This is a genomic window from Stenotrophomonas veracruzanensis, from assembly GCF_032911525.1.
Lineage (GTDB): Bacteria > Pseudomonadota > Gammaproteobacteria > Xanthomonadales > Xanthomonadaceae > Stenotrophomonas > Stenotrophomonas africana.
Window position 1 is genome coordinate 226843 of record NZ_JAWJTI010000002.1, and the last position, 114595, is coordinate 341437.

Consider the following 114595-nt stretch of genomic DNA (forward strand, 5'->3'; position numbering starts at 1 on the left):
CTCCACGCTGGCGCGAGCTGATGGGCTCGATGCTGGGCATGCTGCGCCGCGATCGAACGCTGCGCGAGCGCGGGCCGCTGGCATTGCTGCTGTTTGCAGGCCTCAATGTGTTCTGGGCGGCGGCACCCTTGCCGCTGTCCGCACCGCCGCTGCACTGGTCGACGGCGACCATCGGTGCGCTCGGCCTGGCCGGCGTGGTCGGTGCGCTGATGGCAGCGCGTGTCGGCCACTGGATGGACCGTGGTTTGACCCATCGGGTCAGCCTCGGTGCGATGTTGTTGATGCTGGTCGCGTGGTGGCCGCTGCTGGGCCTGCCGCAGTCGCTGTCCTTGCTGCTGCTGGGTGTGGTCGTGCTCGACCTCGGCGGCCAGGCACTACATGTCTCGAACCAGGCACTGCTGCTGCGTGCACCGGCAGAACAGCATGGGCGCCTGGTGGCGTTGTACATGCTGTTCTATGCGGTGGGCAGTGGTGCAGGCGCGGCGGCGGGGCCCTGGATGCAGGTGCGGCATGGCTGGCCCGCCGTGTGCCTGCTGGGGGCAGGCATCGCGCTGCTGGCGCTGCTGTGGTGGGCAGCGTGGCGGGTGGTGGCGTTCAATGCATCGGCTGGCGCGCGAACCGGTAGAGTCGACTGTTAGTCGACTGCTCTTCCGTCAGCTTGCAAAAAACCCCGCGCTGCGCGCGATAGTCGACTGGCAGTCGACTCTACCCCTGGGTTGCCGTCCGCGTCGGGCTACCGCTGCAATGCCCGCCGTCCCGGTGCTTCCTGTAGTGCCTCGCTGGCTACCACCACGCGGTTGCGGCCGCTGCGCTTGGCCTCGTACATCGCGGCGTCGGCACGTGCCATCAGCCGCTCGTAGTCCGGATGACCATCGTGACCGGCCACGCCGATGCTGGCGGTCAGCTCCAGCACCTGGCCATTGGCCAGTGCTACCGGCGACTGTGCGATCTGCCGGCGCAGGCTCTCGGCGATCACGGTCGCCTGCGATTCGCTGGCGGCCACCAGCACCACCACGAATTCTTCGCCGCCATAGCGGAACAGGTAGTCGCTGCCACGCGTGAGCTGGCCGAGCAGGCCGGCCACGTGCTGCAACGCGCGGTCGCCGGCATCGTGGCCATGGCCGTCGTTGATTGCCTTGAAATGATCCAGGTCGAGCAGCAGCAGCGAGAACGGTGTGCGGTTGCGCGTGGCCAGCTCGATTTCCCGACGCAGCACGGTGGGCAGGAAGCGACGGTTGAGCAGGTTGGTCAGCGCGTCGCTGCCGGCATCGAGTTCACCGATGCGCTCGAACAGCAGTGTCATCAGGGTGCGGATGGCGGCCAGGTCCTCGCGGATGGCCGGCAGCACCGCCAGTCGCTGTGCCGGGGCATCGCCGCTCGCGCGCTGCAGGTGGCCGTCAATGCGGGCCATCAACTTGCCCACCTGCTGCGTTTCGCTGCTCTCGCCGAAGCTGGGGATGCCCTTGTGGGTGAACCACAGGCCGAACTCCGAGGTGGCCAGGCTGGCGTTGTCGCTGGCCTGCACATGACCGGCGAGTGCGTACAGCAGGGCGTTTTCCCAGTCCAGCAGCAGTGCACGCTGGCGCTCTCGTTCGGTACCGACGTTCTGTACCAGCGAGAAAAGCCGGTAGGCGGCGTCGGCACGGGTGGAGCGCTCGCGCGCATGGGTATAGGCCAGCGTCATGCCTTCCATGGCGATGTCCATGATCGCGCTGAGGCAGGCGATGGCAGCGAATGCGGTCGCGCTGTCGGGTGCCTCGTCGCGCAGGCGCACGAACAGCTCGTGCTTGAGAACGCGCGCACCGCGGGTGACCAGGTCGACCGGGATGCCGACCCGCGCATGTACGTCGCCGATCACCCGCTGCGAGGCGACGGTGGTGGCGATGCCGGAGGCGTCAGTGGTCAGCAGTTGCACCAGCCAGCGCTGCATGGCCGGCTGCAGGCGCTGCTTGACCTGGTCGTGGGACAGGAAACGGCGTGCACGCCCGTCCTGCAGCAGCACTTCATAGAAGCGCTGGGCCAGCGCGGGTGGGGCATCGGTGGCAGCGCACTTGAGCAGCGCGGTGGCGGCAGGGCCGGCCTGCAGCAGGCACTGCTGCCAGGCCTCGGCCAGCGGCTGGCTGGCATCGTCCAATTGGGGTGGTTCCACGTCGATCTCTGACTGCGTACGGCAAACCACGGGTATCGGCCGCGACGGCGTACGGTTGATGGCGGGTTAGCCGGCCAGTTTACGCGCGGTGCAGGGTTGCACGGTGCGCAAAGCACATCGCCATGGCTGCGGCAATGAGCTAACGCATTTGAGAATCAATCGCATTGGTGGGAGAATGCGCGCACGGATCGGGCCGCAGGCGACTGCAGCGACGCTCCGCCTCCCCTCGTCGTTGCCTCAAGCCCTTTGCCAGAGGCCCCGTAGCCCTGCCAGAAGGTCCAGATCATGTCTCCTGCCGTTGTCCTTTCGCCGCGCCCGCTGGCGCTTGCCGTTGCCGCCCTGCTGGCGGGAAGCGCCCTGACCGCCCAGGCCGAAACCGAGGCCACCGATATCGACACGGTGCACGTCACCGCCTCGCAGATTGCGCGCCAGGCGTTGGGCACTTCGACCATCACCGCCGAGGACATCGCCAAGCGCCCGCCGGCCAACGACATCGCCGAACTGCTGCGCACCATGCCGGGCGTCAACCTCACCGGCAACAGCGCCTCCGGCCAATACGGCAACAACCGCCAGATCGACCTGCGTGGCATGGGCCCGGAAAACACCCTGATCCTGGTCGACGGCAAGCGCATCGGCGCGCGTGATGCCGTGCGCATGGGCCGCAGCGGTGAGCGCAATACCCGCGGTGACACCAACTGGGTGCCGGCGGAAATGATCGAGCGCATCGAAGTGCTGCGCGGCCCGGCGGCGGCACGCTATGGCTCGGGTGCTTCCGGCGGCGTGGTCAACATCATCACCAAGCGCCCGACCGGCGATCTGACCGGTGCGGTCGACCTGTATGGCCTGGTACCCGAGCACAGCGCCGAAGGCGGCAGCGAGCGCGTCGGCCTGCAGCTGAGCGGGCCGATGACCGACACCCTGTCGTTCCGCCTGTACGGCAACCTCAACAAGACCGACGCCGACTCACTGGACCTCAACCGCCAGTACGCCACCAACCCGAACGCGGTGCCGCCAGCCGGCCGCGAGGGCGTCAAGAACCGCGACATCAATGCGCTGCTGCGCTGGGACGTGACCGCCAACCAGGTGGTCGAGTTCGAAGCCGGCACCAGCCGCCAGGGCAACATCTATGCCGGCGACCGCGCGGTCAGCACCACCGGCACCTCGACACCGATCGATCTGGCGGCCCTGGCCGAGCAGCAGGCCGAGACCAACCGCATGTACCGCACCACTGGCGCGGTCACCCATCGCGGCCGCTGGGGTGATGTGACCTCGCGGGTAACGGCTGCAGTGGAAGCGGTGAACAATTCGCGTATCAACGAAGGCCTGGCCGGTGGCCCGGAAGGCAGCTTCAACGGCACCGACTGGTCGACCTCGCGCCTGCGCAACTACCAGCTGGACGGCGAAGTCAGCTTCCCGACCACGCTCGGTGGCGCCGAGAACATCTGGACGCTGGGCTTCGAGTACCTCGACAGCCGCCTGACCGACCCGTATTCGATGAGCCAGTCCAGCAGCAGTGGCGGCGGCATCCCGGGGCTGTCGGCCGATCGCGCGCGCGGCAAGGCCGATGCGCAGACCACGGCCGTGTTCGTGGAAGACAACATCTACCTGGGTGAGCGCTGGATCGTCACGCCGGGCCTGCGCTTCGACCACCACAGCCAGTTCGGCAACAACACCAGCCCCAGCCTCAATGCGCAGTTCCGCATCAACAGCGACTGGGTGGTGAAGGGCGGTATCGCCCGTGCATTCAAGGCACCGAACCTGTACCAGTCGAATCCGGACTATCTGTATTACACCCGTGGCAATGGCTGCCCGAATGCACTGCCGAGCCTGGGCGCCGGCTGCTACATGCGTGGCAATGCGGACCTGAAGGCGGAAACCAGCCTGAACAAGGAACTGGGCATCGAGTGGGCGCCGCAGAGTGGCTGGCAGGCGTCCCTGACGTACTTCCACAACGACTACAAGGACAAGATCCAGGCCGGCTACACCCAGATCGGGCTGACTGCCGATACCAAGGGCCGCATCTTCCGCTGGGAGAACGCACCGAAGGCGATCGTGCAGGGGCTTGAGGGCAACCTGGTGATTCCGCTGCTCGGGGAGCAGGGCAACCGGCTGAAGTGGAGCAACAATTTCACCTACATGGTGGAGAACGAGAACAAGAGCACCGGCCAGCCGCTGTCGGTGATTCCGAAGTACACGATCAACACGATGCTGGACTGGCAGGCCACCGACAAGCTGTCGCTGCTGCTGACCGGCACGTTCTATGGCAAGCAGAAGCCGGCCACCACCAACATCAACAATGATCCGCGCTGCACCGGCACCTGCGACCCGTCGATCGCGCTGCAGGATCGCGGTTCGTACAACATCTGGGGCGTGAGCGCGCGCTACAAGGTGACCGAGACGGTCAGCTTCGGCTTCGGTGTCAACAACCTGGCCGACAAGCGCCTGTTCCGCGAGGCCAACAGCAGCGACGCTGGCGCGGCGACCTACAACGAGCCGGGCCGCGCCTACTGGGCCAGCCTGCGTTTCGGCTTCTGATCTCTGGCAGGCGTCGTTCCCCCGGGCTCGCCAGGCATGGCCTGGCGTTACCGGGACGGGCATGCCACACCGGTGGCGCCGGGCCATGCCCGGCGGCAACGGAGCTGCACGCCTGCAATGTTATAAACACCGTGATAGTTTCCCCACGGCCGCCAGCGTAGCCTGCCTCCATCGCAAAGGAGCTGTTGCCATGGGCCACGACCACGATCACCTGCCATCCGAGATCCGCCACGAGAAACCCTTGTGGTGGGCGCTCGGCCTGACCTCCACCTTCCTCATCGTCGAGGTGGTGGGCGCGTTCTGGACCAACAGCCTGGCGCTGCTGTCCGACGCGGCGCACATGGCCACCGATGCACTGGCACTGATGATCGCGCTGGTCGCGGTACGGCTGAGCCGTCGCCCGCCGGACGCGCGCCGCACCTACGGCTATGCGCGCCTGGAAGCGCTGGGCGCGATGATCAACGGTGCGATGCTGTTCGTGGTCGCCGGTTACATCCTGTGGGAGGCCATTGGGCGTTTCCGCGAGCCGCAGGAGATCGCCTCGTCGGGCATGCTGGTGATTGCCGCAGCAGGCCTGGTCATCAATCTGATCTCGATGCGCCTGCTGCAGGCCGGCAGCGGCGAGAGCCTCAACGTGAAGGGCGCCTACCTGGAAGTGTGGGCGGACATGCTCGGCTCGGTGGCGGTGATTGCGGGTGCGCTGTTGATCAAGTGGACCGGCTGGAAACCGATCGATCCGATCCTGGCGGTACTGATCGGCCTGTGGGTGCTGCCGCGCACCTACGTGTTGATGCGTGAGGCGATCAACGTGCTGCTGGAAGGCGTACCCAAGGGCATGGACGTGGCCAGGGTGCGCGACAGCCTGTCCGGCCACGCTGCAGTGCTGGACGTGCATGACCTGCACGTGTGGGCGCTGGCCTCCAGCACGCCGGCGCTGACCGCGCACATCGTGATGCGCGATGGCACCGATGCCGACGCGCTGCGCCGCGAGCTGGGCGCGCGCCTGCACGATGACTTCGGCATCGAGCACGTGACGCTGCAGATCGAAGCGGACCACTGCGGCGAAGCCTGTGGTGAACCGGCGCCGGCCAAGGGCGGCGAGCACGAGGGCCATGAGGGCCACGACCACGGCGAGGACGCGCAGGGCCATCGCGGCCACGTGCATCGTTGAGTGGGAAGTGCGGGCACGCCGGTTGGGCGAAACCGACCGGGCGAAACCGACGGGGCGAAATCGCCTTGGTAGAGTCGACTGTCAGTCGACTGCTCTCCGCGAGGCTGAGGCAAATCCCGCGCTGCGCGCGATAGTCGACTGGCAGTCGACTCTACCCAATCGTTCCGACGCGATCGCGCAGTCTGCATCCGTCCAGAGCAGCGAAAGTCATTCGTCCCGTCGGGACGCCAGCCGATCCGCCAGCCGGGTCGGCTCCGGCAGCCGGTAACCGCGCAGTGTGCGCTGCACCCAGTCCAGCGCGGTATCGGCACTGACCCGATGGCCGCCGGCCACGAACAGCGGCTTGCAGCGCACCTTGCTGCGCAACACCCAGCCCAATTGTTCATCGCCATCCAGCAGCGGCGTATGTGCACCGGCCTCGGCGCCCGGTTCGACGAACCGGCCCACCAGTTTCGACTTGGCCACGCCGATGCTCGGCAGGTCGGTGACCACGCCCAGATGCGCGGCCACGCCCAGTCTGCGCGGATGGCTGATGCCGTGGCCATCGACGAACACCAGATCCGGCGCCCGCGGCAGCAGCGCCAGCGCGGCCAGCAGTGCCGGCAGTTCGCGGAAGCTGAGCAGGCCGGGGATGTAGGGCATCACCGTAGGAATCCGCGCGATCTCCTGCGCCACGGGCTGCAGCGTCTTCGCATCCAGCAGCACTGCCGCGGCGCGGGTGATCGCGCCGTTGTCTTCAAAGCCGACATCCAGCCCGGCCAGCCAGCGCACGTTGCGTGGCAGGCGGTCCTGGCGTTCCACGCGGCCGGCAAGCAGGGTCTGCTGCGCTCGGGCAGTGGCGACGCTGCCTTCCCAGCGTCCGGGGTCGATCACCGTATTCATTGGCCACAGCATCGCATGCGCGGTGCCACGGCCCGGTGAGCGGCGCCCGGGGCTACAATGGCGGCCTGCCTTTCCTCGCGTTGGAGACCCTGCAGTGACCCGTAAACTCGTACTGTTGCGCCATGGCCAGAGCCAGTGGAACCTGGACAACCGCTTCACCGGCTGGGTCGATGTCGACCTCACCGAGCAGGGGCGCCGGGAAGCGGCCGCCGCCGGTCGCCTGATGCGCGAGGAAGGCCTGCAGTTCGACGTCGCCCACACCTCCGTGCTCAAGCGCGCCATCCACACGCTGCAGGGTGCGCTGGCCGAACTGGAGCAGGACTGGCTGCCGGTGAACAAGTCCTGGCGCCTCAACGAGCGCCACTACGGCGGCCTGCAGGGCCTGGACAAGGCCGAGACCGCCGCCAAGCACGGCGAGGACCAGGTCAAGGTGTGGCGTCGTTCGTACGACATCCCGCCACCGGCCATGGACCTGGAAGATCCGGGCCACCCGATCCATGACCGCCGCTACGCCGGCCTGGATCGCAACGCGCTGCCGGGCACCGAATCGCTGGCCACCACCCTGGACCGCGTGCTGCCGTACTGGCATGACGCCATCGCGCCGCAGCTGAAGGACGGCAAGACCGTGCTGGTCACCGCCCACGGCAACTCGCTGCGCGCCCTGTACAAGTACCTCAACAACGTCTCGCGCGAGGAAATCCTCGAGCTGAACATCCCGACCGGCATCCCGCTGCTGTTCGAACTGAACGATGATCTGACCGTGCAGTCGTTCCGCTACCTGGGCGACCCGGAAGCGGCGCGCAAGGCCGCTGAAGCCGTGGCCAACCAGGGCAAGGCGAAGTAAGAAGCAGAAGGCCGGCGCAAGCCGGCCTTCGCTTTTTGTAGAGTCGAGCCATGCTCGACTGCTGTTGGCCTCTTGCCGCAAGCGCCATGAACCCGGAACGGAGAGCAGTCGAGCATGGCTCGACTCTACAGAAGGGCGTCCTGTGACCTTTGGCCGGTCCCTGTCGTGGGCGTCCCCGGCTACCCTGTGAAATTACCCGCAGGAGAGCCTCATGAACGTCCGCAACCTGGTCCCGCTGGGCCTGACCATCGCCATCGCTGCCTCGCTGGCGGCCTGTGGCAAGAATGAAACCGCGCCGGCGGCCAGCGCCGACGCCAAGCCGGCCTTCGACCTGTCGCAGATCAAGACGCCGCTGATCTCGCTCAACAGCGCCGACCTCGATCCGGCCATCTCGGCCTGTACCGACCTCAATGGCTTCGTCAACAGCAAGTGGCTGAAGGCCAACCCGGTGCCGGGCGACCAGACCACCTGGGGCAGCTTCGAGATCCTGCGCGAGCGCTCGCTGGAAGTGCAGCACGCGCTGGTGCAGCAGGCCGCCGCCAGCCAGGCCAAGGCCGGCTCGGTGGAAGCCAAGATCGGTGACATCTGGAAGACCGGCAACGACGAAGCGAAGATCGAAGCGGCCGGCCTGGCACCGCTGCAGCCGCAGCTGGACAAGATCACCGCGCTGAACGACACCGCCGCCATCACCCAGTACCTGCGCGACAGCCAGGCCGAGGGCAAGGGCGTGCTGTTCTCGCTGTTCGCCAATGCTGATTACAAGGATTCGGCCAACGTCATCGCCTACGTCGGCCAGGGCGGCCTGGGCCTGCCGGAGAAGGGCTACTACTTCGACGACGCGCAGGCCAAGATCCGCGATGCCTACGTGGCCTATATCGCCCAGGTGCTGACCCTGTCCGGCGTGGACGCCGCGCAGGCGGCCGAGCAGGCCAAGGCCGTGATGGCCTTCGAAACCCGCCTGGCCAAAGCCTCGATGTCGCGCATCGAAATGCGTGACCCGGCCAAGCGCTACAACCCGCTCAGCGCCGCAGACGCCGACAAGCTGACCCCGAACTTCAGCTGGACCGCGCTGTTCGACACCCTGAAGGTGCCGGCCGCGCAGAAGTTCTCGCTGGCGCAGCCGGGCTTCTTCGGTGAAATGGACAAGATGCTCGCCGATGTGCCGGCCAGTACCTGGCAGGCCTACCTGCGCTTCCACACCATCGACGACGCCTCGCCGTACCTGAGCAGCCAGTTCGAGAAGGCCAACTTCGATTTCTATGGCACCACCCTGCGTGGCCAGAAGGAAATGCAGCCGCGCTGGAAGCGCGTGCTGGAGTCGGTCAACGGTGGCATGGGTGAAGCCCTGGGCCAGCTGTACGTCGATGCCGTGTTCCCGGCCGAGTCGAAGGTGGCCATGCAGCACCTGGTTGAAAACCTGTCGCAGGCGCTGAAGGCACGCCTGGAGCAGCTGCCGTGGATGGGCGAAGAAACCAGGAAGAAGGCACTGGAAAAGTGGGCCAGCTTCACCCCCAAGATCGGTTACCCGGACAAGTGGCGTGAGTGGACCGGCCTGCAGACCAACGGCGACAGCTACCTGGGCAACATGCAGGCGGCGCGTGCGTTCAACTACCGCTACATGCTGGACAAGATCGGCAAGCCGGTGGACAAGACCGAGTGGGGCATGACCCCGCAGACCGTCAATGCGTACTACAACGCGACCAAGAACGAGATCGTGTTCCCGGCGGCAATCCTGCAGGCGCCGTTCTTCGACGCCAAGGCCGACCCGGCGCTGAACTACGGCGGCATCGGTGCGGTCATCGGCCACGAAATGATGCACGGCTACGACGACTCGGGCAGCCAGTTCGCTGCCAACGGCAACTTCGACAACTGGTGGACCGACGCCGACCGCAAGGCCTTCACCGAACGTACCGACCAGCTGGTCGCACAGTTCGATGGCTATGAGTCGGTGCCGGGCGTGTTCGTGAAGGGCAAGCTGACCCTGGGCGAGAACATCGGCGACCTGGGCGGCCTGACCGTGGCCTACGACGCGCTGCAGATGGCGCTGAAGGAAGACCCCAAGGCGAATGTCGAAGTTGATGGCCACAGCCAGGACCAGCGCTTCTTCATGAACTGGGCCACCGTGTGGCGCCGCAACTTCACCGACGGTGAGCTGCGCGTCCGCCTGAACACCGACCCGCATGCGCCGGCCAACTTCCGTGCCAACGGTGCGCCGTCGAACATGCCGTCCTTCGCTGCGGCGTTCCAGTGCAAGGCTGGCGACGCTATGGTGCGTGCCGACGACAAGCGCGTGGTGATCTGGTAACCGATCGCCCGTGATGCGTGATGCGAAAGGCCCGGCGAAAGCCGGGCCTTTTGTCTTTCTGGCCGGTCGCGAGGAGCGGACTGGTAGAGTCGACTGTTAGTCGACTGCTCTTCGTTCAGATCGAGAAAATCCCGCGCTGCGCGCGATAGTCGACTAACAGTCGACTCTACCGGCGGGTCGTTTCACCGTCGGGAAGATCTCAGGCCAGCTCCGGCTCCCGCGCCAGCATGCGATGGAAGCGCTGCAGCACGTAGGGATCCACCAGCCCTCCAGACTGCGAATCGATGATCCGCAATGCGGTTTCGTGCTCCATCGCATCGCGATACGGGCGCACGCTGGTCATCGCATCGTAGGCATCGGCGATGGTGACGATGCGCGCGCCCAGCGGGATGGATTCGCCACGCAGGCCGTCGGGATAGCCGCTGCCATCAAACGCCTCGTGATGAGCGCGGATCAGCCGTGCGACCGGTGCGGCGTCGCTGCGGCCGGTGGCGAGGAAGATGTGCTCGCCGCGCACCGGATGCTCGCGCATGATCGCGCGCTCCTCATCGGTATGCCGGCGCGGTGCCAGGAGCACATCGTCGGGAATGCCGATCTTGCCGACGTCGTGGAAGCGCGCGGCCAGGCCGATCTGCGCACAGGCATCGTCGTCGAGATCGCAGTGCGCGGCCAGGCGCTGCGCGAGCAGGCCAACGCGGTCGCAATGGTGGCGGGTGTAGGCGTCGCGCATCTGCAGCGACATCGAGAGGGCATCGATCAGGCAGGCCTGCGCGTGCAGCAGGTCGGGGGCGGGTACGGCGTCAGGGAACATGGTCATCCGCCCGCACCGGGTGGGGACCGGTGCGGGGTGTTCGGGGGGCGATCAACCCGGGGCGAGGGTGGTCAGAAGGGCGCGGGCCGCATTGAAGCGGTCTTCCGGCAACGGCAGCGGGTGCTTGATGCGCAGCTTGTCGGGCCCTTCCATGGCGTACAGGTTCGGTTGTTTCTGGATCAGCTGGATCACCGCCATCGGATCGATGTTCGGCTTGGACTCGAACACGATGCGGCCACCGTTCTCGCCCAGGTCCAGCTTGCGGATGCCCAGCGTGTTGGCTTTCAGCTTCAGCTCGGCGATGGCGAACAGATGCTTGGCGGCATCCGGCAGCAGGCCGAAGCGGTCGATCATCTCCACCTGCAGCTCGCGCAGCGCATCACTGTCGCGCGCGCTGGAAATGCGTTTGTACAGGGTCAGGCGGGTGTGCACGTCCGGCAGGTAGTCTTCCGGAATCAGCGCCGGCACGTGCAGCTCGACCTCGGCACCGCGCACTTCCTCGCCGGCATCCAGGTCGGGCAGCTTGCCCTGCTTGATGCTGCGCACCGCGCGTTCCAGCAGCTCGGTATAGAGGCTGAAGCCGACCTCGGCCATCTGCCCGCTCTGGTCCTCGCCGAGCAGTTCACCGGCACCGCGGATCTCCAGATCGTGGGTGGCCAGGGTGAAGCCGGCGCCCAGTTCGTCCATCGAGGCGATGGCTTCCAGGCGCTTCTCGGCGTCGGGGGTGATCGCGCGGCGGTCGGGGGTGATCAGGTAGGCGTAGGCACGGTGGTGCGAACGGCCCACGCGGCCACGCAGCTGGTGCAGCTGGGCCAGGCCGAAGCGGTCGGCGCGGTTGATGATGATGGTGTTGGCGTTGGGGATGTCGATACCCGATTCGATGATCGTGGTCGACAGCAGCACGTTGAAACGCTGCTTCTGGAAGTCCAGCATCACCTTTTCCAGCTCACGCTCGGGCATCTGCCCGTGGGCGATGCCGATGCGTGCTTCGGGCACCAGCTCGGACAGCTCGCGCTGCATGCGGCCGATGCTCTCCACGTCGTTGTGCAGGAAGTACAGCTGGCCACCGCGTGCCAGCTCGCGCTGGAAGGCTTCGCGCAGCAGCGCGTTGTCCCACTGGGTGATGAAGGTCTGCACCGCCAGCCGGTTCGGTGGCGGCGTAGCGATGATCGACAGGTCGCGCAGGCCGGCCATGGCCATGTTCAGCGTGCGCGGGATCGGCGTGGCGGTCAGGGTCAGCAGGTGCACGTTGGCGCGCAGCGCCTTCAGTGCTTCCTTCTGGCGCACGCCGAAACGCTGCTCCTCGTCGACGATGACCATGCCCAGGTCCTTGAACTTCACGTCCGGCTGCAGCAGGCGGTGGGTACCGACGATGACGTCGATGGTGCCTGCGGCGACCTTCTCCAGTTCGGCCTTGATTTCCTTGGTGGTCTTGAAGCGCGACAGCACCTCGACCTTCAGCGGGTAATCGGCGAAGCGGTCGCGGAAGTTGCGGTAATGCTGTTCGGCCAGCAGCGTGGTCGGCACCAGCACGGCCACCTGCTTGCCGGCACTGGCGGCGGCGAACGCCGCGCGCACCGCGACCTCGGTCTTGCCGAAGCCGACGTCGCCGCAGACCACACGGTCCATCGGCTGGCTGCTGGCCAGGTCGCGCAGGGTGGCGTCGATGGCGGCCAGCTGATCGGGGGTTTCCTCAAACGGGAAGCCGGCCGCGAACGGTTCGTACATCGCGCGGTCCACCTGCAGGGCCAGGCCGGCACGCGCCTGGCGGCGGGCCTGGATCTCCAGCAGTTCGGCCGCCACATCGCGCACTTTCTCGGCAGCCTTGCGCTTGGCCTTGCTCCACTGCTCGCCGCCGAGCGAATGCAGCGGCGCGGTTTCCGCCGAAGCACCGGAGTAGCGGCTGATCAGATGCAGCTGGGCAACCGGCACATACAGGCGGTCGCCCTTGGCGTATTCGATTTCGAGGAACTCGCCGGGCATGCCGCCGACGTCCATCGCGATCAGGCCACGGTAGCGGCCGACGCCATGGTCCTCGTGCACGATCGGCGCGCCTTCGGTCAGCTCGCCGAGGTCGCGGATGATCGCTTCCGGCTCGCGGCCGGCACGGCGCGTGCGGCGGGTGCTGCCGGCGCGCTCGGGGAACAGTTGGCGCTCGGTCAGCACCGCGATGCGCGGATCGTCCAGCGCGAAGCCATCCTCCAGCGGCGCCACCGCGATCGCGAAGCGCGCATCGCCGGCGAGGAAGCTGGGCAGGTCGGCCACCACCGGCGGCTTCAGCTCGGCGGCCTGCAGCACTTCCAACAGGGCCTCGCGACGCCCGGGTGAATCGGCGGCAATCAGTACCCGGCCGGGATAGTGGCCGAGGAAGGATTTCAGCGCGTCGCCAGCGGGGGCCTCGCGTGCGGCCACCGGCAGCGGCGGCAGCGGCTGGTCACCCAACGCATGGGCATCGGCGATGCGCGCGTGGTCAGCCGACCACACCTCAATGCGCGGGGCATCGTTCAGACGCTCGCGCAGCAGCTCCGGCGACAGGTACAGCGCCGACGGCGGCAGCAGCGGGCGTTCCACATCGTGGCGGCGCTGCTCGTAGCGGTCACCGGTCTGCGCCCAGAACGCGACTGCCGCTTCGTACGCACCGGTGCAGACCACCGGCAGGCTGCCGTCGGGCAGGTAGTCGAACAGGGTCGCGGTGCGCTCGAAGAACAGCGGCAGGTAGTACTCGACGCCGGCCGGGGCCAGCCCGGATTTCAGGTCCTGATACAGCGAACTGCGCCGGGTATCGACATCGAAACGCTCGCGCAGCGTGGCCAGCACGCGGGCGATGCTGGCCTCGTCCATCGGCACTTCGCGGCCGGGCAGCATGTGCACCGCCTCGACCTTGTCCAGCGAACGCTGGCTTTCCGGATCGAAGGCACGGATGGAGTCGATGTCCTCGTCCAGCAGCTCCACCCGCAGCGGCTCGTCGGCGCCCATCGGGAACACGTCGAGCAGGCCGCCGCGCACCGCGAAGTCACCCGGGTCCATCACCTGCGGCACGTTGCGGTAGCCGGCGCTTTCCAGGCGGCGCTTCTCGGCTTCAAGATCCAGGCGCTGGCCGACCTTCAGGTCGAAGCTGCCACCGATCACATAGCTGCGCGGGGCCAGCTGCTGCAGCAGGGTCTGCACCGGCACGATCACCAGGCCGCGCTTCAGCGCGGGCAGGCGGTGCAGGGCGGACAAGCGTTGCGAGATGATGTCCGGATGCGGGCTGAAGCGGTCGTAGGGCAGGGTTTCCCAGTCCGGGAAAGCGACCACCGGCAGGGCCGGGTCGCCGCCGAGCAGGGTCTGCAGGTCGGCTTCAAGCTGGTTGGCGCCGTGGTTGTCACGGGCGATCACCAGCAGCGGCGCGTCGTGCGCACGCGCGGCCTGGGACAGGTACCAGGCCAGGGCGGTCGGCGAGGCGGGGGCGCGCCACCAGGCGCGGAGCTGGCCGGCGCGCGGCAGCGGCGGGGCGGGGTATGAGGTACGCGACATGGACCCCGGATTTTAGCAGAAGCCTGATCGAAGCCCGGTGGGTCGTGCCGGTCGTTTGCCGGCCGCCTCATGTGCCGTTGGGGTATCGGAATGCCGGCCAGCGGCCGGCACTACCCGAATGCGGCGCCGGGTTACGCCCGGCGCATCCATCAGTTGTCCAGCTCCAGCACCATCCGCACCAGGCCTTCGGCACCGGTCGGGTGCGGCACCGGCTTGAAGCCCAGCGAGGCGGCCAGCTGCTTCATCGGCTCGTTCTCGGCGGCAACGTCGCCGTACAGGCGGTCCAGGTACTTGCCGCGGCCCCACTTCACCAGCTTGCGCATCAGCTGCCGGCCCAGGCCCTGGCCAATGAGGAAGCGGCTGATCAGGATCGCGTACTCGGCTTCACGGGTACCGGGGATGATCGAGGCCCGGGCGACCGCGCCGACCACTGCTTCGCCCGCGGGCAGGGATTCGGCTGCGACCAGGGTGATCTCGGTCTTGGGATTGGGGTGGGTCAGGCGCTGGGTGGTTTCCGGCGAAAGCTCGGTCACCGCCTGCAGGAAACGATCACGGATTTCTTCCGGCCCGAACAGGCTGAACGCCGCTTGCAGCGGTGCGCCATCTTCCGGGCGGATGGGGCGGATCAGCAGCTCGTGGCCGCTGGGAGCCTTGAAGATCTCATGCCAGGGCGGCATGCGGTTGCGAGTGGCCATACCGGGTGATTCCTTGGTGGTCCATCGATTGTGGCATCACCGGGGCTGCATTCCGTGAACGAAAGGCTCACGGCGGTACAGCCTCGTGAAGGCCGTTATTCGGGGGCTTTGAGCCAATCCAGGCGGGTGCTGGCGCCGGGTTCGCCCAGGTGCTGGCGCAGCGCCGGCAGGGCCGGGCCGACCACCCGGTCGAACTGCCACGGCGGGTTGAGCAGCAGCATGCCGCTGCCGTTGAGGCGCAGCGGCGAGTCGTCCGGGCGCACCAGGAACTCGATCGTCATCGCCGACTTGACCGGAAGCGCGCTGGCCTTGCGCAGGAAATGCAGGATGGTGCGGCGCTGCTTGATCGGGAACCAGACGGCACACGTGGCCTGCGGCCAGCGCGCCAGGGTTTCGGCCAGGGCGGCCAGAACGGCCTGGTACTCGGCGTCCTGGGCCTCGTAGGGCGGGTCGATCAGCACCAGACCACGGCCGATCTTGCTGCCGTTGAACTTCGGCGGCAGCAGCGAACGCAGCAGCGCATAGCCATCGCCAGCCCGCACGTCGACGCGGCTGTCATGGGCGAACAGGGCCTTCAGCGTGGCCGTTTCGGCTTCCTGCAGCTCGCACACCGCCATGCGGTCCTGCGCACGCATCGCCTGCGCGCTCAGCAGCGGCGAGCCCGGGTAGTTGGTCATCGCGCCGACCGGGTTGTCGGCCTGCACCGCCTTCAGGTAGCGCTCGACCACCTCCGGCAGCTTGGGCTGGGCCATCAGCCGCATGATCCCGGATTCGGCCTCGAGGGTCTTGCGGCTCTCTTCGCTGGCCAGCAGGTAGCGGCCGGCACCGCCGTGGGTGTCGAGCACGAAGAACGGGCTGTCCTTGCGCTTGAAGCTGTCGATCAGGGCCAGCTGCACGATGTGCTTGAGCACATCGGCGTGGTTGCCGGCATGGAAGGCGTGGCGATAGTTCATGGGCGGCAGTGTACGGGGCGGCGGCCGCAGCGGCTATGCTGCGCGCCATGACAGCTCCCGTTGCCCATGTCCTGGTAGTCGAGGACGAAGCCGCCATCGCCGAAACCGTGCTCTATGCGCTGCGCAGCGAGGGCTATGCCGCCAGCCACTGCCTGTTGGGCGGGGAGGCGCTGCAGCGGCTGCAGGCCGGGGATATCGACGTGGTGGTGCTGGACGTGGGATTGCCCGACCTGGGCGGCTTCGAGGTCTGCAGGCGGCTGCGCGCGCAGCCCGGGCCGGTGGCGCAGCTGCCGGTGATCTTCCTGACCGCCCGCAATGATGAAGTGGACCGGGTGCTCGGCCTGGAACTGGGCGCCGACGACTACATGACCAAGCCGTTCTCGCCGCGCGAACTGGTGGCACGGGTGCGGGCACGCCTGCGCCGTGCGGCACCGGTCATCGCAGCGCCCGGCGCCGATACAGGCTGGCAGGAACATGGCGCCTTCGCCATCGACCGCGAAGGCCGGCGCATCCGCTTCCGTGGCCAGGCACTGGACCTGACCCGCTACGAGTACGCGCTGCTGGAGGCGCTGCTGCAGCGCCCCGGAGCCATCCTCAGCCGTGCCCAGCTGATGGACCGTGGCTGGGACAGCAGCGCCGACAGTGCCGACCGCACCGTCGATACCCATGTAAAGACGCTGCGCGCCAAGCTGCGTGCAGCCGGTGCCAGCGACGACCCGATCCGCACCCACCGTGGCCTTGGCTACGCGCTGGAGGTCTAGCCGATGCGCCTGGTACTGAAGCTGTTCCTGGGCTTCTTCCTGATCACCGGCATCGCGGCGTTCTTCGTGATGCGCGTGTTCGTCAACGAAGTGAAGCCGGGTGTGCGCCAGGCGATGGAATCGACCCTGGTCGATGCCGCCAACGTGCTGGCCGAGATGGCCGCCGCCGACGTCAAGGCGGGCACCATCCGCAGCGGCAGCTTCACCCGCAACCTGGCCAAGGCGCGCCAGCGCGACCTGAAGGCGATGGTCTGGCGTTTCCCGAAGCGTTCACTGGACTACCGGGTGACCATCACCGACGCCAAGGGCATCGTCATCTACGACTCGCTGGGCCGCGACCTGGGGCGCGACAACTCGCGCTGGAATGATGTCTACCGCACCCTGCGTGGTGAGTACGGCGCGCGTTCCAGCCCCGAGATTGCCGGCGAAGAGGGCGATACGGTGATGCACGTGGCAGCCCCGGTGTACGACCCGGCCGATGGGCGCACCCTGATTGGCGTGCTCAGCCTGGCGCAGCCCAACCGCAGCATCGATCCGTTCATCGCTGCCAGCCAGCGCGCCATCATCGAGCGCGGGGCCTGGCTGATCGGATTGTCGGCACTGGTCGGCGTGCTGGTGACGATGTGGCTGACCACTGGCCTCGGCCAGCTCAGCCGCTATGCACGCGCGGTCAGCGCCGGCGAACCGGTACCGCCGCCACGGCGTCGTCGTGACGAGATCGGCGATCTTGGGCAGGCACTGGAAACGATGCGTCGCAAGCTGGAAGGCAAGGCCTACGTCGAGCAGTACGTGCAGTCGCTGACGCATGAGATGAAGAGCCCGCTGGCGGCCATCCGCGGCGCCGCCGAGCTGCTGCAGGAACCATTGCCGGAGGCCGATCGCGTGCATTTCGCGCGCAGCATTGTCGACCAGCAGGAGCGGCTGACCGAGACCATCGACAAGCTGCTGGCGCTGGCCGAAGTGGAGCAGCACGGTTGGCTGCAGACCCGCGACCCGATTGCATTGCCAGTGCTGCTGGCCGACGCGGCCGCTGCCGCGCAGGTGCGCGCACAGGCGGCGGGCGTGCAGGTCCGCATCGGCAGCGTGCCCGACCTGCAGGTGCAGGGCGACGGCTATCTGCTGCGGCAGGCACTGCACAACCTGATCGACAACGCGATTGCGTTCTCTCCGTCCGGCGCGGAAATCGCGTTGCAGGCCGAGGTGGACGGGCAGGGCGTGCGCCTGCAGGTGGCCGACCGCGGCGCCGGCATCCCGGACTATGCGCGCGAACGGGTGTTCGAGCGCTTCTATTCGCTGGCGCGGCCCGGCAGCGGGCGGCGCAGTTCCGGCCTGGGCCTGCCGTTCGTGCAGGAGGTCGCGCGCCTGCACGATGGGCGCGCCAGTGTCGACGTCCGCGAGGGCGGCGGCACCGTGGCCAGCCTGTGGCTGCCGTTGGGCGCGCCGGGCCAGCGCCCGCGCCGCTGACTTCACACTCGCTTCAAATTCGCCACAAACCCTGCTCACCACGGCGGTCCATCCTGCAGCCCTCTCCAACGAGGATGGACCATGAAATCCCTGAAGATGCTGCTGCGGTTCGCCATTGTCGGCGGGCTGATCCTGCTGCTGCTGGTGCCGCTGACGATGATCCGCGGGGTCATCAACGAACGCAGTGCGTACCGCGACGAAGCCTTCTCGCGGGTGGCCGACAGCCGCGCCGGTGCACAGCAGCTGGTGGGCCCGGTACGGGTGGTGCCATGGGTGGAACGCAAGCAGGTTGAACTGGTTGATCCGCTGGGTGTCAAGAAGACCGAGGTGCAGGTCACCGAGGGGCACTGGCTGCAGATGCCCGCGTCGCTGGAGGTGGGCGGCGAGATGCTGCCGAGCCAGCGCGAAGTCGGCCTGTTCAAGGTGCCGGTGTACAGCTGGAACGGCCAGATGAAGGCGACCTTCGCCGCAGACGACTACCCGGTGAAGGCCGGTCGCAGCTACGGCAAGCCGTATGTGGCGGTGGGAATTTCCGATGTGCGCGGCCTGGTCGGTACGCCGAACCTGCGCGTGGATGGCAAGCAGTTGCGGTTGCTGCCGGGCGTTGGCGCTGCCAGCGAGGTCGGACGCGGCCTGCATGCACCGGTGGCGGGTTTCGCTGCGGATCAGGGCGGCACGCTGGCTGCCAGCACCGTTGAACTGGAGCTGCGCCTGGATGGCAGCCGCATGCTGTCGGTGGTGCCGGTGGGCGATGACACCCACATCGCGCTGCGTTCGAGCTGGCCGCATCCGTCGTTCAGCGGCGCGTTCCTGCCCAACGAGCGCCGCGTCGATGCGCAGGGCTTCGATGCGCGCTGGGCGGTGTCCTCGCTGGCCTCCGATGCGCAGCGCCAGCTGCGCAATGACGGTTCGGTCGACTCGCAGGCGGTGACGGTGTCGCTGGTCGATCCGGTCGATACCTACACCCAGGCCGACCGCGCCTCGAAATACGGCGTGCTGTTCGTGGTACTCACCTTCGTCGGCTTCATCCTGTTCGAGCTGATCAAGTCGCTGCGCATCCACCCACTGCAGTACCTGATGGTGGGCCTGGCGCTGGCGATCTTCTTCCTGCTGCTGATCAGCCTGTCCGAGCACATTGCGTTCTGGAAGGCCTACCTGGTCTCGGCCGTGGCCTGCATCGGGCTGCAGGCGGTGTACCTGGCCAATGTGCTGGGCCACTGGAAGCGCGGCCTCGGCTTCGCGGCGCTGCTGACCGTGCTGTACGGCGCGTTGTATGGCCTGCTGGTGTCGGAGAACAACGCGCTGCTGATGGGGTCGCTGCTGCTGTTCGTGATCCTGGCGCTGGCGATGTGGGTGACCCGCCGGGTCGACTGGTACGCGCTTGGCGCGGAACTGAAGTAAGGAGCACGCCATGAGCTGGCGCCAGGGATTGCGGCAACGGGCACGGCAGGGCATTCCGGCCCTGCTGGAAGTGGATGCACTGCTGCAGGCACATGGCGTGCTGGCGGCCCTGCCGGGGGCACGGATCGCCCCCGGCCTGGTCCGCTTCCAGCTGGCAGCAGTGACCTGCGAGGGATTGCGGGGGCAGGGGCTGGATTGGCTGCAGGGCGCACGGCAAGGACGCGGCGCGGTGGCTGGGCGGGTGCCGCGCTACCGGTCATGGAAGGCCGGGGCGGAGGCGCTGGCCGAGATCGGCATCGGTGGCCTGCCCGAGGACTGGCCCACGCATGCGGCGGTGTACGGCTGCAGCAGCATCGATCGGCGGCACTGGTTGCTGCTGCTGCCGGAGCGGGCGCAGTTGTGGTTGGGCTGGAATGGGTGATTCGGCTGTTCATCCACACATGGTGTGGATCTACTGTCGCCGCCCATGACCGATGGGACGGTATCGGCGCGCCCCTGCTGGCTAGACTCGATGGGTTGATGATCGAGCCGAATGATCGAGCCGAAGGGCAGGGGTGCGATGTGTTGAAGTGGGGCATGCTGGCCGCAGCGCTGGCGATGGGTGGCAATGCAGGCGCGCAGCAGCGCGAGACGGTGGACCTGGACATGGTCAGCCGCATCCGCCAGGAGGCCTTCCACCGCTCGCAGGTGATGGACACCTTCAGCTATCTCACCGAGCGCATCGGCCCGCGCCTGACCAACTCGCCGGCGATGGGCCGCGCCAACGCGTGGACGCGTGGCAAGTTCAACGAATGGAAGCTGGACAACGTCCACGACGAAGCCTTCGACGACTTCGGGCGTGGCTGGGAGTTCACCTCGGCCAGTGTGGAAATGCTGGGTGATCGCGTGCAGCCGCTGCATGCACTGCCCAAGGCCTGGACGCCGGGCACCAAGGGCCCGGTCGAAGGCGAACTCGTCCAGGTCGAGATCAAGAAGCCCGAAGACATCGAGAAGTACCGCGGCAAGCTGCGCGGCAAGATCCTGCTGCTGGGCGAGGCACGCGAGTACAAGCGCGGCACCGAGCCCGATTCGCATCGCCACGACGCCACCTCGCTGGAGGGCCTGCAGGAATTCACCCTGCCCAAGGACAAGGACGCCACCGCCGAGCGTGCCAAGCGGGTCAAGGAATACCAGGAGCGCCAGCAGCTGGCGACCAGGGTCAATGCGTTCTTCGTCGAAGAAGGCGCGCTGGCCTCGATCAGCATCAGCAGCTGGGACAACGGCATCATCCGGGTTGCCGGTGGCGGTTCGCGCAAGGCCGGTGAATCGGTGGGCATTCCCGAGCTGGCGATGATCAGCGAGCACTTCAATCCACTGGTGCGCGCGCTGGAGGCCAAGCAGACCGTGCGCCTGCGCGTGGATGTGGCCGCGCGCTTCACCGACGAGGCCGACCAGCCCGGTTACAACACGCTCGCCGAGATCCGTGGCAGCAGCAAGCCCGATGAAGTGGTGATGATCGGCGCGCACCTGGATTCCTGGCACAGCGGTACCGGTGCGGCCGACAACGCGGCCGGCGTGGCGGTGATGATGGAGGCGATGCGCATCCTCAAGGCGACCGGCGCCAAGCCCAAGCGCACCATCCGCGTGGCGCTGTGGAGCGGTGAGGAACAGGGCCTGATCGGCTCGCAGGCTTATGTGGCCAAGCACTTCGGTCGTTTCCCGGAACCCACCGACCCGGCGCAGAAGGCGCTGCCGGCTTCGCTGCGCGAGCCCACCGGCGCGCTGCAGAAGACCCGCGACTACGGCAAGTTCCAGGTCTACTTCAACATGGACAACGGCTCGGGCCGCTTCCGTGGCATCTACGCGCAGGAAAACCTGGCCGCCATGCCGATCTTCGAAGCCTGGCTTGCGCCGTTCCATGACGTGGGCGCCACCACCGTGGCCACCCGCAACACCGGCAGCACCGACCACATCAGCTTCGATCGCATCGGCCTGCCGGGCTTCCAGTTCATCCAGGACCGTCTGGACTACTTCACCAACGTCCACCACAGCCACCTGGACACCTGGGATCACGCCGAGCCGGAAGACCTGAAGCAGGCCGCGGCCATCGTCGCGTCGTTTGCCTACAACGCCGCAACGCGTGAGCAGCCCTTCCCGCGCAAGGTGGAACCGTAAAAGGGGACGGAGGGGATTAAGTCGCTTCTCCCCTCCGTTTCCCGGTCGCCACGCCCAGAGGCTGGGCAATCGCGACTTAATCCCCTCCGTCCCCTTTTTCCGTCGGGGGCGGAGGGCTGGTAAAATCGGGGGATTCCCGTTCCTCGAGCCGTCCATGACCTGCCGCACCCGCTTCGCCCCCAGTCCCACCGGCTACCTGCACATCGGTGGTGCCCGCACTGCGCTGTACTGCTGGCTGGAGGCCCGTCACCGTGGCGGCGAGTTCGTGCTGCGCATCGAGGACACCGACCGTGAGCGCAGCACCCAGGGCGCGATCGACGCCATCCTGGAGGCGATGGAGTGGCTGGGCCTGGATTACGACGAGGGCCCGATCTACCAGACCGACCGCGTCGCCCGTTACCTGGAAGTGGCCGAGCAGCTGGTGGCCGACGGCAAGGCGTACTACGCCTACGAGACCCGCGAAGAGCTGAACGCCATGCGCGAGGCCGCCATGGCCAAGCAGGAGAAGCCGCGCTACAACGGTGCCGCGCGTGACCTGGGCCTGCCGCGCAAGGATGACCCGAACCGCGTCATCCGCTTCAAGAACCCGCTGGAAGGCACGGTGGTGTTCGACGACCTGATCAAGGGCCGCATCGAGATCGCCAACAGCGAGCTGGATGACATGGTCATCTTCCGCCCGGACGGTTTCCCCACCTACAACTTCGCGGTGGTGGTGGACGACTGGGACATGGGCATCACCGAGGTCATCCGCGGCGACGACCACATCAACAACACCCCGCGCCAGATCAACCTGTACGAAGGCATCGGCGCACCGGTGCCGAAGTTCGGCCACATGCCGATGATCCTGGACGAGCAGGGCGCCAAGCTGTCCAAGCGCACCGGTGCAGCCGACGTGATGCAGTACAAGGATGCCGGCTACCTGCCGGACGCGCTGTTGAGCTACCTGGCCCGCCTGGGCTGGTCGCACGGTGACCAGGAGCTGTTCAGCCGCCAGGAACTGATCGACCTGTTCGACGTGAAGGACTGCAATTCCAAGGCCTCGCGCCTGGACATGGCCAAGCTGGGCTGGGTCAACCAGCACTTCCTGAAGACCGAGGACGTGGCCACCATCGTGCCGCACCTGGTGTACCAGCTGCAGAAGCTGGGCCTGGACGTGGCCGCTGGCCCGGCCCCGGAGGACGTGGTGATCGCCCTGCGTGAACGCGTGCAGACCCTGAAGGAAATGGCCGAGAAGGCCGTGGTCTGGTACCAGCCGCTGACCGAGTACGACGAAGCCGCCGTGGCCAAGCACTTCAAGGCCGGTGCCGAGGTGGCGCTGGGCAAGGCCCGCGAGCTGCTGGCCGCCCTGCCGGAATGGACCGCCGAATCGGTAGGCGTGGCCCTGCACGATGCGGCCGCCGCGCTGGAAATCGGCATGGGCAAGGTCGCCCAGCCGCTGCGCGTGGCCATCACCGGCACCCAGGTCAGTCCTGACATTTCCCATACCGTTTACCTGGCCGGCCGCGAGCAGGCCTTGAAACGCATTGATGTGGCCATCACCAAGGTAGCAACGGCCTGAGGCATCCTTGCCAGGCCCGAACCGGAGAACACGCATGCCCGCCAAGACCGCCACCGCCTGTACCGCCCCGCACCACCACGTCCACGACGCATCGGATTTCGTGGCGGTGGTCGAGCGCGTCTCGCGCGAACGCGGGCTGCGCCTGACCCCGATCCGCGCCAATGTGCTGAAGCTGATCGCCGAGGCCGGCAAGCCGGTCAAGGCCTACGAGCTGCTGGAATGGGTGCGCAACGGCAAGGGCGTGGGCGCTGATGCCCCGCCCACCGTGTACCGCGCGCTGGACTTCCTGATGGCCAATGGCTTTGTGCACAAGCTGGAGTCGGTGAATGCCTTCGTGGCCTGCCACCATCCCAGCAGTGCAGCCCATTCAGTGCCGTTCCTGATCTGCAACAGCTGCCACAGCGCGGTGGAACTGGAAGACCGCGAGATCGTCACCCAGCTGGAGAAGCGCGCCAAGGAGCTGGGTTTCCAGCCGCAGGCGCAGACCCTGGAAGTGCACGGGCTCTGCGCGCGCTGCGCAGGTTGATCGTGTCGGCGGTAGAGTCGACTGTTAGTCGACTACCGCGCGCAGCGCGGGGTGTTCATGGGGTTCATGGAAGTGCAGTCGACTAACAGTCGACTCTACCCAGCCGAGTCCACCAGGCCGCAGGCTAGTCCATCGGCTTGGAACGGGTATCCACCCGCACGATCACCGACATGCCGGGACGCAGCTGCTTTGCCAGCTCCTGATTCCCATTGATTGAAATCCGAACCGGCAGCCGCTGCACCACCTTGGTGAAGTTGCCGCTGGCATTGTCCGGGCGCAGCACGCTGAACTCCGACCCGGTAGCCGGCGCGATCTCCTGCACGCGGCCCCGCAGCACCTGCCCCTGGAACGCGTCCACCGAGAACGTGGCCGGCTGGCCGATCGCTATGCCCCAGGTCTGGCCTTCCTTGTAGTTGGCCACCACCCACAGCGTGTCAGGGACCAGGAACAGCAGCTGCGAACCGGCGGCGACGTACTGGCCCACGCGCACGCTGGCTTCGCTGATCTGGCCGTCGCGCGGCGCGTGGATCACCGTGTTGGCCAGATCGATGCGCGCCAGTTCCAGCTGCGCCTGCGCACTTTCCACCTGGGCCTCCAGGCTCTTCCGCGCCACCTGGGTCGACACCAGCGTTTCCTCGGCGATGCGGATCTGCGCCTGTGACTGCTGCACGCTGGCCTGTGCCGAGGCCTGGGTGGTGCGGAACTTGTCGCGGTCGTTGATCGATACCAGCTGCTGCGCGGCCAACTCCTCGTAGCGCTTGGTCTCGTTGCGTGAGCGTTGCAGCTCCGCCTGCCCGGCCGACAACGTGGCGCGTGCAGAGGCGATCTGCGCACGGTTCTGCGCCTGCGACTGGTCCGAGTTGGCCAGTGCCGCGCGTGCGCTGTCCAGCGTCGCCTGCGCCTGGGCGACCCGCTGCGCATAGATGCGGTCATCGATGCGCAGCAGTGGCTCGCCCTCCTTCACGTGCTGGAAATCCTTCACCAGCACTTCGGTCACGTAGCCGTTTACCTGTGGCGCCATCACCGTGATCTGTCCGCGTACATACGCGTTGTCGGTCACCATCACGCTGCTGGTGAACGGCCACAGGTGCCAGGCGCGCAGGATCAGCGCAATGCCCAGCAGGGCCACCACCACCATCACCACCACGCTGCGCGCGCTGGGCTTGAGGTACTTCGGCGCGACCGCGGGTTCTACCGGCGTGGGGGCAGGCGCCGCGTCGGTCGGCGGCGGTGGGGTCACGTTGTCGGCGTCGTCGGGTCGGGGCGGGATGGGGGGCATGGTCGAGAACTCAGCGGGGCGCGGCTGGCGTGGCCGCAGTGGGGGGAGTGGGGTGGCGCTTGCGCCATTGCTTGAGCACGGCGGTGCGCAGCGACAGCAGCAGCAACCAGCACAGGAAGCCGATTGCCAGCCAACCGCTCAGGGTGAAGACATCATTGAAGCCGCGCACGTTGGCTTCGCGGCGCGTGGTCTGCGCCAGCTGTGCGCTGCCCTGGGCACTGCGCAGCACCGGGTCGGTGATCTGGGCGGCGTACAGCTGCTGCTGGATGCGCAGGCGCTGCGCCACCACCGGATCGGCTGGATCGAGCTGGCTGGTCAATGCGCTGGAGTACAACTGCTCGCGATGCAGCTGGAAGGTACCCAGCACCGCCGAACCGGCCAGCCCACCCAGCGTCTGCGTGATCGACAGCGTCACCAGGAAGGTGATCATGTGATCCACGCCCTGTTTCAGCGCGGCGGAAATGCCGAGCATGATCAACGGGCCCATGAACATGCCGGCACCGACCGAGGCCAGGAACTGGCTGGCGTAGAAGTCGTGCGGCCGATCCATGCTGGTGCGGTGCTGGTCGAAGAACGCGGCGGCGCCCAGCAGCAGGATCGCCATCAGCAGCTGGGCAATCAGCCGCTTCGGGCCGAAGGTCAGCGAGGCGCCGGCAATGCCCACGATCACGCCGGCCAGGATCACCACGAACAGCGGGCGCATCTGGTCAGGCCCCATGCCCAGCGTGCGCATCAGGTTGACCACGCCGTAGGACTGCTCAGTGGTGAGGAAGCGGATCAGGAACGCGCCGACGATGAAGTGCAGCACCGGCAGCTTCGACAGCCAGCGGATCTGCAGCAGCGGATTGCGCCGGTAGTGTTCGATGATGAAGGCGGTGGTGGACAGCACGATCGAGGCGACCAGCGCCCAGCCCAGCCACGGTGTGTTGAGCCACCAGCGCGTGTAGCCCTGCGCCAGTACGATCACCAGCAGCGCGACAGCCGGCGCAAGCAGGGCGAACGTGAGGAAGTCCAGTGGCTCGAAGGCTTTCACCTGGATGCCGGGCGGCAGCTTCAGCACCACCACTGCCGCGAACGCGCACAGTGCCAGCCCGGCTTCGAATGAGTAGAGCTGATGCCATTGGCCGGTATCGACCAGGCCTGGTGAAACGATCCAGGCGATCGGCACCGCCAGCTGCGAAAGGCCGACGCCGACCACCAGCAGATTTCCGGTAAAGCGGCGCGGCAGCGCCTGCAGCATGTACAGCGTGCCCAGTGTCGAACAGGCCGCACCCGCGAAGCCGCTGGCGGCGCGGGTCAGCATCGTGGTCTCGAAGCTGCCGACGAACAGGTGCAGCACCGCCAGTGCCGCGTACAGGCCCAGCCCGATCTCTGCGAACAGTCGGATGCCGTACTGCTGGCGGAACTTGAAGGCCAGCAGGTTGGCAGTGACATTCACCATGGCATAGGCGGCCACCAGCCAGCTGCCCTGGGTCGGGGTCAGTGCCAGCTGGCCCTGCAGGAACGGCAGGTTGGCGGTGACCAGCGCATTGCCGAGGCCACCGGTGATCGCCACCAGCAGCGATACCAGGGCATAGGCCAAGCGACGGTACGGTGGGTGCCAGGGCATCGATGCCGAACCGGGCATGGTCGGCTTCTCGTGCTCCTCCCAATCCGGAACCGGCTTCAGATACGGCTGGACCATCAGCGGGCCTCGCTGGTTGCTCCCTGGAGACCCCCGCGCAGCAGCTGCAGGGCGCGCCCGGCCAACTGGGCGCGCTCGTCGCGGGTCTTGCCGCGCAGGGCTGCGCCCAGCATGCCCGAGATCAGTGAAATATCCGTCTTCTCAAGGTCGGCACGGCACAGGCCGGCCGCCTTGGCGCGCGCGATCGGCTCCTCCAGCAGGTCGCGCACGGTCTCGCGTGCGGCACGCATGGCCGGCACGTCCGAGTCGACCGCACGCCAGTAATCGGCCAGCGCCGGTGAATCGATGATGCGCTGGGCCATACCCTCGAACACCTCGAACAGCGCGTCGTCACGGTCGCCGAGCTGTTCAACCTGGCGCCGGATGCGATCAACCGTACGTTGCAGCAGCGCCTGGATCAGCGCAGTGCGGTCGGGGAAGTTGCGGTACAGGGTGGCGCGGCCCACCTGGGCGCGTTCGACCACCAGGTCCAGCGGGGCGGTGACGCCATGTTGGCCGAATACATGATCGGCGGCATCGAGGATGAGGGCACGGCGGGCAGCAGCATCGGCACGTTGGGCAGTCATGGAATTATTGTCGGACAAAAGTGTCCGATTAGCGAGACGTTGAGTGACGGGATTGTCCGCTTGTTGTGGTACGCACATCTTTGTGACGAATGCGTGATGGAATCGGCCAAAACGAAAACGGGGGCCCGAAGGCCCCCGTGGGGTGGTGTGGGATCGGACCCCTTTACTGCGGAATGGAATCCGGCACCGGTGCGCGATCAGAAGAACGCGCGGATGCCGAATGCGACACCACGGCCCGGCAGCGGCGAGTAGTCGCGCAGCAGCGAGGTATGCGGGCGCACTTCGCGGTTGGTCAGGTTGCTGCCATCCAGGAACACCTCGTAGCTGTTGCTCGCGTTGCGGTCCCAGCGGTAGGCCAGGTGCGCGTCGACCAGGGTGTAGCCGTCGCTTGGTGCTTCGTTCTGGGCGACGTCCTTCTGGCGGCTGTAACGCACCGCACCGACCGAGGCGCGCCAGCCGTCCTTCGACCAGCGCAGGTCGGCGCCGACGCGGGCCGGGGCGATGCGCGGCAGGTAGCCGGTATTGGCCAGCTCCACGCTGTAGTTGTGGTTGTGGTCGCCATGCGGCACGGCGATGTCCAGGTTACGGCTGCCGCTGCCATCCAGCTTGGCCTTCACGTAGTCGCCGAACAGGCGCAGATCCCAGTCGCCGGCGCCGCCTTCGAACAGGTGCACCAGCGCTTCGGCTTCGGCGCCGCGGAACACCGCGTCCTGCTGCGTCCAGGTGCGCACCGGAAGGCCCTCGGTGATGCCGGTGTCGGCCAGGTAGATGAAGTCCTTGAACTTGGTCTGGTAGACCGACGCGGAGAAGTCCAGACGCTCGCTGTGGGTGTGGATACCCAGTTCCACGCGCTGGCCGCGCTCGGTCTTCAGGTTGGCGTCGCCGATTTCCAGCGAGCGGGTAGCGATGTGCGCGCCGGCGGCATACAGCTCTTCGTTGGTCGGTGCACGCTCGGAGCTGTCCACGCCGATGCGCAGGTCAACCGCATCGTTGAGCTTCCAGATGCCGGCAGCAGACAGGTTGGTGGCACCAAACGTGCGGCGGCGATAGTCACCGGTCGGGTCCAGCTTGACCTGGTCGTGGCGGCCGCCCAGTTCCAGCTTGAACGGACCGAACTGCTTTTCCTGCAGCACGAACAGGCCGATGTTCCTGGTGCCGGTATCCGGAACGAACGCCTCTTCGCCCTTGGCTCCGAAATCACTGTTGCCGAACTGCAGGCCGAACGCGCCGTCCCAGCCGCCGATCTGCTGCTGCACCGCTTCCAGGCGTGCCTCGATGCCGCGGTTGGTGAAGCGGGTGGACGGTGTGCCCGCTTCCAGTTCCACGTGTTCGTAGTCGGTGTAGGCCACGCGCGCGTTGATGTTCTTCAGGAACGAGACCGGGTCGTAGATGCCGGCCTTGGTCTCGAAGCGGTTCTGCACCATGTCGATGCGCACGTCATGCTCGTCGCCGCCTTCTTCTTCATCGCCATGGTCGTGCCCGTGGTCATGGCCATGATCATCACCATCGGCGTGCACGTGCGCGCCATTGGGAATGCCGTAGTTGGTGCGGTACGTGCTGGCCGATACGCCGAAGTAGCCGCCGTCGCCCAGCCAGGTTGCGCCTACGCCGCCGGCGCGGGTGCGGATCGAGCTGTTGTCCAGGCGGCCGCGGCGCGGTTCTTCGCCCTCGGCCGCATCATGGTCGTGATCGTGGTCATGATGATCTTCGAGGCTGTCGATCACTGCATAGCCGGGGATGCGGTAGTCATCGCCATTGCGGACCAGGCCATCCACGTGCAGCACGACATTGCCGCTGACGCCGTCGAGGCGGAACATGCCGCTGCGTTCGTTGTTCACCGAGTTGCCGCGCAGTTCGGCGCGGCCGCTGAGCGGACGCTCCGGCAGTTCGCGGGCGATGCGGCCATCCACCACGTTGACCGCGCCACCGATGGCGCCGCTGCCGAACAGCAGCGTGGCCGGGCCCTTCAGCACTTCGATCTGGTCGGCCAGGAACGGCTCGATGCTGGTGGCGTGGTCGGCGCTGACCGTGGAGGCATCCATGTTGCCCATGCCGTTGGACAGCACGGCCACGCGTGGGCCTTCCTGGCCGCGGATGATCGGGCGGCCGACGCCGGGACCGAAGAAGGTGCTCTGCACGCCGGGCAGCTTGGCCAGGGTATCGCCGAGGGTGCCGGCCTTCTGCTCGTCCAGGCGTTCACCGGCCAGAACCTCCACCGGGCGTGCCAGCGATTCGGCATCACCCTGCAGCGGCGACGCGGTGACCTGCACCGACGACAGCTCGGTCAGGTGGCGGTCACGATGGGAGGTGTCCTGGCCGGCTGCAAAGGCGACGGACGGCAGCAGGGCAGCGAGGGCCAGGGCCAGGGAATGCGGCTTGAGCCGTGGGGTGTGGGCGTGCATGGACGGGTCCTTTGTTACAATGTATCAATCACAGGGCGCACGAATCCCGTCGATGGGACAGGGGGAGGGAAACCGTGCGGGTCGGAGAGGGATGTTATATTATTCCATAACGATTCGCCGACCCTGCTGGAAGTCATGTCCCTGTCCTCACGCCTGCGCCACCTGCTCGACCGTTTCGGCGCCACTGGTTCGATGCTGTGCGCGGTGCACTGCGCGGTGATCCCGGTACTGCTGGCCGCAGCGCCTTCGTTGGGGCTGTCGTTCTGGCTGAGCGATGGGGTGGAACAGGCGCTGGTGGTGTTCGTCACCCTGCTGGGGCTGTTCAGCCTGGTCTGGGGCTACCGCCGGCACGGTGCGCTGCGTGCGCTGGGCTTCCTGATTCCCGGCCTGGTCGCGTTGTGGGCCGGCGTGCTGTACGACCCGTTGCACCACAATGCGGTGCCGCACGCGGTGGTGATGACCGTCGGCGGCCTGCTGGTGGGGGTGGCCCACCTGGTCAACCTGCGCCTCAACCACGGTCACGTGCACGACGCCAGCTGCGCGCACTAGGCGCTCCGTGATAGGATTTTCGATCGTGCGCGGGGGCGCCCAGCAAGGCGGCCCCGTCGAACCCGTGTCAGTACGGGGTAACCAGATTTCACATTTGAGGAGTTGAAGACATGGGTAAGGGTGACCGCAAGACCGCCAAGGGCAAGCGCTACAACGCCAGCTACGGCAACGCCCGTTCGCACACCGCCAGCAAGGTCGCCGTAGGCGCCGCCGCTCCGGTTGCCAAGAAGACCGTGGCCAAGGCTCCGGCGAAGAAGGCTGTGGCGAAGAAGGCTGTCGCCAAGGCCTGATCCGGCCCAGACCGGTTCAACGAAAAACGCGGCGCCTGGCGCCGCGTTTTTTTATGCACGTTGTTGTAGAGCCGAGCCCATGCTCGGCTGGCGCAATGCAGCCGAGCATGGGCTCGGCTCTACAGGGAAGTCAGCGCAGGGTCTTCTTCAGCGTTTCCGGATTGCCGTCGTTCGGCGCGGCCGGCACCTGCAGCAGGTGCGCCAGCAGCGGGTAGACGTCGACATTGTCGAAGCCATCGATCACCAGGCCCTGGCGGAACGACGGGCCGCCGGCCACAAACACCGCGCGCATGGAGGGCAGGGCATTGTCGTAGCCATGCGAGCCGCGGTCCTGATGGTCGCGTTTGGCGATTTTCTCCTGATGCAGGGCATCCCAGCCTTCGTCCATGGCGCAGACGATGGCCGGAACCCGCGGATGCGTGCCGTAGTGCCAGCGCGCCGGCAGGTTCTCCTTCTTCCAGCACTCGTAGTGCCCGTGGCGTCCGAGCAGGGCGCGTTCGGCTTCCGCCTCGCGGCCGGCGACCGGCGCAAAACCCACCGACTGGCCCTGGCTGACATTGCGCGCGATGGCCGGATCGGCCATCGATTCAGTGGAGATCACTTGGCCGACCGGGACGCTGGCCATGCCATGGTCAGAGACCACGATGACGTTGGTGGTCGCGGCCAGGCCGCGCTGCTGCAGCCCATCGAGCACCTGGCCGACGATCTGGTCGGCGCGCACGATGGCGTCGGCATACTGCTTCGACTCGGGCCCGTAGTTGTGGCCGGCCTTGTCCACGTGTTCCATGTACAGGGTGGTGAGGCGCGGTGCATCGGCGTCGGTCTGTGCAAGCCAGTCGAGCACGATGCCGGCGCGCTGCTCCAGCGGCTCCTTGCCGTCGTAAACGCGCCACTGGCTGGGGCGTACGCCGCGGATTTCCGATTCACTACCAGGCCATGACGTGGTAGCCGAACGCACGCCGGCATTTTCGGCGCCGACCCAGATCGGTTCGCCGCCCCACCAGCCGCTGGTAGTGACCGCGTCGCGGTTGCTCAGCTCGAACCGGCCCAGTGCTTCGTCGTCCATGCTGTTGTTGACGATGCCGTGGTGGTCCGGGCGCAGGCCGGTGACGATGGTGTAATGGTTGGGGAAGGTCAGTGATGGATAGGACGGGGTCATCCAGCGTGCACGCACGCCGCCGTCGATCAGTCGCTGCAGGTTCGGGGTCAGGCCGCGGTCCAGCGCGTCGGCACGCAGGCCGTCGATGGAGATCAGCAGCAGCTTCGGCGGCATGGCCGCAGCGACGGGTGTGGGAACGGAGGCGGAAGGGGCGGGCGCGGTGGTGCAGGCGGCCAATGGCAGCAGCAGCGCCAGCGCGCAGGTCAGGCGTACGGAAGTCATCCGCGCATGATAAGCCCGTGCAATGACGCGCCCAAGACACGGCGCGCTATCGCGCGCCGAGTCCGCGCATTTTTCCTTATCCCCGCACCTGTCGGTGCGCGCCCTTCAACAAGACGGGGGCTTTTCATGTCCCTGCTGCTTCCATCCACGCATGGCGTGGATTTACCGTGTCGACCAAGGTCGACACCTACCAGCAGCCGCGCAGTGCGCCGTCCCGACAGATCGCAGGAATCTGTCGAAGGCGTGATGGGTCCGGTTGCAGGGGTGTCCGCGGCATGGATGCCGCGGCCAAGCCCCCATGGGTGAGGGCGCTTTGCTTGCGAAGCACTGCTTCGCAAGCGCCCGAACGCACAGCCGCCAGCGGCTGGGCCGGCCTGGGGGTTTACGGCGTCCCCCGCAATCGGACCCACCACCATGCCTCGGAATGCTGCTGTTGCTTCGGCCGTTGCGGTTGCCTCTGCGGGTGCCGGGCGCACCCGGCCAGCCCTCTCAAGCGAACAGCGGGGCCTGGCGTTGTTCCAGTCGCAGCAGCGCGGCCTTTGTTTCCAGCCCACCGCCGAATCCGGTCAGCGCTCCATTGCTGCCGATCACGCGATGGCAGGGCAGGATGATCGGCAGCGGGTTGCGGCCGTTCGCGGCACCGACCGCGCGGGTCGCACTGGGCTGGCCGAGGTGCTGCGCCAGCTGCAGGTAACTCCAGGTCTGGCCGAACGGAATCAGTGCCAGCGCCTGCCACACCCGCAGCTGGAACGGCGTGCCGCGTGGCGCCAGTTCAAGGTCGAAGCTGCTGCGTTCGCCGTGCAGGAACTGCAGCAGCTGTTCGCGCGCTTCCGGCAGCGCATCCGGTGCGTAGTGCCAGTCATCGCGTCCGCGTGCCGGATGGCGGTTTTCGGGGAAAAGCACGTGTGACAGGCCACGTTCGTCACCGGCAATGGTTAGTACGCCGATCGGGCTGTCGAAACGATCGAACAACAGGGTCATGTCGGTTCTCCAACGAAAGTGCCGGACAAGTGCCACAGGTGCAGCACGGCATACGCGCGCCACGGCCGCCAGGGCTGCGAGCGTGCTTCGGTCGCGCGTTCGCTCAGGCGCTGGCCTTGCGCGTGGCCGAGCACCTGCTGCAGCACAAGATCGCCGGCGGGGAAGGCATCGGGCTGGCCGAGTCCGCGCAGGGCGATGTACTGCGCGGTCCACGGGCCGATGCCGGGCAGTGCCACGCAGCGCGCTACGAATTCTTCCAGCGCCTGGCCGGGACCGAAGTCGAGCTCGCCACTGGCACAGGCAGCGGCCAGCGCACGCACGGTGGCGGCGCGGCTGCGCGGCAGGCCGATCGATTCCAGCGGCGCCTCAGCCAGCACCTCGGGCGCGGGGAACTGGCGATCGAATTCCGATGGCATGCCCGGCAGGTGTGCGCCATAGGCATCGACCAGGCGCCGGGCGAAGGTGGTGGCCGCGGCCACGCTGACCTGCTGTCCGAGCACAGCGCGTACGCCGACCTCGAAACCATCCCAGCCGCCAGGCACGCGCAGCCCGGGGCGTTCGGCGATGCCACGCGCCAGCAAGGGTTCTTCGCCCAGCGCGGCGTGCACCTGCTGCAGGTCGGCGTCCAGATCGAATACGCGACGCACGCGGCGCACGATGTCCGGAATCAGGCGCGGATCCACCACGCCCAGCTGCAGGCGTAGCTCCGGGCGCTTCGGGTCGGCAGTGACGCGCAGCAGGGTGGGGCGCTCCGGCGTGCCGAGCACGCGCTGGTAGCTGTCTTCGCCGATCAGTTCGATGCCGGGCAGGCTGCGCTTGCGCAGGAAGGCCAGCATGCGCGGGAAATCCAACGGTGGGCGGTACACCAGACGCAGTACCAGGCAGCCGTCATCGGCGGCCAGCGGCTGGTGCTGGCGACGCAGCGCGGTTGGTGCCATGCCGCAGCCCTGCAGGAACGCGGTATTGAAACGACGCAGGCTGTTGTAGCCGGCGGCCAGCGCAACATCGGTCACCGGCAGCGTGGTCTCGGTCAGCAGCTGCTTGGCCAGCAGCAGGCGATGGGTGGCGTGGATCTGTCCCGGCGTCGCGCCCAGATGTTCAACGAACAGGCGCTGCAGTTGGCGCGCGCTGAGGCCGATCTTCTCTGCGAGATCGGCCACCGGCTGGTCCTGCAGGAAACCGCCATGGATCAGCGCGAGGGCGCGCTGCACGGTCTGCCCGGCCAATGCCTGCTGCGCCTGCGGTGCCAGCTCGGGGCGGCAGCGCAGGCACGGGCGGTAGCCGGCGGCGGCGGCCGCGGCGGCGGTCGGGTAGTAGGTGATATTGCGCGGCTTCGGTGGCGGTGCCGGGCACACCGGGCGGCAATAGATGCCGGTGCTGCGCACGGCGGTGAAGAACACGCCGTCGAAGCGTGCGTCGCGGGCCAGGCGGGCGCGGTCGCAGGCGGCGGTGTCGAGGGCGAGGGCGGTGTCCATGGCGCCAGTCTAGGCGTGTGCGGGTGGGGATACTCGCCACATTCGGACATGGATGCTGAAGGGGGTTCTGGCAGGGCCGCGCCCTGCACCCGCCGAGGCCAGAGCAACAGCAACAGCGGCTTCCCGCGGGAGGGCGGGGCGGGTCCGGTTGCAGGGGACGCTGCAAGTACGTCCTAGTAAGCTCGGTCGCGCCATCCATGGCGCTCACGCTGCTGCAATCGGACCCACCCCGCCTTCGACCAGGTTCCTGCGATCTGTCGGAAGGGCATCCCGCTCTGGTAGGTGTCGACCTTGGTCGACACGCTTTCCCAAGGGTCAGAAGGGGTTCAGTGCCACGCGCTGAATGCGCGCCCCGGACGGGTAGACTGTGGTTCTTGCTCACGTGAAGACTGGTTACCCGATGTCCGCCAAACTCCGCTGGTTGCCCTTGTTGTGCCTGGCCCTGGCGGGCTGCAGTCAGCTGGAGAATCCGGGCAATGTGACGGCTGCCGACAAGGCGGCGCGGGCGCCGGCCAGCGATGGCGAGAACATGGTCTCGATCAATGCGGCTGACGCACCGCCACCACCGGTGCCGCCGCGCAGCCGGGCGGATCGGCCGTGGCCGCAGGCGCAGCTGGAGAATGGCCGCGCCTGGGTCAGCTGCAGCACGGAATATGCGGGCGATGCCGGCGACGGTGTCGAACTGGAAGGCCTGCAGCGCGAGCAGATCACCCAGACGCTGGCGCCGTGCGCCGAGCGCGGCCTGATGCGCGTGCGCTACGCCGGCAAGATCAATCCGGGCTTCGCCGAGATGATGTGGCGGTTGGCGGTGGTCGCCGACCAGCAGAAGATCCACAAGCGCATCCTCGATCTGGATTCCAGCGGCGGCCAGGTGGAATCGGCGATCGTCGCCGGTGACAGCATCGGTGAATCCGGCTGGACCATCTGGGTGCGCGAAGGCTCGATCTGCCACAGCGCCTGCGTGTTCGTGCTGGCCGCCGGCGACAACCGCCTGCTGTCGGGCAAGGTCGGCATCCACCGCATGATGCGCATCAGCTCCAAGGCCACCTCGCGTGCGGAACTCAACCGCGAGCTGCACGAGGTCTACGACAACGTGAAGGACTATCTGCAGCGCAACGGCGTGGCGGTGGGCGTGGCCGACCTGATGATGACCGTGCCCAACCGCAGCCTGCGCCTGCTCACCCCGGACGAGCTGCGTCAGTACGGCCTGGATGGCACCAATGCGGTGCAGGACGATCTGGAACGGATCAAGCAGATGCGCGCCTGTGGCGATGACTTCGTGCAGCGCAAGGACGCGTTCCTGATCGCCTTCGACCAGCAGTGCAAGCGCGAAGGCGCCGACATGGAATCGATCAACAGCTGCGGCCAGGCACTGAAGCAGCGCTTCGGCTTCCCGGATGCGGTATGCCCGGAAGAAAGCCCGCTTTCGGAGATCGATGTGGCAACGCTGCCACCGGCACCGTCGGAGCCGCCGCCGGTGGCCGAGCAGGCGCCAGTGAACACCGCCGCGCCCGCCGCGCAGGCCGATGCGGCAGCGGTGGAGGGCAACGCTCCGGCACGCTGACAGCGTAGTCACCGTGCTGGCGTAGACTGCAGTTCTCTCCAGAAGACCGGTGGTGTCCATGAAGCGCGTGCTCCTGCTGCTGTCCCTGCTGCCCCTGACCGCATTGGCGCAGGCACCTGCGCCGGCCACGCCCGCCCCGGCACCCGCGCGCCCGGCCCCCGCATCGCCGGCGGCTGCGAAACCGGCCACCGCCGGTGCTCCGGCGTTGACCGCCGCGCAGCAGGCACAGGTGCAGAAACAGGATGCGGAAATGGGCGCGGCTGCAGTGAAGGCGGCGCAGCTGGTCGATGCCAACCGCGCCGGCGAATTGTGGGATGGCGCTTCGGCCGTGGCGCGCCGCGCAGTACCAAAGGCCGCCTTCGTCAGCCAGTTGACCACCGAGCGCACGCGCCTGGGCGCGCTGGCCGGCCGCGGCCAGCCGACCATCACCCGGGTCAAGTACAGCGCCGGTGCCGCGGTGCCGGAAGGGCTGTACATCAACGTCAGTTTCCCGACCCGTTTCGCCAACAGCGCACAGCCGGTGCGCGAGCTGGTGTCGTTCCGATTCGACGAGGACAAGGTGTGGCGCCTGGCCGGCTACAGCCTGCGTGCGTCGGCACCCTGACGAGATGAACGATGGCAACTGAACTGACGATGCTGGCCTGGTCGGTATTGCTCGGCTTCGTCTACATCTTCGCCACCTCCACCGTGGTCACCCGCGAGCGCGGGATGAAGTGGAATGCCTCGGCACGCGATGGCGATGCAAAGCCGGTCAGCGCGCTGGCCGGTCGCCTGCAGCGTGCGCAGGCCAACTTCCTGGAGACGTTCCCGTTCTTCGCCGCCGCCGCCATCGCAGTGGTGGTGGCCGGTCGCGGCAACGACGCCACGGCGCTGGCCGCGCAGGCCTACTTCTGGGCGCGCGTGGTCTATCTGCCGCTGTATGCCGCGGGCGTGCCTTACGTGCGCAGCCTGGTGTGGCTGGTCTCGCTGCTGTCGATCCTGGCGCTGGTGTTCGCGCTGTTGTGACCCGGGCCTGATCCAGATCAAGGCCGCTCAGGTGCGCGGCGCTATGCTGGCCCGGACTGAATCAACGGCGGGAGGCGCGCATGCGCAGGATGGACGTGGTGGTGGTCGGCGCCGGACCGGCGGGTCTGTGCTTCGCGCGCGCGCTGGCCGGTAGCGGCCTGCAGGTCGGGCTGGTCGAAGTTCAACCGCGCCAGGCCCTGGCCGAAGCCGCCTTCGATGGCCGCGAGATCGCGCTGACCCATGCCTCACGGCAGAGCATGGAGCAGCTGGGGCTGTGGCAGCGCCTGCCGCAGGCCGAAGTCGCTGAGCTGCGCGATGCCAAGGTGATGAACGGCGGCTCGCCGTTCGCGCTGACCTTCGCCAGCAGCCAGGTCGATGGCGAGCCGCTGGGCTGGCTGGTACCCAACCATCTGATCCGCCGTGCTGCATGGGATGCCGTGCGGGACCAGGACGGCCTGGAATTGTTCGACGGGCGCAAGGTGCAGGGCGTGCAGGGCGATGCGCAGGGCCACGTGGTCAAACTTGATGACGGCAGCCAACTTCATGCGCGGCTGCTGGTGGCCGCTGACAGTCGCTTCTCCGCCACCCGCCGCATGCTTGGCATCGGTGCGCAGATGCGTGACTTCGGCAAGTCCATGCTGGTGTGCCGCATGCAGGTCGAGCGCGACCATCACCACACTGCCTGGGAATGGTTCGGCTACGGCCGCACCATGGCGTTGCTGCCGCTCAACGAGGGCCAGGCATCAGCAGTGATCACGCTGCCGCCGCGGCAGATTGAAGAACTGCTGGCGATGGATGAGGTGGCCTTCGGTGAAGCCATCAGCGGTTGCTTCGAACACCGCTTGGGCCGCATGCAGCCAGTGGCCATGCCACAGGCGTATCCGCTGGTGGGTGTGTATGCGCACCGTTTTGTCGGCGAGCGTTCGGCGCTGATCGGCGATGCCGCCGTCGGCATGCACCCGGTCACCGCGCATGGCTTCAACCTGGGACTGGCCAGCGCACAGCGGCTGGCGCAGGGCATCGTCGAGCAGCAGCGCCGCGGTGCCGACATCGCCGCGGCCGGCATGCTGGCCAGCTATCAGCGCGGTCATCGGCTGGCATCGCGTCATTTGTACGAAGCCACCAATGCGATCGCCAGCCTGTACACCGACGATCGCGGTCCGGCGCGGCTGCTGCGGGCGGCCGGCCTGCGCCTGGCGCAGGGCGTGGCACCGTTCAGGCAGCTGATTGCCTCGCACCTGACCCAGCGCGTGGCCTGAACAGATTCAGATCAGCCGGCGGCCAGCACGCGGATCTGGCTGTCGGCGAATTCGACTACCTGGCCCGCGCGGATCTTGCAGGCCTTGCGCAGTTCGACTTCGCCGTCGACCCGCACCTGGCCGTCACTGATGACCATCTTGGCCTCGCCGCCACTGGTGACCAGGTCGGCCAGCTTGAGCAGCTGCTTGAGTTCGACGTAGTCGCCGTCGAGGTCGAATTCGAGAATCTGCATGGAGCGGGGTTCCTGGGAGAGGGGGCGCAGGCCAGTGGCCGTGCCGGAAGAGGCCGCGTATTGTGCGCCAGCGCGGGGCCTGACAGCACGCGTCCGGAAAGCTGTATGCCTCGTTCAGGATCAATGCGGTATGATTCCGCTCTGAGCGAGTGAAATCTCCTCCGACCGAGCAGCGCCAGGGCACGCGATAAGAAGGGCGCCCAAAGCGCGGACCATCACCTTTTTTATCGCACTGCCAGGAAGACGGCAGTGTCTTTGGAGTTCCCCATGTCCCAAGAATCCCAAGCGCCGCTGCAGTTCGCGCAGCTCGGCCTGTCCGAGCCTGTCATGCAGGCAGTCACCGCCATCGGCTACGAAACTCCGTCGCCGATCCAGGCCGCCACCATCCCGGCGATGCTGGAAGGCCGCGATGTGCTGGGCCAGGCCCAGACCGGCACCGGCAAGACCGCAGCGTTCGCGCTGCCGGTACTGTCCAACATCGACCTGCAGCAGATCAAGCCGCAGGCCCTGATCCTGGCACCGACCCGCGAGCTGGCCATCCAGGTCGCCGAGGCGTTCCAGTCCTATTCGTCGAAGATCCCGGGCTTCCGCGTGCTGCCGGTGTACGGCGGCCAGCCGTACGGCCAGCAGCTGTCGGCCCTGCGCCGTGGCGTGCACATCGTGGTCGGTACCCCCGGCCGCGTGATCGATCACCTGGACCGCAGCACCCTGGACCTGTCCGAGCTGAAGACGCTGGTGCTGGACGAAGCCGATGAAATGCTGCGCATGGGCTTCATCGACGACGTCGAAGCCGTGTTGAAGAAGCTGCCGGAGCAGCGCCAGGTGGCCCTGTTCTCGGCCACCATGCCGCCGCAGATCCGTCGCATCGCGCAGACCTACCTGCAGGATCCGGTCGAGGTCACCATCCAGGCCAAGACCACCACTTCGGCCAACATCCGCCAGCGCTACTGGTGGGTGAGCGGCATGCACAAGCTGGACGCGCTGACCCGCATCCTGGAAGTCGAGCCGTTCGACGCGATGATCATCTTCGCGCGTACCAAGGCCGGCACCGAAGAACTGGCCAGCAAGCTGCAGGCCCGTGGCCTGGCCGCTGCCGCCATCAACGGTGACATGCAGCAGGCCCAGCGTGAGCGCACCATCGCCATGCTGAAGGAAGGCAAGCTGGACATCCTGGTCGCCACCGACGTGGCTGCCCGCGGCCTGGACGTGGAGCGCATCAGCCACGTGCTGAACTACGACATCCCGTACGACACTGAAAGCTACGTGCACCGCATCGGCCGTACCGGCCGTGCCGGCCGCAGCGGCGAGGCGATCCTGTTCGCCACCCCGCGCGAGAAGGGCATGCTGCGCCAGATCGAACGCGCCACCCGCCAGCCGATCGAAGAGATGCAGCTGCCGAGCGTGGAAGCGGTCAACGACAACCGCATCAACAAGTTCACCACGCGCATCACCGAGACCCTCGGCGCCGGTGGCCTGGACTTCTACCGCCAGCTGCTGGAGCGCTTCGAGAGCGAGCAGAACGTGCCGGCCATCGAAGTGGCCGCCGCGCTGGCCAAGATGCTGCAGGGTGATACCCCGTTCCTGCTGCAGCCGCCGGTGCGTGCCCCGCGTGAAGAGCGCGCGCCGCGCGAACGCTTCGACCGTGGTGACCGTCCGGAGCGTGGTGATCGCTTCGACCGCAACGAGCGGGGTCCGCGCTTCGAGCGTGGCCCGCGTCGCGATGACGCCGAAGGTGGTTTCGAGCAGCGTCCGCGCCGTGAGGTTCCGCCGCGCGGTGCGCCGGAGCAGGGCATGGAGACCTACCGTATTTCGGTGGGCCACCAGCATGGCGTGAAGCCGGCCAACATCGTCGGCGCCATCGCCAACGAAGCCGGCCTGGAAAGCCGCTTCATCGGCCGCATCGACATCCACGACGACTTCTCGCTGCTGGACCTGCCGGCGCAGATGCCGTCGGACGTGCTGTCGCACCTGCAGAAGGTCTGGGTGTCGGGCCAGCAGCTGCAGATGCGTGCGCTGGCCCCGGGTGAAGACACCAACCCGGCCCCGCGTCCGTTCAAGCCGCGCTTTGACAAGCGCGGTCCGGGTGGCCCGGGTGGCCCGCGTCGTGGCGGCCCGGGTGGTCCGGGTGGCCATGGTGGCGACCGCGGCGGTGACCGCGACAGCCGCCCGCCGCGTCGTGACGGCTTCAAGCCGCGCGGCCCGCGTAGCTTCTAAGCCGCACCCTCAGCCGTCCGCAACAACGCCAGCCTCCGGGCTGGCGTACAGATAAAGGGGACGGAGGGGATTAAGTCGTAAATGGCGGGCCACGCGCTTATGCCGAAAACGACTTAATCCCCTCCGTCCCCTTTTTCGCATGGCCCACACATGGCCGGTCCTAGGCTGGCCGGGTTCCAAGGTAGGTTGTCACCGCAGCACATTCGGGGGGATCCGGGATGGGTAGAAGTGGCACGGACCAGCAGGGCCGGCGGGTACCGATGACCCGTGGCCTGGGACTGCGATTTGCGTTGTTGACGGGCATGGCGATCGGACTGGTCGCACTGTCCGCCCTGATCCAGGAACTGCAGGCGGCCTCCACCGCCTGGATCGCCGGCCAGGGCTACTGGTCGCGTGGTCAGCAGGAAGCCACCGCTGCGCTCAGCCGCTACCTGGCGCGGCGGGATGCCCAGGACCTGGACGACGCACGCCAGGCCCTGCAGGTGCCATTGGGCGATCTGCAGGCGCGGTTGGCGCTGGAACAGGCCGAGCCGGATGAAGCCAAAGCCAGGCAGGGCTTCCTGCAGGGCGGCAACGCACGCGCCGACATTCCGCGGTTGGTGTTCTCCTTCCGCCATGCACGTGACATCGGTGCGTTCCGCGAGGCGACCGCGTTGTGGCGGCAGACCGATGGTGACCTGATGGCGGTGCAGCGCCTGGTCGACGAGCTGCAGCTGCGGCATGGCGAAGGCGCTTTGCCTGCGCCTGTCCGTGATCGCTACCTGCAGCAGCTGCGTGATCTGGACCGGCGGCTGCAGGTGCAGGCGCAGGCATTTTCGCAAGCGTTGCTGCGCATGGCCACGATGGTGCGGATCGCCACGCTGGTGGTCGGTGCCCTGTCGGTGCTGGCGATCAGCCTGATGGCGGTGGCCCTCGCGCGTCGCGTCGGCAAGGATCTGACCGAGCACGAAAGCCGCTTCCGCGCCGCCTTCTACCAGGCCAACGTCGGCATGCTCAAGCTCGACACCGAAGGCAAGGTGATCGAAGCCAACCAGGCGATGGCCGATATCCTCGACTACCGACGCGACGTGCTGCTGCAGATGTCGCTCGGCGATCTTTTGATGGAAGGCGAACTGGTCATCGATGGCGTCGGCCGCATCGACTGGGATCGGCAGCTGCGGCCGAGTGAACTGCGCTTCTGCCGCCGCGATGGCAGCCTGGTGTGGGGGCGCTGGAGTGGCACCGGCGTGCGCAGCGCGGGAGGTGGCATGTCGGTGTTTGCGATCATCGAGGATGTCAGCCAGAACCATGCATTGGCACGTGAGATCGAGCATCACGCCAGCCACGATCCGCTGACCGGCCTGATCAACCGTCGCGAGATCGAGCGGCTGCTGGAACGTTCGCTGCTGCAGGTGCGCAGCGAGGGCGGCACGCATTCGCTGTGCTACATCAACCTGGACCACTTCAAGCTGGTCAACGACAGCTTCGGCCACGCCGCAGGTGACCAGATGCTGCGCAGTTTCGCCGACTATCTGGTGGCCGCGGTACGTGACGGTGACTGGGTCGGCCGGCTTGGCGCCGACGAGTTCGCGGTGTTTCTCGCCCATGCCGGGCAGGACGAGGCCAAGCGCGTGCTGCAGCGGGTGATCCGCAACCTGGGCCAGGCCACCTTCCCGATCAGCGAGGGCAGTCCGCAGCTGAGCTGCAGCATCGGCGTGGTGGAAGTCAGTGCCGATGCGCCGGACGTGAACTGGTTGATGAGTGCCGCCGACAGCGCCTGTTATGCAGCCAAGCAGGCCGGGCGCAACCGCGTGCACTGCTTCAACGAAAACCGCATGGCGCTGGAAGAACGGCGGCAGGAGGCCGAGCGCCTGCAGGGCGTCAGCCTGGCGATGGCCGAGAACCGCATGGTGCTGTATGCACAGCGCATCGCCCGCGTGGGTGATCCGTCCTACCTGCATTACGAGGTGCTGGTGCGCATGCGTGGTACCGATGGCAGCCTGCATCTGCCCGGCCAGTTCATGCCCGCGGTGGAGCGCTACGGCATGGCGGTGGCGCTGGATCGTCATGTGCTCGGGCTGCTGTTCCGCCACCTGCAGGTGTGTCCGGCACACGTGCGGCAGCTGGGCCTGTGCAACGTCAACGTGTCCGCGCAGTCGATCGCCGAGCCGGGATTCCTCGCCTTCGTCTGCGACCTGCTCGAGCGCAACCGCGCGCTGGCCTCCAAGTTGTGCTTCGAGATCACCGAGACCGCGGCGATCAGCAACCTCAGCCAGGCCCGCGCTTTCATCGATGCGGTGAAGGCACGGGGGTGCCGGATGGCGCTGGATGACTTCGGCTCTGGTCTGTCTTCCTTCGGCTACCTGCGCCAGCTGCCGGCGGACATCCTGAAGATCGACGGTGCCTTCGTGCGCGACATGGATACCGACCCTGTCAGCCACGCCACGGTGCGTGCGATCAGCGAGCTCGGGCGCGAGCTGCAGATGGAAGTGGTGGCCGAGTGGGTGGAGACCACGGAGGTGGCCGGGGCACTGACCCGCCTCGGCGTACAGGGCCTGCAGGGCTATGCGATCGAGCGCCCGCAGCCGCTGGAGCGGATGACCCTAGCCGATCTGCGCCCGGTGCGGCTGGTCGCGGTGAAGGGGCCGCCGGCGGCGGGCTGAACGGCGCGGCGGCGACTTTGGTCGACACCTGCGGCGCACGTCCGGCTGCGATAATGCGCGCCAGGGGCGACGTGCAGTGGGCGCGGGCATAAGCGACAACAGGATGTGGCGTGGGCGGCAGGCAGTGGCAGTACGGAACAGGGGCGGTGCTGGTCGTACTGCTGGCGTGGTTGGCGATGCCGTGGCCGCTTCAGGGCGCCGTGGCCGTGTCGGGCCGCGATTATCTGCTGGTGGGAGGCGCCACCGACGAACCAACGCCACATCGGGCATGCACGCCGCAGATGCTGTCCGGCTCCCGCCAGCACGTGCTGGTACCGGCTCCGCCGGAAGGCTGGTCGGGCCAGCCACAGGCGCTGGACGTGTTCAACGTGTTTGCCGGTGAAGTCCGGGTGCAGCACGGTGACCGCGAGATCTGCGGCAACATGCACGACGCGCGCACCCGCGATTCACGTTTCCGGGCCGGCATCGGCCTGGTGGCGGTACCACCGGCCGGCAGCCATGAGCCGTTCCTGGTCTCTTGGCAGACACCGCTGAAGGCACGTTGGGTACCGACCCTGCGGCTGGGCGCGCCCAGCCCGGTGCAGCAGAACGACACCGCCCGACTGCTGATGCGTGCCGCCTGCATCGCCGTGGCGATCGCACTGGCGCTGTCGGCGTTGATGGCCTTCCTGACCACGCGCGATCGCAGCTTCCTGGTCTATGTCGCCGGCACCACAGTGATGGTGCTGTGGCAGGCCATCCTCGGTGGGCTCAGTGGTTACCCGGAACCCTGGCTGCCGGTGGGGGAACATGGCGCGAGGTGGCTGCTGTCGTTGACCGCGGCCTCGCAGGCGCTGGTGCTACCGGCGCTGTGGCGGCTGAACGGAGGCGACCGCGTGCTGCCCCGATCGCGCCCGGCCCAGCTGCTGGTGTTGTGGACCCTGATGGCGCTGGCCGCGCTGGTGCCGTGGCTGCGCTGGGAGCATCTGGCCTGGGTCGCACAGGGCCTGCAGGTGTCCTATCTGTCCGGGTGCGGCCTGGCGCTGCTGGTCGGCATATGGGCACGCTGGCGCGGCGACCGTTGGTCGCAGGCGGGTCTGGCCGCGCTGGCACCGATGCTGGCACTGATCATCGCCGATGCCTGCGGTGCGCAGTGGCTGTTGGAGTACCGGGTGGAGGCGCTGCAGCTGGCGGTGACCTGGTTGTTGATGATGGCGGCCTATGCCCTGAACCAGCGGCTTGGCCGCCTGCGCCAGCAACGTGACGAGTTGCGCCAGCTGGCCGAGACCGATGGCCTGACCGGCCTGCCCAACCGTCGTGCCGGCCTGCAGCAGCTGGGGCGGCATCTGGAGCGTGTCAACCGCGAGGGAGGGCCGCTGGTGATCGGCTTCCTCGACATCGACTTGTTCAAGGACATCAACGACCGCCATGGGCACGCGGTCGGCGACCAGGTGCTGGTGGCCGTCGCGCGGGCCCTGCGCACGGCGGTGCGCAGCCAGGACGAGGTGGTGCGGATGGGCGGCGAGGAGTTCCTGCTGCTGATGCCGGGCATGCCGCGTGAGGCGGCATCGGCGCGGCTGGATCGCCTTCGCCAGCGCATCACCGAGGCCGGCCTGGCGCTGCAGGTAGCGGGGCTGGAGGTGACCGCCAGCATCGGCCTGGCACAGTGGCGGCCGGGCGAGGATGACCTGGCGGCACTGCTGCGGCGGGCCGACCACGCCATGTACGTGGCCAAGCGCGCGGGTCGCAACCGTGTGTTCGACGGTGAAGAGCTCGATCCGCCCGGCCCGGCATGAGGCGCAGCGGGCGGCGATGCCGGATAATAGGGCGATGACCACCCGACTCAACAAATACATCGCCGACACAGGCTTCTGCTCCCGCCGCGAGGCCGATCGCCTGATCGCCGCCCGCCGCGTCACCGTCAACGGTCACCCGGCCGGCACCGGTGCGGTGGTGGGCGAGGAAGACCAGGTGCTGGTTGACGGCCAACCGCTGCGCGCGCGCGTGGCACGCAAGCCCGGCGCCCGCCGCCACGTCTACATCGCGCTGAACAAGCCGGTGGGCGTCACCTGCACGACCGAAACCTCGGTCAAGGGCAACATCGTCGACTTCGTTGGCCACGAACAGCGCATCTTCCCGATCGGGCGCCTGGACAAGGAATCCGAAGGCCTGATCCTGATGACCAGCAACGGCGACATCGTCAACCAGATCCTGCGTGCCGAGAACGGCCACCAGAAGGAGTACCTGGTGGCGGTGAACAAGCCGGTGACCGATGAGTTCCTGCGCGGCATGGCGCGCGGCGTGCGCATCCACGACCAGATGACGCTGCCGTGCAAGACCTCGCGCATCGCCAAGTTCGGTTTCCGCATCATCCTGCAGCAGGGCCTGAACCGGCAGATCCGCCTGATGGCCGCCGAATTCGGCTATCGCGTAACCCAGCTGCGCCGCGTGCGCATCGACAACATCAAGATCGGCGCGCTGAAGCCGGGCCAGTGGCGCAACCTGACCGAGCAGGAACTGCAGGGCCTGCTGCCGAAGCAGCTGGACTGGTAAACGGCATCTGTAGCGCCGAGCCCATGCTCGGCTGCCCTTTTGTCCGGGTGCAGCCGAGCATGGGCTCGGCTCTACATCGGCTAGACTCCGCAGTGACCTGCCGGAATGTGACGCTGCATGATCAAGCCCGACAAGCCTGCCAACGAAGCCCTTCGGCTCGAGGCGCTGTACCGCTACCGCATCCTTGATTCGCAGCGCGAGAAGTCATTCGACGACCTGGTGGCGATCGCCAAGGCGGTCTGCGGTACCTCGATGGCGGCGGTGACCCTGATCGATGTCGAACGGCAGTGGTTCAAGTCGATCCAGGGCATCGACGCGGCAGAGAACCTGCGCAGCGAATCGATGTGTGGCCACGCCATCCTGCAGCCGCAGGAAATCATGGTGGTCGAGGATGCGCTGCAGGACATCCGCTTCCACGACAACCCGGTGGTGACCGGTGACCCGCACATCCGTTTCTACGCCGGTGCGCCACTGATCAGTTCCGATGGCCTGCCACTGGGTACGTTGTGCGTGTTCGATGCACATCCGCAGCAGCTGCCCAGCGACAAGGCCGAGGCACTGGCCGCTCTGTCACGGCAGGTGATGCTGGTGATGGAGCTGCGCCGTTTCGCGCTCGACATCCAGAAGCACATGCTGGAACGCGATGACTACGAGCGCCTGCTGTCGGAGTACCAGGACGTGCTGCTGGCGCAGAATGCCGACCTGGCCGAGCAGAGCCGCACCGATGCGCTGACCGGTCTGCCGAACCGTCGCGCGATGGCGGTGGCACTGGAAGAGGCGGTGGCGGAGATCGATGGGCAACCGGGAGTGGCCTGCGTGGCCCTGCTGGACATCGATCACTTCAAGCACATCAACGATTTCCAGGGACACGCCACTGGCGACCGGGTGCTGGCCGAGCTGGGCGTGCTGCTGCGCTCGCACTTCGCTGGCCGAGGCATGGCGGCGCGCTATGGTGGCGAAGAGTTCGTGGCGGTGATGCCGGGCACCGATCTGCGCACGGCCGAACTGCAATGCGAGTTCCTGCGCCTGGCCGTGGCAGACCTTCCGCTGGGATTCCCGATCACGATCAGTATTGGTGTGGCCCAGCACCAGCCCGGTGAAAGCGTGGATGACACGCTGGCACGCGCCGACAAGGCGCTGTACCGGGCCAAGGGCAACGGTCGCAACCGGGTGGAGCTGGCGGGCTGAAACATCCCGCCCGGTAGATCCACGCCACGCGTGGACGCTGTGGCCGATTCGATACCGTCGCGTCGCACCCCCTGCGACCTTGGCCAGCCAGCATGGCGCATCTGTTCCCACGGACGCCGACCATGCTGGAGACCCTGGCCATCGCCCACTATCGCTCGCTGCACGGGCTGGTACTGCCGCTGCAGCAGTTGAATGTGGTGACCGGTGACAATGGCAGTGGCAAGTCCAGCCTGTACCGTGCGCTGCGGCTGCTGGCGGAGACCGCGCAGGGCGGCGTCGCGGCGGTGCTGGCCCGCGAAGGGGGGCTCGGTTCGGCGCTGTGGGCCGGCCCCGAATCCATCGATCGCCGGGTTGCGGCCGGTGAGAACCCGCTGCAGGGCGGGCCTCGGCAGGCGTCGGTGGGGCTGAAGCTGGGCTTCACCACCGACGAGTTCGGCTATGCCATCGACCTGGGGTACCCACCCCCCAGCCGTTCCGCGTTTGTGCTGGATCCGCAGATCAAGGCCGAGGCGATCTGGGCCGGGCCGTTCCTGCGCAGCGCCAACCTGCTGGTTGATCGTCGTGGGGCGATGGTGCGGCAGCGCCATTCGCGCGGCTGGGATCTGGTCGATGACCGGTTGTCGCTGTTCGACAGCCTGTTCACCCAGGTTGGCGATCCGCAGCGCATGCCGGAAACCATCGCCCTGCGTGAGTACATCCGCCGCTGGCGCTTCTACGACCATTTCCGCAGCGACGCCCATGCCCCGGCGCGACAACCGGCGATGGCCACGCGCACGCCGGTGCTGCATCACGACGGCCGGGATCTGGCGGCGGCCTGGGTGACCATTCTCGAGATCGGGAATCCGGTCGCGTTGGCTCGCAGCGTCGATGATGCGTTCCCCGGCGCCACGGTCGGCTTCGAAGAGCTGGACGGTCGACTGGCCCTGCGCTTCCACCAGCCGGGGTTGCTGCGGCCGTTGTCGATGGCCGAACTGTCCGACGGCACGCTGCGCTTCCTGCTGCTGGCCGCGGCACTGCACACGCCACGCCCGCCGCCGCTGCTGGTGCTCAACGAGCCGGAGACCAGCCTGCATCCGGACCTGCTGCCGGCGCTGGCGCGGCTGATCATCGCGGCCAGTGCGCGCAGCCAGGTGTGGGTGGTCTCACACGCCAGCCGCCTGATCGCAGCACTTGAGCAGGCGCCCGGCTGTCATTCGCTGCACCTGCACAAGGAACAGGGCCGCACGCTGTTGAGTGGGCAGGGCCTGCTGGATGCCCCGGCATGGCACTGGCCGCAGCGTTGATACAGCCATCCACGCCCGGCGTGGACGCGCTCAATCGGCGATGTTGCGCGCCTCAGCCGTGCCAAGGATTTCCGGATGCTGCACCGGCCTGCGGCGATTGAGCAGCGGATGCAGGAACACTGCGCCGACGATGATCGCCACGCCCAGGTAGAACCATGGGGTGACCTCGTGCTGCTCGCGCAGCAGCACCACCGCCAGCACCACCGCGTAGACCGGTTCCAGGTTGGTCACCAGCTGCACCGTGTAGGCGCTCAGGTGGCGCAGCGCGACCAGGGCCAGGGCGAACGGCAACAGCGTGCAGAACCCGGCCAGTACCAGCAGCAGGATGCCGTCGTGCAGGTCCGGAACCACCCACAGCGGGCTGGCCAACGCTGGCAGCAGGTAGGGCATCAGCGGTGCCAGCAGGGTCAGGGTGAGGGTGCCGGCACCGAGCTCCAGCGCAGTGACCGTAAGGGGATCGGCGTGGCTGACCATGCGCTTGTTGAGCGAGCCGAACACCGCCACCAGCAGCGCCGATATCGCGCCGATCAGTACACCCAGGCGCATTCCATCGGGCACGCCACCGACCACCAGTGCAACACCGGGCAGCACCGCCAGGCCGAACGCCAGTTCACGCAGCTGGAACGGCCGCTTGGCCACCCACGGCTCGATGATTGACGTGAACACCGGCGCCAGCGCGATGCAGGTGGCGGCCACCGAGGCGTTGGCCAGCTTCACCGCGCCGTAGAACGTCAGCCAGTGCAGGGCGACCAGCGCGCCGATGCCGGCGTAGCCTGCCACCAGGCGCAAGGGCAGCGTGCGCAACCCGCGCCATACCCGCGGCAGCAGGGCCAGCATCGCCGTCACCAGCAGCATGCGCCACCACACCAGCGGCAGCGCGGGCAGGGTGATCAGCTTGCCGAGGATGGCGGTGACGCCCCACAGCAGGACACAGAAGTGGATCTGCCACAGCGCTTTGCGGGTGTCGGGTGTGCTCATCCGCCTATTGTGAAGCAAGCCGATGACCGTAGCGCTATCCGCGTGGGGAATTACCGGGGGCGTCTGCCCGCCGCTGCAGGGCCATCGCCGCCGCGGGATTGCGTGCCTTGCCCGCGCCGATGCACAGCAGGTACACCTCGCGCGGCTCTGACGGTGCCGGCCCGGCCAGGCAGGGCAGATCGTCCACCGGTTCGCCGCGCGCCCAACGCTGCGCGCGTTCGGCCCAGCGCTGCTGCACGGGTGCCGGCAGGCCCTCGTTCAAGCGGGCCTGGCTGCGCTTGATCCGCGCATAGACGAAGCCGGCACTGACATCGCCATGCAATGGCGCTTCGTCACTGTCTTCGATCACCAGCGCCACGCCGTGGCGGCGCGCGGCGTCGACCAGTGCCGGGCCATGTGCCTCCGCGTTGCGGACCTCCAGCGCATGCTGCAGCGGCACTCCTTGCAGCTGCTTCGGCAGCTGCGCCATCAGGGCGCCTAGTGCATCGGCGTCGGCCGGGTGGCGTGGATCGAACTGCCACAGCAACGGGCCAAGCCGGTCACCGAGCGCAATCGCCGCGTGCAGGAAGGGCGCGGCTGCCTCTACGGTGCTGGACAGGTCGCGGCGCTGCACCAGGTAGCGTGGCGCCTTCATCGAAAACCGAAAGCCTTCCGGCGTCTGTGCGGCCCACTGCGCGCACTGCGCCGCGGTGGGCGTGCGGTAGAAGGTGCCGTTGATTTCAATGCAACGCAGGGCACGGCTGGCATGGGCCAGTTCTTCACGCTGCGGCAGGCCCACGGGGTAGAAAGCGCCGCCACGCCATTCGGGAAACACCCAGCCACCGATGCCGCAGCGGATCGCGGCCTGTCGGGAGGCCGCGGTCACTGGCCGTGGTCCGCGCGCCACGGGTCGTAGCTGCCGAACCACCACAGATAGCCTTCCGGGTCGGCGCAGGCGTAGCCGCGCCCGCCATAGTCCTGGTCGGCGATGTCGATGACGATGCGGGCACCGGCGGCCTTCGCCCGCGCATAGTGGGCATCGGCATCGGTGACGATCACACAGGCGCTCTGGGTCTGGCGGCCGCCGACCTCATCGGGCATCGCCGCGTGTTCGCTCCATGCGCTCTGATTGCTGGCCGAGCCGAGCATGATCATGCCGCTGCCGAAGGTCAGCTGCGCGTGGAATACCGTATCGCCGTCGGCATACACGGCCTGGGCATGGAAGCCGAAGGCGCGCTGCAGCCAGTCGATGGCGGCCTGCGCGTCGCGATAGCGCAGGCACGGAATGATGGTGGAGCCGTTGCTCGGTTGGCCGTTCCCGCCCATGACACCCCTCCTATGGCACAGGGCAGGGTGCGCCGCAGACCGTTACCATCCCGCGAAACCCCGGTGACGGCCTGCACATGGCCGCCACCCCTGTTCGGAGATCGTGCTGGATGAAACCCTGGATTGGAGGAGCCGTGCTGCTGGCGTGCACGACCATGGCGAGCGCTGCCACCCCGGCGCAGCTGCAGGAGCTGGATGCGACTGTCGAGCGCGTGCGCGCGCAGTTCGACGTGCCCGGCATTGCCGTGGCGGTAGTCAAGGATGGCGAGGTGGTGCTGGAGCGTGGCTGGGGCGTGCGTGAGCAGGGCAAACCGGAGCCGGTGCAGGCCGATACGCTGTTTGCCATCGCCTCCAACACCAAGGCCTTCACCGCCACCTCGCTGAACCTGCTGGCCGAGGACGGCAAGCTGAAGATGGACGACAAGGTGATCGACCATCTCCCGTCGTTCCGCATGTCCGATCCCTTCGTGACCGGCCAGATGACGATCCGCGACCTGCTGTCGCATCGCAGCGGGCTGAGCCTGGGCGCCGGTGACCTGCTGTTCTGGCCGACCACCTCCTACAGCAATGCCGAAGTGGTGGAGCGGCTGGGCAAGGTGCCGCTGAAGGGCGGTTTCCGCGAGAGCTATGCGTACGACAACATCCTGTACGCAGTCGCCCAGCAGGTGATCGAGCATGTCTCCGGCGTGAGCTACCAGCAGTTCCTGCAGACCCGCATCTTCGACAAGGTGGGCATGGCCGGCACACGCTACAACGCCGATCATCTGAAGCCGGGCGACAAGGCTGCGGTCGGCCACGCCAAGTACGATTTCAAGGACCTGCGCACCGTTGCACCGCTGACGTGGTCGAACAATGCCGGCGCCGGTGGCATCTATTCCAGTGCGCACGACATGGCGCGCTGGATGCAGGTGCAGCTGGCCGAGGGCAAGCTGGCCGATGGCACCGCGCTGTTCAGCGAGAAGAGCCAGCAGCAGATGTGGCGGATGATCACGCCGCAGTCGATCCCGGCGCCAAGCGTGCCGGAGCTGGCACCTGCGCGGGCCAACTTCGCTGGCTATGGCGAAGGCTGGAGCCTGAGCGATTTCCGCGGGCAGAAGCTGGTCTGGCACACCGGTGGCTGGCCGGGCATGGTTTCGCGGCTGACCCTGGTGCCGGGCGAGAAGCTGGGCGTGGTGGTACTGACCAACCAGGAAGTGGGCGCGGCGTTCAACGCGATCACCCTGAGCGTGCTGGATGCCTATCTGGGCGGCGAGAAGCACGACTGGGTGGACGCCTATGCCAAGGCAGTGGCCAAGGGCCAGGACAAGGCCGACGAGGCCTGGGCCAAGCACCAGAGCGCGCGCGACAAGGGCAGCAAGCCGTCGCTGGCACTGGCCGGCTACGCTGGCACCTTCCGTGACCGCTGGTATGGCGACATGCAGATCAGTGCCGAGGGCAAGGGCCTGCGCCTGCGCTTCATGAAGACCGCGCAGCTGAGCGGCCGGCTGGAGCATTGGCAGCACGACACCTTCATCGTGCGCTGGGACGACCGTTCGCTCAATGCCGACGCGTTCGTGAACTTCAGCCTGGACCCGGACGGCAAGGTACGCGAGGTGCGCATGCAGTCGATCTCCGACCTGACCGATTTCAGCTTCGATTTCCAGGACCTGTTGTTCACCCCGACTGAACGGTAGATGCCGACTTTGGTCGGCATGCGGTACGGCGCCCACCAAGGTGGGCGACTACCAGGGGCGGAGCGGTGATCATCGGCTGGCGTACACATCCGGCGTGGGATACTTCGCCGCTTGCAAGAGGCGAGGGAGTGCAATGTTCCGTTGGTTTGAATCCCTGATTCCGGTGTTCCCGCCCGTGGACGGGCGCATGCCGCCGCGCAAGGTGCTGCCCTTCTACCTGCACTACCTGCGCCCGGTGTGGCCGGTGCTGCTGGCCACGCTCATCGCCGGCCTGCTGCTCGCGCTGGTGGAAGTGGCGATGTTCGATTACCTGGGCCGCATCGTCGACATGGTCGCCGAGCAGCCCGGTGCGGATTTCTTCAAGCGCCACGCCAATGAACTGGGCTGGATGCTGTTCATCACGGTCGTCGCGCGGCCGATCCTGGTCGGCCTGCACAACCTGCTGGTCAACCAGGCCATCGTGCCCGGCCTGAGCAACCGCTCGCGCTGGTTGATGCACAACTACGTGGTGCGGCAGAGCCTGAGCTTCTTCCAGAACGACTTCGCCGGCAGTGTCGCCAACCGGGTGATGCAGACCGGTACTTCGCTGCGCGAATCGGCGGTGCAGATGGTCGATTCGCTCTGGTACATCGTGGTCTATACCGGCACCGCGCTGTATCTGTTCGCGCAGGCCGACTGGCGGCTGATGGTGCCGCTGATCCTGTGGCTGCTGGCCTACGCGGTGATCCTGGCCTACTTCGTGCCGCGCGCGAAGGAACGGGCCTGGATCGCGTCCGAAGCGCGTTCCAAGGCGATGGGCCGCATCGTCGATGGCTACACCAACATTCCCACGTTGAAGCTGTTCGCCCATGGTGGCCGCGAACAGGCCTACGTGGCTGAATCGATCCAGGAACTGGCAGTCAAGCATCGCGCGCAGACCCGCGTCACCACCGGCATGGACCTGACCATCGCCATCGTCAACGGCTTCCTGATCGCCGGCACCTGCGGGCTGGCGCTGTGGCTGTGGAATGGCGGGCACATCACCGTGGGCGCGATCACGCTGGCCACCGGCCTGGTGATCCGCATCCACAACATGTCCGGCTGGATCATGTGGACCATCAATGGCATCTTCGAGGACATCGGCACGGTGCAGGACGGCATCACCACCATCGCCCAGCCGCTGACCGTGCAGGACCGCGAGGATGCGGTGCCGTTGCAGGTGACCCGTGGCGGCGTGCACTTCCAGGACATCCACTTCCACTACGGCAAGAAGGGCGGTGTGATCGCCGGCCTCGACCTGGTGGTGAAGCCGGGCGAGAAGATCGGCCTGGTCGGTCCCTCCGGTGCCGGCAAGTCGACCCTGGTCAACGTGCTGCTGCGCCTGTACGACCTGGAAAGCGGCCGTATCCTGATCGACGACCAGGACATTGCGTACGTCACCCAGGAAAGCCTGCGCCAGCAGATCGGCGTGGTCACCCAGGACACCTCGCTGCTGCATCGCTCGATCCGCGACAACCTGCTGTACGGCCGTCCTGACGCAACCGATGAGCAGCTGCGCGCAGCCGTTGCCAAGGCGCGTGCCGAAGCCTTCATCGATTCGCTGGTGGACGGGCAGGGGCGTCGTGGCTACGACGCGCACGTGGGCGAGCGCGGCGTGAAGCTGTCCGGTGGCCAGCGCCAGCGCATCGCCATTGCGCGCGTGCTGCTGAAGGATGCGCCGATCCTGGTACTGGATGAAGCGACCTCGGCGCTGGACTCGGAGGTGGAAGCGGCGATCCAGGACAGCCTGGATCAGCTGATGGGCGGCAAGACGGTGATCGCGATCGCGCACCGGTTGTCGACCATCGCGCGCATGGACCGGCTGGTGGTGATGGACCAGGGCCGCATCGTCGAGACCGGCACCCACGCCGAACTGATTGCGACCGGTGGCCTGTACGCGCGCTTGTGGGCGCGGCAGACCGGTGGTTTCGTGGCTGCCGATCAATGATTGCTCTGCTGCTGGCCCTCAGTCTGGCGACCACGGCCGCAGCCACCGCACCGGCACCCGTGGAAGGCGACCAGCTCGAGCAGGTGGTCCTGCTCAGTCGCCACAACCTGCGCGCGCCGGTGGTGGCGTCGGGCGCCCTGGCCCATGCCACGCCGGAACGCTGGCCACGCTGGGACGTAGGCCCTGGCGAGCTGACCACCAAGGGCGGCGTGCTGGAGGTCTACATGGGCCGCTACATCGGCCAGTGGCTGCGCCAGGCGCAACTGTTGCCGGTGTCGGGTTGCCCGCAGCCGGCTGACTTCCACGCTCATGCCAACAGCCTGCAGCGTACCCAGGCCACCGCGCAGTTCTTCATTGCCGGTGCGTTTCCGGGCTGCCATGTCACGGTCGAACAGCGCATGGCGCTGGGGACGATGGATCCGCTGTTCAATCCGGTGATCCACAACGATGACGCGGCATTCCGCGCGCGCGCGCTGGAGTCAATGCAGAAGGCGCTGGCCGCAGCGGATCTGGCACCGGCCCTGTCCATGGTGGAGCAGATCACCCGCTACCCGCGGTCGGCGGCCTGTGCGGGACGCAGCGATTGCCATCTGATGCTGGCCGACACGACCTTCAATGCGGAACCGGGCAAGGAACCGCGGGCCTCCGGTTCGCTGGCGCTGGCCAGCGGGCTGGTCGATGCCTTCTTGATGGAGCACTACCAGGGCAGTGGCATTCCCCGCGAAGGCTGGGGCCGCTTGACCACCGAGGCGCAGTGGCAGGCGCTGGCGCAGATCCGCAACCGCTACCAGGACATCCTGTTCGGAACGCCCGAGGTGGCGCGGGATGTGGCCGGACCGTTGCTGGCACGCGTGGATGCGTTGTTGGAAGATACCGCATCGCCGAAGGTCAGCCTGCTGGTCGGCCATGATTCCAATATCGGTTCGCTGCTGGCGGCGATGGGAATCGGTGACTACAGCCTGCCAGGCCAGTTCGAGAAGACGCCGATCGGTGGCCTGCTGCAGTTCGAGCGTTGGCGTGACCGCCAGAGCGGTGGCGAGCGTTTCCGCCTGGCCTACGTCTATCCGACCACCGGGCAGCTGCGCGATGCATCGCCGCTGACCGAGGCGCAGCCGCCGGGGCGCGTCGCACTGCCCTTGCCGGGCTGTGACCGGCAGGGCTGCAGCCGTGCGCAGTTCCAGCAGCTGCTGCAGCGGGGGCGTCGCTGAAACTGAAACAGAGGGCTATCGCAGCGGCGTGCGCACGATGCCCTGCGTAGCCATCAGCGTGAGGTCGCCGCCCAGCCGTGGGGAACGGAACGGTCCGCGTGCATGCGCGGCATCAAACAGGCCGCCATCCGGTGATCGCAAGCGGTAGAACTCGACCCAGCCGCTGGCCTGCAGGGGTAGCTGTGCAACACCGGTGTGTTCATTGAACCATGCAGGGTCCTTGCTGCCTTCGATGACGCGGCGGGCAAGGCGGTCGATGGCGTGAGCCCTGCTGGCGTACCAGTCCTGGCCGCGCAGGCGCGCCAGCTCGGCCATCATCACCAGTGGCGCCAGTGCGTAGTCGTGGTAGTGCAGGGCCCGTTGCCCACGGGCCATCTCCAGCGGGAGGCTGCCATCGTCCTGGATGTCATCGATGCCCTTCTGGAACGCGGCGTGGCCGGCCTGCCACAGGGCCTCGTCGTCGGTGGCCAGGCCGGTCGCCAACACGCCCAGGCCACCCCAGTAGTAGTGGTTGTTGCGGCGCCGTTTCGGGTTGTCCCAGTACGCCAGGTTGGCCCGTGCCAGCTTCTGCAGCCAAGGGTCGATGCGCGCACGTTGGCGGCCATCGGCCTGGTCGTGCACTTTCAGGTAGGCCATGGCCACTGCATCAAGCATCCACTGCCGCATGTAGAACGACTGATCGTTGTTGACCCGGATCATCTGCCCGAGCATGGCGCCATCGTCGGCCCACGCACCCAGCCAGCTCAGCGTGCACTGCGCCGCTGCCGGGTCACCGTTGCGCAGATAGTCGTCGCTCATGCGCGCCACGTCGGCAGCATAGCGGTCCAGCGGCGCAGTGGCGTCCTTGTTCTGCTGGTGCAGTGCCGGGTCGATCACCGAGCCGACCTTGTCGGTGTAGTAGCCCAAGGCACGGATGTCGGGTTGTCCGGGCGGTGGAGAAGGGCAGGCGGCGAAGGCCGCCGTACTGGCCAGCAGCGCGGGCAGCAGGGCGAGGCGAAGCAAGGGCAGTAACATGGAATCCGACGAAGGGGGGGGGCGCCCGACGAACGATGCGCCCGGCCGTGTTGCCGGCATGTGATGCGGAGATGGCGTGGCGATCCTGCACAAACAGAACGGCCCAGGTTTCCCCGGGCCGTTCTCGTTCAGCTCACACCTGTGCGATCACTCGATCGGCTGGTCCAGCATCAGCTGGCGTGCGAAACGCACCGGCGGTGCGCCGTAGGACAGTACCTGGTCGTGGTACGCCTTCAGGTTGAACTTGTCGCCCAGCTTCTCCTGCACCGCCTTGCGGGTGTCGAAGTGTTCCTGCGCACCGACGAAGTAGGTCGGCAGCTGCGCCGAGGTCAGCTGCGCGCGCACCCACTTGCCGGCCGCTTCGCTTTCCTGCTGGAACGCGTCGTGGGTCATCAGGTGCATCGCCTTCTCGCGATCCCAGTTGTCCACATGCACGCCCTGGTCGAGGATCGCGTTGGAGATCGTGCGCAGGTAGAACTTCAGCTGCACCAGGTGGAACAGCGGGTCGTTGTCGAGGTAGCCCTGCTCCTGCATCATGCGCTCGGTGTAGACCGCCCAGCCCTCGGCGAACAGGCCCGAACGCAGCACCGCACGCAGGGTGGAGGGGAACTTGGCCGAGTGCCAGCCTTCCAGGTAATGGCCCGGAGTGCCTTCGTGGATGCTCAGCAGGTGGATCATGCGCGAGTTGTATTCACGCAGGAACGAGTCGACCTGCTTCTCGTTCCAGTCGTCCGGAATCGGCGACACGGCGTAGAAGGTCTTCAGGTTCTTGTCCAGCGGGCCCGGCGAATCGCAGTAGGCCACGGCGACGCCACGCTGGAATTCCGGCATCAGGATGATGTCCACCGGCGCATCGGGCAGGGTCACCAGGTCGTGCTCGCGCACGAACGCGGTGGACTGCTCCAGCGCGGCCTTGGCATCATCGACCACCTTGTCGCGCGCCGGCTTGTCGGCGTAGGCCAGTTCCAGTGCGGCCTCGATCGCCTTCTGCTGCTGCTCGTCGGTCGGCTGTGCCGGCATCTCCGGCGCGCCCGGCTTGTCCTTCAGCACGGTCTGCGCGATGCCGTACATGTCTTCGCGCACGCGCTTGAGTTCGGCACGTGCACGCTCACCGATCTCCTGGCGCGACAGCGAGGAGCTCAGCGCGAACTTCAGCTTCTGGTCGTACTTTTCCGCACCAATGCGGAAGTCGCCCTTGGCGTTCGGCACCAGGGTCTTGTCCAGCCAGGTCTGCTGCTCGTCCACGGCCTTCTTCAGGCCGTCGATGGCGGCCTGCAGGCGCTGCTGGTCGGCCTGCGGCAGTTCGCCGATGTGCGGGGTGATGAAGGTATCGACGATGCTGAGGATGCCCTTGTTCTGCTTGGCCACCGTCTCGGCATGGATCTTCGGCACGCGCGCAGGATCCAGGTTCTCGCGGGCCTGGGCGAAGATTGCCGGCAGCTTTTCCATGCGCGCGGTGGCCGACTTCAGGCGCTCCGGCAGCGGCGCGAACTCGCGGGCCATCAGGCCGTAGATCGCGCTGCCGGCGATGCCGTTGTACAGCTGCGGGTCCCACTTGCCGGACTGCAGCACTTCGGCGTTCCAGATTTCCGACTGCAGCTGGTTGCGCAGGATCGCCGCATCCACCTGGTTCTCGCGGCCCAGCTTGGCCACCTCGATCTTGTCCAGCTCTCCCAGCAGCGCCTTGTACGCGGCCACGGTCTTCTGCTGGCCGGCGGCACTGAGGTCGTCCAGCTCGCTGTCGTAGCGGTGGTCACCAATCTGGGTGGCGCTGACCGGCGACAGCTGCATCCAGGTGTCCAGGGCGCGCTTGGACAGATCGGCGAAGGCGGCATCGACCGCTGCGTCAGCGGCGTGCTGGCTGGTGGCCGGGGTGGAAGCGTTGGTCGGGGCGTCGGCCGGCTGGCAACCGGCCAGGGCGGCGACCAGGGCGAGGGCAAGAAGATGCGGGCGCATCGGCGTTCCTGTACAGGGTCAAACCCCGAGCATAGGGTCCCGGGGCTGCTTTGTCCCCGTGCCATAGGATTACCATGAGCGCAGACCAAGGACCCTCCAGCGGAGCGCAGGACATGCAATACCAGGGAAGCTGCCATTGCGGCAGGATCGCATTCACCGTACAGGCCGAGGCGCCGATCAGCGACGTCATCGACTGCAACTGCTCGATGTGCCGCCGCCGGGGCGGCCTGCTGTGGTTCGCCCCGCGCGCGGCGTTCCAGCTGAGCACCGACCCGGCGGACGTGGCGACCTATCACTTCAACAAGGCGCACATCAATCATCACCATTGCCGCGAGTGCGGCATTGCCCCCTACAGCGAGGCGGTGGATCCGCGCAGCGGTACGCCGATGGTGGCGGTGAACGTGCGCTGCGTGCCTGCAGTGAATCTGGCCACGCTGGCAGTGACCTCCTACGACGGAGCCGCACTGTGAGGCCGGTGCGTACGTGGACGCGCGTGGCAGCGATGCCGGTATTGCTGCTGGCGCTGGCGGCCTGTGCCAAACAGGGGGACGCGGCGGCCGATGCGGGCGCCACAGCTGCTGAAGCGGCCGTCGCGTCACCGGAAGGCGCATTCCTCGCCTACGAACACGACGTGCAGGTGCAGCTGGAAGCGGGACAGATCGCACCGCGCATCCAGCAGGTGGCACAGGCCTGCCAGAGCGCGAAGTTCGGTGACTGTGCGGTGCTGCAGGTCGACCAGCGCAGCGGCGAGCAGCCCAGTGGTGAGGTCAAGGTACGCATCGCGCCGAAGGGCACCGAGCCGTTGATCGCGTTGGCGGGTGAGGGGGGCAAGCTGCAGTCACGCAATACGCGCGCCGAGGACCTCGCTCAGGCGGTGGCCGATACGGCACTGACCAAGGCACGGCTGGAGAAGGAGCACGCGCGGCTGCTGTCCTACCAGGATCGCAAGGACCTGAAGATCGAGGACCTGATGGCGATCACCACGCGCCTGTCCGAGATCGAAGCCGGCGTCGAACAGGCCAACAAGGATTCAGCGCAGCAACGTCGACGCATCGATACCCAGCTGGTGACGATCCATTTCGACACCACCTCGGGCCAACGCAGCCGCAGCGAAATCGGTGAGGCGCTGAGCGAGTCGGGCAGCATCCTCAGCACCAGCGTGGCGTTCCTGATCCGCGCGGTTGCCGCGCTGCTGCCGGTGGCGGTGCTGGCCTTGATCGCGGCCTGGGGTGTGCGGGCGTGGTGGCGTCGCCGTCGTCGCAAGCTACCGCCCAACCTCTGAGGTGAAGGCTGATGCCGGTAGCTTGCCGGCATCAGCCCTCGTCGGTCTCGTACTCGACGAACACATCCAGCTCCAGCGCGAGTTCCTGCACCGCGTCGCGCACCTTCTGCGCGGTGCTTTCATTGCCGACTTCCACTTCCAGCTCATGGATGCCCGGGCCGATGTCGTCGGACAGCCCGGCCGAACTGGAATCGTCGTCGTCCATGTGCGGCATCAGGTCGTCGGTTTCCTCGACATGCTCGATGCCCTCCAGGCCGAGCAGCAGGTCGCTGATGGCACGGGCGTCGTCTTCAGTTCCGGTGATGCGCAGTCGCAGCATGGCCATGGCGTAGGTACGTTGTGGAGTTGCCTGCAGCCTACCCAGCGCCGGGCAAAGAACGGGTGAGGGTGCAGTCAGGCGCGTGTGGCCGGGCGCCCGAGCAGGCTGTCCGGCAATGCGGGAATCGGCGTGCGTTCGTCCTGCGCCTGCTCCAGCAACCAGTCGATGAACAGGCGCGCGGCAGGGCTGGGTGGTTGTCCTTCGGCATGCACCACGTGATACGCATAGCGCGCCTTCAGCGCCGGGCCGGGCAGGCGCACCACTTCGTAGCGTTGCATATAGGGCTGGGCGATGTGGGTGCGCGCCAGCACCGCGCCCATGCCATACACCGCTGCACGCATCGCATCGGTGCTGTCGGCGAAGGTGTGCATCGGTGGCAGCGGCGACGGCGGGCGCACGCCCGCGTGGCGGAACCAGTCGCGCCAGCCCTGTGGTGACAGATCGGTCAGCAGCGGCAGGTCGGCGATGCGCGCCGGATCGACCAGCGTTTCGACCCCGGCCAGTGCCGGCGAGGCGACCGGGAACAGGTAGTCATCCATCAGGTGCTGCGCACGCAGGCCGGGCCATTGGCCCAGGCCATAGCGGATTCCCACTTCCGGGCCGTTGTCGTCATAGCGATCCAGCCCGCTGCCGGTATGCAGCTCGATGCGGATGTGCGGGTAGGCCTGGGTGAAGCGCGGCAGCCGTGGCAGCAGCCAGCAGTATGAGAGCGAGCGCAGCGTGGTGATCCGCAACGGCACGCTGTCGGCATCAGGCTGCAGGTGATGGGCGACGGCCGCGACATCGGTGAAGGCGGCGCTGGCGGCGTCGGCCAGCTGCCGGCCCTCGGCGGTCAGGCGTACGCCGCGGGCGTGGCGCAGGAACAGCCGGGTTTCCAGCACCTCCTCCAGCCGGCGCACATGGTGGCTGACCGCGCTGGCGGTCAGGTGCAGTTCCTGCGCGGCCTGGGCGAAATTCTGATGGCGTGCGGCGACCGCGAACACGGCCAGCGCGGGAAGCAGGGAAGGGCGTAGCTGCATGTCGAGCCTCAAACCATATTTGTGGCTGGCAGCGATACTACGCGTTTGTGCGGCGGGCGTCTGCGTCCGATCCTGTCTGCCTTGGCGAGAAACAGATGAAGGACGGAGGCACGGCATGAATGCGGTCCCACAGGCGGCCGAGCGCGACTGGCGCACACCGCTGGAATTGACCCTGCTGGGCGCCATCTGGGGCTGCTCGTTCCTGTTCATGCGGGTGGCGGTGCCGTCGTTCGGCCCGTTCGCGCTGGTCGAGGTGCGGCTGGTGCTGGGCGCGCTGGTGTTGCTGCCGTTCCTGTGGCGCGCCCGCGCGCAGTTCCCGCCGCGGCGCTGGCTGTGGCTGGCACCGATCGGCCTGATTAACTCGGCGTTGCCGTTCGTGCTGTTCGCCTATTCTGCCGAGCAGGCGCCGGCGGCGATCGGCGCGATCTGCAATGCGATGACCGTGCTGTTCGCCGCGCTGATCGCGTTCCTGTTCTTCGGTGAAAAGATTGGCATGCGCCGTGCCGGTGCGCTGCTGGTCGGCTTTGCCGGCGTGGTGGTGCTGGCCACGGCCAAGGTCTCCGGCCTGAGCATCGGCACCGCGGTGCTGGCTGGTGCGGCGGCTTCGCTGCTGTACGGCCTGGGCGTGAACCTGGTGAAGCGGCACATGACCGGCCTGCCCTCGGCGGCTGCGGCTGCGGCAACGCTGTCGTGTGCCTCGCTGTGGATGCTGCCGATGGCGGTGAGTCACTGGCCGCAGGCGGCGATTCCGGGCAAGGCGTGGGGCGCGGCGATTGCCCTGGGCGTGGCCTGCACTGGGTTGGCGTTCCTGATGTTCTACCGCCTGATCGGCCGCATCGGCCCGTCACGTGCGTCGACGGTGACGTACCTGATTCCGCTGTTCGGCGCGGCGTTCGCGTGGTTGTTCCTGGGCGAGCCGGTGACGCTGCAGATGCTGATTGCCGGTGCGTTGATTCTGGGTAGCGTGGCGGTGAGCCAGAAGGGCTGAGGCATTGGCGTTTTGCGCGTGGCGCGTGCTGAAGGTGCTTCACTGTTCATGGGCGTCACTTTTCTTTGTACGCAAAGAAAAGTAACCAAAAGAAACGTTCCGCCGGCCGCGAGCCGGTGCTGCGCACCGGTGCCCTGCGCTCCTCGGCCCGTCGAGGGACGGCGCGGGAACTCGCTGCGCTCAGACACCCGCGCCTCTTCGCCCTCGCCGGACCTGCGGTGCTCGGCTCGCTCAAGGCGGACCCAGATCAAATGCCACAGCTGCACCCGGTAGATCCACGCCATGCGTGGATGCTCTTGCCGTTGATCTTGACACCCTAGTCCGCCTTGAGCGAGCCGAGCATCGCAGGGGAATCAGGGGCGAAGAGGCGCCGATGTCCTGTAGAGCCGACTGTTAGTCGGCTGCCTTCTGCACACCGTCCCCTGATTCACGGAGAAGCGCAGGGGACCCGGCGTGCGAAGCACGGCGGCTCGCGACTGGCGGAACGTTTCTTTTGGTTACTTTTCTTTGCGTACAAAGAAAATTGACGCCCATGAACGATGAAGCACCTTCAGCACGCGCCACGCGCTGAACCCGCGACGGCGTTACTTCACCGGAACCGGAATATTGCAGAGATCGATATGCCCCGCCGGGCGCTTGTAGAAATCATCCACGCGATTGCGACGTGCCTCCACCGTATCGGCAAAGGTCTTCGAGTCGGTACGCAGTACCTGGATCGGCGTGCGCTCGGCCGCCGGCACATCACTGGCACGGCGGATCGATACGATCGGCGTGCGCATTTTCGGGTCGGTGTAGAAGCCCATCGGCGCCGGTCCGCGCGGCGTTGCGCTGAGCAGCTCCATGCCTTTCAGCACGCGACCGACCAGGGTGATGTTGCGGTCCAGCTGACGCGGTGACTGGCCGGTCACCACGTACAGTTCGGCACCGATGCTGCTGTCTTCCTCGTTGCTGCGGCCCGCGCCCAGCATGCCGTAGCAATGCGCCAGCCAGGCCTTGCCAGCCTGCGGGTCCTGGCCGACCGGGAAGCCGTCGACGAAACCGGTCTGCGCGGCCCAGCCATCGCGATCCGGCAGCACGCTGACCTTCAGGCCGGCGCTGGCGCGTTCGAACTCGGCCGGCAGCTTGCGCGCGGCGCTGCCGAACGGCTTGGCCTTGGCCGCGTCATCGGCGTCGGCATCGCCGAACTGCACCACGAAGTTGTCCTGCGAGCGGTAGATGCTGGTGCTGTCCCAGAAGTGCTCGTGGGCGAAGGTCTGGATGTTGGCGACATGGCGCGGGGCGAACTGCGGCGCCAGCTCGATGATCACCCGTCCGGCCGGCAGGTCCATGTACAGCAGATTGGCCGGGTCCGGGGTGCGCCAGTCGCTGGCCGCCGATGCGTCGAGGATCTGCTGCGGGCTGCGGTAGGGCGTGGCTGCACTGGCCAGCGCGGGCAGCAGGCAGGCGAAGGCGAGAGCGGTCAGGGCAAGGCGACGACGGTGCGGCATGGGAACCCCGGAACATGAACGAGGCTTTGATTCTGCGCGAGCGGCCTGGTCTCGCCAACCGGCACGATGACTAACGACACATTCGCTATACCGAACTTCGCACTACTGTGGACTTCAACGTAGAGGAGGGCCGGTCATGTCCGAGGACGATGTCCACCTGAAGAAGTTCCAGAAGGAGCTCAGCGCCGGAACGGTGTCGCTGGCCCTGCTGGCGGTGCTGGCCCGGGCCGGGGAGCCGCTGTACGGCTACCTCATTGCCAAGGAGCTGGAGCGGGTGGGCGAGGGCGTGCTGAGCGGCAAGCAGAGCGCGCTGTACCCGGTGCTGCGCAACCTGGAGGGCGCTGGGCTGCTGGAAAGCCATGTGGAGCCGTCCAGCAGCGGGCCGCCGCGGCGCTACTACCGCATCAATGAACGTGGCCGCGAGGTGCTGGCGCAGTGGCGCCAGGCCTGGCAGGCCACTCGCGATTCCGTCGATTCCGTGTTGGAGGGGGTACCGCAATGAACGACCCGAGCCTGGCAGGCCGAGCCCTGCCCACGACCATCCCGCAGTACCTGGCGCAGCTGCGCGCGGCACTGGAAGGTGCCGACCCGGCGATGGTGCAGGACGCGCTGTACGACGCCGAGGAGTACCTGCGTTCGGAGCTGGCGGCGCAGCCCGGCCGCAGCGAGGCCGAGGTGATCGCCGACGTTGCCGGCAGCTATGGCGCGCCGGACGAAGTGGCCGAGATCTACCGCGAGACCGAAGTGACGGTGAACCGCGCGCTGCGTACGCCGCGTGCGGATACCGCACCGGTGCTGCGTGCGGCGGCCGAAGCCAGTGGCGTCGAGCCAGCTGCACCGCTGCCGGTGCCGGTGCAGCGCTCGCTGCTGGCGCGCTTCTTCGGCGTGGTGACCGATCCGCACACCTATGGCGCGCTGTTCTACATGCTGCTGTCGCTGGCCACCGGCATCTTCTTCTTCACCTGGGTGGTCACCGGCCTGTCGCTGTCACTGGGCCTGCTGATCCTGATCGTCGGCATTCCGTTGACCGTGCTGTTCTTCGGCTCGGTGCGCGGGCTGGCGCTGCTGGAAGGACGGCTGGTGGAAGCGCTGCTGGGCGAACGCATGCCGCGCCGCCCGCGTTACACCGACCGCAGCCGCACCTGGCTGCAGCGCATCGGCGACATGTTCACCGATGGCCGCACCTGGCTGACCCTGCTGTACTTCGTGCTGATGCTGCCGCTGGGCGTGGTCTACTTCACCCTCGCGGTGACGTTGCTGTCGCTGTCGCTGAGCCTGATCTGGGCACCGGTTGCGGCCATCTTCAGTGGCGACATCCCCGGCGTGTACATCAACGACGTGAATGTACTGCCGATGGCGGCCTCGCCGCTGGTGGGGATCGTGGTTGCTGCTGTCGGCGCGTTGTTGCTGCTGTTGACGATGCATCTGGCACGCGGCATCGGCAAGCTGCACGGGCTGATCGCCAAGAACCTGCTGGTGCGGTTGTAAGCGGAAATCCACGCATTGGTAGGTGCCAACCTTGGTTGGCACGCTCCATCAGCGTCGGGACGTTTGCCGGGATCCGCTTTGGTAGGTGCCAACCTTGGTTGGCACGATGTCGCCGGCATCGGGATTCACGGCAGAGCGCCAACCAAGGTTGGCATCTACCAGGACGTACCGACCAAGGTTGGCATCTACCAGAGGCGAGCTATCCCGCCTTTCGGCGCAACGGGGTGACGTTGCTCTTCTTCTTCGCGGCCTTCGCCGCCGGTGCCTCGGCATGCGCGGCGAAGAAGTCGCGCACCTTCGGGTACACCACTTCGCGCCAGCGACGGCCGCTGAAGATGCCGTAGTGGCCGGCACCTTCGACAATGAAATGCTCACGGCGGTCAGCGTCGATGCCGGTGCACAGCGCCTGCGCCGCTTCGGTCTGGCCGAGGCCGGCGATATCGTCCAGTTCGCCTTCGATGCTGAGCAGCGCGGTATCGCGGATCGCCGACGGATCGACCTTCTCGCCGTTGACCACCCACTCGCCACGCGGCAGCAGGAAGTCCTGGAACACCACGGAAATCGTATCCAGGTAGTACTTGGCCGGCATGTCCAGCACCGCGTTGTACTCGTCGTAGAAACGACGGTGCGCGTCGGCGTCTTCCAGGTCGCCCTTGACCAGGTCGGTGTAGAAATCCCAGTGCGAGCTGAAGTGGCGGCTCGGGTTCATCGACAGGAAGCCGGCGTGCTGCAGGAAGCCCGGATACACGCGACGGCCGGCCCCCGGATAACTTGCCGGCACGGTGTGGATGACGTTGTTCTCGAACCACGACAGCGGGTTCTGCGTGGCCAGGTTGTTCACTGCGGTCGGGCTGCAGCGCGCATCGATCGGGCCACCCATCATCACCAGCGTGCGCGGGGTCGGCTCGCCACGGCTGGCCATCAGCGAAACCGCAGCCAGTACCGGTACGGTCGGCTGGCACACGCTTACCACGTGCAGGCGCTCCACGCCGAGGTGGCGAATGAATTCCTGGATGTAGGCGATGTAGTCGTCCAGGCCGAACTCGCCTTCGCTGGACGGCACCATGCGCGCATCCACCCAGTCGGTGACGTACACGCGGTGGTCGCGCAGCAGCGTGCGCACGGTATCGCGCAGCAGCGTGGCGTGGTGGCCGGACAGCGGCGCCACCACCAGCACGAACGGCTGGTTGAGCATGGTGTGCAGCTGGTCGGCTTCATTGCTGTGGCGCTTGAAGCGCAGCAGCTTGCAGAACGGCTTGCTTACTTCCTCGTGTACGACGATCGGCACGCGTTCGCCATCGACGTCGATTTCGTTGATGCCCCACTCGGGCTTCTCGTAATCCTTGCCGATGCGGTGGAAGAGTTCATTGACCGCCGCCAGGCGATCAGCGCCGGGCATCTGCGACCACCAGTGGCCCTGGTTGGCGAAGAACCTGGCGTTGGCCTGGGCCTGGTGCACCCAGGGGGCGAGCAGGTTGCGGGTCAGTTCGTGCAGTTGATAGAGCATGACGACCGAATATGTATGGTCATATGTTGCCGCGCAGCATATCCCATCCGGGTGTCCCGCAGGTTAAGTTCGCTGAAAATAATGAATCCGGATTCACATCCGTTCCAGAGCCGCCGTATCGCCAGCCAGAGCGGGGCCGAGCCAGCAGTGTGACCCTACCGGCTGCAAGCCCTGCCGGGCCAGCGTGCGGCGGTACCAGCGCGCTGGGCGGGCCTGGAAGCCGTCGTGGTCGCCCTCGAACGCATCCTCGGCGGCGAAGGTCTCCAGGAAGGCCACGCCGCCGGTCAGCTCGGCCACGCCGGCCAGTCCTGCACGCAGCTCGCGGTCGGGCACGTAGTGCATCACGTCCGAGCAGATCAGCAGGTCGACCGGGGCACAGGGCCGCAGCCAGGCGAAATCGCCGAAGCGGGCCATGTGCAGGTTGCGGGTCCTGCCGTAGCGGCGCACAGCGTACTCGCTGCTGTCGAAGCCGAGGTATTCGACCTTCGGACGCAGCTTCAGCAGGGGCGCACGCCAGGCGCCTTCACCGCAGCCGATGTCCAGCACACTGCGGATCGGCCGCTCCAGGTAGTACTCGGCACTGGCCACGGCCAACGCGACCTTTCGCGCCAGGCGGGCGCTGCCGCCGATGTCTGCACGGCGGTACCAGCGTTGGAAATAGGCGGCGTCGTAGGTCTTGTCCATGGGGCGGTGCACGATCGGGGAAACGGCGCCTATCGTACGGTGTTGCGACGCGCCATGCGTCGATGTGTCGCGGCGTGCGTGCCTGCAGCGGCTTCGCCACGGCATGCGAGAATGGCCGCCAACCTACGCCAGCCGCCGGAGCGAGCGCATGCAGAGCTACTACTGGGTCAAGACCTTCCACATCGTGTTCGTGGTGGCGTGGATGGCCACGGTGTTCTATCTGCCGCGTATCCTGGTGAACCTGGCCGAGACTGCAGGCCAGCCGGCGGTGACCGAGCGCCTGCAGCTGATGGGCCTGCGCCTGTACCGCTTCGGCCACTCGATGTTCGGGCTGGCATTCCTGCTCGGTCTGGTGCTGTGGCTGGGCTACAGGGTCATCCCCGATTTCCCGACCATGGTCGCGCCCGGCGGCGCCGGCTGGCTGCACGCCAAGCTGGGGCTGGTGGTGCTGCTGTTGGTGTACTTCGGCTGGATCGGCCGCCTGCTCAAGGGCGTGGCCAAGGGCAGGGCGCTGCCGTCGTCGCGCGCGCTGCGCTGGATCAACGAGATCCCGCTGCTGGCCTTCATTCCGATCGTATGGCTGGTGCTGGCCAAGCCGTTCTGACATGCCCGGTAGATCCACTTCATGCGTGGAGGGGCCCTTGTAGAGTCGAGCCATGCTCGACTGCTTCGATCAACAGCAGTCGAGCATGGCTCGACTCTACAGAATGGCAGCGCGGCCTATCAGGCCGCTTCGTACGTGCCGTAGCTGCGCAGGCGCGCGTAGCGCTGTTCCAGCAGCTGTTCGGTGGACAGCTTGTCCAGCGCGTCCAGTTCGTTCAGCAGCACCGCTTTCAGGCGCTTGGCCATCTGCGTCGGGTTGCGGTGGGCGCCACCGGTCGGCTCGCGCACGACCTTGTCGACCAGGCCCAGGCTCTTCAGGCGCGGCGCGGTCAGGCCCAGCTGTTCGGCGGCGTCCTTGGCCTTGCCGGCGTCCTTCCACAGGATCGAGGCGCAGCCTTCCGGGGTGATGGTCGAGTACACCGAGTACTCCAGCATCACGGTGCGGTCGCCCACGCCCAGCGCCAACGCGCCGCCGGAGCCGCCCTCACCGATCACGGTGCAGATGATCGGCACCTTCAGCTCGGCCATCTCGATCAGGTTGCGCGCGATCGCTTCGGACTGGCCGCGCGATTCAGCGTCGATGCCCGGCCAGGCGCCGGCGGTGTCGATCAGGGTCAGCACCGGCAGGCCGAAGCGCTCGGCCATCTTCATCAGGCGCAGCGCCTTGCGGTAGCCCTCCGGCTTGGGCATGCCGAAGTTGCGCTTGATCTTTTCCTTGGTGTCGCGGCCCTTCTGGTGGCCGATCACCATCACTGCACGGCCGTTGATGCGGGCCAGGCCACCCATGATCGCCTTGTCGTCGGCGAAGGCACGGTCGCCGGCCAGCTCCTGGAACTCATCGAACATGACGCGGAGGTAGTCGGCGGTGTACGGGCGCGACGGATGACGGGCCAGCTGCAGCACCTGCCACGAGGTCAGGTTGCGGAAGATCTGCGCGGTGCGCATGCGCAGCTTGTCCTGCAGCGCGTGCACTTCCGCCTCGACATTGACCGCCGGCCCGGCACTGGCGTTGCGCAGTTCCTGGATCTTGGCTTCCAGGTCGGCGATGGGTTGCTCGAAGTCGAGGTAGTTCGGATTCATAGGAAGCCGTCGTGTAAAGAAGAGGGGAATTCTAGCCGAATGCGTGCAAACCACCCGTACGCCTTCGTCTGGAAGGCGACGGTAGCGCAGCCGGGCGGGGCGTGCCAGTCAGCTCAGGGCACCACCAGCGCGCTGCGGCCCATCAGCTGGCTGCGCTGGGAAACGAAGTCGTTGTAGGCCTCGTTGGCTTCACGCCCCAACCCGCTGCCCAGGGTGGCGGTGGCCGAGGTGAAGGCCATCTGCGCGGCGAAGTCCTGCTTGCGCAGGGCCTTCTGTTCATCGGCGGTGGTGGCCTTCAGCCAGCGCGCATAGACCTCGCGCAGCGGCGCGGCATGCGCCTCGAAGGCCGGCACCAGCGCCGGCAGGCTGGCCGGGGCCGGTTCCAGGCTGAACGCCGGGGCCACGTAGCCGGCCGGCTGCTCGCGCTTGAACGCGCCGGGCTCGCCCATGCCTTCTTCCACGTAAGCGATGAAGTCCGGCGCGGTGAACACCTTGGCCACGATCTGGCCACCACTGGCGTCGACGTGGGCCACCACTTTTTCCTTCGGGAAGGGTTCGCGCACGCCGTAGGTCCAGGTCTTGTCGATGAACAGTTCGTGGCTCTTCTCGAACGGGCCTTCGAAGTCGACACCGCCCAGCTCGATGCCGGCCTTGCCGGTGCCGAAGTTCTTCAGCTTGCTCTCGTCGGTGACATAGATCTCGCGGGCGATCACGTACTCGCTCAGGGTCGGGTTGATCAGGCCGCCACGACCGTCCACGTAGACGATGAAGCGCACGTCGCCGAGCTTGTCGGTGTGCAGGCGATGCTCGCCCACGGCCAGCGAGATCGGGCGCGAGCCCTGTGCGGCGACCGGCAGGTCCTTGCCATCGATGCTCAGGGCCAGCGGCGCATCGGTCGGGTTGTCGATCTGGAACTCGACCTTCGAGGGCGAACAGGCGGCCAGGGCCAGCGCGGCGGCGAACGGGAACAGCAGGGTCTTCATTGGCAATCGTCCTTGATGACTGGAACGGGAAAAACAGGAATACGGAGGAGCCGACCTCAGCTGGCCCAAGGCGGGCTGTAGCGCACCTTCAGCGTGCGCACGGCGGGATCGGCGCGCAGTGCCTCCATCAGCTTGGAATCGATGCGCACCGCGCTCTGCCCGGACACATCGAGCATGCCGGCGACGCCGCCGTGCGGACCCTTCAGCAGCAGGTCCAGGCGCAGCGGCGTGCGCCCCGGGCGATGGCGATCAAGCAGGGCATCGATGCGCTCCCAGACCGGGCGCTGCTGGCGCAGGTCCAAGCGCAGCGACAGGCGCGTGGCGTAGTTGGCGCAGACTTCGTCGAAGTCCCAGCACTGGCGGATGCGCAGCGCGAAGCCGCCGTTGAATTCGTCCTCGCGCAGGCCGCCCTTGACCACCAGGATGCGGTCCTTGGTCATCAGATGACCGAACTCGGCCATCGCGTCGGAGAACGCGCTGCACTCGACGCGGCCGCGGCCATCCTCGAGCTGGATGAAGATCTGGCTCTCGCCCTTGCGGCGCACGCCGACCACCTGGCCGGCCAGCACGGTCTGCACTTCCGGGCGCCAGCGCTTCTCGCCACCACCACCGCCGCCACCGCTGTTGGCGCTCCAGATCTTCTCCACCGAGCCCAGGTCGTTGCCGACCAGGTCGCGCACATCGTCGCGCCAGGGATCGAACGGGTGTCCACTGAGGTAGAAGCCCAGTGTGTCGCGCTCGCCGTTCAGGCGCTGCAGCAGCGGCCATTCCTCGGCTTCGGGCAGGTCCAGCTGGATCGAAACGGTGCTCGGATCGGGGCCACCGAACAGCGAGTTCTGCCCCGAAGCGCGCTCGCGCGCCATCTGGTCGGTAGCCTTGATCACCTCCGGCAGCTGCAGCATCAGCGAGGCACGGTTGCGGCCGAGCTCGTCCAGCGCACCACAGTTGATCATCGCTTCCAGCGTGCGCCGGTTGAGCTTGGCCGAGCCGACGCGGGTGCAGAAGTCGAGCAGGTCCTTGAACGGGCCGCCTTTCAGCCGCTCTTCGACCACCGCCTCGCAGGCCCCCTGGCCAACGCCCTTGATCGCACCGAGGCCGTACTGGATGGTGTCCGGCGTCACCGCTTCGAACATGAAGGCGGAGTGGTTCACCTTGGGCGGCAGCACGGTCAGGCCGAGGTTGCGCACCTCATCCAGGAAGCCGACCACCTTCTCGGTGTTGTCCAGGTCCGAGGACAGCGTGGCCGCCATGAACTCGGCCGGGTAATGGCGCTTCAACCACGCGGTCTGGTAGCTGACCAGCGCGTAGGCGGCGGCGTGCGACTTGTTGAAGCCGTAGCCGGCGAACTTCTCCATCAGGTCGAAGATCGCGTCGGCCTTGGCCTCGTCCACGCCGTCCTTGGCCGCGCCTTCGCGGAAGATCTCGCGGTGCTTGGCCATTTCGGCCGGCACCTTCTTGCCCATCGCGCGGCGCAGCAGGTCGGCGCCGCCCAGCGAGTAGCCGCCGACGATCTGCGCCATCTGCATCACCTGCTCCTGGTACACCATGATGCCGTAGGTGTCCTTCAGGATGGCTTCGGTGCGCGGATCGGGATAGATGATTTCTTCCTGGCCGTGCTTACGCGCGTTGAACGAAGGAATCAGGTCCATCGGGCCGGGGCGGTACAGCGACACCAGTGCGATCAGGTCTTCGAAACGGTCGGGTCGCGCGTCCTTCAGCAGGCGGCGCATGCCCGAGGATTCGAACTGGAACACCGCGCCGGTATTGCCGTTGGCGAAGATGTCCTTGTAGGTGGGCGTGTCGTCCAGCGGAATCGCGGCGATGTCCACCGGCGGAATGCCGGCGCGCTCATGGCGCTTGTTGATCGCCTTCACCGCCCAGTCGATGATGGTCAGCGTGCGCAGGCCGAGGAAGTCGAACTTCACCAGGCCCACTTCTTCCACGTCGTTCTTGTCGAACTGGGTGACCGGGTTCTTGCCCAGGCCGTTCTCGTCGTGTTCGGCGTAGAGCGGGCAGAACTCGCTCAGCGGCTCGGGCCCGATCACCACGCCACCGGCGTGCTTGCCGGCGTTGCGGGTCAGGTCTTCTAGCTGCAGCGCCAGGTCGATCAGGTCGCGGACATCGTCCTCGGTCTCGTAGCGCTGGATTAGTTCGGCAGAGGCCATTTCCGAGCTGGGGCCTTCCTTGCCCTTGCCCAGCGCATCCTTCAGGTGGATGCCGAGGATGTTCGGGATCAGCTTTGAGACGCCGTCGACCAGGCCGTACGGGAAGCCCAGCACGCGGCCGGAGTCGCGCACCACCGCCTTGGCGGCCATGGTGCCGTAGGTGATGATCTGGCTGACGCGCTCGCGCCCGTACTTGCGCGCGACATAGTCGATCACCTCGTCGCGGCGGTCCATGCAGAAGTCGATGTCAAAGTCGGGCATCGACACGCGTTCCGGGTTCAGGAAGCGCTCGAACAGCAGGTTGTACGGCAGCGGGTCCAGGTCGGTGATCTTCAGCGCCCACGCCACCAGCGAACCGGCACCCGAACCACGGCCGGGACCGATCGGAATGCCCTGGTTCTTGCCCCACTGGATGAAGTCGGCAACGATCAGGAAGTAGCCCGGGAAGCCCATCTTGATGATGGTGTTGAGCTCGAACTCCAGGCGTTCGAAGTACTCCTCGCGGGTCTTGCCCGGCGCCAGCGGATTCTTCTCCAGGCGCTCTTCCAGGCCGTCACGCGACATCTTCTGGATCCAGGTGTCCAGGGTCTCGTCGTCGGGCACCGGGTAGTTGGGCAGGAAGTAGGTGCCCAGCCGCATCTCGATGTTGCAGCGCTCGGCCAGCGCCAGCGTGTTGTCGATCGCATCGGGGATGTCGGCGAACAGCGCGCACATCTCCTCGGCCGATTTCAGGTACTGCTGGTCGCTGTACTCGCGCGGGCGCTTGGGGTCGTCCAGCACGCGGCCGGTGGAAATGCACACGCGCGCTTCGTGCGCGCTGAAATCGGTGGGTGCCAGGAAGCGCACATCGTTGCTGGCCACTACCGGCAGGCCACGCTGGCCGGCGGCCATCAGCGCGAACTGGTTGAACGTTTCCTCGCCCTCGCGGCCGGTGCGGGTCAGCTCCAGGTGCAGGCCATCGCCGAACACGCGCTGCCAGTCGGCCAGCTGCTGCTCGGCCAGTTCATGCTTGCCGTCCAGCGCCAGGCGCCCGGCCAGGCTCTGCCGCCCGGCCAATGCGAACAGGTTGGCGTTGCCGGCCTTCAGCCAGTCCGGGTGCACGGCCACGCCGCCCTCGGGGCGATGGCCCTCCATCCAGGCGCGGGTCAGCAGCCGGGACAGGCTCAGGTAGCCCTCGCGGTCGCGGCACAGCAGCGTCATCCGCCACGGGTCCTGGCCCTCTTCGGCGATCAGCACGTCGGCGCCGGCGATCGGCTTGATGCCTACGCCTTCGGCGGCCTTGTAGAACTTGACCAGCGCGAACAGGTTGTTGAGGTCGGTCACCGCCAGCGCGGGCAGCCCGAGCTCGACCGAGCGCGACAGCAGGTTGGCCTGCTTGGCCTTCTTCGGGTCTGCCTGGTCCGGTTTGGCCGGCACACGGATGGTGGAGTCCGCCAGCGAGAACTCGGTGTGGACGTGGAGATGTACGAAGCGGGAGTTGGACATGCCGGACCAGGTTGGAGCGCGCGGGCCCCGGGTGCTGACGGGGAAATCGTCGCCGGGGTCGGGAAGCGCTGGAGTGCCCGGTCAGGGTAGCGAGGGCAGGGGGTTGCGACAAGGACTTGACGGTACGCGATATCGCATTCGCGCTATCGCTTCCCACGGTTCGCAGGCGAACCGCGGGCCCCGTCTCACCATGCTTCCAGACCCCCGCGCCCTTGGCGCGTCCCCCTGACTCAGGGGGACTCTTCCCCAGACGGGTCGCAGCCTCCGTTCAGGCGATTCAGGCCATCGCGATGTCGGCGGCCACAACCTGCGGCATTTCCAGGCAGTCGCGCACCGGGGCGAAGCTGCGTCGGTGCTCGTCGCAGGGGCCATGCGTGCGCAGGGCGGCCAGGTGGGCCGGGGTGCCATAGCCCTTGTGCTGTTCGAAACCGTACTGCGGGTGGCGGGCATGCACGTCCTGCATGTAACGGTCGCGCGAGACCTTGGCCAGGATCGAGGCGGCCATGATCGTGCGATCGATGCCATCGCCGCCGACCAGCGCCTGCGCCGGCAGTACCAGGCCCTTGGGCACCACGTTGCCATCAATGCGGGCGAAGCCGGCCACGTGGGCCACCGCAGCAACAACATCGCGCATGCCCTGCAGGGTGGCCTGGTAGATGTTCAGGCGGTCGATGGTGTCCACGTCCACCAGCACCACGTGCCAGGCCAGGGCCCGTTCGATGATGCGGTCATGCAGCTGCTCGCGGCGGGCGGCGGTGAGCTGCTTGGAATCGTCCAGGCCATTGATGCGCGGCCGGGATGGATCGAACACCACGGCGGCCACCGCCACCGGCCCGGCCAGCGGACCCCGGCCGGCTTCGTCGACGCCGGCGACCAGGCGTTCCGGCTCGACCACGGCTGCGCCGTCGAACAGGGCAAGGCTGGCCGCAGCGGCGTGGCGGCGGCTCATGCCTGGGCCTGGTTGCGCATCAGCAGCTCGCCGACGGCATCGGCGGCGCGGGCCGAGGCGTTGCGACGCAGGCGCTCATGCAGGCGCGCGTAGGTGTCCTGCAGGTCGGTTACCCGTTGTGGGTGGTCGAACCACTGCTGGATGGCCGCAGCCAGCTTGTCCGGCGTGCAGTCGTGCTGCATCAGTTCCGGTGCCAGGTCCTGGCCGGCCAGGATGTTGGGCAGGGCGAAGCGGTCGACCTTGATCAGGCCGAATGCCTTGACCAGACGGTAGGTCAGTTCGTTGACACGGTAGCCGACCACCATCGGTCGCTTCACCAGCATTGCCTCCAGCGTCGCGGTACCGGACGCCAGCACCACCACGTCGGCGGCGATCATCGCGTTGCGTGCCTGGCCGTCGAGCACATGCGAGTACGCAACCGGCAATGCAGAGCGCGACAGCTGCTCTTCGATCAGGCGCTTGCAGGCGGGGTTGGCGGCAGGCACCACCACGTGCAGGCCCGGGATGCGTTCGGAGACCTGCCAGGCCGCCTCGAAGAACGGTTCACCGAGGCGCGAGATTTCGCCCAGGCGGCTGCCGGGCAACACCGCCAGCACCTTGGCCGAGGTCGGTAGACCGAGCGCGGCGCGCGCTTCCTCGCGGTTGCCCTGCAGCGGGATGTCATCGGCCATCGGATGGCCGACGAAGCGCGCGTCGATGCCGTGCTTGGCATAGATCGGCGGTTCCATCGGGAACAGGCACAGCACCAGGTCGGCGCTGCTGCCGATCTTCTCGGCGCGCTTCTCGCGCCAGGCCCAGACCGAGGGGCTGACGTAATGCACGGTGCGTACGCCGCGCTGCTTCAGCCAACGCTCGATGCCCAGGTTGAAGTCGGGCGCGTCGATGCCGATGAACACATCCGGCTGCCAGTCCAGCGCACGCTGCCGGAACGCCGAGCGCAGCTTGAGCAGGCGCGGCAGGTGGCGCAGTACTTCGGTCAGGCCCATCACCGCCAGCTCGCTGGCATCGTGCCACGTCTGGCAGCCGGCGCTGCGCATGGCATCGCCACCGATGCCGGCGAACTCGGCATTCGGAAAACGCGCTTTCAGTTCGCGTACCAGGCCCGCACCGAGCAGATCGCCGGAGGCTTCGCCCGCCACCAGCGCTATGCGCAACGGACGCTCGCTGAGCACCCGCTGCGCGGGGACGCTGCCGGCCATCGAGGCCAGCGGAATCACGGCGGCGCCGGCCGGCGCCTGGCCGGTCATGCTGCTCATCGCAGCAAGGGCCTCTCGGCGTGCTCGATGAAGTCCAGCATCGCCTTCACGTCATCGCTGTCACGCGCCTGTTCTGTCAGCTGCACCTTGGCTTCGGCCAGCGGCAGGCCCGCCACGTACAGCGTCCGATAGGCACGCTTGATGGCGGAGATACGCTCTGCGTCGAAGCCGCGGCGCTTCAGGCCTTCGCTGTTGATGCCGCGCGGGCGGCCCAGCGAATCGGTGCCGACCATGGTGAAGGGCGGCACGTCGCCATTGGTCAGCGCACCCATGCCGAGGAAGGCGTGGGCACCGATGCGACAGAACTGGTGGGCGCCGGCGAAGCCGCTGATGATCACGTAGTCGCCTACGGTCACGTGGCCGGCCAGCGTGGTGTTGTTGGAGAACACGCAGAAGTTGCCGACGTGGCAGTCATGCGCCACGTGCGTGTAGGCCAGCATCCAGTTGTCGTTGCCGATGGTGGTGATGCCGCCGCCGCCGCCGGTGCCACGGTTCAGCGTGACGAATTCGCGGAACACGTTGCGGTCGCCGATCACCAGTTCGGTGCGCTCGCCGCCGAACTTCTTGTCCTGCGGTTCGCCACCGATCGCGGCGTGGCCGATGAAGCGGTTGTCGCGGCCGATCCGGGTCGGGCCGTGGATGCTGCAGTGGGGGCCGACCACCGTGCCGGCACCGATTTCCACATCGGCCCCGATCAGGGTGAAGGCGCCCACCTGCACGTCATCGGCCAGGCGCGCGGCCGGGTCGATGACGGCGGTCGGGTGGATCCGCGGTGCGTTGTCAGTCATTCCTGCCTCCAGTGGATCAGCCCTTGGCGCCGGCGCACATGACTTCGGCTGAGGCAACGACTTCACCGTTGACCTTGGCTTCGCCGTAGTACCAGCCCATGTTGCGGATCAGACGCTTCATCTGCACATCGAGCATCAGCACGTCGCCGGGCACGACCTGCTTGTTGAAGCGGGCGTTTTCCACCTTGACCATGTAGAACAGCTTGGACTGCGCATCGCGGCCAAGCGTGAGCTGGGTCATCACGCCACCGGCCTGGGCCAGCGCTTCGATGATCAGCACGCCGGGCATGATCGGGCGGCCGGGGAAGTGGCCCTGGAAGAACGGCTCGTTGATGCTGACGTTCTTCTGCGCCAGGATGCGCTTGGCCTCGATGTCGAGTTCAAGCACCCGGTCCACCAGCAGGAACGGGTAACGGTGCGGGAGCAGTTCCTGGATCTCGCAGACGTCGATAGGAAGCTGCAGCGTGTCGTTCATTCTTTCTCCTTGCCAGCGGCCAGGACGCGGCGAGCCAATGCGTCCAGCTGCTTGAAGCGCGCGGCGTTCTTGCGCCACGTGCGGTTATCGGTCAACGGGGTGCCGGACGAGTACTCGCCCGGCTCATGGATGGAGTTGCGGACCACCGACTTGCCGGTGATCACGACCTTGTCGCAGATCTCAAGGTGGCCGACCACGCCGACGTGGCCGCCGAGCAGGCAGTAGCGGCCGATCTTGGCGCTGCCGGCGATGCCGGTGCAGCCGGCGATGGCCGAGTGCGCGCCGATCTGCACGTTGTGTGCGATCTGCACCAGGTTGTCCAGGCGCACGTCCTCGTCCAGCACGGTGTCTTCCAGCGCGCCGCGGTCGACACAGGTGTTCGCGCCGATCTCACAGTCGTCGCCGATGCGGACGCCGCCGAGCTGCGGCACCTTGATCCACTTGCCCGCGTCCATCGCCAGGCCGAAGCCATCGGCGCCGAGCACGGCACCGGGGTGCACGCGGACGCGCTTGCCGAGCTTGACCCGGGTGACCAGGGTGACCCGCGCGATCAGCTCGCAGCCGTTGTCCAGGCTGCAGTCTTCGCCGATCACGCTGCCGGTGCCGATGATGCAGTTCTCGCCGACCACGCTGCGTGCGCCGACGGAGACGAACGGGCCGATATGCGCGCTGGCGGCAACCTGGGCGCTGGGATCGATGACGGCGCTGGGGTGGATGCCCGGCGGCCGCGTCGGCGCGATGTCGAACAGCGCGGCGATCTTGGCGAAGGTGGTGTAGGGGTCCTTGGCCACGAGCGCGGCGCCGGGGGCGGCCTCGGCGTCGTCGGCACGCAGGACCACCAGCGAGGCCTGGCTGTCGGCCAGCTGGGCGCGGTAGCGTGGATTGGCGAGGAAGGTCAGCTGGCCAGGACCGGCATGGGCGAGGGTGGCCACGCCATGGATGGCGGTGGCGGGGTCGCCATGGACCTGCAGGCCGAACTGCTCGGCGAGTTGCTGGGCGGTGTAGGTGGGAGTATTCACGGCGGGAGTTTAACGTGTGACGCCATTGCGGTCATGCGGGGGGGCAGGGCTTGGCGCCTGCCTGATACGGGCGGGAGGCGGCGGGTGGCCCTGGCCAGGACACGCAAAAGCCCCTCCATGGTGCTCGATGGCGCCATCCATGGCGCCAACGGTCCTGTCCAGGGCCACCCGCCGCCTCTGGACAATTTCCCGCGAGCGCGACCAAAAGCCCGTGCCATGCAGTGTCATCTGCAACAACGAAAACGCCGGGCAATGCCCGGCGCTTCGCACCCCGTCTGGTGGAGAGTCCCCCTTTGTCAAGGGGGGCGCGCCAGCGGCGCGGGGGATAGGTGAAATGCGCGGGCAATTCACCGGAGGTGGATCAGTTCTGGGGAACGACGTTCCTCAGAACTGGCCACCGAACGTGAATTGCAGACGCTCGACCTTGTCATCGTCTTCCTTCTTGAGCGGGAAGGCGTAGCTGATCGAGATCGGGCCGACCGGGGCGCGCCACAGCAGGGCCACACCGGTAGACACGCGCAGTTCGTTGGCCTTGAAGTTCTTGGTGCCGTTGTACACGTTGCCGAAGTCGACGAAGGCCGACACGCGTGCCGACGGGCTGTCGAACAGGCGCGGGAAGTAGGCTTCGACCGAACCGACGGTCTTCAGCGAACCACCCAGCGGCTGGCCTTCCGGATAGCCGTTGGTGACTTCACGCGGGCCGAGGGTGTTGTCCTCGAAACCGCGCACCGAATTGGTACCACCCGCATAGAAGTTCTCGTAGAACGGCAGGCCCGATGCGGTGACCGGACGCAGTTTGCCGTCCTTGTCCGGCACCATCGCGGTCTTGTCCTTGCCGTAGCTGTCGCCGTAACCGACTTCAGCGCGGGTGTTGATGACCAGCGACGGCATGATCGGCCAGTACTTGCTGATCTGGTAATTCAGCTTGTAGTACTCGATGGTCGAGCCCGGCAGCGTCGTCTCCAGGCCAACGCGCTGGTAGGTACCGCGGGTCGGCATGAAGTAGTCGTTGCGCGAGTCGCGTGCCCAGCCCAGTTCCGTGCGCCACGCGTGGAAGGTCTTGCTGCCCAGCACGTTGATGTAGTCGATGATCGACTGCGGGGTGGAGCCCGGGTAGGTGGTGATCTGATTGCTGTCGATGCCGAACATCAGCGAGACAGTATCGGTCTCGGTGATCGGTACGCCGAACACCACCTGCGCCGAACCATTGGTGCTGTTGTACTGCGCGGTGTTGAAGTCGGAGTAGTCCAGTTCGCGCCAGGACAGGTTGTAGCCCAGCGACACGCCGTCATCGGTGAAGTACGGATTGGTGTAGCTGAAACCATAGCGCTGCAGGTAGCTGCTGCGCGAGGCTTCGACCGACACACGGTTGCCGCCGCCGAGGAAGTTGTTCTGCGACAGCTGTACCGACGTGGTCATGCCATAGGACTGCGAATAGCCCAGGCCGAACACGAAGCTGCCGGAGGTGGTTTCCTTGACGTTGTAGACGACGTCGACCTGGTCGTTGCTGCCGCTGACGGCCGGAGTCTCGACGTCAACGGACTCGAAGTAGCCCAGGCGCTGCAGGCGGATCTTGGAACGGTCGATCGCGGCCTGCGAGTACCAGCTGTTCTCGAACTGGCGCATTTCGCGACGCATCACTTCGTCGGACGTACGCGTATTGCCGCGGAACAGAATGCGACGCACCGACACGCGCGGGCCGGGGACGACCTGCATGTTGATCGCCACGGTCTGGTCGGGGCGGTTGGTGGTCGGGATCGGGTTCACCTTGGCGAACGCGTAGCCGATGTTGGACAGGGAATTGGTGATGGTGTCCGAGCTGAACTCCAGCAGCGCACGCGAGAACGTGTCGCCCGGCTTCTGGATCACCATGCGCTCGACGTCCTCCTGCGGGAGGATGGTGTCGCCGCTGACCTTGATCTCGGAGATCTTGTACTGCGCACCCTCGGTCACGCCGGCGGTGAGAAACATGTCGCGCTTGTCGGGGCTGATCGAGACCTGGGTGGAATCGATGCTGAAGTCGACATAGCCGCGGTCCAGGTACCAGGAGTTGAGCTTTTCCAGGTCGCCGGACAGCTTTTCCTTGGAGTACTGGTCGTCACGGCGGTACCACGACGCCCAGTTGTGCTCCTTGGACTCCCAGGTCTCCAGGATGTCCTTGCTCTCGAACTTCTCGGTGCCGACCAGGTTGACGTGGCGGATCTTGGCCGCCTTGCCTTCCTTGATCGCGATCGCGATGTCCACGCGGTTGCGGTCCAGCGGGCTCACGGTCGGGGTGATCTCGACGGTGTACTTGCCGCGGTCGTTGTACTGGCGGCGAAGCTCCTGGGTCACGCGGTCCAGGCTCAGGCGGTCGAAGGTGCCGCCTTCGGTCAGGCCGATGTCGGACAGGCCCTTGAGCAGCTGCTCGGACTTGATGTCCTTGTTGCCGGTGACGGTCAGCTTGTTGATTGCCGGGCGTTCCTTGACGGTCACCACCAGGATGCTGCCCTGGCGGTCCAGCTGCACGTCTTCAAAGAAGCCGGTCTTGTACAGGGCGCGGATCGTCTCGCCGACCTTGTTGTCGGTGATGGTCTCGCCACGTTCCACCGGCAGGTAGGTGAACACCGTGCCCGAGCTGATGCGCTGCAGGCCATCCACGCGGATGTCGCTGACAGTGAAGGGCTCGGCTGCCTGGGCCAGGGCGGGAGCGCCGGTGACGGCGGCGAGGGCGAGGGCCAGCAGGCGGCGATTGGGGAGTCGCGTCATGTCACGTCCGGTAGGAAGGTCGATTTCATTGGTGCGGGATGCCGACGCTGTAGACGGCAACAACGTGGAAAAGTTCATCGCGGGACCAGGCCGAGGATGTCGTTGTAGAACGCCAACCCCATCAGCCCGGCCAGCAACGCCAGGCCGATGTATTGGCCGGCGGCGATGGCACGCTCGCTCAGCGGGCTGCCCTTGACCAACTCGATAAGGTAATACAGCAGGTGGCCGCCGTCCAAGATCGGGATCGGCAACAGGTTGATGATGCACAGGCTGAGTGACAGCAGGGCAAGGAACTGCAGGAACCAATCGAGGCCTCGCTTGGCCGAAACATTGGCCACGCGGGCGATGGTGACCGGCCCGGAAACGTTCTGCAGCGAGGCCTTGCCGGTGACGATGCGGCCCATCATGCCCAGCGAATCTGCGGCCAGGCGGCCGGTTTCGCGTACGGCCACGGTCACCGCATCGAGCGGCCCGTAGCGCAGCAGGGTGTCGTAGGCGGGGCTGTAGCTGGTGGGGAATCCGACGCCGATCTGCCAGACCGGGTTGCCCTTGCCATCCTTGCCCTGACGGGGGGTCACTTCCAGCGCCAGGCGTTCACCGCCGCGCAGGACCTCGATCATCCCCGGTCCACCGGCACGGCCGAGGGCCTGGATCTCGCCGATCACCTGGTCGACGCTGTCGATGCGCTGGCCGTCGATGGCCACGATCAGGTCGCCCGGCTGCAGTTGCCCGCTGACGACCGAATCCGGGGTCAGCGAGTCGACCAGCGCCGGCTGCAGCCACGACTGCCAGTACAGACCCGCCAGGATCGGCACGCGACGTTCATCGAAGCCGGCCGGCAGCTGCGACAGCGGCAGGGTGCGCACCCGTACCTGGTCGGCGCGGTCGAGCACTTCCAGCTTCACATCGCGGCGGTCCATCGCGGCAGCGGTCAGCGCCATGCTGGCTTCACCGAGGGTGGCCACCTGGCGCTCATCCACGCGCAGTACGCGGTCGCCACTGGCCAGGCCGGCGCTGGCGGCGATGCCATCGGCACGGCCGATAGTCGGCGAATAGTCCTGCTTGCCGATCACGAACATCGCCCACAGCAGCAGGATGCACAGCAGCAGATTGGCGATCGGTCCGGCGGCGACGATGGCGATGCGCTGCCAGACGGTCTTGTGGTTGAAGGCCTGGCCGCGCTCGTGCGGATGGACTTCGACCTCGCGCTCGTCGAGGAATTTCACGTAGCCACCCAGCGGGATGGCGGCGATCGCGAACTCGGTGCCGTGCCGGTCCCGGCGCGACCACAGCGGGCGGCCGAAGCCAACCGAGAAGCGCAGGATCTTGACCCCGCACAGGCGGCCGACCCAGTAGTGACCGAATTCGTGGAACGTGACCAGCAGCCCGAGGCTGACAATCATCCACCAGACCGATCCGATGAAGTCAGTCATGCAGGCTCACAGTGGCGGGCAGGGGCGGCGTCGTCATGCTGGGCGAGGCGGTCGTTCAGGCGGCGGCGATGGCGTTCAGGGTCAGCTGGCGGGCCCGCTGGTCGGCGGACAACAGGACCTCCAGTGTATCGGCTGCTTGCGTCGGCAGTGTTGAAAGAGCGTTAGCAACCAGCTCCGGGATCGTCAGGAAACCGATCCGGCCCTGAAGAAACGCTGAAACGGCCTCTTCATTGGCAGCGTTCAGCACCGCCGGCGCGGTGCCACCGGCCTGCATCGCCTGCCAGGCCAGGGCCAGGCAGGGGAAGGCGTCGGTGTCGGGCGCCTCGAAATCCAGCCGGCCCTGGGCCAGCAGATCCAGCCCGGCCACGCCCGATTCGATGCGCTGCGGCCAACCGAGGCCGACCGCCAGGGTGGTGCGCATGTCCGGCAGGCCCATCTGCGCCAGGGTGGAACCGTCAACGAACTCGACCAGCGAATGCACCAGGCTCTGCGGGTGCACCAGCACCTCGATGCGCTCACCGGGAATGCCGAACAGGTGGTGGGCCTCGATCACTTCCAGGCCCTTGTTCATCAACGTCGCCGAATCAACCGAGATCTTCGGGCCCATCGACCATTTCGGATGGGCCACGGCCTGCGCCGGTGTCACCTGGGCCAGCTCGGCCCGGCTGCGGCCGCGGAACGGGCCACCCGAGGCGGTCAGCAGGATCCGGCGCACACCAGCGCCGTCAATGCTGGCGTCGCGCGAGCGCAGGCACTGGAAGATCGCGCTGTGTTCGCTGTCGATCGGGATGATTTCGGCGCCGGCACCTTCGGCAGTGCGGGTCAGCAGCTCGCCGGCCAGCACCAGCGATTCCTTGTTGGCCAGCAGGATGCGGTTGCCGGCGGCCGCGGCCGCCAGGGTCGAAGACAGCCCGGCGGCGCCGACGATGGCGGCGACGACGGTGTCACAGGCATCGCTGGCGGCCAGCTGGTCCAGCGCGGCATGGCCGGCATGGGCCTCGGTCGCCAGGCCGGCATCGCGCAGGCCGTCACGCAGTTCGCCGAACAGCGATTCGTCGGCAATCACCGCGTGCGCCGGCCTGTGCTGGCGGCACAGTGCCAGCAGCGCCTGCACCTGGCGGCCGGCGGCGAGCACCGTGGCCTGGTAGCGCTGCGGGTGGCGGGCGATCACGTCCAGCGTGGAGGCACCGATTGAACCGGTGGCGCCGAATACGGCGACCCGGCGCAGGTCTGCGACAGCATTCATGGTCAGAACCCGAAGATTTCCTTGCCGAGTGCGAACACCGGCACTGCGGCCAGGACGCCGTCGACACGGTCGAGCACGCCGCCATGGCCCGGAATCAGGTGACCCGAGTCCTTGGCACCGGCGTGACGCTTGATCAGGCTTTCGAACAGATCACCCAGGACCGAGGCAAATACCGCCACCACCGAGGTGATCAGCAGGCCCGGCAGGTGGCCCGCATCGATGCCCGCCAGCCAGCCCAGGCCAAGGGCCACGGCGACACCGGCCAGCAGGCCGCCGAACAGGCCTTCCCAGGTCTTGTTGGGGCTGATGCGCGGGGCGAGCTTGTGCTTGCCGAAGTGACGACCGGCGAAATAGGCGCCCGAATCGGCCGCCCAGACCAGTGCCAGCGCCGCCAGCAGCCACAGGTGGCCCTGCTGGCCCGGCGGATCGCCGCCGGCGTGGATCAGCACCAGCGCGGCCCAGGCCGGAACGATGGCCAGGGTGCCGGCCAGCATCTTCACGATGCGCGAGGGGGCCGACGGTTGCGCGCCGAAGTTGAAGAAACGCAGCCAGACCAGCGCCGCCAACCACCAGGCAACACCGGCCAACGTGGTGATCTGGAACAACACCAGCGTGCTGCCATCGGCCCACACCAGCAGCACCATCAGCAGCAGGTTCAGCACCAGCAGCACGGTGCGCGCCAGCGTGTCTTCGATGCCGGCCAGCTTCAGCCACTCCCACAGGCCGATCAGCAGCACGGCGGCGGCGGCCGCTGCCAGCCATTGCGTCGGCAACAGCAGGATCGCGGCAATGGCGACCGGCGCCATGATCAGCGCGGCGAGGACTCGGATCTTGGTCATGGGCTGGAGGTCTCGGTGGCCAGTGCGGCGATCTGGGCGCTGGTCAGACCGAAACGACGTTCGCGGCCGCCATAGGCGTCCAGTGCCTGCTGCAGCAGCGCGGCATCGAAGTCCGGCCACAGGGCCTCGGTGAACCACAGCTCGGTGTACGCCAGCTGCCACAGCAGGAAGTTGCTGATGCGGGTATCGCCACCGGTGCGGATGAACAGGTCCGGTGGCGGCAGGTCAGCCAGGGCAACCTGGCGGCCCAGCAGTGATTCGTCGATCTGTTCGGGCAGCAGGCGGCCGGCAGCGACTTCAGCTGCCAGGGCGCGCGCGGCGCGGGCGATGTCCTGGCGGCCACCGTAGCTGGCGGCAATCGACAGGGTCAGGGTGGTGTTGTCGGCGGTGCGCTGTTCGGCCAGCTGCATGCGGCTGACCAGACCGGCGCCGAAGCGCTCGCGTTCGCCGATGAAGCGCACGCGCACGCCACGCCGATGCAACTCGTCCACTTCGCGGTCGAGCGCGCCGAGGAACAGCTTCATCAACGCATCGACTTCTTCCTGCGGCCGGCCCCAGTTTTCGCTGGAGAATGCGAACAGGGTCAGTGCCGGAATGCCCAGTTCAAGGCAGCGCTCGATGGTGCGGTTGACCGCACGCGCGCCGGCCCGGTGGCCGATCACGCGCGGACGACGGCGCTGCTGTGCCCAGCGCCCATTGCCATCCATGATGATGGCAATGTGGCGGGGCAGGGCGGCCGGCAACGGAGGCGGGACTGAAGGCATCGACTTCAGACCGACAGCAGTTCTTTTTCCTTGTCGGCAACGACCTTGTCGACGTCCTTGATGTTGGTGTCGGTCAACTTCTGGATGTCGTCTTCACCGCGCTTCTTCTCGTCTTCGCTGATCGCCTTGTCCTTGACCAGCTTGGCGATTTCCTTGTTCGCGTCCTGACGGATGTTGCGGATCGCGATCTTGGCGCCTTCGCCTTCCTTCTGCACCTGCTTGGCCAGCTCCTTGCGGCGCTCTTCGGTCGGCGGCGGCATGTTGATGCGGATCGCGGTGCCCAGGGTGTTCGGAGTGAACTCGGCGTTGTAGAGACCCTTTTCGATCTCCTTGATCATGCTCTTGTCGAACGGCGTGACCAGCAGCGAGTGGGCGTCGGCGTTGGAGATCGAGGCGACCTGGTTCAGCGGTGTGCTGGCGTTGCCATAGGCGCTGACCGTGACGCGGTCCAGCAGGGCCGGGGTGGCGCGGCCGGTGCGGATCGAGGTGAGGGTGTGCTTCAGAGCGTCGATGCTCTTGGCCATGCGCGTCTGCGCGTTGTTCTTGATGTCGTTGAGCATCGCCCGGTCCTGGGTGTAACTGGAATCGGGCGATTATAGGCGAATACGGGACGCTGCCGGGCCTGAATCGGCCCGGAGCTCGCCTGGCACTCAGGCTCAGGCCGGGTCGCGGCCCTGGACCAGGGTGCCGATGTTCTCGCCGCTGAGGATCTTCAGCAGCTCGCCCGGCTGGCCCATGTCGAACACGCGCATCGGCAGATCGCTGTCGCGGGCCAGTGCGAAGGCGGCGGTATCCATCACCTCCAGGCCACGGCGGATCACTTCGTCGTAGCTCAGGCTGTCGAAGCGGACCGCGTCGCTGTGCTTGTTCGGGTCCTTGTCGTACACGCCGTCAACCTTGGTGGCTTTCAGCAGCAGGTCGGCGCCGATCTCGATCGCGCGCAGGGCAGCACCGGAGTCGGTGGTGAAGAACGGGCTGCCGACGCCGGCGGCGAAGATCACCAGGCGGCCCTTTTCCAGGTGGCGGATGGCGCGGCGGCGGATGTAGTCCTCGCACACGTCGTTGATCTTGATCGCGCTCATCACGCGGGCCTTGGCGCCCAGCTTTTCCAGGGCATCCTGCATGGCCAGGGCGTTGATGACCGTGGCCAGCATGCCCATCTGGTCGCCGGTGACCCGGTCCATGCCGCCCGCGGCCAGGCCGGCGCCGCGGAAGATGTTGCCGCCGCCGATCACCAGCGCGACTTCGGCGCCTGCCTGCTGGGCTTCGATGACCTCACGGGCCAGGCGGTTGATGATCTTCGGGTCGATGCCGTAGTCCTCATCTCCCATCAGCGCCTCCCCGGACAGTTTCAGAAGGATGCGGCGATAGGCGAGCTTGGACATGGGGACCTCGGGTGCGTGGAAATCGCGGGCGATTCTACGCGCATGCGGCGTCGGGCCAAAGTGTTTTGTGCACTGCGGCGCAAAATCCTGGCGTTCGCCCCGGTCATGCGGGGCTTCCGGTTCAGCCCAGCTCGGCGCTGGCGGTGGCCGAAAGCTCGTCGTGGCCCAGGGCGCCGGGGGAGCGGGCGATCACCCGGTTGCGGCCCAGGTTCTTCGAGCGGTACAGCACATCGTCGGCCGCACGCAGCAGGTCCTGCACGTCGGCGAAGCGCTCGTAGCCGCCCTGGGTGGCTACGCCGGCGGAGAAGGTGACGAACAGCGGGCCGCCCTCCAGCTCGGCCATCGGCGTGGCGACGATGTTGGCCAATACCCGGCGAATCACGTCCAGCGCCACCGATTCGCTGGTGTTGGGCAGTAGTGCGACGAACTCCTCGCCACCGAAGCGGGCCACAGTGTCGCTGTTGCGCAGCTGGCCCTGCAGCTTGCCGGCAAAAGCGCGCAGCACTTCGTCGCCGGTCAGATGGCCGTGGGCATCGTTGATCTTCTTGAAGTCGTCCAGGTCGATGAAGGCCACCGACAGCGGCCAGCCCTGGCGCCCGGCGCGCAGGAACTCCTGCTCCAGCACCGCCTCCAGCTGGCGGCGGTTGAGCACGCCGGTCAGAGCGTCGCGGTGGGCCTGGTCGGCCAGGCGCTTGGCCCGCGCCTCGAATTCGTCGGCGCGGCGGCGCGCCTGGTCGGCATCCTGCAGCTCGCGCAGGTTGCGCAGGGTGGCCAGCTCCTGCGCGTGGTCGATCAGTTCGCGCACCCGCAATGGCGAGTTCAGGCCGGCCTCGAACAGGCTGGCGATGTCCGGCAGGGCCTCGCTGATGCGGGTCAGCACCTGGTCGAATCGGGCGCTGTCCAGTTCCAGGCGGTCGTGCACCTGGTGAAGGGCGCGCTCGCGGGCGGCATCGGCGTCGTCGTCCAGCCAGATGTCGGCGACCGCGCCGGACAGCTGCACGCAGGCCTGGAACGGCGATTCGGCAGCGTCCTCGTCCTCGCTGTGGCTGATGCTTTCCACCAGATAGCGCGGCAGGCCCCACTGCTCGGCCACCCAGGCGCCGACATCGGCATGGCTGCAGCCCAGTTCCTTGCGCTCGCGGGCGACCAGATCCGTGTTGTCGCGGGCTTCGCGCAGCAGCGGCAGGTAGCGCTCCGACTCGGCCTGGGCCAGGCACAGCACGCCGAGGTCCTGCAGCAGCCCGGCCAGCATCAGTTCCTCCAGCCGGCGCAGGCCGCGGGCCTGGCCCAGCTGGCTGGCGGCCAGGGCGCTGAGGATGCTGCGTTTCCACGCGCGCTGGCGCAGGTCGTGGTCGGCACCGGCACCGCCGGTCAGGCCCTGGGTGACGGTGAAGCCCAGAGCAAGGCTGATCGTGGCATTCAGGCCCAGCATGGTCAGTGCCTGGCCGAGGTTCTCGATGCGGCGACGGCTGGCGTACAGCGGTGAATTGGCGATGCGCAGCATACGAGCGCTCAGCGCCATGTCGATGGCGATGATGTCGGCGGCGGTGGCGATGTCCGCTTCCGGGTCCTGTGCCAGTTCGATGATGCGCAGGGCAATACCGGGTGGCGAAGGCAGGTTGCGGCAGAGCGCCAGGGCAGCTGTCAGCTCGGGAGGCATGTCGGGTCGTTCAATTCCATTGGGACAAGAATACCTAGGAATGCATCACAGTCCGCGATTTTCGTTCCTGCTATGTGACTGTGGATTCCCTGCGCCTGAGTATCGGCTTGAATCGCGCACAACGCAAAGGTGCCGGTGTGCGCACCAACGGTGCGCACCCGCCGGTCGGGCATGGGTTCATCCCTTGGGCCATGCATAAAAAAAGAGCCGCGGTTTCCCGCGGCTCCTTATGGTCGCTTCACAGCCGGAAGGCTGGAATCAGACCTGCATCGCCTTGGCAACTTCGGCGGCGTAGTCTTCCACCACCTTCTCGATGCCTTCGCCGACGATCAGCAGCTTGAAGCCAGCCACGTCGGCGCCTGCGGCCTTGACCACCTGCTCGACGGTGGTATCGCCCAGCACGTAGGTCTGGCCGTACAGGGTCACGTCGCTGACGATCTTGTTGATCTTGCCGCTGATGATCTTTTCCAGGATCTCGGCCGGCTTGGCCTTGTCCTTTTCGGACATCTTGGCCAGCTCGATTTCCTTTTCCTTCTCGACGAAGTCGGCCGGAACGTCCGAAGCCTTGTTGTGCGGCGGCTTCAGGGCAGCCACGTGCATGGCCAGGCCACGGGCCAGCTCGACGTCGCCGCCGACCAGGTCGACCAGCACGCCAACCTTGCCGTTGGTGTGGACGTAGGCGCCGACGGTGTTGTTGCCATCAACCTTCACCATGCGACGGATCTGGATGTTCTCACCCAGGGTCTGCACGGCGGTGGCGCGGGCTTCTTCAACGGTGCGGCCATCGGCCAGCTTGGCAGCCTTCACGGCTTCGACGTCGGTGGCGCCCGATGCCAGGGCGGCAGCGGCAACGGCATTGACGAAGGACTTGAAGTTGTCATCGTTGGCGACGAAGTCGGTTTCCGAGTTGACTTCGACCAGCACGGCCTTGCCGCCATCCTGGGCCAGGCCCAGACGGCCTTCGGCGGCCACGCGGTCAGCCTTCTTGTCGGCCTTGGCAGCGCCGGACTTGCGCATGGCTTCAGCAGCAGCGTCGATGTCGCCGTTGGCTTCGGTAAGTGCCTTCTTGCATTCCATCATGCCGGCGCCGGTGCGCTCGCGCAGTTCCTTGACCAGGGAAGCAGTGATTTCCACGGGATTACCTCACGAAAGAAAGGGGTTGGGCCGGCATGGTGGCCGGCCCGTGTGACACGGTCCTGTCACGCGCCAAAGGCTGCGTGCAGGGAGGGTGGACGCCGGGCGTCCACCCCGGGGCCTGGATCAGGCCTGGGCGTCGTCGCCCTTCTTGGCAGCCTTCTTGGCCGGAGCGCGGCGGGCCGGCTTCTCTTCGCCTTCAGCAGCGGCTTCAGCGAACTCTTCCTCACGCACCGAAGCAGCGTGCGGAGCAGCAGCCTTGCCTTCCAGCACGGCGTCGGCAGCGGCGCGGGCGTACAGCTGCACAGCGCGGATGGCGTCGTCGTTGCCCGGGATGGCGTAGTCCACCAGTTCCGGGTTGTAGTTGGTGTCGACCACGGCGATGACCGGGATGCCCAGCTTCTTGGCTTCCTTGATCGCGATGTCTTCGTGGCCGATGTCGATCACGAAGATGGCGTCCGGCAGACGGTTCATGTCCTTGATGCCGCCCAGCGAGGCTTCCAGCTTGTCGCGCTCGCGACGCAGGCCCAGCACTTCGTGCTTGACCAGCTTCTCGAAGGTGCCGTCGGTTTCACCGGCTTCCAGTTCCTTCAGGCGCGCAACCGACTGCTTGACGGTACGGAAGTTGGTCAGGGTGCCGCCCAGCCAACGCTGGTTCATGAACGGCATGCCGCAACGCTCGGCTTCTTCCTTGATGGTTTCGCGGGCGCTGCGCTTGGTGCCCAGGAACAGGACGGTGCCGCGCTTCTGGGCAACCGACGAGATGAAGTTCATCGCGTCGTTGAACAGCGGGACGGTCTTTTCCAGGTTGATGATGTGGATCTTGCCGCGGGCGCCGAAGATGTACGGAGCCATCTTCGGGTTCCAGTAGCGGGTCTGGTGGCCGAAGTGGACGCCGGCTTCCAGCATCTGACGCATGGTGACCTGGGGCATTGCAATACTCCTGATATGGAACCAGCGATTCCGCCCGCGGGATAGGTATGCGGGACGCGTGGAAGCGCGATCGGTTCCGGGGTTGGGCTTCCCTGTTGCCTCCGTGGCCGAACTCCTTGCGGAGCACCCCGGCACGGATGGGGGCAGCAGGTGTGGATTCACCGGTGACGTCCGGTGTGGACGGGTTCCCGCGCGCGCAGGCAGCAGGGATCCGGTCGATTATAGCCCGCTGGGAGCGCTCGCTGCAATGGCCGGGTCCGGCGCGGTCAGTTCGACCACGCGGCCGTCCTGCAGCTGGGCCTGGAAATGGCCGTCGGCGTAGCCATCAGCGCGGGCGGGCAGGGCCCAGCGGCGCTCATGGCCGGCCAGCAGATACCCGGCCAGACCCGGCAGAAGCAGGGTGCGCTGGCCGTCGCTGGTGATGTAGGCGAGATCGTTCAGGCGGGCGTGCAGGGTACCGGTATTGCTCAATCGCAACGATGGATGCGACGGATGGGGCTCGATTCCGGCATGCAGTCGTGGCTGTGCCAGTGGCGCGGAATTCCCCCGGAACAGTGGCAGCGAGTAGCGCGCCAGGCCGGGGGCGCCGGGGGCGAGCACGACCCGGTAAGCCCGTTCGGTGGCAACGGGGGCAGGCTGGCGCGGCAGCAACCAGATGCGCTGTCGGATGCCGGGCGGGATGTCGAGCCGGGTGGGGCTGGCCAGGATCTGGTCGCTGGGCCGCAGCGTCTCCGCGTCGGCCTGCTGTTCCCAGGCCAGGATCCGTACTTCTCCCTGCCAGTGGCCGGGGCCGGGGTTGTACAGCCACAGCTCGCCATGCCCCCCTTCGGCGGGCAGCTGCAGTGTGGTCGGCAACAGGTCCAATGCCGCGGCAGGCAACGCCAGCAGCATCGCCAGCAGGGTCAGAAGTGCACGCATCAGTAGATGACGGTCACGGCGGACGTCGTGTCTTCATTGTCAGCGGGGGGCGCGAGCTCGCGGACCTGGGGCGGAAGTTGCGGTGTGTCGCTGCGCTGGTGGGGTGCGGGGCAGTGGTTGCTGCCGGCATCACCGCTGCAGCCCTCGACCACAATCAGCCGGATCTGCAGGGCATTGCTGCTGGGATCGGCCCACGCGGGCGTACTGGCGACCAGCATCGCCCCGATCAGAAATGCGCGAACCACCTGCCATCCACCGTGCTGTAGGACCCGTTGCGCGGTATCGGCTGGATCGGCCGAATCTGTAGAGTCGACTGTCAGTCGACTGCGCCTGGCGCTGGAGTGATGCCTGCATCCACCCATGGCGTGGGTCTACCTGGAGACGGTCAGCATCCACCTGCCAGGAGGCGCCTGGTGGGTGCCGACCGTTGGTCGGCAGGCTGGTCAATAGGTGATCGTCACCGTCACCAGATCGTTGTAGGTGCCGGCCGGGGGCTGGCCGGTGACGGGCGGCACCCGGCCATAGATGGTCAGCTGCTGCGCGCTGCCACTTCCGGTGCCGCCAACGGTATCGACGTTGAGGGTATTGCCCCAGCGCAGGCTGCGCGCGGCATTGCGGTACAGCTCGTAGGTGAGGTAGTAGGTGCTGCCGCCGATGGTGGTGGCCATGCGCCGCGTGCTGGTGGCGGATGGGTTGTTCTGGCCGTCGTTGAGGCTGACCTGGTAGGCCGTGTTCTTCAGGCAGGTCAGGGTCAAGGTGGCGGTCCGGTCGATGTTGGCGGGAATGCCGCCGGTGACGTTGCCGAAGTCCATGTTGGTGGTGACGTAGCTGCCGCACTGCGGCAGCACGTTGGCGGTGGCGGTGAAGCTGAAGGCGTTGCTGATGCTGTTGGTGCCGGTGGCGCCGCCGTTGCAGTTGGCGGGCACCGTGGCATTGCCGAGCAGGACCTCGTTCCAGGCCCAGGTCAGCACCACGTTGGCGCCGTTGAAGGCGCTGCTGTAGGCGCCTGACGCCAGGATCTGATTGGCGGGGATCTGCGCGGACAGCTGCGTGGTCTGCGTGCCGCTGCCACCGGTCAGGGGCACGTTGTAGGTCAAGGTCAACTCCTGCGCCGGCGGCGAGCCGCGCGGGGTCAACCCCGTCACCTGGCTGAAGTTGGAGGTGTTGTAGAGCTGGAAGTTCATGCTGTCGCTGGTGCTGGTCTTCATCGTCCGCCAGCTGGAGCTGCTGCCGCCGCCGCTGCCGGCGCCGATGCCCACGCAGACCCGCACGCCGGTAGTGGCCAGCACGCTCAGCGCGGCAGTGGTGCAGGTCACCGTGATGTTGAGCGTGCCGGTGGTCGCGCCGGGGGCATTGCTGTTGACGTTGCCGAACGGCAGCGTCGGATCCGCGATGGCGGCGCACACCGCGACGGCGCGGGCCGGTGCTGCCGCCAGAATGCCTGCGACCAGCAGCAGGCCGAGCAGCAACGTCCTCATGGCGCTACCTCCGGGATGCACGCCAGCGGTGCCGGCTTCGGTCGCGCGCCGGCTGCCACAACCTTCGGCAGGTCGGGCACCTTCACCCGGCACTGGCCACGACTGGTGGTGATGTACAGCACGCTGCCGGCAGCGACGTCCTCCAGGTACAGCAGGCCGTCGTATCCGACGGTGGCCTGGCGGCCATCGGGCAGCTGCACCTCGCTGCCGACTTCCAGTGGTTTTCCGCCCATGTCCTGCAGCGTCAGGCTCAACGACGGACGCGAGCGCAGCTGGAACGTCAATCGCGTGCCGGCACGCTGGCGCGGCGTCACCCAGTCCTCGATGCGATCGGCACGCATGTCCTCGGGCAGATCCAGCGTGTCGATCGAGACCCGGTTGCGCTGCCAGGACAGCAGCGGACTGACCAGCAGCAGGCCGCGATCATCGGTGACGCCGATCAGGCGGTTCTCCAGCCGCACCGGCACGCCGCCGACGCCGTTGGTGCTGATCACCGCGAACGCGTCCGAGACCTCGCGGGTGGCGAACGCGTGCCCGCCCATCCAGACCAGGCTGCCACTGGCGCTGCCGTAGGCATAGTTGAGCCCGCCCTGGCGCGAGGCGCCGAACGAGTAGCGGCCGATGTCATTGAGAATGCCGACCTCGGCCAGGCCACCATTGCCGTCCTCGCCATGGCGTACCTGTGCACGCCAGCCGACACCGCCAGCGCTGCCGTCACCGGGCACTGGCTGGGTCACGTCGGCCACCCAGCTCTGGCTGTCGCCGTTGCGCTGGCTGGACAGGCTGGCCTGGCGGTTGTTGCCCAGGCTGGCGGTCACCGACAGATAGATGCTGCGGTCGTTGCTCTGGTCCAGGTTCTGGTTCACCGACAGGTAGGCCGACCAGCGCTGGCTCCAGCTGCGCGACCAGAACAGGCTGGCGTAGCGGTTGTCCTCGCCATCCGGATAGCGCAGGCGCAGGTAGCTGGCGCTGAGCGTGCCCAGCCGCAGCAGATCCAGCCCGACCGTGGCCTGTTCACTGATGCTTGGCGGCAGGTTGCCCTGCAGCGCGCCGAGGTCGCGGTAGTCGCCGTGGCTGCGCACGCTGCGCAGGTTGAAGTTGAGACGGCGGTTGTTCCAGCTGTAGCCCAGTGCCCACTGCCCGCCCTGCAGGCCGTGGTAATTGCTGTGTGCATAGGCCGCGTTGAACACGCCGGCACCGCCCAGCAGCCACCAGCCGCCGATCCCGGCCTGGGCCAGGCCGCCGCCGCCTTCGGCATGGGCTTCGCCGGTGAAGGTATCGCTGATGCCACCGCGCCAGCTGGCGTTGGCCACGGTACGGTCGTCGTAGGCGAAGGAGCGCTGGCCGAAGTCCTCGCGCAGGTGGCCGACGCCGACCGACCAGTCCGACAGCCCCTTGGCCAGCAGCTGCTGGGTGCCGTAGAAGCTGAAGTCCAGCGTCTGCATGCGGCCGAACGCATCGGTGACCACCACCTGGGCGCTGCCGGTGCCGCTGATGCCGGGCTGCGCGGCCAGCTGGAACGGCCCGACCGGCACCTGGCCGCTGTACTGGCGCAGGCCATCGACGTACAGCTCGACCGTGGACGGCACTACCGCCTGGCCGAGGAAGCTGGGCGTGGGGGTCAGGACGCGATAGGGCTGCAGCCCGTAGTTGCGGCCGATCTGCAGGCCGCCCAGACGCACCGGGCGGGTCCAGTCGACGAAGCCGCTGTAGAAATCGCCCACCTCCAGGGTCATCGCCTGGTCGGGGAAATCCAGGCGCCAGCGCGTATCCAGTCGCACGCTTTCGCCGCGCCAGCGACGGTCGCCGGGTTGCTGGTAGCGACGGCTGATCGCGGTGTTCTCGAAGGTGCCGTCGCCGATGCCGAACAGGCGCAGCTCCGAGCTCAGGCTGAGGTTGCCGAGCGTGTCCACCCGGCTGCCGTAGAGGTCGTAGTTGAGCAGCACGCCGGGCGAGGCGCTGCCGGCGGGTGCGCGCGTCTGCGGGCGGCTGAGCACGGTGGTCGGCAGGGTCAGCTGGTCCAGTGGCACGTCCAGCGCCAGGGTCTGCAGGTGCGCGTCGTAGCGCACCACCGCGCCGCTGATCTGGTCCAGGTAGACCGGTGCATCGCCACTGGCGTTGAAGCCGAGCTGGCGCAGGACCTCGGGGCTGGCCTGCAGGCGGCCGCGGTTCTCGATGAAGGGAAGCAGCCCGCGTGGGGTGCTGTTGAGCGACACGTCCAGGTACAGCGTCTGGCTGGCGGTCAGCGGGGTGGGGGGCGGCAGGATCGCATCGGCGGAGATGCCGGATACGTCGGCGGCCCCGGTGGCCGTCGCGCCGGACACATCGGCGGCTTCGGTCGCCACAGGAGCCAGGGCAGCAAGCAGCGCGCCCATCAACGCCTCAGCGAGCCGATGGGGGCGACAGTGGCGTCTGTTCCGACTCGCCATTGAGCTTGGCCGTGATCTGGTCGTTGCCGCGGTCGATCGCCGTGCGCTCGATCGGCCAGCGCATCACCTGCCCGGGCAGCACGTAGCCCAGCAGGCCGGGATGCACGATGCGCGGACGCGTGGCGCTGCCGAGTGCGAGATCGGCAATCTGTGCATAGCTGTTGCCCGAATTGGCCACCTCGACGCCGTTGCGGCCATCATCCAGCGTCACCAGGCGCGCCTGCAGCTGCGGTGCGAGTTTGCCGGACGCGGGTTGTACGAACACCGGGATCGAGTAGCGCAGGACGAACTGCATGCCCTCGGCACGGGTGGCCAGGTCCGGCACCTCGTCCACGATCAGGCGGTAATACTGTTGCGCGTCCGGTGGCTCCCGGGTCGGACGCATCACCCGCACCAGCTGCTGCTGGCCGGCCGCCAGCTCCTGCATCGGCGGGGAGGCCATCAGTTCGTCGGTGGGCAGCAGCTGCTCCTGGCCGCCGTGCTGCACCCAGCGGAAGACCCGCACCTGCAGCTTCACCGGCGAGGTGCCGCTGTTGGTCAGCCACAGCTCGCCGGCACGCTGGCGGGCTTCCAGCTGCAGGCTGGTGGGGGCGACCTGCAGGCTGGTGGCACCTGCCGTAGCGGTCGCCAGCAGGCACAGGGCGAGCAGCGCCACGCCGGTGGCGCGCCACGGGCGGGGTCCGGCCATGCGGGCGTGCTCCATCAATAAGTGATCGTGGCGGTGACCGTATCCAGGTAGTTGCCGGTGGCCGGGTTGTTGGTACTCAGGTTCAGGATCTGGCCGTACACGATGTACGGCACGGCCAGGCCGGTGCCGATGCCCGCCTGGGTGTTGGTGCCCGTTGTGGCGCCCCAGACCAGGGTATGCGCGGCATCCTGGTAGAGCTGGTAGCCGACATAGTTGTTGGCAGTCACCGCAGCATTGGTGTTCTTCATCCGCCGGGTAGTGACGTCATTGGCGGTACCGGCATTGGCGCCCGCATTCAGCGCAATCGTGTAGGGGGTCAGTGCCGAGCACTGCGCGGTCACCGTGCCCTGGCCGAGGGTTGGCGTGGCGGTGGTCGAGGCCGCCGTGCCGAAATCGACGTTCGTGGCCGCTGCCGCAGTGATGGTGCAGGCCTTGGTGACCACCAGGGTGACGTTGAAGGTGGTGGTGTCTGCGGCCAGGGCCGGGCTGGACAGGAGGATCCCGGCCAAGGTCCAGGCAAGCGGGGAACGAAGCGGGAATCGCATGGACAACCTCCCTGACCCGAAGGTCCGTTGAACAAGGCGAAGACGGCACGCTCGGCGCCGCTTTGGTGACTGCAAGGCCAGCTTAGGAGGCGCAAGTGTCTGTATTCCGTGATAAATAGGCAGTCGAAAGAGCGGATGCCATCACGCTTTCACTTTCCTTGCCGGAACTGTGCATGGCCCGGATCGCCAGTTGGGTGGCGTTCGTTCAGATTGCGGCCGGATCGGCGATAATGGGGGCCATGAGCGTGAATCTGAAAACCCCGCAGGAAATCGAGATGATGCGAATCGCCGGCCGCCTGGCCAGCGAAGTGCTCGACATCGTCACCCCACACGTCAAGCCCGGTGTCACCACCGAGGAACTGGACCGCATCTGCCACGACCACATCGTGAACGTGCAGGGCGCCATTCCGGCCAACGTCGGCTACCGCGGCTTCCCGAAGACCGTGTGCACCTCGGTCAACAACGTCATCTGCCATGGCATCCCCAGCGAAGGGAAGGTGCTCAAGGATGGCGACATCATCAACATCGACGTCACCGTCATCAAGGATGGCTGGCACGGCGACACCAGCCGCATGTACTTCGTCGGCACCCCGTCGGTGATGGCGCGCCGCCTGGTGGAAACCACCTACGAAGCCATGTGGCGCGGCATCCGTGCGGTGCGTCCGGGCGCGACCCTGGGCGACATCGGCCATGCCATCCAGAGCTACGCCGAAGGCGAGCGTTTCAGCGTGGTGCGCGAGTACTGCGGCCATGGCATCGGCAAGGTCTACCACGATGAGCCGCAGGTGGTGCATTACGGCCGCCCGGGCCAGGGCCTGGTGCTGCAGCCGGGCATGACCTTCACCATCGAACCGATGATCAACGAGGGCACCCGTTACAACAAGGTGCTGCCGGATGGCTGGACCGTGGTGACCAAGGACCGCAAGCTGTCGGCACAGTGGGAGCACATGATCGCGGTCACCGAGACCGGCGTGGACGTGCTGACCCTGTCGCCGGGCGAGTCGCAGGTCTCCTGAAGATGCTGCCGGCGAGTTCGCTGCTGGACACGCCGGCCGCGTCGCTCAACGACCCGGACTGGGCTGCTGCCGCGCGCCAGGCGCTGCAGCAGGCCGACGCGCGCCTGTACCGCCGCTTCGACCAGGGCGACAACATCGAGCGCCTGCTGGCGCTGCGCGCGCGTGCCGCCGACCATCTGATCCGCCTGGCGTGGCAGCGTTGCCTGCCGGCCGATAGTGGGCTGTCGTTGTTCGCGGTGGGTGGCTACGGTCGTGGTGAACTGTTCCCGCGATCGGACATCGACCTGCTGGTGTTCGGCGATCCGCCGGCACAGTTGGCGCACGAATCCGCCCTGGCACGCCTGTTTGCACTGCTGTGGGACTGCGGGCTGGCGGTCAGCCATGCGGTGCGTTCGGCGCCGCAGTGCCGCGAGGCGGCGGCGGACCAGACCGTGCTGACCGCGTTGATCGAGGCGCGCCCGATCCTGGCCGATGATGTGGCGCGTCGCGCGCTGCGCGAGGCCATCGACGATCGGGAACTGTGGCCGGCACGCGCGTTCTTCCTGGCCAAGCTGGAAGAGCTGCGTAACCGCCACCAGCGTTTCGGCGACACCGCCGACAACCTGGAGCCTGACCTGAAGGATGGCCCGGGTGGCCTGCGCGATCTGAACACGCTGGGCTGGATGGCACTGCGTGCCTTCGGCGTGCGTGACCTGGAGGCGCTGGTCGGGCTCGGCCATCTGGGTGCCGACGAAGCGGCAGCACTGAAGCGCGAACGTGCGGTGCTGGCGCGGCTGCGCTTCGGCCTGCATCTGGTCGCGCGCCGCCCGGAAGAGCGCCTGCGTTTCGATTACCAGAAGACCCTGGCCGCGCGCCTGGGCTTCGAAGACGATGCCGAGAACCTCGGTGTCGAGAAGATGATGCAGGGCTTCTACCGCGCCGCGCTGGTGGTGCGCCGGATCAGCGACCGCCTGCTGCAGCGCTTCGAGGAGCAGTTCGACGGCGAGGCGCAGCCCGAGCCGTTGACCGTGGGCTTCTCCCTGCGCCGTGGCTACCTGGCCGCCAACGAGGCCGACTGGCCGCGCGGTGATATCGGCCAGGTGTTCGCGCTGTTTGCCAGCTGGGCCAACAATCCGCAGGTGCGTGGACTGCATTCGCTGACCGCGCGCGCGCTGGCTGAAGCGCTACCGCTGCTGCCGGCCTACGACCAGGCCGATGCCGATGCGCGCGAACAGTTCCTGGCGCTGCTGCGCGGCCAGCGGCCTGTCGATACGCTCTCGCGCATGGCGCGGCTGGGCGTGCTCGGCCAGTGGATTCCCGCCTTCGCCCAGGTCAGCGGGCGGATGCAGTTCGACCTGTTCCATGTCTACACCGTCGACCAGCACACGCTGATGGTCCTGCGCAACATCGGCCTGTTCGCCAGCAGCCGTGCCGACGAGCGCTTCTCGATCGCGCACGAAGTGTGGCCGCGCCTGCGCAAGCCGGAGCTGCTGCTGCTGGCCGGCCTGTTCCATGACATCGCCAAGGGCCGTGGTGGCGACCACTCGGAACTGGGGGCGGTGGACGCGCGTGCGTTCTGCCAGGCGCATGCGCTGAGTGGCACCGATACCGAGCTGGTGGCATGGTTGGTCGAACAGCACCTGCGCATGTCGGTGACCGCGCAGAAGCAGGACATCGCCGACCCGGTGGTGATCCATCGCTTCGCCACCCTGGTCGGCAGCCGCGACCGCCTCGACTATCTGTACCTGCTGACCTGCGCCGACATCGCCGGCACCAGCCCCAAGCTGTGGAATGCATGGAAGGACCGCCTGCTGGCCGACCTGTACTTCGCCACCCGGCGCGCGTTGCGCGAGGGGCTGGAGCACCCGGTGCCGGCGGCCGAGCGCGTGGCCGAGGCGCGCGACAGCGTGCGCGCGCTGGTGCGCGAACGGGGTTACGACGATGCCACCATCGACCGCCAGTTCGCGGTGATGCCGGATGAGGGCTTCATCCGCCTGCGCCCTGAGCAGCTGGCCTGGCAGGCCGCCGCGCTGGTGCCGGTGAAGCAGGGCCAGGCGCTGGTGAAGGTTCGCCGGATCAGCGTCGATGATCCGGCGCTGGAAGTGTTCGTGCATTCGCCGGACCGCGACGGCCTGTTCGCCGCGATCGTGATGACGCTGGACCGCAAGGGCTACGGCATCCACCGCGCACGCGTGCTGGATGGTCCGGCCGATACCATCTTCGATACCTTCGAAGTGAACCCGGCCGATACCTTCGCCGATGGCAGCAGTGCCAACCTGGAAGCGGCGCTGCGCGAGGCACTCAGCGGTGACCTGTCGCGCCTGCGGCCGTCACGCCGGGTGGTGCCACGGCAGCTGCGGCACTTCCGTTTCGCCCCGCGAATCGAGTTCCGCGATGAGCCCGGCGCAACCCGTTTTGCCCTGGTCGCCCCCGACCGCCCCGGTCTGCTGGCCGATGTGGCGTTCGTTCTGCGCAACCAGGGCCTGCGCGTGCATGATGCGCGCATTGCCACGTTCGGCGAACGCGCCGAAGACACCTTCGTGATCAGTGACGAACACGACCTCCCCCTGACTGAACCTGCCCGGCAGCAGCTGCATGACGCGATGCTGGCCTGCCTGGACCCTGATCGAAACGCCGGAGACCCCGCCTGATGGCCACCAAGCCCGACAAGAAGACCGCCGCGACCCCCAAGAGCGCAGCGGCCCGGAAACCTGCTGCCGCCGCACCGGCCGCGAAGAAGACCACCGCGCCGAAGAAGGCTGCTGCGGTGAAGGCCCCGGCGAAGAAAACGGCTGCGGTGAAGCGTGCTGTGAAGAAGCCAGCGCCGGCCAGGAGCGCCGAAGCTGTCCGCGCCGAAACCATCGCCCGCAAGTCGCTGCGCAAGCCGTCGGCCCCAGGCGTGGAAGAACTGAAGTTCGGCATCGAGAGTGCCTTCGAGCGCCGCGCCACCTTGACCCTGCATGAGCTGGAAGGCTCGACCAAGCCGCTGGTCAACCGCGTGATCGATGGCCTGGAAAGCGGTGAGTTCCGCGTCGCCGAGCCGGACGGCCAGGGCGGCTGGAAGGTCAACGAGTGGCTGAAGAAAGCCGTGCTGCTGTATTTCCGCGTCAACGACATGGCCGTGGTCGACGCCCGCCCGGCGCCGTTCTGGGACAAGGTCGAATCGCGCTTCGCCGGCTATGACGAGGCGAAGTTCCGCCGTAGCGGCGTTCGCGTGGTGCCGGGCGCGATCGCCCGCCGCGGTACCTACTTCGGCAAGGACGTGGTGCTGATGCCGAGCTTCACCAACATCGGCGCCTACGTCGGCGAAGGCACCATGGTCGATACCTGGGCCACCGTCGGTTCCTGTGCGCAGATCGGTCAGCACTGCCACCTGTCCGGTGGCGCTGGCATTGGTGGCGTGCTGGAGCCGCTGCAGGCCAGCCCGACCATCATCGAGGACCACTGCTTCATCGGTGCGCGTTCGGAAGTGGTGGAAGGCGTGGTGGTCGGTCACCACAGCGTGATCGGCATGGGCGTGTTCCTCAGCCAGAGCACCCGCATCTACAACCGTGCCACCGGCGAGATCACCTACGGCTACATCCCGCCGTACAGCGTGGTGGTGTCCGGCTCGCTGCCGAGCAAGGACGGTACCCATTCGCTGTACTGCGCGGTGATCGTCAAGCAGGTTGATGCCAGGACCCGCAGCAAGACCAGCGTCAACGACCTGCTGCGCGGCCTGGCCGACTGAAGGTGACTGCGCCGGAGGATCTGGCGCAGTCCGCGATCTACCAGCATCCGTCGGACACCCTGTTCGGGCGGATGCTGCCGCGCCTGCTGCACGCCCCGCGCTGGACCTGGCTGCGCCGCGCACTGTCGCGGCGCTGGCCGATGCCGGCGCTGGCCAGTGATGTGCGCGACGTGGTCTACGTGAGCTGGTGGGTCGACGTGCGCCACGCACCAACGCCTCCGTCGGGTCACCATTACGTGGTCCATGCCGGATGTACGCCTTACACCATCCTCAGTTACCGTCACGGCCACTTCGGGCCGGCGCTGGCCGGGCCACTGCGTTCCTTGATGCCGTCCCCAGGGCAGAGCAACTGGCGCTGGTACCTGCGCCGTGACGACGATCCGGACGGAACGCCGGTGGTGTTGTTCGACCGCAACGTGATGGACCAGCTGGCCTTCGTCGCCGGCGCGCGTGCTTTCAGCGATGCCATGCAGCCACACCTGTCCGGGCGCTTCGAGCACGTGGTGCGCGCCGATGGCGGTGGGTACACCCTGATCGAAGGCGGGCAGGGCAGTGCGCCTGGGCTGCACCTGAAGTGGCAGGCCGCAGCGGGCTGGGAGGACGCGGCGTGGACGGCTGCCTTCGGTGGCCATCAGGCCCTGCTGCGCTTCCTGACCTGCCAGGACGAGGCCATTGCCCGTACCTGCGACGGGCATTGGGCCAGCACCCGTATCGCGTTGCCGGTGGAGATCGACCGCCTGCAGCCGTTGCAGCTGGAAGACGAACTGCAGTGCCCGCGCCTGCAGGCGATGGGCGTGGCGTTGCACGAGGGGCTGGCCTTCCGGCTGCCACGGGTCCCGTTCCGGGTCGTGTCCGAGCGCCTGTTGTGAGATTCTGACCCTCTGTTTTCCAGCATCACAGATGGCCATGAGCACCACTGTCTACGGTTTGAAGAACTGCGATACCTGCAAGAAGGCGACCAAGTGGCTGGACCGCTTCGGCGTGCCGTACACCTTCGTCGACTACCGCGACAACAAGCCCAGCCCGGAAACACTGGTGGCGTGGGCTGAGCAGCTGGGTGGCCTGGCCGCGATGGTCAACAAGTCCTCGACCACCTGGCGGCAGCTGCCGGACAACCGCAAGGCCGCCGATTCCGAAGCCGAATGGAAGCTGCTGCTGCGCGAGTACCCGCAACTGATCAAGCGTCCGCTGGTGGTCACTGCCGATGGCACGGTCAGCCAGGGTTTCAGTGACAACGGCTTCAAGGCCCGCTTCGGTGTGGGTGACGCATGAGCGCGGTCCTCGACCTGACCTGCGAACTGATCGCACGGCCCTCTGTGACCCCCGATGATGCTGGCTGCCAGGCACTGTTGGCGGCACGCCTGAAGCAGGCCGGGTTCCAGTGCGATCACCTTCGCCTGGGCGAGGTCGACAACCTGTGGGCGACCCACGGCCAAGGCGCACCGGTGTTGGTACTGCTGGGCCATACCGACGTGGTGCCGACGGGTCCGCGCGAGGCCTGGACCAGCGACCCGTTCACGCCGCAGATCCGCGATGGGGTGCTGTATGGCCGTGGCGCCGCCGACATGAAGGGCAGCGTGGCCGCGTTCGTGGTCGCCGCCGAGCAGTTCGTCGCCGCGCATCCCGATCACCCCGGTACGCTGGCGGTGCTGCTGACCAGCGACGAGGAAGGCGACGCCATTGATGGCGTGCGCCACGTCGCGCGCCTGTTCGCCGAGCGCGGCCAGCGCATCGACTGGTGCATCACCGGCGAGCCGTCATCGACCGCGATCCTGGGCGACCTGCTGCGCGTGGGGCGTCGTGGCAGCCTGTCGGCCAAGCTGCGCGTGCAGGGCGTGCAGGGCCACGTGGCGTATCCGGAGAAAGCGCGCAATCCCATCCACCAGGCCGCTCCGGCCCTGGCTGAACTGAGCGCGCGGCGCTGGGACGAGGGCTATGAAAGCTTCCCGCCGACCAGCCTGCAGGTCTCCAACATCCACGCCGGCACCGGCGCCAACAATGTGATTCCCGGCGAGCTGGAGGTGGATTTCAACATCCGCTACAACCCGCACTGGGACGCGCCGAAGCTGGAGGCGGAGATCACCGCACTGCTGGACCGGCACGGCCTGCAGTACGCGCTGAAGTGGCATCGCAGCGGCGAGCCGTTCTACACCCCGGAAGGCACACTGCGCGCCACCGCGCGTGCGGTGCTGGCCGAGCACATCGGCCGTGCCCCGGAAGAAAGCACCGGCGGCGGCACGTCCGATGCCCGCTTCATCGCGCCGCTGGGTGCGCAGTGCATCGAAGTGGGGCCGGTCAACGCCAGCATCCACCAGGTGGACGAGAACGTGCGCGTGGACGATCTGGAAGCGTTGCCGGGTCTGTACCAGCGTCTGGTGGAACGGCTGCTGGCGTAACCTGCGACGGCGGGTGCCGACCGTTGGTCGGCACGCCTTTCGCCGGCACCGCTTTCCTGTAGAGCCGAGCCATGCTCGGCTGATGTCTACCGGCAGGAGCAGCCGAGCATGGCCCGGCTCCACTATTCCGAAAAAAGGAAGAACGGCGGCTCGACCGCCTTCTTCCAGTAACCCGGCGCGGCCATGTAGAAGTGCTGCGCCTCGGCCTTGGCAAACCAGCGCGCCGCCGCCTCGGTGTCCTTCTCCACCCCTGGCGCACTGCGGCCCAGCAGCAGCCCGGCGAAGTACTGGCCGAACACATTGCCCTTCTCACCGGCGCGCTGGTACAGCTGCAGCGCACGCGCCGGATCGCGCGGCAGTCCCATGCCTTTCTCAAGCAGCGCGCCCAGGTCCACCTGCGCTTCGGCATCGCCACGCTCGGCGCGACGCTGGATCTGCGCAAGCAGCGGATGCACGGTGTCACCCTGTGCGGCCACCGCATCCGGTAGCCGTGACGATGAACTGGGGTAGCGCTCGTAGATCATTCCGCGCAGGTCCCAGCGCAGCGCCTGTTGCGCGTCGCCACGCTGACGATAGGCCTTGGCGAGCCCGAAGAACGCGTAGGGATTGCCGTGGTTGGCAGCTGCCAGATAGGCGCGTTCGCCACGTCGCCAGGATGCGTGCAGCACCGGTGCCGGGTTGATGTGGGGGCTGTCGGCATGGCGCAGCGTGCCGGAGATCCAGATCCGGCCCAGTGCTTCTTCCGCCTTGGTGTTGTGGAAGGTCCAGGGGGTGATCGCTGCGGCACGCTCGTAGTAGGCGATGGCGCGTGGATCGTTGAAGCGCTCGAAGGTTTCCGCGGCATCAAAGGCACCTTCGAAGCTGCCGTCGGTTCCGCGTTGTTCCAATGCCTGCTGCTGGGATTGCGGCAGCGTAGAAGGCGGGGGGAGGGTCTGGCAGGCCGCCAGGCCCAGGCAGAGCAGGGCGGCCAGTGCCCCGGTGCGTCCATTGCGCTGTTGCATTCCTGTTACACGGTTCAGGGCGCGCCATTATGCGCTCCAGGCGTGGTTGCTGACGCAACTGTTGCACCGCGCCGGAAACCGGGGTAGGGTCGATGCCATGTCGATCCACCTGGCCACCGCCGTCAATAACAACAACCGCAATAATCTGCGCGCGAATAATCGTGCGCGGCCGATGCGGGACTGCGCCCTGGGTAGATAGACAGCAACACACGCCCGGACACCAGAAAACCCGCATCAGCCGATGCGGGTTTTTTTGTGCCCGGGCGCAGCCCCACCCGGGCCAGGATGGCCGGTCGAACACCTTCCCACCCGTGAAATTCCCCAACAGGAGCTCCCCCATGTGTTCGATCTTCGGAATCTTCGGCCTGCAGGCCGGTGACGATCTTCCGGCCCTGCGCCGCCATGCGCTGGAACTGTCGCAGCGCCAGCGCCATCGTGGTCCGGACTGGAGCGGCGTGTACCTCGACGAAGGTGCGCTGCTGGTCCACGAGCGGCTGGCCATCGTCGACCCGGCCGGTGGGTCGCAGCCGCTGCTGTCGGCCGATGGCCAGCTGGCGCTGGCAGTGAACGGCGAGATCTACAACCATCAGGCATTGAAGGCGGCGCTGACCACCGCCTATGACTTCCAGACCGGCTCGGACTGCGAGGTGATCAACGCGCTGTACCGCCAAGGCGGCTCGCCGGCGCAGTGGCTGGAACAGCTCAACGGCATCTTCGCCTTCGCGTTGTGGGACCGTGAGAGTGGACGCGTGCTGGTGGCGCGCGACCCGGTCGGTGTGGTGCCGCTGTACTGGGGCCACGATGCCCAGGGGCGCCTGCGCGTAGCCTCGGAAATGAAAGCACTGGTCGATACCTGTGCCGACGTCGCGCAGTTCCCGCCGGGCCACTACTTCGACAGTGCCGACAGTGCCGGCGGTGAGCTGGTGCGCTACTACCAGCAACCGTGGCGCGACTATGCCGACGTACAAGGCCGCCAGGCCGATCTGGTCGAGCTGCGCCAGGCATTCGAGCACGCGGTGGAACGCCAGCTGATGAGCGATGTGCCGTACGGCGTGCTGCTGTCCGGTGGCCTCGATTCATCGCTGGTGGCGGCAGTTGCCGCACGCTACGCGCGTCGCCGCATCGAGGATGGTGGGCAGACCGAAGCCTGGTGGCCGCGCCTGCACTCGTTCGCGATCGGCCTGAAGGGCTCGCCCGATCTGGCGGCCGCGGCGATCGCTGCCGAGGCACTCGGCACCGTGCATCACGGCTTCGAATACACCTTCGAGGAAGGCCTCGACGCGTTGCCGGAAGTGATCCGCCACATCGAGACCTACGACGTCACCACCATCCGCGCATCGACGCCGATGTTCCTGCTGGCAAGGCGGATCAAGGCCATGGGGGTGAAGATGGTGCTGTCCGGCGAGGGCAGCGACGAGATCTTCGGTGGCTACCTGTACTTCCACAAGGCGCCGGACGCGCGTGAATTCCACGACGAGCTGGTGCGCAAGCTCGACGCGCTGCACAACTACGACTGCCTGCGTGCCAACAAGTCGATGATGGCCTGGGGCGTGGAGCCGCGCGTACCGTTCCTGGACCGTGAGTTCCTCGATGTGGCGATGCGTTTCGATGCCGCGCACAAGATGGTCGGCGCCGGCTTTGGTGGCCGCCGCATCGAGAAGGCGGTGCTGCGCGAGGCGTTCGATGGCTACCTGCCGGACAGCATCCTGTGGCGGCAGAAGGAGCAGTTCAGCGACGGCGTCGGCTATGGCTGGATCGACGGGCTGAAGGCGCACGCCGAGGCGCAGGTCAGTGATCGCGTGCTGGCCGCCGCCGACAAGCGCTTCCCGCACAACCCGCCGCAGACCAAGGAGGCGTACTACTACCGCCATCTGTTCGAGCAGTTCTTCCCGAGCCGCGCGGCGGCCGAGACCGTACCGGGCGGCAAGTCGATCGCGTGTTCGTCGCCAGCGGCCATTGCCTGGGATGCCAGCTTTGCTGCGGCTGCAGATCCTTCTGGCCGCGCGATTGCCGGCGTGCACGAACAGGCGCTGGCCTAGCGCCGGCCGCTGGCCGGCAATAGCAGGGGGCAGGTTCCTTTTCTACCTTGGAAAGGGGATCTGCCCCCGATCGTCAACGTGCAGGCACCAGCGTCATCGAGTGCTGCGCCGTGCCGGGCAGGAACGGCGTCGGCCGCCCATGCACCCAGTCCTCGTGGCCGGCACCCCAGTATGGCGAGAGCGGATGCCCGCTCTGGCCACCGGGCATATGCACGATGCCGTCGGCCTCGTGGCCGGGTGAAACCACCATGCGCTCGGAGGCCCCGAAGTTGGGGGTCTGCACGCGCGGCATGTCGCGGTCGCCGGGCAGGCGGTCGGCGGGCATGCACAGCCAGCGCTTGGCGATGTCGGGCAACGCTCGGGCGATGGGATGGCAGATCGCCGCAGTATTGCGTTCGCCCCAGCTGCGCTTGGCCAGAGGGCCCTGCTTGGACAGCTCGCTCTCGGTACGGCGGGCGGCATCGATCAGCAACGCGTCCCAGCTGTCGAAGGCGGGCGGCAGCAGATTGGCCGGACGCTCTTGCAGCATGGGCCAGGCCACGCCTTCCAGCTGCGCCAGACGTGGGTCCAGATAGTCATCGCCCAGTGCCGCGTTGGCCGGTGCCAGCAGCGCATCGGACAACGTCTCCATCACCTGCGTGCGGAATTCACGCACCACCCGGTAGCTGACCGAACTGGCCGAAGCGCGGCCGCCCCATTGATGGCTGACCGCCTTCAAACGCTTCAGCGCAGGGTCGTCACTACGTTCGATGACGTCGTGCAGCAGCGCCCACCAGCGCTGCAGGAACACTGCACGATCATCGAGCTGGATCGCCAGCAGGTCGTGCTCGTCGAAGCGCTCCTGGATTGCCAGCAGGTCGCGGATCTGCCGCGCCCGGGCACCAAGGTCATAGCCGCCATTGCCAACGCTGGCCAGTGCTTCGCCGTCGAGGACGCGACCGTTGGCGGTCCACAGGCGATGGTTGGGGGGATCGATCAGTGCCGGCGAGGCATCGCTGCGGATCGGCCACGGCGCGCAATCCTGGTTGCTGGCCGCAGTGAAGCCGGCCGGTGCACAGCCGGGGCCTCGGTCGGGGCGGGCGCCGATCAGGCGCCAGGCGATGCGCCCGCTGCGGTCGCCGAGCACCAGGTTCTGTGCGGGAATGCCAGCACGGTCGGCGAAGTGCAGTGCACCGTCGAGGTCACCGGCGCGGGCCAGGTCACCGAAGTCCAGGCGCACCGCGCCGGGCAGGTGTGCGACCCAGCGCAGCGCATCGCCGCTGCCATCAGCATGGGTATGCAGGATCGGCCCCCAGTCGGTTTCGCGCACCGGGAACAGCACGTCGGCCTGGCCGGCCACGGCGATGCGCTCTTCATGCACCGTGACTGCGGCGTTGGCCGGTTCAGCGCGGTAATCGGCGGTGTCGATGTAACTGTTGGTGAAGCCCCAGGCCACGTGCCCGTTGCTGCCGACGATCACCGCCGGTAGGCCGGGCAGCGAGAAGCCGGTGACGTCGACCTGGCCCCCCGCGGCCTGCGGGTCGGGGTAGCGCAGGCGCACGCGGAACCACAGACCCGGCGCGCGCAGGCCGAGATGCATGTCGTCGGCGACGATCGCGCGACCGTCGGCGGTGAGCGCGCCGGCCACGGCGAAGTTGTTGCTGCCGATGACATCGGCCTCTTCCTGCTCGGTGCCCGGTTTCGCCTTCAATGTGCGCAGATCCAGCTGGCTGGCATCGGGCAGGGCGGCGTTGCCGGTCGGTTCGCCGAACAGTGGCGCATCCCATTCGGTGCCGTCGTGGGCGATCAGCGCGTACAGCGCCGGCGGCACCACCGCGCGGATGCGGCTGAGCGCAAGCTCGGTCTGGTTGTTCGGGTCCTGCAGGTCGGCGTACATGGCCAGACCGGTCAGCACGCTGTCGCTGGCCTGCCAGGGCTGCGGCGATTGCCGCAGCAGCAGGTACGCCCAGGGCCGTACGGAAAGGCCGGCCAGCCCTTCGTTGACACCGTCGACGTAGGCACGCACGGCCGCGCCGTTGTCGCCCAGCGCGGCCTGCAGATTCGCCTCGGTGCGTGCGCGCAGGCGATGCACGCGCATGCGTTTGTCGGCGTCGATGGCCTTGGGTCCGAACAGCGCCGACAGCTCACCGGCGGCACTGCGGCGCATCAGATCCATCTCGAAATAGCGTTCCTGCGCATGCACGCGGCCGAGTGCGCGCATCGCGTCGGCCTGACTGCCGGCAGTGATGGTGACCACGCCCAGCGCATCGCGCTCGATGGTGACCGGCTTGGCCAGCCCCGGCAGCGCATGCTCGCCGTCCAGGTCGGCCAGGCTGCCGCGCAGCAGCAGCCACAGGACCAGTGCGGTGACCAGCACGATGGCGATCAACACGCCCAGCACCCAACGCCATGTACGTCGCATCGCACGTCCTTTCCGAACTCGTGGGCCGATTGTAGCCGCAGGCGCAACTGCGACTGATTCCGATTAGATCACCGTATTTTGAAATGCGGCACCCTATGTCACATCGATTCACAGGAACCCCCCATGAAAGGCAACCCGGACGTCATCGCCTGCCTGAAGGAACTGCTGCGCGGCGAGCTTGCTGCCCGTGACCAGTACTTCATCCATTCCCGCCGCTACGAGGACCAGGGCCTGTTCGCGCTGTACGAACGCCTGAACCACGAGATGGAAGAGGAAACCCAGCACGCCGATGCGCTGCTGCGCCGGATCCTGTTCCTGGGCGGCGACCCGGACATGCGCCCGCATGCCACTGAGCCGGGCAAGACCGTGGAAGAGATGCTGCAGAAGGATCTCGACACTGAATACGCGGTTCGGAACAATCTCGCCGCCGGCATGAAGCTGTGCGAAGAGAAGGGCGACTACGTGAGCCGCGACATCCTGCTGGCGCAGCTGAAGGACACCGAGGAAGACCACGCCTGGTGGCTGGAGCAGCAGCTGGGTCTGATCAAGCGCATCGGCCTGGAGCTGTACCAGCTCAGCAAGATCGACGGCAGCGGCGCCCCGGCGCACTGAGCCGGCACCCCGATCCGGTAGGGCCGACTGTTATTCGGCCGCTCTCCAAACGGCAGCCGACTGACAGTCGGCTCTACCAGACGAAGCACAGCGTTCTGTCGCCCGCCAGCACCGGAGCACCGCCAGCCAGCCTACGCCAGCCAGCCGTTCCGCCGCCCGCCAGCCGACAACAAAAAAGCCGGGGAATGCCCTGGCTTTTTCGTGCCTGATCTCCGGCAAGGCGTGTCAACAAAGGTTGACACCCGCAGGGGCAGGGCCCCAGCCCTTACTCCACCGACAACCCTTCCACCTTCTGCCAGCCGCGCGGCAGCAGGTGGCCGCGGGTGGCGCGGGCGCCGAGGTAAGCGTCGAGCTCGTTGAACTTCAAGCCCATGGTGCGCTGGCCGCTGCGTACCTGCAGGGTCTGCCCCGGGCTGATCGCCACGATGGCGACCACGCGTTCGGTGGCGAGCTTGGCCTTCGGGATCTCGATGATCTTGTTGCCCTTGCCCTTGTCCAGTTCCGGCAGGTCGTTGGCGGCGATCGCCAGCAGGTTGCCGGAACTGGTCACCGCCACGATGCGGTCGGTGGCGACGTTGGCCACCACCGACGGGGTCAGCACCGTGGAGCCGGCCGACAGGTTCAGCATCGCCTTGCCGGCCTTGTTGCGGCCGATCAGGTTCTCGAAGCGGGTGACGAAGCCGTAGCCGTGGGTGGAGGCCAGCACGAAGCGGGTGTCCGGCTCGGCGCTGGCCAGGGTCACGAAGCTGGTGCCCGCTGCCGGCGAGAAGCGGCCGGTCAGCGGTTCGCCGTTGCCACGCGCGGAGGGCAGGGTGTGCACCGGCGTCGAGTAGGCGCGGCCCTCGCTGTCGAGGAATGCGACCTGCTGCGTGCTGCGCGCACGCACCGCGCCCTGCAGGGCGTCACCATCACGGTAGGACAGGGCGGATGCATCGACGTCGTGGCCCTTGGCGGCACGGATCCAGCCCTTCTCCGACAGCACCACGGTCATCGGCTCGCTCGGTACCAGCTCGGTCTCGTCGATGGCCTGCGCGGCCTGGCGCTGCACCAGCGGCGAACGGCGCGCGTCGCCGAACTTCTTGGCATCTGCGGTCAGTTCGTCGCGGATCAGCTTCTTCAGCTTGGCCTTGCTGTCGAGGATGCCGAGGATCTTCTCGCGCTCCTTGGCCAGCTCGTCCTGCTCGCCGCGGATCTTCATCTCTTCCAGGCGCGCCAGCTGCTTCAGCTTGGTTTCCAGGATGTACTCGGCCTGGTCGTCGGACAGGCCGAAGCGCGCGATCAGCGCTGCCTTCGGTTCGTCCTCGGTACGGATGATGTGGATCACCTCGTCCAGGTTGAGGAAGGCCACCAGCAGGCCTTCCAACAGGTGCAGGCGGCGCTCGACCTTCTGCAGGCGGTGCTGCAGGCGGCGGGTGACGGTGTTGCTGCGGAAGGTCAGCCATTCGCTGAGCAGCATCTTCAGGTTCTTCACCTGCGGACGGCCGTCCAGCCCGATCACGTTGAGGTTGACGCGGTAGCTGCGCTCCATGTCCGTGGTGGCGAACAGGTGGCCCATCAGCTGCTCGGCGTCGACACGGTTGGAGCGCGGCACCAGCACCACGCGCACCGGGTTGGCGTGGTCGGACTCATCGCGGATGTCCTCCAGCCACGGCAGCTTCTTGGCGCGCATCTGTGCGGCGATCTGCTCGATCACCTTCGACGGCGACACCTGGAACGGCAGCGCGGTGACCACGATGTTGTTGGCTTCCTTGGCGAAGGTCGCACGCGCACGCACGCTGCCGTTGCCGGTCTCGTACATCGTGCGCAGGTCGTTGGCCGCGGTGATGATCTCGGCGCTGGACGGATAGTCCGGGCCCTGCACGTGCTCGCACAGGTCGCGCACGCTGGCCTCGGGGTTGTCCAGCAGGTGCAGCAGCGCGCTGACGATCTCGTTGAGATTGTGCGGCGGCACGTCGGTGGCCATGCCCACGGCGATGCCGGTGGTGCCGTTGAGCAGCAGATGCGGCAGGCGTGCCGGCATCCAGGTCGGTTCCTGCAGGGTGCCGTCGAAGTTCGGTGCCCAGTCGGTGGTGCCCTGGCCCAGTTCGCCCAGCAGCACTTCGGCGATCGGGGTCAGCTTGGATTCGGTGTAACGCATCGCCGCGAACGACTTCGGGTCGTCGCTGGAGCCGAAGTTGCCCTGGCCCTCGATCAGCGGGTAGCGGTACGAGAACGGCTGGGCCATCAGCACCAGCGCCTCGTAGCACGCGCTGTCGCCGTGCGGGTGGTACTTACCGATGACGTCACCGACGGTGCGCGCGGACTTCTTCGGCTTGGACGCGGCATTCAGGCCCAGCTCGCTCATCGAATAGATGATGCGGCGCTGCACCGGCTTCAGGCCGTCGCCGATGAACGGCAGGGCGCGGTCCAGGACCACGTACATCGAGTAGTCGAGGTAGGCGCGTTCGGCGTACTCGCGCAGCGGCAGTTGTTCGAATCCGTGGAACACGGGGCGGGCAAGTTCGGTCATGCGGCGTTGTTACCTGTTGTCGGGAGGCGGCGACGGCGGTCGCCGCTCGCAATCCTGTGATTATCCGGATGCGGCGGGGGATGCCAAGCCACGTGCAGGGTCCAGCCCGGTTTCCAGGCCATGCCCGGCCCGTGCCAGGTAGCGTCCCGGCGGCAGCCCGAAGTGGCGGCGGAACACGGTGACGAAGGCGCTGGCGCTGCTGAAACCCAGTGCATGGGCGATATCGGCCACGCTGCGGCCTTCGGTCAGCTGGCGCAGGGCCTCGGACAGGCGGGCCTGCTGCCGCCACTGCGCGAAGCTGAGGGTGGTCTCGTCGCGGAAGTGACGGGTCAGGCTGCGCGGTGACAGGCCAGCCCAATGCGCCCATTCGGCCAGGCTGCGCTCGTCGGACGGGTCGGCCAGCAGCTGTGAGGCGATCTTCAGCAGGCGCCGGTCGTGCGGCATCGGCAGGTGCATGCGCTGGCGCGGCGCGGTGCGGATCTCGTCCAGCAGCACGCTGATGATGTGCTGGCGCTCGGGCGTGGTGTCGTAGCCCTGGGGCCACTCGCAGATGCGGTCGGCCAACGCCTGTGCCAGCTTGGACAGGCCCAGCACGCACGGGTCGGAAGGCAGGGGGGCGCAGTCCGGTGCAGCCAGTGCCATGCCCCAGCCACGCAGTGGGCCGTCGAGGGTGACCGTATGCGGCTCCAGTGGCGGCATCCAGCCGGCCGAGCCCGGTGCCAGTGACCAGGTGCCGTGCGAGGTGCGGGTGGTCAACAGGCCGCGCTCCACGCAGATCAGCTGCGCGCGCTGGTGATGATGCCAGTCCACTTCTCGAACCAGTCCCTGCGGGCTGTCAAAGCGGAAGGCGACAATCGGTGGGCCGTCATTGCGCTCGAACCAGTCCAGTGCGTCATCCCTGAGCAGGCGCTTGGAAGGGGGGATTTCTGCCTTGTTCATCATATTCGCTGGCTGAAATGTGACATCCATTGGCTGAATTGTACTACCGGGCCACCTGACCAGATCATTAAGGTAGGCGCCTTCACTGATCCAGCCCGCTGCTGCAACACAGCATTCGATGCCAGATCGAATATTTCCATTGAGAAATATTTTTTTTGGAAGAGAATGCTCCCCCATGATCTGTCCTGCAACCACTCCCCCCAGCTTCGGCCTGCTGCTGCGCCAGGTGCGCGACGGCCTGGTCCGGCAACTGGACGCGTCCATGGCCGAAGAAGACCTGGGTATCGGCTTCACCCACTACATCGGGTTGAAGGTGCTCTCGCACATGGCCCCGTGCACGGCCAACGAACTGGCCCAGGCCATCGACCAGGTGCCCAGCGCAGTCACCCGCCTGCTGGACAAGCTCGAGGCACTGGGCTGCGTCCGCCGCGAACCGCATGCGCAGGACCGGCGTGCGCTGCAGATCGTGCTGACCGATGAAGGCCGCGCGCTGTGGGCGCGGTTGAAGCTGCGCGGCGACGCGGTGATGGATTACGCCCTGCGTGATCTTTCCGCCGACGAACGCACGCTGCTGCTGTCCCTCCTTACCCGAATCCGCGATTCCCTGACGACCCCATGAACCCGATCCCGCATTCCACTCTCCGCCGGTCCGGGCGCGCGCTGCTGGTGTCAGCGCTGGCCCTGGCCCTGGCCGCCTGCGCCAGCAGCCGTGGCCTCAACCCGCAGGGCCACGTGCTTGATGTGGACAGCCTGCACAGCGAACGCACCCTGGCCGATACCGATCTGAGCGCCACCGGCTTCCCGGCGCAGGACTGGTGGAAGGCGCTGGGCGATGCGCAGCTGGACGCGCTGATTGCCGAGGGCCTGGCGGGCCACCCGAGCCTGGATGCCGCCGATGCGCGCCTGCGCCAGGCACAGGCCCAGGTCGGCACCGCACGCGCCGATGAGCTGCCCAGCCTGTCGGTGTCCGGTGGCTACACCGGCCTGCGCCTGCCCGAGTCGATGGTCGGCAGTGAAATGGGTGGTCGCTATGGCGGCAGCAGCCAGGTCGCCTTTGATTTCAGCTACGGCGTCGATCTATGGGGCGGCAAGCGCGCTGCCTGGGAAGCTGCGGTGGATGGCGCGCATGCCGCCACCGTCGAAGCCCAGGCCGCACGCCTGAACCTGTCCACCGGTATTGCCCAGGCCTATGCCGACCTGGCTTACGCATGGCAGCTCAACGACGTGGCCGAGGAAGAACTGAGCCGCTCGCAGAAGTCGCTGCAGCTGACCCGCCAGCGCCGCGGCGCCGGGATCGACAGCGATCTGCAGGTGCGCCAGGCCGAGGCCCGCGTGCCGGCCGCGCAGCAGCAGGTGCTGGCCGCGCAGCAGCGCATCGACGCCGCCCGCACCGCGCTGGCCGCACTGGTTGGCAAAGGTCCGGACCGTGGCCTGTCGATCCAGCGCCCGCAGCCGTTGAACCCGATGGCGCTGCAGCTGCCGGGCGTGCTGCCCAGCGAACTGCTGGGCCGTCGCCCGGATATCGTCGCCGCACGCTGGCGCGTGGAAGCGGCCAACAAGCAGATCAAGGTCGCCAAGACCAAGTTCTACCCCAGCTTCAACCTGACCGCACTGGCCGGCGTGGTTGCCCCGAACGTGGGCGATCTGTTGAAGAGCAGTTCCACCTTCGCCTACATCGGCCCGGCATTGAGCCTGCCGATCTTCGAAGGCGGCAAGCTGCGCGCCAACCTGGCCAACACCGATGCGCAGTACGACCTGGCGGTGGCCAACTACAACCAGACCGTGCTCGACGCACTGCGCGATGTCGCTGACCAGGTCAACGCGGTGCGTTCGCTGGCACAGCA

95 protein-coding genes (2 of these 95 running past the window's edge) are annotated in these 114595 nt (G+C 67.2%); 43 read left to right on the forward strand and 52 right to left on the reverse strand.

Annotation, left to right across the window (positions count from 1 at the left end; genetic code table 11):
- Window positions 1–638: the 3' portion of an MFS transporter gene (locus R1H25_RS02850; RefSeq protein ID WP_317222616.1), read on the forward strand. It extends 577 nt beyond the left edge of the window; the window shows 638 of its 1215 coding nt (coding positions 578–1215); the start codon falls outside the window, past its left edge; the stop codon is at window positions 636–638.
- 95 nt (window positions 639–733) lie between these two features.
- Here the strand turns inward: R1H25_RS02850 and R1H25_RS02855 are convergent, their stop codons facing one another.
- Window positions 734–2149, reverse strand: a complete 1416-nt coding sequence (locus R1H25_RS02855; protein ID WP_049447011.1) for a diguanylate cyclase — start codon at window positions 2147–2149, stop codon at window positions 734–736.
- A gap of 285 nt (window positions 2150–2434) precedes the next feature.
- Here R1H25_RS02855 and R1H25_RS02860 point away from each other — a divergent pair, with 285 nt between their 5' ends.
- A complete protein-coding gene (locus tag R1H25_RS02860) occupies window positions 2435–4684 on the forward strand; it encodes a TonB-dependent siderophore receptor (protein WP_317222617.1) in 2250 nt (749 codons plus the stop codon).
- Between the two features lie 190 nt (window positions 4685–4874).
- The gene (locus R1H25_RS02865) at window positions 4875–5855 is read left to right on the forward strand and encodes a cation diffusion facilitator family transporter (RefSeq protein WP_317222618.1); all 981 of its coding nucleotides are present in this window, start codon (window positions 4875–4877) and stop codon (window positions 5853–5855) included.
- Between the two features lie 207 nt (window positions 5856–6062).
- Here R1H25_RS02865 and nfi read toward each other — a convergent pair whose 3' ends face one another.
- Window positions 6063–6737, reverse strand: a complete 675-nt coding sequence (gene nfi, locus R1H25_RS02870; RefSeq protein WP_317222619.1) for a deoxyribonuclease V — start codon at window positions 6735–6737, stop codon at window positions 6063–6065.
- Window positions 6738–6831: 94 nt separating this feature from the next.
- Here nfi and gpmA point away from each other — a divergent pair, with 94 nt between their 5' ends.
- Window positions 6832–7581 carry a 2,3-diphosphoglycerate-dependent phosphoglycerate mutase gene (gene gpmA, locus R1H25_RS02875; protein WP_019337589.1) on the forward strand — a complete coding sequence of 250 codons (750 nt, stop codon included), beginning with the start codon at window positions 6832–6834 and terminating at the stop codon, window positions 7579–7581.
- Between the two features lie 211 nt (window positions 7582–7792).
- Window positions 7793–9886, forward strand: coding sequence for a M13 family metallopeptidase (locus tag R1H25_RS02880; protein WP_057500130.1), 2094 nt, complete (start codon window positions 7793–7795; stop codon window positions 9884–9886).
- A gap of 199 nt (window positions 9887–10085) precedes the next feature.
- Here the strand turns inward: R1H25_RS02880 and R1H25_RS02885 are convergent, their stop codons facing one another.
- From R1H25_RS02885 to R1H25_RS02900, 4 genes are all read right to left on the reverse strand, one after another.
- A complete protein-coding gene (locus R1H25_RS02885) occupies window positions 10086–10703 on the reverse strand; it encodes an HD-GYP domain-containing protein (protein ID WP_049446793.1) in 618 nt (205 codons plus the stop codon).
- Between the two features lie 45 nt (window positions 10704–10748).
- Window positions 10749–14213 carry a transcription-repair coupling factor gene (mfd, locus tag R1H25_RS02890; protein WP_099589829.1) on the reverse strand — a complete coding sequence of 1155 codons (3465 nt, stop codon included), beginning with the start codon at window positions 14211–14213 and terminating at the stop codon, window positions 10749–10751.
- A gap of 149 nt (window positions 14214–14362) precedes the next feature.
- Window positions 14363–14908: a GNAT family N-acetyltransferase gene (locus R1H25_RS02895; protein ID WP_004150340.1), complete on the reverse strand. Its 546-nt coding sequence runs from the start codon at window positions 14906–14908 to the stop codon at window positions 14363–14365.
- A gap of 95 nt (window positions 14909–15003) precedes the next feature.
- Window positions 15004–15861 (reverse strand): 23S rRNA (adenine(2030)-N(6))-methyltransferase RlmJ, encoded by an 858-nt coding sequence (locus R1H25_RS02900; RefSeq protein ID WP_049446789.1) that lies wholly within the window; start codon window positions 15859–15861, stop codon window positions 15004–15006.
- A gap of 35 nt (window positions 15862–15896) precedes the next feature.
- Between R1H25_RS02900 and creB the strand changes: the two genes are divergently transcribed.
- From creB to R1H25_RS02935, 7 genes are all read left to right on the forward strand, one after another.
- The gene (gene creB, locus R1H25_RS02905) at window positions 15897–16622 is read left to right on the forward strand and encodes a two-component system response regulator CreB (RefSeq protein ID WP_317222620.1); all 726 of its coding nucleotides are present in this window, start codon (window positions 15897–15899) and stop codon (window positions 16620–16622) included.
- Between the two features lie 3 nt (window positions 16623–16625).
- Window positions 16626–18086 carry a two-component system sensor histidine kinase CreC gene (gene creC / locus R1H25_RS02910; RefSeq protein ID WP_049446787.1) on the forward strand — a complete coding sequence of 487 codons (1461 nt, stop codon included), beginning with the start codon at window positions 16626–16628 and terminating at the stop codon, window positions 18084–18086.
- Between the two features lie 81 nt (window positions 18087–18167).
- Window positions 18168–19487 (forward strand): cell envelope integrity protein CreD, encoded by a 1320-nt coding sequence (creD, locus tag R1H25_RS02915; protein WP_099589827.1) that lies wholly within the window; start codon window positions 18168–18170, stop codon window positions 19485–19487.
- Window positions 19488–19497: 10 nt separating this feature from the next.
- Complete coding sequence (locus tag R1H25_RS02920) at window positions 19498–19908, forward strand: hypothetical protein (protein WP_049446784.1); 411 nt, start codon at window positions 19498–19500, stop codon at window positions 19906–19908.
- Between the two features lie 155 nt (window positions 19909–20063).
- Entirely contained in the window at window positions 20064–21641 is a 1578-nt protein-coding gene (locus R1H25_RS02925) for a M20/M25/M40 family metallo-hydrolase (protein ID WP_099589826.1), read from the forward strand.
- 154 nt (window positions 21642–21795) lie between these two features.
- On the forward strand, window positions 21796–23199 hold the full coding sequence (gene gltX, locus R1H25_RS02930; RefSeq protein WP_317222621.1) for a glutamate--tRNA ligase: 1404 nt from the start codon (window positions 21796–21798) through the stop codon (window positions 23197–23199).
- Between the two features lie 34 nt (window positions 23200–23233).
- Entirely contained in the window at window positions 23234–23725 is a 492-nt protein-coding gene (locus R1H25_RS02935; RefSeq protein WP_004150412.1) for a Fur family transcriptional regulator, read from the forward strand.
- A gap of 124 nt (window positions 23726–23849) precedes the next feature.
- Here R1H25_RS02935 and R1H25_RS02940 read toward each other — a convergent pair whose 3' ends face one another.
- The 4 genes from R1H25_RS02940 to R1H25_RS02955 all read right to left on the reverse strand — a co-directional run bounded on the left by R1H25_RS02940 (window position 23850) and on the right by R1H25_RS02955 (window position 29656).
- Complete coding sequence (locus tag R1H25_RS02940; RefSeq protein WP_317222622.1) at window positions 23850–25004, reverse strand: HlyD family secretion protein; 1155 nt, start codon at window positions 25002–25004, stop codon at window positions 23850–23852.
- Between the two features lie 10 nt (window positions 25005–25014).
- Window positions 25015–26688, reverse strand: coding sequence for an MFS transporter (locus R1H25_RS02945; RefSeq protein WP_049446776.1), 1674 nt, complete (start codon window positions 26686–26688; stop codon window positions 25015–25017).
- Window positions 26688–27254: a TetR/AcrR family transcriptional regulator gene (locus R1H25_RS02950; RefSeq protein ID WP_049446774.1), complete on the reverse strand. Its 567-nt coding sequence runs from the start codon at window positions 27252–27254 to the stop codon at window positions 26688–26690. Before R1H25_RS02950 ends, R1H25_RS02945 begins: the two co-directional genes overlap by 1 nt.
- Before the next feature lie 197 nt (window positions 27255–27451).
- Window positions 27452–29656, reverse strand: coding sequence for a TonB-dependent receptor domain-containing protein (locus tag R1H25_RS02955; protein ID WP_317222624.1), 2205 nt, complete (start codon window positions 29654–29656; stop codon window positions 27452–27454).
- 135 nt (window positions 29657–29791) lie between these two features.
- On the opposite strand from R1H25_RS02955, the gene R1H25_RS02960 reads away from it, so the two are divergent.
- Window positions 29792–30205 carry a MerC domain-containing protein gene (locus R1H25_RS02960; protein ID WP_019338435.1) on the forward strand — a complete coding sequence of 138 codons (414 nt, stop codon included), beginning with the start codon at window positions 29792–29794 and terminating at the stop codon, window positions 30203–30205.
- Window positions 30206–30315: 110 nt separating this feature from the next.
- Window positions 30316–30495 (forward strand): 30S ribosomal protein THX, encoded by a 180-nt coding sequence (locus tag R1H25_RS02965; protein WP_004150462.1) that lies wholly within the window; start codon window positions 30316–30318, stop codon window positions 30493–30495.
- A gap of 130 nt (window positions 30496–30625) precedes the next feature.
- Here R1H25_RS02965 and R1H25_RS02970 read toward each other — a convergent pair whose 3' ends face one another.
- The 3 genes from R1H25_RS02970 to R1H25_RS02980 form a co-directional block, all read right to left on the reverse strand.
- Window positions 30626–31876: an ectonucleotide pyrophosphatase/phosphodiesterase gene (locus R1H25_RS02970; RefSeq protein ID WP_317222625.1), complete on the reverse strand. Its 1251-nt coding sequence runs from the start codon at window positions 31874–31876 to the stop codon at window positions 30626–30628.
- Window positions 31877–32365: 489 nt separating this feature from the next.
- On the reverse strand, window positions 32366–32857 hold the full coding sequence (locus R1H25_RS02975) for a methylated-DNA--[protein]-cysteine S-methyltransferase (protein WP_012510484.1): 492 nt from the start codon (window positions 32855–32857) through the stop codon (window positions 32366–32368).
- Window positions 32854–34332 (reverse strand): DNA-3-methyladenine glycosylase 2 family protein, encoded by a 1479-nt coding sequence (locus R1H25_RS02980; RefSeq protein WP_088481088.1) that lies wholly within the window; start codon window positions 34330–34332, stop codon window positions 32854–32856. Before R1H25_RS02980 ends, R1H25_RS02975 begins: the two co-directional genes overlap by 4 nt.
- A gap of 400 nt (window positions 34333–34732) precedes the next feature.
- On the opposite strand from R1H25_RS02980, the gene R1H25_RS02985 reads away from it, so the two are divergent.
- From R1H25_RS02985 to ubiM, 4 genes are all read left to right on the forward strand, one after another.
- Window positions 34733–35896 (forward strand): hypothetical protein, encoded by a 1164-nt coding sequence (locus R1H25_RS02985; RefSeq protein WP_317222626.1) that lies wholly within the window; start codon window positions 34733–34735, stop codon window positions 35894–35896.
- A 58-nt stretch (window positions 35897–35954) separates the two neighbouring features.
- Window positions 35955–36500 carry a DUF4019 domain-containing protein gene (locus R1H25_RS02990; protein WP_049445024.1) on the forward strand — a complete coding sequence of 182 codons (546 nt, stop codon included), beginning with the start codon at window positions 35955–35957 and terminating at the stop codon, window positions 36498–36500.
- Between the two features lie 11 nt (window positions 36501–36511).
- Complete coding sequence (locus tag R1H25_RS02995; protein WP_049445026.1) at window positions 36512–36901, forward strand: MAPEG family protein; 390 nt, start codon at window positions 36512–36514, stop codon at window positions 36899–36901.
- Between the two features lie 80 nt (window positions 36902–36981).
- The gene (gene ubiM / locus R1H25_RS03000; protein ID WP_317222629.1) at window positions 36982–38160 is read left to right on the forward strand and encodes a 5-demethoxyubiquinol-8 5-hydroxylase UbiM; all 1179 of its coding nucleotides are present in this window, start codon (window positions 36982–36984) and stop codon (window positions 38158–38160) included.
- Window positions 38161–38171: 11 nt separating this feature from the next.
- On the opposite strand, the gene R1H25_RS03005 is transcribed toward ubiM, so the two are convergent.
- Window positions 38172–38393: an RNA-binding S4 domain-containing protein gene (locus tag R1H25_RS03005; RefSeq protein WP_012479588.1), complete on the reverse strand. Its 222-nt coding sequence runs from the start codon at window positions 38391–38393 to the stop codon at window positions 38172–38174.
- Between the two features lie 267 nt (window positions 38394–38660).
- On the opposite strand from R1H25_RS03005, the gene R1H25_RS03010 reads away from it, so the two are divergent.
- From R1H25_RS03010 to R1H25_RS03035, 6 genes are all read left to right on the forward strand, one after another.
- Window positions 38661–40607: a DEAD/DEAH box helicase gene (locus R1H25_RS03010; RefSeq protein WP_049445032.1), complete on the forward strand. Its 1947-nt coding sequence runs from the start codon at window positions 38661–38663 to the stop codon at window positions 40605–40607.
- 218 nt (window positions 40608–40825) lie between these two features.
- The gene (locus R1H25_RS03015) at window positions 40826–43249 is read left to right on the forward strand and encodes an EAL domain-containing protein (protein ID WP_317222631.1); all 2424 of its coding nucleotides are present in this window, start codon (window positions 40826–40828) and stop codon (window positions 43247–43249) included.
- Between the two features lie 110 nt (window positions 43250–43359).
- Window positions 43360–45024, forward strand: a complete 1665-nt coding sequence (locus R1H25_RS03020) for a diguanylate cyclase (RefSeq protein ID WP_049445036.1) — start codon at window positions 43360–43362, stop codon at window positions 45022–45024.
- A gap of 34 nt (window positions 45025–45058) precedes the next feature.
- Window positions 45059–45781, forward strand: coding sequence for a pseudouridine synthase (locus tag R1H25_RS03025; protein ID WP_317222632.1), 723 nt, complete (start codon window positions 45059–45061; stop codon window positions 45779–45781).
- 117 nt (window positions 45782–45898) lie between these two features.
- Window positions 45899–46969, forward strand: coding sequence for a sensor domain-containing diguanylate cyclase (locus R1H25_RS03030; protein WP_049445040.1), 1071 nt, complete (start codon window positions 45899–45901; stop codon window positions 46967–46969).
- Window positions 46970–47091: 122 nt separating this feature from the next.
- Window positions 47092–48252 (forward strand): AAA family ATPase, encoded by a 1161-nt coding sequence (locus R1H25_RS03035; protein WP_317222633.1) that lies wholly within the window; start codon window positions 47092–47094, stop codon window positions 48250–48252.
- Between the two features lie 30 nt (window positions 48253–48282).
- Here the strand turns inward: R1H25_RS03035 and R1H25_RS03040 are convergent, their stop codons facing one another.
- The 3 genes from R1H25_RS03040 to R1H25_RS03050 are packed head-to-tail and all read right to left on the reverse strand — an operon-like array spanning window position 48283 to window position 50535.
- Complete coding sequence (locus R1H25_RS03040) at window positions 48283–49230, reverse strand: DMT family transporter (RefSeq protein WP_057500159.1); 948 nt, start codon at window positions 49228–49230, stop codon at window positions 48283–48285.
- 34 nt (window positions 49231–49264) lie between these two features.
- Entirely contained in the window at window positions 49265–50095 is an 831-nt protein-coding gene (locus tag R1H25_RS03045) for a DUF72 domain-containing protein (RefSeq protein WP_317222634.1), read from the reverse strand.
- Window positions 50092–50535, reverse strand: coding sequence for a VOC family protein (locus R1H25_RS03050; protein ID WP_049433862.1), 444 nt, complete (start codon window positions 50533–50535; stop codon window positions 50092–50094). The genes R1H25_RS03045 and R1H25_RS03050 overlap by 4 nt, the downstream gene beginning before the upstream one ends.
- 110 nt (window positions 50536–50645) lie before the next feature.
- Here R1H25_RS03050 and R1H25_RS03055 point away from each other — a divergent pair, with 110 nt between their 5' ends.
- The 3 genes from R1H25_RS03055 (at window position 50646) to agp (ending at window position 55382) form a co-directional block, all read left to right on the forward strand.
- Window positions 50646–52208, forward strand: a complete 1563-nt coding sequence (locus R1H25_RS03055; protein WP_317222636.1) for a serine hydrolase — start codon at window positions 50646–50648, stop codon at window positions 52206–52208.
- A gap of 133 nt (window positions 52209–52341) precedes the next feature.
- On the forward strand, window positions 52342–54174 hold the full coding sequence (smrA, locus tag R1H25_RS03060) for a multidrug efflux ABC transporter SmrA (RefSeq protein ID WP_317222638.1): 1833 nt from the start codon (window positions 52342–52344) through the stop codon (window positions 54172–54174).
- A complete protein-coding gene (agp, locus tag R1H25_RS03065; RefSeq protein ID WP_317222640.1) occupies window positions 54171–55382 on the forward strand; it encodes a bifunctional glucose-1-phosphatase/inositol phosphatase in 1212 nt (403 codons plus the stop codon). The genes smrA and agp overlap by 4 nt, the downstream gene beginning before the upstream one ends.
- A 15-nt stretch (window positions 55383–55397) precedes the next feature.
- Here the strand turns inward: agp and R1H25_RS03070 are convergent, their stop codons facing one another.
- The gene (locus R1H25_RS03070; protein WP_317222642.1) at window positions 55398–56396 is read right to left on the reverse strand and encodes a polysaccharide lyase; all 999 of its coding nucleotides are present in this window, start codon (window positions 56394–56396) and stop codon (window positions 55398–55400) included.
- Window positions 56397–56543: 147 nt separating this feature from the next.
- Complete coding sequence (locus R1H25_RS03075) at window positions 56544–58352, reverse strand: DUF885 domain-containing protein (protein WP_317222644.1); 1809 nt, start codon at window positions 58350–58352, stop codon at window positions 56544–56546.
- A 113-nt stretch (window positions 58353–58465) separates the two neighbouring features.
- Here R1H25_RS03075 and R1H25_RS03080 point away from each other — a divergent pair, with 113 nt between their 5' ends.
- Together R1H25_RS03080 and R1H25_RS03085 are read left to right on the forward strand one after the other, a co-directional pair.
- Window positions 58466–58822: a GFA family protein gene (locus tag R1H25_RS03080; protein WP_049446638.1), complete on the forward strand. Its 357-nt coding sequence runs from the start codon at window positions 58466–58468 to the stop codon at window positions 58820–58822.
- 32 nt (window positions 58823–58854) lie between these two features.
- Complete coding sequence (locus R1H25_RS03085) at window positions 58855–59634, forward strand: DUF4349 domain-containing protein (RefSeq protein WP_317222688.1); 780 nt, start codon at window positions 58855–58857, stop codon at window positions 59632–59634.
- A 31-nt stretch (window positions 59635–59665) separates the two neighbouring features.
- Here the strand turns inward: R1H25_RS03085 and R1H25_RS03090 are convergent, their stop codons facing one another.
- Window positions 59666–59959 (reverse strand): hypothetical protein, encoded by a 294-nt coding sequence (locus R1H25_RS03090; RefSeq protein WP_005408721.1) that lies wholly within the window; start codon window positions 59957–59959, stop codon window positions 59666–59668.
- Between the two features lie 68 nt (window positions 59960–60027).
- Window positions 60028–60972, reverse strand: coding sequence for a LysR substrate-binding domain-containing protein (locus tag R1H25_RS03095; protein ID WP_317222647.1), 945 nt, complete (start codon window positions 60970–60972; stop codon window positions 60028–60030).
- 115 nt (window positions 60973–61087) lie between these two features.
- Between R1H25_RS03095 and R1H25_RS03100 the strand changes: the two genes are divergently transcribed.
- On the forward strand, window positions 61088–61960 hold the full coding sequence (locus tag R1H25_RS03100) for a DMT family transporter (RefSeq protein WP_317222649.1): 873 nt from the start codon (window positions 61088–61090) through the stop codon (window positions 61958–61960).
- Window positions 61961–62544: 584 nt separating this feature from the next.
- Here the strand turns inward: R1H25_RS03100 and R1H25_RS03105 are convergent.
- Complete coding sequence (locus R1H25_RS03105; protein ID WP_317222650.1) at window positions 62545–63447, reverse strand: peptidylprolyl isomerase; 903 nt, start codon at window positions 63445–63447, stop codon at window positions 62545–62547.
- Between the two features lie 136 nt (window positions 63448–63583).
- Between R1H25_RS03105 and R1H25_RS03110 the strand changes: the two genes are divergently transcribed.
- Window positions 63584–63949, forward strand: a complete 366-nt coding sequence (locus R1H25_RS03110) for a PadR family transcriptional regulator (RefSeq protein WP_004150914.1) — start codon at window positions 63584–63586, stop codon at window positions 63947–63949.
- Entirely contained in the window at window positions 63946–64935 is a 990-nt protein-coding gene (locus tag R1H25_RS03115) for a sensor domain-containing protein (RefSeq protein WP_317222651.1), read from the forward strand. The genes R1H25_RS03110 and R1H25_RS03115 overlap by 4 nt, the downstream gene beginning before the upstream one ends.
- Window positions 64936–65134: 199 nt before the next feature.
- On the opposite strand, the gene R1H25_RS03120 is transcribed toward R1H25_RS03115, so the two are convergent.
- On the reverse strand, window positions 65135–66442 hold the full coding sequence (locus R1H25_RS03120) for a polyhydroxyalkanoate depolymerase (protein ID WP_317222652.1): 1308 nt from the start codon (window positions 66440–66442) through the stop codon (window positions 65135–65137).
- 93 nt (window positions 66443–66535) lie between these two features.
- Complete coding sequence (locus tag R1H25_RS03125) at window positions 66536–67126, reverse strand: class I SAM-dependent methyltransferase (RefSeq protein WP_049445359.1); 591 nt, start codon at window positions 67124–67126, stop codon at window positions 66536–66538.
- Window positions 67127–67274: 148 nt separating this feature from the next.
- Here R1H25_RS03125 and R1H25_RS03130 point away from each other — a divergent pair, with 148 nt between their 5' ends.
- Window positions 67275–67730 carry a CopD family protein gene (locus tag R1H25_RS03130; RefSeq protein WP_057497713.1) on the forward strand — a complete coding sequence of 152 codons (456 nt, stop codon included), beginning with the start codon at window positions 67275–67277 and terminating at the stop codon, window positions 67728–67730.
- Window positions 67731–67849: 119 nt separating this feature from the next.
- Here R1H25_RS03130 and R1H25_RS03135 read toward each other — a convergent pair whose 3' ends face one another.
- The 24 genes from R1H25_RS03135 to R1H25_RS03250 all read right to left on the reverse strand — a co-directional run bounded on the left by R1H25_RS03135 (window position 67850) and on the right by R1H25_RS03250 (window position 96129).
- Entirely contained in the window at window positions 67850–68809 is a 960-nt protein-coding gene (locus R1H25_RS03135) for an acetyl-CoA carboxylase carboxyltransferase subunit alpha (protein WP_032128332.1), read from the reverse strand.
- A gap of 113 nt (window positions 68810–68922) precedes the next feature.
- A complete protein-coding gene (locus R1H25_RS03140; RefSeq protein WP_049445357.1) occupies window positions 68923–69792 on the reverse strand; it encodes a hypothetical protein in 870 nt (289 codons plus the stop codon).
- Between the two features lie 56 nt (window positions 69793–69848).
- Window positions 69849–73442 (reverse strand): DNA polymerase III subunit alpha, encoded by a 3594-nt coding sequence (gene dnaE, locus R1H25_RS03145; RefSeq protein ID WP_049445354.1) that lies wholly within the window; start codon window positions 73440–73442, stop codon window positions 69849–69851.
- Between the two features lie 277 nt (window positions 73443–73719).
- Complete coding sequence (locus tag R1H25_RS03150) at window positions 73720–74391, reverse strand: ribonuclease HII (RefSeq protein ID WP_317222654.1); 672 nt, start codon at window positions 74389–74391, stop codon at window positions 73720–73722.
- Window positions 74388–75590 (reverse strand): lipid-A-disaccharide synthase, encoded by a 1203-nt coding sequence (gene lpxB, locus R1H25_RS03155; RefSeq protein WP_088480707.1) that lies wholly within the window; start codon window positions 75588–75590, stop codon window positions 74388–74390. Before lpxB ends, R1H25_RS03150 begins: the two co-directional genes overlap by 4 nt.
- Window positions 75591–75643: 53 nt before the next feature.
- Window positions 75644–76435, reverse strand: a complete 792-nt coding sequence (lpxA, locus tag R1H25_RS03160) for an acyl-ACP--UDP-N-acetylglucosamine O-acyltransferase (protein ID WP_057499592.1) — start codon at window positions 76433–76435, stop codon at window positions 75644–75646.
- 16 nt (window positions 76436–76451) lie between these two features.
- Window positions 76452–76910, reverse strand: coding sequence for a 3-hydroxyacyl-ACP dehydratase FabZ (gene fabZ / locus R1H25_RS03165; protein WP_049445343.1), 459 nt, complete (start codon window positions 76908–76910; stop codon window positions 76452–76454).
- Window positions 76907–77929 carry a UDP-3-O-(3-hydroxymyristoyl)glucosamine N-acyltransferase gene (gene lpxD, locus R1H25_RS03170; RefSeq protein ID WP_010486339.1) on the reverse strand — a complete coding sequence of 341 codons (1023 nt, stop codon included), beginning with the start codon at window positions 77927–77929 and terminating at the stop codon, window positions 76907–76909. Before lpxD ends, fabZ begins: the two co-directional genes overlap by 4 nt.
- A gap of 384 nt (window positions 77930–78313) precedes the next feature.
- Window positions 78314–80677, reverse strand: a complete 2364-nt coding sequence (bamA, locus tag R1H25_RS03175; RefSeq protein WP_317222655.1) for an outer membrane protein assembly factor BamA — start codon at window positions 80675–80677, stop codon at window positions 78314–78316.
- Between the two features lie 74 nt (window positions 80678–80751).
- A complete protein-coding gene (rseP, locus tag R1H25_RS03180) occupies window positions 80752–82110 on the reverse strand; it encodes an RIP metalloprotease RseP (protein ID WP_057501980.1) in 1359 nt (452 codons plus the stop codon).
- Between the two features lie 55 nt (window positions 82111–82165).
- Window positions 82166–83356, reverse strand: coding sequence for a 1-deoxy-D-xylulose-5-phosphate reductoisomerase (locus tag R1H25_RS03185; RefSeq protein ID WP_317222656.1), 1191 nt, complete (start codon window positions 83354–83356; stop codon window positions 82166–82168).
- 2 nt (window positions 83357–83358) lie between these two features.
- Complete coding sequence (locus tag R1H25_RS03190; protein ID WP_317222657.1) at window positions 83359–84195, reverse strand: phosphatidate cytidylyltransferase; 837 nt, start codon at window positions 84193–84195, stop codon at window positions 83359–83361.
- A complete protein-coding gene (gene uppS, locus R1H25_RS03195; RefSeq protein ID WP_049445328.1) occupies window positions 84192–84959 on the reverse strand; it encodes a polyprenyl diphosphate synthase in 768 nt (255 codons plus the stop codon). The genes R1H25_RS03190 and uppS overlap by 4 nt, the downstream gene beginning before the upstream one ends.
- Window positions 84960–84964: 5 nt before the next feature.
- Window positions 84965–85519 carry a ribosome recycling factor gene (gene frr, locus R1H25_RS03200; protein ID WP_032127942.1) on the reverse strand — a complete coding sequence of 185 codons (555 nt, stop codon included), beginning with the start codon at window positions 85517–85519 and terminating at the stop codon, window positions 84965–84967.
- Between the two features lie 96 nt (window positions 85520–85615).
- The gene (gene pyrH, locus R1H25_RS03205) at window positions 85616–86344 is read right to left on the reverse strand and encodes a UMP kinase (RefSeq protein WP_010486325.1); all 729 of its coding nucleotides are present in this window, start codon (window positions 86342–86344) and stop codon (window positions 85616–85618) included.
- 121 nt (window positions 86345–86465) lie between these two features.
- Window positions 86466–88004: a GGDEF domain-containing protein gene (locus tag R1H25_RS03210; RefSeq protein WP_317222659.1), complete on the reverse strand. Its 1539-nt coding sequence runs from the start codon at window positions 88002–88004 to the stop codon at window positions 86466–86468.
- A 258-nt stretch (window positions 88005–88262) separates the two neighbouring features.
- Window positions 88263–89138 carry a translation elongation factor Ts gene (tsf, locus tag R1H25_RS03215; RefSeq protein ID WP_049436477.1) on the reverse strand — a complete coding sequence of 292 codons (876 nt, stop codon included), beginning with the start codon at window positions 89136–89138 and terminating at the stop codon, window positions 88263–88265.
- A 126-nt stretch (window positions 89139–89264) separates the two neighbouring features.
- Window positions 89265–90071: a 30S ribosomal protein S2 gene (rpsB, locus tag R1H25_RS03220; protein WP_005408748.1), complete on the reverse strand. Its 807-nt coding sequence runs from the start codon at window positions 90069–90071 to the stop codon at window positions 89265–89267.
- Window positions 90072–90290: 219 nt separating this feature from the next.
- Window positions 90291–90989, reverse strand: a complete 699-nt coding sequence (locus tag R1H25_RS03225) for a molecular chaperone (RefSeq protein ID WP_317222661.1) — start codon at window positions 90987–90989, stop codon at window positions 90291–90293.
- The gene (locus tag R1H25_RS03230) at window positions 90989–91207 is read right to left on the reverse strand and encodes a hypothetical protein (protein ID WP_057501983.1); all 219 of its coding nucleotides are present in this window, start codon (window positions 91205–91207) and stop codon (window positions 90989–90991) included. Before R1H25_RS03230 ends, R1H25_RS03225 begins: the two co-directional genes overlap by 1 nt.
- Before the next feature lie 225 nt (window positions 91208–91432).
- A complete protein-coding gene (locus R1H25_RS03235; protein ID WP_317222664.1) occupies window positions 91433–92467 on the reverse strand; it encodes a spore coat U domain-containing protein in 1035 nt (344 codons plus the stop codon).
- Window positions 92464–94842, reverse strand: a complete 2379-nt coding sequence (locus R1H25_RS03240; RefSeq protein ID WP_317222665.1) for a fimbria/pilus outer membrane usher protein — start codon at window positions 94840–94842, stop codon at window positions 92464–92466. The genes R1H25_RS03235 and R1H25_RS03240 overlap by 4 nt, the downstream gene beginning before the upstream one ends.
- 7 nt (window positions 94843–94849) lie before the next feature.
- Complete coding sequence (locus tag R1H25_RS03245; RefSeq protein ID WP_317222666.1) at window positions 94850–95599, reverse strand: molecular chaperone; 750 nt, start codon at window positions 95597–95599, stop codon at window positions 94850–94852.
- The gene (locus R1H25_RS03250; RefSeq protein ID WP_049447776.1) at window positions 95599–96129 is read right to left on the reverse strand and encodes a spore coat U domain-containing protein; all 531 of its coding nucleotides are present in this window, start codon (window positions 96127–96129) and stop codon (window positions 95599–95601) included. The genes R1H25_RS03245 and R1H25_RS03250 overlap by 1 nt, the downstream gene beginning before the upstream one ends.
- A gap of 173 nt (window positions 96130–96302) precedes the next feature.
- Between R1H25_RS03250 and map the strand changes: the two genes are divergently transcribed.
- The 6 genes from map to dapE are packed head-to-tail and all read left to right on the forward strand — an operon-like array spanning window position 96303 to window position 103250.
- Window positions 96303–97145, forward strand: a complete 843-nt coding sequence (gene map, locus R1H25_RS03255) for a type I methionyl aminopeptidase (RefSeq protein ID WP_014036515.1) — start codon at window positions 96303–96305, stop codon at window positions 97143–97145.
- 2 nt (window positions 97146–97147) lie between these two features.
- Window positions 97148–99775, forward strand: coding sequence for a [protein-PII] uridylyltransferase (locus tag R1H25_RS03260; protein WP_317222668.1), 2628 nt, complete (start codon window positions 97148–97150; stop codon window positions 99773–99775).
- Window positions 99775–100854: a 2,3,4,5-tetrahydropyridine-2,6-dicarboxylate N-succinyltransferase gene (gene dapD / locus R1H25_RS03265; protein WP_317222669.1), complete on the forward strand. Its 1080-nt coding sequence runs from the start codon at window positions 99775–99777 to the stop codon at window positions 100852–100854. The genes R1H25_RS03260 and dapD overlap by 1 nt, the downstream gene beginning before the upstream one ends.
- A 2-nt stretch (window positions 100855–100856) precedes the next feature.
- On the forward strand, window positions 100857–101723 hold the full coding sequence (locus R1H25_RS03270; RefSeq protein WP_317222670.1) for a hypothetical protein: 867 nt from the start codon (window positions 100857–100859) through the stop codon (window positions 101721–101723).
- Between the two features lie 31 nt (window positions 101724–101754).
- Window positions 101755–102126 (forward strand): arsenate reductase, encoded by a 372-nt coding sequence (locus tag R1H25_RS03275; protein WP_317222671.1) that lies wholly within the window; start codon window positions 101755–101757, stop codon window positions 102124–102126.
- The gene (gene dapE / locus R1H25_RS03280; RefSeq protein ID WP_317222672.1) at window positions 102123–103250 is read left to right on the forward strand and encodes a succinyl-diaminopimelate desuccinylase; all 1128 of its coding nucleotides are present in this window, start codon (window positions 102123–102125) and stop codon (window positions 103248–103250) included. The genes R1H25_RS03275 and dapE overlap by 4 nt, the downstream gene beginning before the upstream one ends.
- A 122-nt stretch (window positions 103251–103372) precedes the next feature.
- On the opposite strand, the gene R1H25_RS03285 is transcribed toward dapE, so the two are convergent.
- Complete coding sequence (locus R1H25_RS03285) at window positions 103373–104251, reverse strand: tetratricopeptide repeat protein (protein WP_241881070.1); 879 nt, start codon at window positions 104249–104251, stop codon at window positions 103373–103375.
- Window positions 104252–104589: 338 nt separating this feature from the next.
- Between R1H25_RS03285 and asnB the strand changes: the two genes are divergently transcribed.
- Window positions 104590–106290, forward strand: coding sequence for an asparagine synthase B (asnB, locus tag R1H25_RS03290; RefSeq protein ID WP_317222675.1), 1701 nt, complete (start codon window positions 104590–104592; stop codon window positions 106288–106290).
- Between the two features lie 73 nt (window positions 106291–106363).
- Here asnB and R1H25_RS03295 read toward each other — a convergent pair whose 3' ends face one another.
- Window positions 106364–108691, reverse strand: a complete 2328-nt coding sequence (locus R1H25_RS03295) for a penicillin acylase family protein (RefSeq protein ID WP_317222676.1) — start codon at window positions 108689–108691, stop codon at window positions 106364–106366.
- 123 nt (window positions 108692–108814) lie between these two features.
- Here R1H25_RS03295 and bfr point away from each other — a divergent pair, with 123 nt between their 5' ends.
- Window positions 108815–109303 (forward strand): bacterioferritin, encoded by a 489-nt coding sequence (gene bfr / locus R1H25_RS03300; RefSeq protein ID WP_005415872.1) that lies wholly within the window; start codon window positions 108815–108817, stop codon window positions 109301–109303.
- A 265-nt stretch (window positions 109304–109568) separates the two neighbouring features.
- On the opposite strand, the gene parC is transcribed toward bfr, so the two are convergent.
- Both parC and R1H25_RS03310 read right to left on the reverse strand, forming a co-directional pair.
- A complete protein-coding gene (gene parC, locus R1H25_RS03305; protein ID WP_099589631.1) occupies window positions 109569–111812 on the reverse strand; it encodes a DNA topoisomerase IV subunit A in 2244 nt (747 codons plus the stop codon).
- A gap of 60 nt (window positions 111813–111872) precedes the next feature.
- Window positions 111873–112754, reverse strand: coding sequence for an AraC family transcriptional regulator (locus R1H25_RS03310; RefSeq protein WP_049447784.1), 882 nt, complete (start codon window positions 112752–112754; stop codon window positions 111873–111875).
- A gap of 172 nt (window positions 112755–112926) precedes the next feature.
- Between R1H25_RS03310 and emrR the strand changes: the two genes are divergently transcribed.
- Both emrR and emrC read left to right on the forward strand, forming a co-directional pair.
- Entirely contained in the window at window positions 112927–113370 is a 444-nt protein-coding gene (gene emrR, locus R1H25_RS03315; RefSeq protein ID WP_005408766.1) for a multidrug efflux system transcriptional regulator EmrR, read from the forward strand.
- A protein-coding gene (emrC, locus tag R1H25_RS03320) for a multidrug efflux transporter outer membrane subunit EmrC (protein WP_317222677.1) crosses the window boundary here: on the forward strand, window positions 113367–114595 show its 5' portion. It continues 265 nt past the right edge of the window; the window shows 1229 of its 1494 coding nt (coding positions 1–1229); the start codon lies at window positions 113367–113369; its stop codon lies off the right edge, out of view. Before emrR ends, emrC begins: the two co-directional genes overlap by 4 nt.

Excerpts from the sequence above, each read along its gene's own strand:
- R1H25_RS02860 (WP_317222617.1), top strand. The coding sequence starts at position 2,435 with ATGTCTCCTGCCGTTGTCCTTTCGCCGCGCCCGCTGGCGCTTGCCGTT.
- R1H25_RS02865 (WP_317222618.1), top strand. The coding sequence starts at position 4,875 with ATGGGCCACGACCACGATCACCTGCCATCCGAGATCCGCCACGAGAAA.
- nfi (WP_317222619.1), bottom strand. The coding sequence starts at position 6,737 with ATGAATACGGTGATCGACCCCGGACGCTGGGAAGGCAGCGTCGCCACT.
- R1H25_RS02880 (WP_057500130.1), top strand. The coding sequence starts at position 7,793 with ATGAACGTCCGCAACCTGGTCCCGCTGGGCCTGACCATCGCCATCGCT.
- R1H25_RS02885 (WP_049446793.1), bottom strand. The coding sequence starts at position 10,703 with ATGACCATGTTCCCTGACGCCGTACCCGCCCCCGACCTGCTGCACGCG.
- mfd (WP_099589829.1), bottom strand. The coding sequence starts at position 14,213 with ATGTCGCGTACCTCATACCCCGCCCCGCCGCTGCCGCGCGCCGGCCAG.
- R1H25_RS02895 (WP_004150340.1), bottom strand. The coding sequence starts at position 14,908 with ATGGCCACTCGCAACCGCATGCCGCCCTGGCATGAGATCTTCAAGGCT.
- R1H25_RS02900 (WP_049446789.1), bottom strand. The coding sequence starts at position 15,861 with ATGAACTATCGCCACGCCTTCCATGCCGGCAACCACGCCGATGTGCTC.
- creB (WP_317222620.1), top strand. The coding sequence starts at position 15,897 with ATGCTGCGCGCCATGACAGCTCCCGTTGCCCATGTCCTGGTAGTCGAG.
- creC (WP_049446787.1), top strand. The coding sequence starts at position 16,626 with ATGCGCCTGGTACTGAAGCTGTTCCTGGGCTTCTTCCTGATCACCGGC.
- creD (WP_099589827.1), top strand. The coding sequence starts at position 18,168 with ATGAAATCCCTGAAGATGCTGCTGCGGTTCGCCATTGTCGGCGGGCTG.
- R1H25_RS02920 (WP_049446784.1), top strand. The coding sequence starts at position 19,498 with ATGAGCTGGCGCCAGGGATTGCGGCAACGGGCACGGCAGGGCATTCCG.
- R1H25_RS02925 (WP_099589826.1), top strand. The coding sequence starts at position 20,064 with ATGCTGGCCGCAGCGCTGGCGATGGGTGGCAATGCAGGCGCGCAGCAG.
- gltX (WP_317222621.1), top strand. The coding sequence starts at position 21,796 with ATGACCTGCCGCACCCGCTTCGCCCCCAGTCCCACCGGCTACCTGCAC.
- R1H25_RS02935 (WP_004150412.1), top strand. The coding sequence starts at position 23,234 with ATGCCCGCCAAGACCGCCACCGCCTGTACCGCCCCGCACCACCACGTC.
- R1H25_RS02940 (WP_317222622.1), bottom strand. The coding sequence starts at position 25,004 with ATGCCCCCCATCCCGCCCCGACCCGACGACGCCGACAACGTGACCCCA.
- R1H25_RS02945 (WP_049446776.1), bottom strand. The coding sequence starts at position 26,688 with ATGGTCCAGCCGTATCTGAAGCCGGTTCCGGATTGGGAGGAGCACGAG.
- R1H25_RS02950 (WP_049446774.1), bottom strand. The coding sequence starts at position 27,254 with ATGACTGCCCAACGTGCCGATGCTGCTGCCCGCCGTGCCCTCATCCTC.
- R1H25_RS02955 (WP_317222624.1), bottom strand. The coding sequence starts at position 29,656 with ATGCACGCCCACACCCCACGGCTCAAGCCGCATTCCCTGGCCCTGGCC.
- R1H25_RS02960 (WP_019338435.1), top strand. The coding sequence starts at position 29,792 with ATGTCCCTGTCCTCACGCCTGCGCCACCTGCTCGACCGTTTCGGCGCC.
- R1H25_RS02965 (WP_004150462.1), top strand. The coding sequence starts at position 30,316 with ATGGGTAAGGGTGACCGCAAGACCGCCAAGGGCAAGCGCTACAACGCC.
- R1H25_RS02970 (WP_317222625.1), bottom strand. The coding sequence starts at position 31,876 with ATGACTTCCGTACGCCTGACCTGCGCGCTGGCGCTGCTGCTGCCATTG.
- R1H25_RS02975 (WP_012510484.1), bottom strand. The coding sequence starts at position 32,857 with ATGACCCTGTTGTTCGATCGTTTCGACAGCCCGATCGGCGTACTAACC.
- R1H25_RS02980 (WP_088481088.1), bottom strand. The coding sequence starts at position 34,332 with ATGGACACCGCCCTCGCCCTCGACACCGCCGCCTGCGACCGCGCCCGC.
- R1H25_RS02985 (WP_317222626.1), top strand. The coding sequence starts at position 34,733 with ATGTCCGCCAAACTCCGCTGGTTGCCCTTGTTGTGCCTGGCCCTGGCG.
- R1H25_RS02990 (WP_049445024.1), top strand. The coding sequence starts at position 35,955 with ATGAAGCGCGTGCTCCTGCTGCTGTCCCTGCTGCCCCTGACCGCATTG.
- R1H25_RS02995 (WP_049445026.1), top strand. The coding sequence starts at position 36,512 with ATGGCAACTGAACTGACGATGCTGGCCTGGTCGGTATTGCTCGGCTTC.
- ubiM (WP_317222629.1), top strand. The coding sequence starts at position 36,982 with ATGCGCAGGATGGACGTGGTGGTGGTCGGCGCCGGACCGGCGGGTCTG.
- R1H25_RS03005 (WP_012479588.1), bottom strand. The coding sequence starts at position 38,393 with ATGCAGATTCTCGAATTCGACCTCGACGGCGACTACGTCGAACTCAAG.
- R1H25_RS03010 (WP_049445032.1), top strand. The coding sequence starts at position 38,661 with ATGTCCCAAGAATCCCAAGCGCCGCTGCAGTTCGCGCAGCTCGGCCTG.
- R1H25_RS03015 (WP_317222631.1), top strand. The coding sequence starts at position 40,826 with ATGGGTAGAAGTGGCACGGACCAGCAGGGCCGGCGGGTACCGATGACC.
- R1H25_RS03025 (WP_317222632.1), top strand. The coding sequence starts at position 45,059 with ATGACCACCCGACTCAACAAATACATCGCCGACACAGGCTTCTGCTCC.
- R1H25_RS03030 (WP_049445040.1), top strand. The coding sequence starts at position 45,899 with ATGATCAAGCCCGACAAGCCTGCCAACGAAGCCCTTCGGCTCGAGGCG.
- R1H25_RS03035 (WP_317222633.1), top strand. The coding sequence starts at position 47,092 with ATGCTGGAGACCCTGGCCATCGCCCACTATCGCTCGCTGCACGGGCTG.
- R1H25_RS03040 (WP_057500159.1), bottom strand. The coding sequence starts at position 49,230 with ATGAGCACACCCGACACCCGCAAAGCGCTGTGGCAGATCCACTTCTGT.
- R1H25_RS03050 (WP_049433862.1), bottom strand. The coding sequence starts at position 50,535 with ATGGGCGGGAACGGCCAACCGAGCAACGGCTCCACCATCATTCCGTGC.
- R1H25_RS03055 (WP_317222636.1), top strand. The coding sequence starts at position 50,646 with ATGAAACCCTGGATTGGAGGAGCCGTGCTGCTGGCGTGCACGACCATG.
- smrA (WP_317222638.1), top strand. The coding sequence starts at position 52,342 with ATGTTCCGTTGGTTTGAATCCCTGATTCCGGTGTTCCCGCCCGTGGAC.
- agp (WP_317222640.1), top strand. The coding sequence starts at position 54,171 with ATGATTGCTCTGCTGCTGGCCCTCAGTCTGGCGACCACGGCCGCAGCC.
- R1H25_RS03070 (WP_317222642.1), bottom strand. The coding sequence starts at position 56,396 with ATGTTACTGCCCTTGCTTCGCCTCGCCCTGCTGCCCGCGCTGCTGGCC.
- R1H25_RS03075 (WP_317222644.1), bottom strand. The coding sequence starts at position 58,352 with ATGCGCCCGCATCTTCTTGCCCTCGCCCTGGTCGCCGCCCTGGCCGGT.
- R1H25_RS03080 (WP_049446638.1), top strand. The coding sequence starts at position 58,466 with ATGCAATACCAGGGAAGCTGCCATTGCGGCAGGATCGCATTCACCGTA.
- R1H25_RS03085 (WP_317222688.1), top strand. The coding sequence starts at position 58,855 with ATGCCGGTATTGCTGCTGGCGCTGGCGGCCTGTGCCAAACAGGGGGAC.
- R1H25_RS03090 (WP_005408721.1), bottom strand. The coding sequence starts at position 59,959 with ATGGCCATGCTGCGACTGCGCATCACCGGAACTGAAGACGACGCCCGT.
- R1H25_RS03095 (WP_317222647.1), bottom strand. The coding sequence starts at position 60,972 with ATGCAGCTACGCCCTTCCCTGCTTCCCGCGCTGGCCGTGTTCGCGGTC.
- R1H25_RS03100 (WP_317222649.1), top strand. The coding sequence starts at position 61,088 with ATGAATGCGGTCCCACAGGCGGCCGAGCGCGACTGGCGCACACCGCTG.
- R1H25_RS03105 (WP_317222650.1), bottom strand. The coding sequence starts at position 63,447 with ATGCCGCACCGTCGTCGCCTTGCCCTGACCGCTCTCGCCTTCGCCTGC.
- R1H25_RS03110 (WP_004150914.1), top strand. The coding sequence starts at position 63,584 with ATGTCCGAGGACGATGTCCACCTGAAGAAGTTCCAGAAGGAGCTCAGC.
- R1H25_RS03115 (WP_317222651.1), top strand. The coding sequence starts at position 63,946 with ATGAACGACCCGAGCCTGGCAGGCCGAGCCCTGCCCACGACCATCCCG.
- R1H25_RS03120 (WP_317222652.1), bottom strand. The coding sequence starts at position 66,442 with ATGCTCTATCAACTGCACGAACTGACCCGCAACCTGCTCGCCCCCTGG.
- R1H25_RS03125 (WP_049445359.1), bottom strand. The coding sequence starts at position 67,126 with ATGGACAAGACCTACGACGCCGCCTATTTCCAACGCTGGTACCGCCGT.
- R1H25_RS03130 (WP_057497713.1), top strand. The coding sequence starts at position 67,275 with ATGCAGAGCTACTACTGGGTCAAGACCTTCCACATCGTGTTCGTGGTG.
- R1H25_RS03135 (WP_032128332.1), bottom strand. The coding sequence starts at position 68,809 with ATGAATCCGAACTACCTCGACTTCGAGCAACCCATCGCCGACCTGGAA.
- R1H25_RS03140 (WP_049445357.1), bottom strand. The coding sequence starts at position 69,792 with ATGAAGACCCTGCTGTTCCCGTTCGCCGCCGCGCTGGCCCTGGCCGCC.
- dnaE (WP_049445354.1), bottom strand. The coding sequence starts at position 73,442 with ATGTCCAACTCCCGCTTCGTACATCTCCACGTCCACACCGAGTTCTCG.
- R1H25_RS03150 (WP_317222654.1), bottom strand. The coding sequence starts at position 74,391 with ATGAGCCGCCGCCACGCCGCTGCGGCCAGCCTTGCCCTGTTCGACGGC.
- lpxB (WP_088480707.1), bottom strand. The coding sequence starts at position 75,590 with ATGGCCGGCAGCGTCCCCGCGCAGCGGGTGCTCAGCGAGCGTCCGTTG.
- lpxA (WP_057499592.1), bottom strand. The coding sequence starts at position 76,435 with ATGACTGACAACGCACCGCGGATCCACCCGACCGCCGTCATCGACCCG.
- fabZ (WP_049445343.1), bottom strand. The coding sequence starts at position 76,910 with ATGAACGACACGCTGCAGCTTCCTATCGACGTCTGCGAGATCCAGGAA.
- bamA (WP_317222655.1), bottom strand. The coding sequence starts at position 80,677 with ATGACGCGACTCCCCAATCGCCGCCTGCTGGCCCTCGCCCTCGCCGCC.
- rseP (WP_057501980.1), bottom strand. The coding sequence starts at position 82,110 with ATGACTGACTTCATCGGATCGGTCTGGTGGATGATTGTCAGCCTCGGG.
- R1H25_RS03185 (WP_317222656.1), bottom strand. The coding sequence starts at position 83,356 with ATGAATGCTGTCGCAGACCTGCGCCGGGTCGCCGTATTCGGCGCCACC.
- R1H25_RS03190 (WP_317222657.1), bottom strand. The coding sequence starts at position 84,195 with ATGACCAAGATCCGAGTCCTCGCCGCGCTGATCATGGCGCCGGTCGCC.
- uppS (WP_049445328.1), bottom strand. The coding sequence starts at position 84,959 with ATGCCTTCAGTCCCGCCTCCGTTGCCGGCCGCCCTGCCCCGCCACATT.
- frr (WP_032127942.1), bottom strand. The coding sequence starts at position 85,519 with ATGCTCAACGACATCAAGAACAACGCGCAGACGCGCATGGCCAAGAGC.
- pyrH (WP_010486325.1), bottom strand. The coding sequence starts at position 86,344 with ATGTCCAAGCTCGCCTATCGCCGCATCCTTCTGAAACTGTCCGGGGAG.
- R1H25_RS03210 (WP_317222659.1), bottom strand. The coding sequence starts at position 88,004 with ATGCCTCCCGAGCTGACAGCTGCCCTGGCGCTCTGCCGCAACCTGCCT.
- rpsB (WP_005408748.1), bottom strand. The coding sequence starts at position 90,071 with ATGCCCCAGGTCACCATGCGTCAGATGCTGGAAGCCGGCGTCCACTTC.
- R1H25_RS03225 (WP_317222661.1), bottom strand. The coding sequence starts at position 90,989 with ATGCGTGCACTTCTGACCCTGCTGGCGATGCTGCTGGCGTTGCCTGCC.
- R1H25_RS03230 (WP_057501983.1), bottom strand. The coding sequence starts at position 91,207 with ATGCTGGTCGCCAGTACGCCCGCGTGGGCCGATCCCAGCAGCAATGCC.
- R1H25_RS03235 (WP_317222664.1), bottom strand. The coding sequence starts at position 92,467 with ATGAGGACGTTGCTGCTCGGCCTGCTGCTGGTCGCAGGCATTCTGGCG.
- R1H25_RS03240 (WP_317222665.1), bottom strand. The coding sequence starts at position 94,842 with ATGGGCGCGCTGCTTGCTGCCCTGGCTCCTGTGGCGACCGAAGCCGCC.
- R1H25_RS03245 (WP_317222666.1), bottom strand. The coding sequence starts at position 95,599 with ATGGAGCACGCCCGCATGGCCGGACCCCGCCCGTGGCGCGCCACCGGC.
- R1H25_RS03250 (WP_049447776.1), bottom strand. The coding sequence starts at position 96,129 with ATGCGATTCCCGCTTCGTTCCCCGCTTGCCTGGACCTTGGCCGGGATC.
- map (WP_014036515.1), top strand. The coding sequence starts at position 96,303 with ATGGCCCGGATCGCCAGTTGGGTGGCGTTCGTTCAGATTGCGGCCGGA.
- R1H25_RS03260 (WP_317222668.1), top strand. The coding sequence starts at position 97,148 with ATGCTGCCGGCGAGTTCGCTGCTGGACACGCCGGCCGCGTCGCTCAAC.
- dapD (WP_317222669.1), top strand. The coding sequence starts at position 99,775 with ATGGCCACCAAGCCCGACAAGAAGACCGCCGCGACCCCCAAGAGCGCA.
- R1H25_RS03275 (WP_317222671.1), top strand. The coding sequence starts at position 101,755 with ATGGCCATGAGCACCACTGTCTACGGTTTGAAGAACTGCGATACCTGC.
- dapE (WP_317222672.1), top strand. The coding sequence starts at position 102,123 with ATGAGCGCGGTCCTCGACCTGACCTGCGAACTGATCGCACGGCCCTCT.
- R1H25_RS03285 (WP_241881070.1), bottom strand. The coding sequence starts at position 104,251 with ATGCAACAGCGCAATGGACGCACCGGGGCACTGGCCGCCCTGCTCTGC.
- asnB (WP_317222675.1), top strand. The coding sequence starts at position 104,590 with ATGTGTTCGATCTTCGGAATCTTCGGCCTGCAGGCCGGTGACGATCTT.
- R1H25_RS03295 (WP_317222676.1), bottom strand. The coding sequence starts at position 108,691 with ATGCGACGTACATGGCGTTGGGTGCTGGGCGTGTTGATCGCCATCGTG.
- bfr (WP_005415872.1), top strand. The coding sequence starts at position 108,815 with ATGAAAGGCAACCCGGACGTCATCGCCTGCCTGAAGGAACTGCTGCGC.
- parC (WP_099589631.1), bottom strand. The coding sequence starts at position 111,812 with ATGACCGAACTTGCCCGCCCCGTGTTCCACGGATTCGAACAACTGCCG.
- R1H25_RS03310 (WP_049447784.1), bottom strand. The coding sequence starts at position 112,754 with ATGATGAACAAGGCAGAAATCCCCCCTTCCAAGCGCCTGCTCAGGGAT.
- emrR (WP_005408766.1), top strand. The coding sequence starts at position 112,927 with ATGATCTGTCCTGCAACCACTCCCCCCAGCTTCGGCCTGCTGCTGCGC.